General features: G+C 56.8%; 89 protein-coding genes and 1 tRNA gene (1 of these 90 running past the window's edge). 33 read left to right on the plus strand and 57 right to left on the minus strand.

What is annotated here, in order from left to right:
* Positions 1-1,486 precede the first annotated feature (1,486 nt).
* On the plus strand, positions 1,487-4,786 hold the full coding sequence (locus AB7E06_RS15355) for an autotransporter outer membrane beta-barrel domain-containing protein (protein WP_427957504.1): 3,300 nt from the start codon (positions 1,487-1,489) through the stop codon (positions 4,784-4,786).
* A 539-nt stretch (positions 4,787-5,325) separates the two neighbouring features.
* Here AB7E06_RS15355 and AB7E06_RS15360 read toward each other — a convergent pair.
* The 4 genes from AB7E06_RS15360 to AB7E06_RS15375 form a co-directional block, all read right to left on the minus strand.
* The gene (locus tag AB7E06_RS15360) at positions 5,326-5,949 is read right to left on the minus strand and encodes an N-carbamoylsarcosine amidohydrolase (RefSeq protein WP_234354336.1); all 624 of its coding nucleotides are present in this window, start codon (positions 5,947-5,949) and stop codon (positions 5,326-5,328) included.
* On the minus strand, positions 5,936-6,988 hold the full coding sequence (locus tag AB7E06_RS15365) for a 2,5-dihydroxypyridine 5,6-dioxygenase (RefSeq protein ID WP_094197610.1): 1,053 nt from the start codon (positions 6,986-6,988) through the stop codon (positions 5,936-5,938). The genes AB7E06_RS15360 and AB7E06_RS15365 overlap by 14 nt, the downstream gene beginning before the upstream one ends.
* A gap of 80 nt (positions 6,989-7,068) precedes the next feature.
* Positions 7,069-7,893: an alpha/beta fold hydrolase gene (locus AB7E06_RS15370; RefSeq protein ID WP_094197611.1), complete on the minus strand. Its 825-nt coding sequence runs from the start codon at positions 7,891-7,893 to the stop codon at positions 7,069-7,071.
* A gap of 60 nt (positions 7,894-7,953) precedes the next feature.
* On the minus strand, positions 7,954-10,212 hold the full coding sequence (locus tag AB7E06_RS15375) for a xanthine dehydrogenase family protein molybdopterin-binding subunit (RefSeq protein ID WP_094197612.1): 2,259 nt from the start codon (positions 10,210-10,212) through the stop codon (positions 7,954-7,956).
* 399 nt (positions 10,213-10,611) lie between these two features.
* Here AB7E06_RS15375 and AB7E06_RS15380 point away from each other — a divergent pair, with 399 nt between their 5' ends.
* Both AB7E06_RS15380 and AB7E06_RS15385 read left to right on the plus strand, forming a co-directional pair.
* Positions 10,612-11,088 (plus strand): (2Fe-2S)-binding protein, encoded by a 477-nt coding sequence (locus AB7E06_RS15380; protein ID WP_094197613.1) that lies wholly within the window; start codon positions 10,612-10,614, stop codon positions 11,086-11,088.
* Entirely contained in the window at positions 11,085-13,937 is a 2,853-nt protein-coding gene (locus tag AB7E06_RS15385) for a c-type cytochrome (protein WP_427957507.1), read from the plus strand. The genes AB7E06_RS15380 and AB7E06_RS15385 overlap by 4 nt, the downstream gene beginning before the upstream one ends.
* A 289-nt stretch (positions 13,938-14,226) precedes the next feature.
* On the opposite strand, the gene AB7E06_RS15390 is transcribed toward AB7E06_RS15385, so the two are convergent.
* From AB7E06_RS15390 to AB7E06_RS15410, 5 genes are all read right to left on the minus strand, one after another.
* Positions 14,227-14,775, minus strand: a complete 549-nt coding sequence (locus tag AB7E06_RS15390) for a DUF924 family protein (RefSeq protein ID WP_094197615.1) — start codon at positions 14,773-14,775, stop codon at positions 14,227-14,229.
* Positions 14,776-14,822: 47 nt separating this feature from the next.
* Complete coding sequence (locus tag AB7E06_RS15395) at positions 14,823-15,593, minus strand: ABC transporter ATP-binding protein (RefSeq protein WP_094197616.1); 771 nt, start codon at positions 15,591-15,593, stop codon at positions 14,823-14,825.
* The gene (locus tag AB7E06_RS15400) at positions 15,590-16,357 is read right to left on the minus strand and encodes an ABC transporter ATP-binding protein (RefSeq protein ID WP_108728617.1); all 768 of its coding nucleotides are present in this window, start codon (positions 16,355-16,357) and stop codon (positions 15,590-15,592) included. Before AB7E06_RS15400 ends, AB7E06_RS15395 begins: the two co-directional genes overlap by 4 nt.
* Positions 16,354-18,249, minus strand: a complete 1,896-nt coding sequence (locus AB7E06_RS15405; RefSeq protein WP_094197618.1) for an ABC transporter permease — start codon at positions 18,247-18,249, stop codon at positions 16,354-16,356. Before AB7E06_RS15405 ends, AB7E06_RS15400 begins: the two co-directional genes overlap by 4 nt.
* Before the next feature lie 67 nt (positions 18,250-18,316).
* Positions 18,317-19,534: an ABC transporter substrate-binding protein gene (locus tag AB7E06_RS15410; protein ID WP_094197619.1), complete on the minus strand. Its 1,218-nt coding sequence runs from the start codon at positions 19,532-19,534 to the stop codon at positions 18,317-18,319.
* A gap of 471 nt (positions 19,535-20,005) precedes the next feature.
* Here AB7E06_RS15410 and AB7E06_RS15415 point away from each other — a divergent pair, with 471 nt between their 5' ends.
* Positions 20,006-22,441 carry a penicillin acylase family protein gene (locus tag AB7E06_RS15415; RefSeq protein ID WP_427957511.1) on the plus strand — a complete coding sequence of 812 codons (2,436 nt, stop codon included), beginning with the start codon at positions 20,006-20,008 and terminating at the stop codon, positions 22,439-22,441.
* Positions 22,442-22,514: 73 nt separating this feature from the next.
* Here AB7E06_RS15415 and AB7E06_RS15420 read toward each other — a convergent pair whose 3' ends face one another.
* Together AB7E06_RS15420 and AB7E06_RS15425 are read right to left on the minus strand one after the other, a co-directional pair.
* Positions 22,515-23,627, minus strand: coding sequence for a GGDEF domain-containing protein (locus tag AB7E06_RS15420; RefSeq protein ID WP_230019459.1), 1,113 nt, complete (start codon positions 23,625-23,627; stop codon positions 22,515-22,517).
* 115 nt (positions 23,628-23,742) lie between these two features.
* Positions 23,743-24,657 (minus strand): LysR family transcriptional regulator, encoded by a 915-nt coding sequence (locus AB7E06_RS15425; RefSeq protein ID WP_427957513.1) that lies wholly within the window; start codon positions 24,655-24,657, stop codon positions 23,743-23,745.
* A gap of 106 nt (positions 24,658-24,763) precedes the next feature.
* Between AB7E06_RS15425 and AB7E06_RS15430 the strand changes: the two genes are divergently transcribed.
* Positions 24,764-26,353: a sulfatase family protein gene (locus AB7E06_RS15430; RefSeq protein ID WP_427957515.1), complete on the plus strand. Its 1,590-nt coding sequence runs from the start codon at positions 24,764-24,766 to the stop codon at positions 26,351-26,353.
* A 37-nt stretch (positions 26,354-26,390) separates the two neighbouring features.
* Complete coding sequence (locus tag AB7E06_RS15435; protein WP_094197624.1) at positions 26,391-27,362, plus strand: Bug family tripartite tricarboxylate transporter substrate binding protein; 972 nt, start codon at positions 26,391-26,393, stop codon at positions 27,360-27,362.
* 1,199 nt (positions 27,363-28,561) lie between these two features.
* Here the strand turns inward: AB7E06_RS15435 and AB7E06_RS15440 are convergent.
* The 3 genes from AB7E06_RS15440 to AB7E06_RS15450 form a co-directional block, all read right to left on the minus strand.
* The gene (locus AB7E06_RS15440) at positions 28,562-29,536 is read right to left on the minus strand and encodes a Bug family tripartite tricarboxylate transporter substrate binding protein (RefSeq protein ID WP_321265431.1); all 975 of its coding nucleotides are present in this window, start codon (positions 29,534-29,536) and stop codon (positions 28,562-28,564) included.
* A 22-nt stretch (positions 29,537-29,558) separates the two neighbouring features.
* The gene (locus tag AB7E06_RS15445) at positions 29,559-30,452 is read right to left on the minus strand and encodes an MBL fold metallo-hydrolase (protein ID WP_094197626.1); all 894 of its coding nucleotides are present in this window, start codon (positions 30,450-30,452) and stop codon (positions 29,559-29,561) included.
* Between the two features lie 179 nt (positions 30,453-30,631).
* Positions 30,632-31,378 carry a GntR family transcriptional regulator gene (locus AB7E06_RS15450; RefSeq protein WP_094197627.1) on the minus strand — a complete coding sequence of 249 codons (747 nt, stop codon included), beginning with the start codon at positions 31,376-31,378 and terminating at the stop codon, positions 30,632-30,634.
* Positions 31,379-31,573: 195 nt separating this feature from the next.
* On the opposite strand from AB7E06_RS15450, the gene AB7E06_RS15455 reads away from it, so the two are divergent.
* Positions 31,574-35,185 (plus strand): AAA family ATPase, encoded by a 3,612-nt coding sequence (locus AB7E06_RS15455; protein WP_249460134.1) that lies wholly within the window; start codon positions 31,574-31,576, stop codon positions 35,183-35,185.
* A 93-nt stretch (positions 35,186-35,278) separates the two neighbouring features.
* On the opposite strand, the gene AB7E06_RS15460 is transcribed toward AB7E06_RS15455, so the two are convergent.
* Entirely contained in the window at positions 35,279-36,883 is a 1,605-nt protein-coding gene (locus AB7E06_RS15460) for a phospholipase D family protein (protein WP_346548979.1), read from the minus strand.
* 152 nt (positions 36,884-37,035) lie between these two features.
* Between AB7E06_RS15460 and AB7E06_RS15465 the strand changes: the two genes are divergently transcribed.
* On the plus strand, positions 37,036-37,959 hold the full coding sequence (locus tag AB7E06_RS15465; RefSeq protein WP_094197630.1) for an EamA family transporter: 924 nt from the start codon (positions 37,036-37,038) through the stop codon (positions 37,957-37,959).
* 3 nt (positions 37,960-37,962) lie between these two features.
* Here AB7E06_RS15465 and AB7E06_RS15470 read toward each other — a convergent pair whose 3' ends face one another.
* The 8 genes from AB7E06_RS15470 to AB7E06_RS15505 form a co-directional block, all read right to left on the minus strand.
* Entirely contained in the window at positions 37,963-39,447 is a 1,485-nt protein-coding gene (locus AB7E06_RS15470; protein ID WP_427957519.1) for an NAD(P)H-hydrate dehydratase, read from the minus strand.
* A 188-nt stretch (positions 39,448-39,635) separates the two neighbouring features.
* Positions 39,636-40,658, minus strand: coding sequence for an XdhC family protein (locus AB7E06_RS15475; RefSeq protein ID WP_321278629.1), 1,023 nt, complete (start codon positions 40,656-40,658; stop codon positions 39,636-39,638).
* A gap of 15 nt (positions 40,659-40,673) precedes the next feature.
* A complete protein-coding gene (locus AB7E06_RS15480; protein WP_094198425.1) occupies positions 40,674-42,350 on the minus strand; it encodes a TRAP transporter large permease in 1,677 nt (558 codons plus the stop codon).
* Positions 42,351-42,361: 11 nt separating this feature from the next.
* A complete protein-coding gene (locus AB7E06_RS15485; RefSeq protein ID WP_199827836.1) occupies positions 42,362-42,970 on the minus strand; it encodes a TRAP transporter small permease subunit in 609 nt (202 codons plus the stop codon).
* Positions 42,971-43,225: 255 nt separating this feature from the next.
* Complete coding sequence (locus AB7E06_RS15490) at positions 43,226-44,413, minus strand: xanthine dehydrogenase family Fe-S subunit (protein ID WP_094197634.1); 1,188 nt, start codon at positions 44,411-44,413, stop codon at positions 43,226-43,228.
* Between the two features lie 3 nt (positions 44,414-44,416).
* Positions 44,417-45,253, minus strand: coding sequence for an FAD binding domain-containing protein (locus tag AB7E06_RS15495; protein WP_346548977.1), 837 nt, complete (start codon positions 45,251-45,253; stop codon positions 44,417-44,419).
* The gene (locus AB7E06_RS15500) at positions 45,250-47,652 is read right to left on the minus strand and encodes a xanthine dehydrogenase family protein molybdopterin-binding subunit (RefSeq protein ID WP_121739535.1); all 2,403 of its coding nucleotides are present in this window, start codon (positions 47,650-47,652) and stop codon (positions 45,250-45,252) included. Before AB7E06_RS15500 ends, AB7E06_RS15495 begins: the two co-directional genes overlap by 4 nt.
* A gap of 24 nt (positions 47,653-47,676) precedes the next feature.
* Complete coding sequence (locus AB7E06_RS15505) at positions 47,677-48,774, minus strand: TRAP transporter substrate-binding protein (protein WP_094197637.1); 1,098 nt, start codon at positions 48,772-48,774, stop codon at positions 47,677-47,679.
* 380 nt (positions 48,775-49,154) lie between these two features.
* Between AB7E06_RS15505 and AB7E06_RS15510 the strand changes: the two genes are divergently transcribed.
* From AB7E06_RS15510 to AB7E06_RS15525, 4 genes are all read left to right on the plus strand, one after another.
* A complete protein-coding gene (locus tag AB7E06_RS15510) occupies positions 49,155-49,469 on the plus strand; it encodes a non-heme iron oxygenase ferredoxin subunit (protein WP_094197638.1) in 315 nt (104 codons plus the stop codon).
* Between the two features lie 29 nt (positions 49,470-49,498).
* Positions 49,499-50,776: an NAD(P)/FAD-dependent oxidoreductase gene (locus tag AB7E06_RS15515; protein WP_094197639.1), complete on the plus strand. Its 1,278-nt coding sequence runs from the start codon at positions 49,499-49,501 to the stop codon at positions 50,774-50,776.
* A 66-nt stretch (positions 50,777-50,842) separates the two neighbouring features.
* Positions 50,843-52,132, plus strand: coding sequence for an aromatic ring-hydroxylating dioxygenase subunit alpha (locus tag AB7E06_RS15520; RefSeq protein WP_094197640.1), 1,290 nt, complete (start codon positions 50,843-50,845; stop codon positions 52,130-52,132).
* 13 nt (positions 52,133-52,145) lie between these two features.
* Positions 52,146-52,664 (plus strand): aromatic-ring-hydroxylating dioxygenase subunit beta, encoded by a 519-nt coding sequence (locus tag AB7E06_RS15525; RefSeq protein ID WP_094197641.1) that lies wholly within the window; start codon positions 52,146-52,148, stop codon positions 52,662-52,664.
* Between the two features lie 1,129 nt (positions 52,665-53,793).
* On the opposite strand, the gene AB7E06_RS15530 is transcribed toward AB7E06_RS15525, so the two are convergent.
* The 4 genes from AB7E06_RS15530 to AB7E06_RS15545 all read right to left on the minus strand — a co-directional run bounded on the left by AB7E06_RS15530 (position 53,794) and on the right by AB7E06_RS15545 (position 57,335).
* Positions 53,794-54,417, minus strand: a complete 624-nt coding sequence (locus tag AB7E06_RS15530; protein ID WP_230019240.1) for an N-carbamoylsarcosine amidohydrolase — start codon at positions 54,415-54,417, stop codon at positions 53,794-53,796.
* On the minus strand, positions 54,404-55,456 hold the full coding sequence (locus AB7E06_RS15535; RefSeq protein WP_346548976.1) for a 2,5-dihydroxypyridine 5,6-dioxygenase: 1,053 nt from the start codon (positions 55,454-55,456) through the stop codon (positions 54,404-54,406). Before AB7E06_RS15535 ends, AB7E06_RS15530 begins: the two co-directional genes overlap by 14 nt.
* Positions 55,457-55,536: 80 nt before the next feature.
* Positions 55,537-56,361, minus strand: coding sequence for an alpha/beta hydrolase (locus AB7E06_RS15540; protein ID WP_346548975.1), 825 nt, complete (start codon positions 56,359-56,361; stop codon positions 55,537-55,539).
* A 2-nt stretch (positions 56,362-56,363) separates the two neighbouring features.
* Positions 56,364-57,335, minus strand: coding sequence for an amidohydrolase family protein (locus tag AB7E06_RS15545; RefSeq protein ID WP_094197645.1), 972 nt, complete (start codon positions 57,333-57,335; stop codon positions 56,364-56,366).
* Positions 57,336-57,625: 290 nt separating this feature from the next.
* On the opposite strand from AB7E06_RS15545, the gene AB7E06_RS15550 reads away from it, so the two are divergent.
* Positions 57,626-58,186, plus strand: coding sequence for a MarR family winged helix-turn-helix transcriptional regulator (locus tag AB7E06_RS15550; RefSeq protein ID WP_123050173.1), 561 nt, complete (start codon positions 57,626-57,628; stop codon positions 58,184-58,186).
* 15 nt (positions 58,187-58,201) lie between these two features.
* Here the strand turns inward: AB7E06_RS15550 and AB7E06_RS15555 are convergent, their stop codons facing one another.
* From AB7E06_RS15555 to AB7E06_RS15570, 4 genes are read right to left on the minus strand one after another with little or no spacing between them, the layout of a single operon-like run.
* On the minus strand, positions 58,202-58,969 hold the full coding sequence (locus tag AB7E06_RS15555) for an ABC transporter ATP-binding protein (RefSeq protein WP_121739538.1): 768 nt from the start codon (positions 58,967-58,969) through the stop codon (positions 58,202-58,204).
* Positions 58,966-59,982, minus strand: coding sequence for a FecCD family ABC transporter permease (locus AB7E06_RS15560; RefSeq protein ID WP_094197648.1), 1,017 nt, complete (start codon positions 59,980-59,982; stop codon positions 58,966-58,968). Before AB7E06_RS15560 ends, AB7E06_RS15555 begins: the two co-directional genes overlap by 4 nt.
* Positions 59,979-61,058: an ABC transporter substrate-binding protein gene (locus tag AB7E06_RS15565; protein WP_346548974.1), complete on the minus strand. Its 1,080-nt coding sequence runs from the start codon at positions 61,056-61,058 to the stop codon at positions 59,979-59,981. The genes AB7E06_RS15560 and AB7E06_RS15565 overlap by 4 nt, the downstream gene beginning before the upstream one ends.
* Before the next feature lie 39 nt (positions 61,059-61,097).
* Positions 61,098-63,143: a TonB-dependent receptor plug domain-containing protein gene (locus AB7E06_RS15570; RefSeq protein ID WP_234354337.1), complete on the minus strand. Its 2,046-nt coding sequence runs from the start codon at positions 63,141-63,143 to the stop codon at positions 61,098-61,100.
* A gap of 358 nt (positions 63,144-63,501) precedes the next feature.
* On the opposite strand from AB7E06_RS15570, the gene AB7E06_RS15575 reads away from it, so the two are divergent.
* Positions 63,502-64,815, plus strand: a complete 1,314-nt coding sequence (locus tag AB7E06_RS15575) for a short-chain fatty acid transporter (protein WP_346548973.1) — start codon at positions 63,502-63,504, stop codon at positions 64,813-64,815.
* Positions 64,816-64,875: 60 nt separating this feature from the next.
* Here the strand turns inward: AB7E06_RS15575 and AB7E06_RS15580 are convergent, their stop codons facing one another.
* Positions 64,876-65,778: a LysR family transcriptional regulator gene (locus tag AB7E06_RS15580; RefSeq protein ID WP_346548972.1), complete on the minus strand. Its 903-nt coding sequence runs from the start codon at positions 65,776-65,778 to the stop codon at positions 64,876-64,878.
* 117 nt (positions 65,779-65,895) lie between these two features.
* On the opposite strand from AB7E06_RS15580, the gene AB7E06_RS15585 reads away from it, so the two are divergent.
* On the plus strand, positions 65,896-67,383 hold the full coding sequence (locus AB7E06_RS15585; protein WP_264672029.1) for a chlorohydrolase family protein: 1,488 nt from the start codon (positions 65,896-65,898) through the stop codon (positions 67,381-67,383).
* Between the two features lie 24 nt (positions 67,384-67,407).
* Complete coding sequence (locus AB7E06_RS15590; RefSeq protein ID WP_264672030.1) at positions 67,408-68,388, plus strand: Bug family tripartite tricarboxylate transporter substrate binding protein; 981 nt, start codon at positions 67,408-67,410, stop codon at positions 68,386-68,388.
* 20 nt (positions 68,389-68,408) lie between these two features.
* On the opposite strand, the gene AB7E06_RS15595 is transcribed toward AB7E06_RS15590, so the two are convergent.
* The 6 genes from AB7E06_RS15595 to AB7E06_RS15620 form a co-directional block, all read right to left on the minus strand.
* Positions 68,409-68,483 (minus strand) — tRNA-Val (locus AB7E06_RS15595).
* A 95-nt stretch (positions 68,484-68,578) separates the two neighbouring features.
* Positions 68,579-69,304 carry a DNA polymerase III subunit epsilon gene (gene dnaQ / locus AB7E06_RS15600; protein WP_094197652.1) on the minus strand — a complete coding sequence of 242 codons (726 nt, stop codon included), beginning with the start codon at positions 69,302-69,304 and terminating at the stop codon, positions 68,579-68,581.
* 86 nt (positions 69,305-69,390) lie between these two features.
* Positions 69,391-72,468, minus strand: a complete 3,078-nt coding sequence (locus AB7E06_RS15605) for an efflux RND transporter permease subunit (protein WP_249460156.1) — start codon at positions 72,466-72,468, stop codon at positions 69,391-69,393.
* Positions 72,469-72,477: 9 nt separating this feature from the next.
* Entirely contained in the window at positions 72,478-73,524 is a 1,047-nt protein-coding gene (locus AB7E06_RS15610; protein ID WP_230019245.1) for an efflux RND transporter periplasmic adaptor subunit, read from the minus strand.
* A 99-nt stretch (positions 73,525-73,623) separates the two neighbouring features.
* The gene (gene rnhA, locus AB7E06_RS15615) at positions 73,624-74,067 is read right to left on the minus strand and encodes a ribonuclease HI (RefSeq protein ID WP_042486244.1); all 444 of its coding nucleotides are present in this window, start codon (positions 74,065-74,067) and stop codon (positions 73,624-73,626) included.
* Positions 74,064-74,825, minus strand: coding sequence for a class I SAM-dependent methyltransferase (locus AB7E06_RS15620; protein ID WP_094197655.1), 762 nt, complete (start codon positions 74,823-74,825; stop codon positions 74,064-74,066). The genes rnhA and AB7E06_RS15620 overlap by 4 nt, the downstream gene beginning before the upstream one ends.
* Positions 74,826-74,848: 23 nt before the next feature.
* Here AB7E06_RS15620 and gloB point away from each other — a divergent pair, with 23 nt between their 5' ends.
* From gloB to fabI, 3 genes are read left to right on the plus strand one after another with little or no spacing between them, the layout of a single operon-like run.
* Positions 74,849-75,658, plus strand: coding sequence for a hydroxyacylglutathione hydrolase (gloB, locus tag AB7E06_RS15625; RefSeq protein WP_406612131.1), 810 nt, complete (start codon positions 74,849-74,851; stop codon positions 75,656-75,658).
* A gap of 10 nt (positions 75,659-75,668) precedes the next feature.
* On the plus strand, positions 75,669-77,078 hold the full coding sequence (locus AB7E06_RS15630; RefSeq protein ID WP_199827837.1) for a transglycosylase SLT domain-containing protein: 1,410 nt from the start codon (positions 75,669-75,671) through the stop codon (positions 77,076-77,078).
* 33 nt (positions 77,079-77,111) lie between these two features.
* The gene (gene fabI, locus AB7E06_RS15635; protein ID WP_108728595.1) at positions 77,112-77,897 is read left to right on the plus strand and encodes an enoyl-ACP reductase FabI; all 786 of its coding nucleotides are present in this window, start codon (positions 77,112-77,114) and stop codon (positions 77,895-77,897) included.
* A 165-nt stretch (positions 77,898-78,062) separates the two neighbouring features.
* Here fabI and AB7E06_RS15640 read toward each other — a convergent pair whose 3' ends face one another.
* The gene (locus AB7E06_RS15640; protein ID WP_346548971.1) at positions 78,063-79,403 is read right to left on the minus strand and encodes a sigma-54 dependent transcriptional regulator; all 1,341 of its coding nucleotides are present in this window, start codon (positions 79,401-79,403) and stop codon (positions 78,063-78,065) included.
* A 2-nt stretch (positions 79,404-79,405) separates the two neighbouring features.
* Entirely contained in the window at positions 79,406-81,262 is a 1,857-nt protein-coding gene (locus AB7E06_RS15645; RefSeq protein WP_321353118.1) for a sensor histidine kinase, read from the minus strand.
* 267 nt (positions 81,263-81,529) lie between these two features.
* Between AB7E06_RS15645 and AB7E06_RS15650 the strand changes: the two genes are divergently transcribed.
* On the plus strand, positions 81,530-82,921 hold the full coding sequence (locus tag AB7E06_RS15650; RefSeq protein ID WP_094197661.1) for a dicarboxylate/amino acid:cation symporter: 1,392 nt from the start codon (positions 81,530-81,532) through the stop codon (positions 82,919-82,921).
* Between the two features lie 268 nt (positions 82,922-83,189).
* On the opposite strand, the gene AB7E06_RS15655 is transcribed toward AB7E06_RS15650, so the two are convergent.
* Complete coding sequence (locus tag AB7E06_RS15655) at positions 83,190-83,873, minus strand: glutathione S-transferase (RefSeq protein ID WP_094197662.1); 684 nt, start codon at positions 83,871-83,873, stop codon at positions 83,190-83,192.
* 148 nt (positions 83,874-84,021) lie between these two features.
* On the minus strand, positions 84,022-85,029 hold the full coding sequence (locus AB7E06_RS15660; RefSeq protein ID WP_094198427.1) for a rhodanese-related sulfurtransferase: 1,008 nt from the start codon (positions 85,027-85,029) through the stop codon (positions 84,022-84,024).
* 213 nt (positions 85,030-85,242) lie between these two features.
* On the opposite strand from AB7E06_RS15660, the gene AB7E06_RS15665 reads away from it, so the two are divergent.
* Entirely contained in the window at positions 85,243-86,337 is a 1,095-nt protein-coding gene (locus AB7E06_RS15665; protein ID WP_264672032.1) for a metal-dependent hydrolase, read from the plus strand.
* Between the two features lie 149 nt (positions 86,338-86,486).
* Here the strand turns inward: AB7E06_RS15665 and AB7E06_RS15670 are convergent, their stop codons facing one another.
* Positions 86,487-86,870, minus strand: a complete 384-nt coding sequence (locus AB7E06_RS15670) for a DUF4168 domain-containing protein (RefSeq protein ID WP_230019252.1) — start codon at positions 86,868-86,870, stop codon at positions 86,487-86,489.
* 116 nt (positions 86,871-86,986) lie between these two features.
* Positions 86,987-87,406 carry a DUF411 domain-containing protein gene (locus AB7E06_RS15675; RefSeq protein ID WP_108728589.1) on the minus strand — a complete coding sequence of 140 codons (420 nt, stop codon included), beginning with the start codon at positions 87,404-87,406 and terminating at the stop codon, positions 86,987-86,989.
* A gap of 117 nt (positions 87,407-87,523) precedes the next feature.
* On the opposite strand from AB7E06_RS15675, the gene AB7E06_RS15680 reads away from it, so the two are divergent.
* Positions 87,524-88,009: a YbaK/EbsC family protein gene (locus tag AB7E06_RS15680; RefSeq protein ID WP_094197665.1), complete on the plus strand. Its 486-nt coding sequence runs from the start codon at positions 87,524-87,526 to the stop codon at positions 88,007-88,009.
* Positions 88,010-88,038: 29 nt separating this feature from the next.
* On the opposite strand, the gene AB7E06_RS15685 is transcribed toward AB7E06_RS15680, so the two are convergent.
* The 4 genes from AB7E06_RS15685 to AB7E06_RS15700 are packed head-to-tail and all read right to left on the minus strand — an operon-like array spanning position 88,039 to position 92,586.
* Positions 88,039-88,599 (minus strand): cysteine dioxygenase, encoded by a 561-nt coding sequence (locus AB7E06_RS15685; RefSeq protein WP_427957532.1) that lies wholly within the window; start codon positions 88,597-88,599, stop codon positions 88,039-88,041.
* A 55-nt stretch (positions 88,600-88,654) separates the two neighbouring features.
* Positions 88,655-89,407: an enoyl-CoA hydratase/isomerase family protein gene (locus AB7E06_RS15690; protein ID WP_094197667.1), complete on the minus strand. Its 753-nt coding sequence runs from the start codon at positions 89,405-89,407 to the stop codon at positions 88,655-88,657.
* Positions 89,408-89,450: 43 nt separating this feature from the next.
* Positions 89,451-91,553, minus strand: a complete 2,103-nt coding sequence (locus AB7E06_RS15695; protein WP_427957534.1) for an acetate--CoA ligase family protein — start codon at positions 91,551-91,553, stop codon at positions 89,451-89,453.
* Between the two features lie 34 nt (positions 91,554-91,587).
* Positions 91,588-92,586, minus strand: a complete 999-nt coding sequence (locus AB7E06_RS15700) for a Bug family tripartite tricarboxylate transporter substrate binding protein (protein ID WP_121739557.1) — start codon at positions 92,584-92,586, stop codon at positions 91,588-91,590.
* A gap of 341 nt (positions 92,587-92,927) precedes the next feature.
* Here AB7E06_RS15700 and AB7E06_RS15705 point away from each other — a divergent pair, with 341 nt between their 5' ends.
* The 3 genes from AB7E06_RS15705 to AB7E06_RS15715 are packed head-to-tail and all read left to right on the plus strand — an operon-like array spanning position 92,928 to position 95,862.
* Entirely contained in the window at positions 92,928-93,914 is a 987-nt protein-coding gene (locus AB7E06_RS15705) for an MDR family oxidoreductase (RefSeq protein ID WP_427957536.1), read from the plus strand.
* Between the two features lie 47 nt (positions 93,915-93,961).
* Positions 93,962-95,113 carry a CaiB/BaiF CoA transferase family protein gene (locus AB7E06_RS15710; RefSeq protein WP_094197671.1) on the plus strand — a complete coding sequence of 384 codons (1,152 nt, stop codon included), beginning with the start codon at positions 93,962-93,964 and terminating at the stop codon, positions 95,111-95,113.
* Positions 95,110-95,862 carry an enoyl-CoA hydratase/isomerase family protein gene (locus AB7E06_RS15715; protein WP_249460168.1) on the plus strand — a complete coding sequence of 251 codons (753 nt, stop codon included), beginning with the start codon at positions 95,110-95,112 and terminating at the stop codon, positions 95,860-95,862. Before AB7E06_RS15710 ends, AB7E06_RS15715 begins: the two co-directional genes overlap by 4 nt.
* Positions 95,863-96,196: 334 nt before the next feature.
* Here the strand turns inward: AB7E06_RS15715 and AB7E06_RS15720 are convergent, their stop codons facing one another.
* Positions 96,197-96,946, minus strand: coding sequence for an IclR family transcriptional regulator (locus AB7E06_RS15720; RefSeq protein WP_094197673.1), 750 nt, complete (start codon positions 96,944-96,946; stop codon positions 96,197-96,199).
* Between the two features lie 341 nt (positions 96,947-97,287).
* On the opposite strand from AB7E06_RS15720, the gene AB7E06_RS15725 reads away from it, so the two are divergent.
* The gene (locus AB7E06_RS15725; protein ID WP_108728583.1) at positions 97,288-97,815 is read left to right on the plus strand and encodes a DUF2478 domain-containing protein; all 528 of its coding nucleotides are present in this window, start codon (positions 97,288-97,290) and stop codon (positions 97,813-97,815) included.
* A gap of 136 nt (positions 97,816-97,951) precedes the next feature.
* Here the strand turns inward: AB7E06_RS15725 and AB7E06_RS15730 are convergent, their stop codons facing one another.
* Positions 97,952-98,974: a zinc-binding alcohol dehydrogenase family protein gene (locus AB7E06_RS15730; protein ID WP_427957539.1), complete on the minus strand. Its 1,023-nt coding sequence runs from the start codon at positions 98,972-98,974 to the stop codon at positions 97,952-97,954.
* Positions 98,975-99,005: 31 nt separating this feature from the next.
* A complete protein-coding gene (locus AB7E06_RS15735) occupies positions 99,006-100,106 on the minus strand; it encodes an alkene reductase (protein ID WP_427957541.1) in 1,101 nt (366 codons plus the stop codon).
* A 182-nt stretch (positions 100,107-100,288) separates the two neighbouring features.
* Between AB7E06_RS15735 and AB7E06_RS15740 the strand changes: the two genes are divergently transcribed.
* The 5 genes from AB7E06_RS15740 to AB7E06_RS15760 all read left to right on the plus strand — a co-directional run bounded on the left by AB7E06_RS15740 (position 100,289) and on the right by AB7E06_RS15760 (position 106,990).
* Positions 100,289-101,236 carry a LysR family transcriptional regulator gene (locus AB7E06_RS15740; RefSeq protein ID WP_427957543.1) on the plus strand — a complete coding sequence of 316 codons (948 nt, stop codon included), beginning with the start codon at positions 100,289-100,291 and terminating at the stop codon, positions 101,234-101,236.
* Positions 101,237-101,318: 82 nt separating this feature from the next.
* Entirely contained in the window at positions 101,319-103,565 is a 2,247-nt protein-coding gene (locus AB7E06_RS15745; protein WP_427957544.1) for an alkaline phosphatase family protein, read from the plus strand.
* A gap of 11 nt (positions 103,566-103,576) precedes the next feature.
* On the plus strand, positions 103,577-103,816 hold the full coding sequence (locus tag AB7E06_RS15750) for a hypothetical protein (protein ID WP_108728573.1): 240 nt from the start codon (positions 103,577-103,579) through the stop codon (positions 103,814-103,816).
* 73 nt (positions 103,817-103,889) lie between these two features.
* The gene (locus AB7E06_RS15755) at positions 103,890-106,037 is read left to right on the plus strand and encodes a phosphocholine-specific phospholipase C (protein WP_427957546.1); all 2,148 of its coding nucleotides are present in this window, start codon (positions 103,890-103,892) and stop codon (positions 106,035-106,037) included.
* 59 nt (positions 106,038-106,096) lie between these two features.
* Positions 106,097-106,990, plus strand: coding sequence for a LysR substrate-binding domain-containing protein (locus AB7E06_RS15760; protein ID WP_094197681.1), 894 nt, complete (start codon positions 106,097-106,099; stop codon positions 106,988-106,990).
* A gap of 78 nt (positions 106,991-107,068) precedes the next feature.
* On the opposite strand, the gene phnX is transcribed toward AB7E06_RS15760, so the two are convergent.
* From phnX to phnD, 5 genes are read right to left on the minus strand one after another with little or no spacing between them, the layout of a single operon-like run.
* A complete protein-coding gene (gene phnX / locus AB7E06_RS15765; RefSeq protein ID WP_094197682.1) occupies positions 107,069-107,911 on the minus strand; it encodes a phosphonoacetaldehyde hydrolase in 843 nt (280 codons plus the stop codon).
* A gap of 46 nt (positions 107,912-107,957) precedes the next feature.
* Positions 107,958-109,070 (minus strand): iron-containing alcohol dehydrogenase PsrA, encoded by a 1,113-nt coding sequence (gene psrA, locus AB7E06_RS15770; protein ID WP_094197683.1) that lies wholly within the window; start codon positions 109,068-109,070, stop codon positions 107,958-107,960.
* A 24-nt stretch (positions 109,071-109,094) separates the two neighbouring features.
* Complete coding sequence (gene phnE, locus AB7E06_RS15775; protein WP_395013916.1) at positions 109,095-109,886, minus strand: phosphonate ABC transporter, permease protein PhnE; 792 nt, start codon at positions 109,884-109,886, stop codon at positions 109,095-109,097.
* 26 nt (positions 109,887-109,912) lie between these two features.
* Positions 109,913-110,734, minus strand: coding sequence for a phosphonate ABC transporter ATP-binding protein (phnC, locus tag AB7E06_RS15780; protein WP_427957549.1), 822 nt, complete (start codon positions 110,732-110,734; stop codon positions 109,913-109,915).
* Positions 110,731-111,621: a phosphonate ABC transporter substrate-binding protein gene (gene phnD / locus AB7E06_RS15785; RefSeq protein ID WP_427957551.1), complete on the minus strand. Its 891-nt coding sequence runs from the start codon at positions 111,619-111,621 to the stop codon at positions 110,731-110,733. The genes phnC and phnD overlap by 4 nt, the downstream gene beginning before the upstream one ends.
* A 113-nt stretch (positions 111,622-111,734) precedes the next feature.
* Here phnD and AB7E06_RS15790 point away from each other — a divergent pair, with 113 nt between their 5' ends.
* The gene (locus AB7E06_RS15790; protein ID WP_321353088.1) at positions 111,735-112,619 is read left to right on the plus strand and encodes a LysR substrate-binding domain-containing protein; all 885 of its coding nucleotides are present in this window, start codon (positions 111,735-111,737) and stop codon (positions 112,617-112,619) included.
* Positions 112,620-112,759: 140 nt separating this feature from the next.
* Positions 112,760-114,406: a long-chain-fatty-acid--CoA ligase gene (locus AB7E06_RS15795; RefSeq protein WP_094197688.1), complete on the plus strand. Its 1,647-nt coding sequence runs from the start codon at positions 112,760-112,762 to the stop codon at positions 114,404-114,406.
* A gap of 405 nt (positions 114,407-114,811) precedes the next feature.
* Here the strand turns inward: AB7E06_RS15795 and AB7E06_RS15800 are convergent, their stop codons facing one another.
* Positions 114,812-115,343 carry the 3' end of a hypothetical protein gene (locus AB7E06_RS15800; RefSeq protein ID WP_427957553.1) on the minus strand. The gene runs 773 nt beyond the window's last position, so 532 of the gene's 1,305 nt are visible here — the last part of the coding sequence; its start codon lies off the right edge, out of view — the gene reads right to left on this strand; its stop codon occupies positions 114,812-114,814.

Below are 115,343 nucleotides of genomic sequence, written 5' to 3' on the forward strand. Positions count from 1 at the left end.
CGCCAGAATAATGCCCGTCACCCCGGATACATGCTGCTGCCCTGCCATCCTGGCTCCTTTTGAACTAGGTAATGTCTCGTCGACAATGCGTATTGCGTCGTTCACTAGACTAATAGAAAGAAGCCTGAGGGGACAAGCAAGGTTAAAAAGCCGTGATGAGTGGATCAAAGAAGTCTCTGTAAAGACACCATTCAGTCGGCCTGCTGGGGTGTCGGGGCTGAGCACTTGCCGGTGCTACGCACCGGTGCCCTTATCAGGAGATAGCTACGGGCGCATCCTGAACTCGCGGGGTGGTTCGTCCCCCGGACGAACCACAAACGCCCCGCTCAAACAGCAGGATGCTTACACCCCTACGCTATCTCCTGACCGCGGCAAGTACTCTGATCCGCCCCAACACCCCAGCAGGCCAACTGAACGGCTCACAATGGCTTTTTATCTACCAATCTCTTACAGACAGACTCTTTGAACAAACAGGGCCTCGTGCCTTGCTCTTCTGCGTTTCCTAAGCGCCTATCGCTCTACTCTTCTACGGTTGTCTAAAACCCTATCGTCTTGCTCTTTTGCATTCTCTAAATCAGCTTCATCACATCAACAACTCCACAACCGAGAGCAGAACTAACTTGCTGATTTACTACGTGTCCTGTCCTGATAGCACACCAAGAACTCTACTCATTCACGGGATCTTTAAACTCACACTCCACTGCCACTCTTCGTTTTACTTTCCCTCTAAACACAAAAGAACAATTAAAAACCACATCTAAACTGATATCCCCAAACCCCAAGAACATTCAGCCTCAGCCAAAGCCCTCCTCCCTTCCCTTCCCTTCCCATCCCATCCCATCCAATCTGGACCCTTACCTTTCATCCCACCTCCGCAAGTGCCGTTTGGGCTTTAACCCGTGTTGCTTGTTTTCTTGTGGGGCCCGGGGACGGCTTGACGGACGAGTCAGGGCTCTTGCCGCCGGCAGAGTGCTGGGGCGGGATGCAAGGGGCGTGCTGTTTGAGGAGCACGCTTGCGGTTTGTCCGGAGGGACAAACCGCGCTCCGAGTTCACGACCCGCCCGCCCCGGCACTCTGACAAGGGCACCCACGCGCAGCGTGGGCAAGGGACCCGCCAAGACAAACCGTCCCCGGGCCCCACAAGAAAACTATCCACTCCCTTACGCAAAGCCCAAACGGCACGCCCAGAAGAAAGCCGCCCCAGAACAAGCGCTCTACTACCCCAATCCCTAAGCCCTAAGCCCAAAATTCGAAATTCGAAAAAAGCAGATACCCCGCGTTTAAAAAGGAGGGCCAAAGGTTTAAAACCAACAATATCTATTTGACACCATCTGTTATATTTTCCCGACGCAGGCCGAGGGAATCCCTTTTATCCGCCAGCCCCGATGCAGCAACAATGAACGCCCCACGCTAATCAAACTGTTTCCTCTACCTCAGGGGCCATTCAGTGCAAACAATATCTCGCGCATTCAACACCTGCTCAACAATGAAACTAACAAAACTGTATACCGCCCTGGCGCTTGCTATTGCGCCCCTGGCAACTCATGCCCTGGAAGACAGAACCGTTACAAATGCAGCGGGGCGCACCGTGTTTATCGCACGGTTTTTCGATATGAACGACGGTTCATTCGACAATGACGAAACGTCATTCTGGAGCTGGGAGGGCCATCAAGCCTATAAAGAACAGCTCCTTGAAGGCATGGGCTATTGGGCTGAAATATTGCAGCCCCAAGGCGACAACCCTGCGACCATCGTCAATATCGGCACGATTAATGACCCGGGCAATGCCTACGGAGGCTCGCCCACCGCCAATGGCGGTCAAAGCGCACTGACGCAGATGCAGCAAAACATGTTCGGCCTGTCGCCTGCAACCGGCACACTGCCCTTTGGTGGACATGGCTTTTTTGGCCTGGGCCAAGACGATTACGCAGCAAACCAGGCGTTTACACAAACTCCCCTTAGCGGAAAAGACAGCGTACTGCTGACAGCCGTTCACGAAATTGCCCATGGGCTGGGCATTTTAAGCAGCGTGGAGGACAGAGGCGGTTTGGATGACACCAAACCCTACTTTGAAAGCCAACTCAGTAGCTGGACCCAACTGCTAAGAGACGACAATGGCAAACCGGCACGCGCTGGCCAGAAGATTCTGTGCGATGGCTGCGACAACTCCTACGACCCCGACGCTTTTGATGTGCGTCAGGACAAGGGCTATCTGACCGGAACGCACATCGAACAAGTACTGGCTGGTGGCCTGCGTAGTGTGCCCGTAAAGATGCTGGGTGAAGGTGGCGGCATAGACAACAACTTCATGAGCCATATCGAGCTTCAAAACAGCGTCATGAGCCACCAGAACTACCGCAACTATTCAGGCTTCATGGAAGCTGAATTGGCAGTACTGCAAGATCTGGGCTACACCATTGACCGGGCCAACTTCTTTGGGCGCTCAATCTACGGCGATGGCCTTGAGCTGGTCAATACCCAAGGCTTCTTTGCCCGTAATGCCAAAGGCACGCAGTACCTTCCAGGCCAATACAACCAATCCACACTGGGTCTGGGCCTGCATATCTACGGCAGCAACAATCAGGTCCGACAAGCGGCTGACCTGCTGGCAGCCGGCTCAGGTGGTGCAGGCATACGGGTCGATGGTCAGAACAACACGCTTGTTATCGACCCAGGCGTCAGAATCTACGCAGATGGCTTGAACGGGCAAGGTATTCAATTTGCCTACGGCCGTGGGCATACGCTGGTGCATCGCGGCGACATCCAGGCTACTGGCCCTCAAGGTGTCGGCCTGCGTTTTGACTTTGGCACCAACTCCCTGGGCAACCATACCGAGCGTCGTGGTTCCTATATACGCAGTATTGAAGGCGTCGATCAAGCCCTGCTCCCCGAGCTGAACGGCCCCCTGGTTAAACAAGCCGACATTAGCGGGCGGATCGCAGGCCGGCAAGCTGCCATCCTGATTTCTGACAATGCCTACGTCGGGCGTATCAACCTGATGCAAGGTACCCAGATTGAAGGCGATATCATCTCGCAGTATGCGCAACGCGACGACCAGAACCAGCTACGTCTGACTACGCTGTCGTTTGGGCAGGCTGCCGATCATATGGGCCGCAGCATCGATCAACCCGATACCACCTTCCACTTGAGCTACGCCGGGAACATCACAGGCAAAGACAATCTGACCCTGTCCTTTGACGGCGGTACAACACAACTGAACGGTAACGTGCAGGTCCACAGCGCCGCCATCCACGAAGCGGCGACATTGGGCGGCAATGCCCGCTTCGATCTGGCCAGCGGTCAGGCCCTGATTAACGCCGGCACCCTGACGCCTGGCAACTCAGTCGGGCGCATTCAGGTAAATGCCGACTTCCAACAAACAGCAACGGGCCGCCTATTAGCCGAATTTGATGGTAAAGGCGACCACGACGCACTTGCCGTCAGTGGTAATGCCGATTTGGCCGGAACGCTGCAACTGACGCCTGTGGCGGACTGGTATCAAAACGCCTGGTCTGCCGACACAGGCTCATTTATCGAAGCCGCCAGCTACAGCGGCAGCTTCGACGCCACTCAGATCACCGCCGTATCGCCCACCTTGCAGTTTGACGCTGCCCCGTTGGGCAATGAGCGCTACCGCTTGTCTGCCACCCGCACCGACAATGCCTATAGCCAATATGGCGGCGACGACAACCAACGAGAAGCCGGCAAGGCTTTGTTCAAGCTGGCCGCCGCCGCACCGGCACCCGCGCAAACCCTGTTCCAGGAACTCGACTTCTCGGCCAAGGACGGCTCACAAATACCCGCTGCCCTGGATCAGATTTCACCGGCTGGCTACAGTGCGGCGATGGCCGCCTCTCTGATGCATGAGCGTTCGATCATGCAAACCGCGCGCCAAGGACTGAGCCAAAGCATGTTGCGGCCCGGCACCGACTGGCAGGGCTACGCCTTGGTGTTCGGTTCCAGTGGCGATCAGAACACGCGAGGTTCCATGCTTGGCTACGATGCCAACAGCTATGGCCTGATCGTCGGAGCTGGGCGCGCCCTGGAGTCGGCCCCCGACTTCGCGGTGGGAGCACAGCTTGATATTTCAGATCTATCGGTCAAACCGGATGCCCCGTACTCCGGCAAGAGCAAAGCCACCGCATTTGGCTTGGCTGCCCATCTGCAATACCGCCCCGGTGCACGGGAAGGCCTTTTTGGATTCAGCGGGCTGCGACTGGGGCTAGAACAAGCCGATATGCGCAGGCAAATTGCCATTGGAGACTATCAGGCCGCGCACTCGTCTGACTGGACGGGGCGCAATCTGTCGATTGACGCAGGCACAGGCTACCTTTGGGAGCTGAACCCCTCCTTATCGCTAGGCCCCTTTGCCAGCATGAACTATGCCTTGGTGTCCCGGCCATCAGTCGACGAATCGGGGAATGCAGCCACGCGCCTTCACCTGGACAGCAAGCGCGTCGATGCCTTGCGCTCCAGCCTGGGGCTGACGGCGCAATGGAATCGCGCCCTGACTGATGGCAGTAAGCTGGCCGTGAACGTTGACGTGGGCTGGAATCACGAATGGCTGGATCGCGACCTGACCCAAGCAGCCCGTTTCGCCATTGCGTCCACGGATACGGCGTTCAACACCCGCAATAGCGTGCTGCCCCGCGACACGATGAGTCTGCGTGCAGGCCTGACCTGGCAACGCAGTGAGCGTCTGTCGATTGGCACCGGCATCAGCTCACAGTTCGGCGGTGGATATTCGTCGCTACAAGGGCAGATGAATCTGCGCTGGGCGTTTTAAGAATAGCCACTTGCCAGGAAACGTGACTGTTGCTTGAAACGGTGGGAGGCGCTGATGCACATGCACAAAGCGTTCCCCCACCACTATTTGCGCGTTCACTAATGCGGCTTGGCGGGTGCGTCAGGGTTCTTGCCACGGGCAGAGTAACGAGGCGGGATGCAAAAGGTGTGCTGTTTAAGGAGCACGCCTGCGGCCGGTCCGGGTGAGCAGTAGCGCTCCGAGTTCACCGCCCGCCCGCAACGGCGCACTGACAAGGGCACCCACGCACGGCGTGAGCAAGGGACCCGCCAAGACAAGCCACACAGGGGCCCTACAAGAAAACCCTCCACTGCTACGCAAAGCCAAAAAAAGCCCCCGAGAGCCATCCGGCTCCCAGGGGCGCAGGTCCGACAGCCTGCCCCCAAGCGGCAGACCACCGATACTCGATCACAAATCCGTAGACACAGACTTGCTAAAAGGACGACACAGGCTCCGTCAATCAAACTGCTAAAAAATGACGAAGCACATCGTTCTTCTCAAAGGCTTAAAAACACCAAGCCTTACACTCCAATCAACTTCATCGCTTCTTCCAGCGTCGCTACGGTGGCGTACTTCTGACGCATGTCGAACAAGTTGGCCTCATGCGGGCCAATTGCACGGTCACCCACGCAGTCCGACACCACCAAGGGGCGGAAGCCCAGTTGCATCGCATCGACCACGCTGGAACGTACGCAACCGCTGGTAACCGCACCGGCGACCAGCAGTGTTTGCACACCACGTTGCGTCAGCCAGGCCGCCAAAGGCGTACCAAAGAAGGCCGACGGCACATTCTTGCGAACAATAAATTCACCGGGTGCAGGAGCCAACTCCGGCACGATGTGGCTGTTGTGTGCGTCTTCAGTCAGACCCAACATGCCGGGGACTTTGATGCTGAAAATGTTGTTATCTGCACCATCATCGGCATACACGATACGAGTGTGCGCCACCGGCCAGCCCTGTTCACGCGCCGTTGCCAGCAAGGTCTGCGTGTTCTCGATGGCTTCAGGGATATTGCCACCACCAAACACCGCCGGGTCAGCAAAACCATTCACCAGATCAATAATCAACAAGCCATACGGAGCCTTAGGCTCCAGCGTCGACCCAAACCCTTGTTGAGCGTAAACCGCTCCTTCATTCGTACTCACCAACGCCTCCGTCCAGTACTTTGCCATCACGCACGACGGCGCGGCCATCCAGGCTGACCGTGCAATTACGCAAAGGAATATCAATGTGGCAGGCCGTCGTGCGATTGCCGCCTGCCTCGTTGTTCGGCCCCAGGGAGAACAGGAAGTTACCCTCGAAGGCACGAGCATCCATACCAATCGTGTTCTCACGCGAGTACAGGCCCAAGGTGGACCAGTGGGCGCGTGGCTGCAAACCCCAACCAATATGGGAAATCGCATAACCTTCGGGATCGTTGAAGGTCTTCATATATTCGTCCAGCAGTTCGGCTTCGATACCACCTTCAATCTTGGTGGCGTAGCCGTTTTCCACCGTCAGAATGATCTGCTCAGTCGAGTATTTCTTCTGCGGCAACAGAATGTCGCCCTTGTCGATCACGATGGTGCCGTTGGTGCCCAACTCATTAGGCCAGGTCAGCACAAAACCGCTAGGCCAGTGATCCCAACGACCGGGTTCATCCACAAAACCGTATTCACGAATCGCAGGGAATTCACCCAGTGGGCAACGCAGATTAGTACCAGCAGGTGAGGTAATGCTCATTTCCTTGGCGGCCTTGATCAAGGCTGCCGCCGCTGTCACGCGTGCGCGATCTGCTTCGGTTGGCACGGTGCGAACCAGAATTTCGGGTGGCTCCACCGCCAAGAGGATCTTGGTACCCGACTTCAAAATGTCGATCTGCTCGGGCGAGAACAACAGGGTCATCAGGTCCAGCACCAGATCGCTGGCTTTCAAGGCTGCGATCGCCGCTTCGTTGCCCGTCAGCGGGGTCGTACCCAAGTACGCCAGCGAGTCCCGGCTCAAGGCTTTTTCCGCATTGACCGGCAACAAGTCCAAACGATTAACAATCGCACCCATAGACTGAGCCGCAATCTGCGCGCACTGCATGGTTTGGGGGTGCGTGGTCGAGCTGGTCAGCAAGGTCACGGTTTGACCCGCTTGCAGCTTGGACAGGCGCAGCACCTCTTGCCATGCTTCGATAAGTTGATAATCACTCACTGCCATTTTGTCTCTCCTTGTGAGAGGTTCCGGCACTGACGCGGAACCTCTGCATCACGACGGGCCACCGTAGCGGCCCTTTAACATCACACCAAGCGCTGGCCCAGAAAGTCACCGAAGGCTTCGTAAAAGCCGGCTTCGTTGTCCCAAGGAATCATGTGACCGGCGTTCGGCACACGAACGTGCTGAACGCCCGACGCCAGTTGCTGAATCTCGGCCACATCCTCATCACGCACCACATCGCCACGCTCGGCGGTCATCAGCAAAGCAGGCACCTTCAAATGCGGGAAGTCGACGTGGATATCGTCGGTGTGGAAACCTTCAAAGCTGGCCAGAATCGCAGGCTCGTGGCAGGTGTGCAGCCACTGGGCACGCAATTGCAACTGCTCTTCGGTCCAAGTCGGGCAGAAAGCACGCATGTCCTCTGCCGTGCAGCCCTTGCGAGCCATGGCCATGGAATCCACGTACCAGGGCAGCTTGGAAGGATAGGCACGGCGATCCGGGCCGGAGACCGGCGGATCAACCATCACCAGACGGTTCAGACCATCGCTGTTCTTGTGAGCCGCACGCAAACCGATACGAGCACCCATGGAGTGACCGACCACGATGTAGTCTTTAAGACCCAAGGCTTGAGCCAGGGCGATCAAATCATCGGCCTGTGCATCCAGGCTGTAATCCATGCCTTCAGCCGCTTCACTCAAACCACGGCCACGCACGTCCTGAATGTAGGTGTCAAAGTGCTTGCCGAACTGCTCACCCACAAAACCCCAGGTCACCGCCGGGCTGGTAATGCCGGGCACGATGATGACGGCAGGACGCTGATCGCGGCCCTCGCTGGAACCGCCGTAGCGCAAGTAATGCTGACGAATGCCATTGGCGTGAACATGGCCGCCGTAAAGAAAGGTACTCATTAATCTGTCCTTGGATTGAAACCGTCAGGCCTGGGCCCGACCCATGAAAATTGCTGCTGCCTACGCCATTTGGGGCGTAGCAGCCAGCGCGGCCCGGACCACATCCGGTGTAAAGGGCACCTGCCGAAACCGTCGGCCAGTTGCATCAAACAAAGCATTGGCAATGGCCGAGGCACAGGGCACAGAGGCGGATTCGCCCGACCCCATCGGCGGCTCAGACTGCCTGTCCATCAAAATCACCTCAATGGGCGGGATACGCGGAAAATCCACAATGGGATACGCACCCCACTCCGCACTGACCACGCCCTGCGCGTTAAAGCGCACCTGCTCATACAACGTGCGGCTCAAGGACTGAATCACATTGCCGTGAATCTGGTGACGCACACCAGCCGGGTTCACCATCTGCCCGGTATCCTGGCCCACATAAATCTGCTGAACGTCGATCACGCCTGTTTCCACATGGACTCGCAGATCCAGCAGCCAGGCTGACCATGCCGCCCCAAAGCCAGGAAACTTGCTGTGTATATAACGGGCGTACGACAAGCCTCGACCGTAGAGATAGCCTTGCTCGTCCGGCTTCCCGCGTGAGCCACGCTGCCCAATCTGCCATTGCCCCTTATCCGCCACCGCCTGTAGCAGTTCCTGCGCGCGCACATCCTGATCCAGATAACGCAAGCGATAACTCAAGGGGTCCACACCCGCTTCCACAGCCAGCTCGTCCAGAAAGCAGTCATGCGCAAAAGAATTAGGCATGGCCGATACGCCACGCAACCAGGAAGCACGAACAATCGCGGGCATGTCCTGACACACGATGCGCTGCTTGGGATAGCTGTAAGGCGGTACTGCCGTGCGATCCCCCATTTCCAATTGACGGGGGGCTGCCGACTCCCGCCCCGTCAGCAAGAGCGCCAGGTTCGGCGCGTCGTTGGAGGGGTAATGGGTCACAAAATCGTAATGACGCAGTTGCCCTTGAGCATCAATAGAACCTTCTACATCCATCAACTGGGCAGCACCTTTAGGCTCCCAGCCGTGTTCTTGCTCACGCGTCAACTGCACACGGACCGGCGCACCAACGGCTCGGGACAAGAGCAAGGCGTCCGCACACACATCATCCGCGCAATTACGGCCATAACAACCGGCTGCTTCGTGACGGATGATCTCCAGACCGGCCTCATCTTCGTCCAGCAATTGGCTCAAATGGACACGCAACATATGCGGGTTCTGCGTACCTGACCAGATCCGGCTATGGCCGGGCTGGTAGTGCGCCACGGCACAAGACGGGCCAATGGAGGCATGCAGTTGAAAAGGCCAGACATAGCTACACTTCAAACGTTTACCTTCTGGCGGCAGCTCGTCAAAATCCGGCCCTGTATCAGCCAGCAAACGCTCCGTCATGGGCTGACGACGAATCAACTGCTCCAGATTGTTCATGTCCTCCAAAGGAGGAATCGCTTTCCAGCGCACTTTCAATTCACGGGCGGCACGCATGGCGTGTTCTTCACGTCGCGCGACCACACCGATAAAGTCACCAATCACCACAACCCGCACATCGTCGGCAATATGGTGGATGGACTCCTCATCCACGGACTCCAGGCTGCGACCGATAAAGTCGCCGCTATCACGTCCTATATAAGGAGGACGCACGACACGACCATGCAACATGCCAGGCACACGCACATCGTGGACATACACCCACTGCCCCGCGACCTTGCCCGGAATATCGACACGCGCCTGGGCTGTCCCTACAAGGCGTAATTGCTCGGCCGGTTTGGTGGGGGTTTCCTTATCCAGATAGGCCCGCAGCTCCAGACCTTCCAGCAATTGCCAGTACGTTAGACTGCGTCCGTCCGGGGCAATGATTGTGCCGTCCTCTACTCGTAGTTGATCTGTACGCAACGTCCAGCGCTCTGCGGCTTGTGCCAGCAGTAATTGTCGAGCCTGAGCCGCCGCCTTGCGCAGCGGCACAGCATGAATCTGAATGGACGCACTGGCGATGGTGGGGCCTTGATTGGGCACAGCATCGGTATGGCCCAGCACCATTTGCACACGCGACATCGGCACATCCAACTCGTCGGCCACAATCTGACTGAGCGCCGTCTGAATACCGGTGCCCAGATCCACGTGCCCATGAAAAGCGCGCACCCAGCCCTGTTCGGATACGGCGACAAAGACATCGTCGTGCGCCTGCAAGTACTCGGACACCACGCCGGGCTGGCCGGGCGATGGCTTGGGAGGCCGCGCCGGTGCCGCTAAAATCAGCAAGGTGCCAGACGCCCTGAGCAAGTCTTGCTGCTGGTGGCGCGGCGCATCATAAGACATCACACTCTCCTGGCTGGGTTCTATATAAGAGGCGGGAAGCCGGCTTCAGGGACTCGTTCCTGAAAACCTGCCTTAAATGCGCCCTGGCAAAACATCGATTACTAGCGTACACACCCTAATAAAATCCAATGCAGTGCGCTGAAACCCATTTATCGCAACTACTATAAAGAGAAAATCAAGGGCTTAATAATCAGTGTAAACCCTATATTAAATAAGATCAGATCGAATTTTCTGCATCTTCCCAAGTAGGCTTTGATTGATACCTCAAGGGAGTAGTAGAATCTATTTACTCTATAAATTAAAGTGTATACACTTAATTTAAGCATATCAATACCGAGCTGATAAAAGCACCGCACACGCTGTCCGACAACAAGGTGCGATCTCCCAAAGGTGAAACCCATGAACCCTTGTACTCGCCCGCATACCTTGCGGGTCAATCAAGAGACCCACATCATCGAGGTGGAACCCGATACGCCACTGCTTTATGTATTGCGTAACGACCTGGAACTGAATGGCCCCAAGTTTGGCTGCGGCCTGGGTGAATGTGGCGCCTGTACGGTGCTGGTCGACGGTGTGGCCGCTCGCTCCTGTGTTGTGCCTGTCAGTCTGGTGGAAAACCGTCAGATCACCACCTTGGAAGGCTTGGCCCAGGACGGGCAACCGAATGATGTACAGCAGGCATTTATAGATTGTCAGGCCGCGCAATGCGGATACTGCCTCAATGGCATGGTCATGACCGTGCAAGCCCTGCTGGAACGCCATCCGCAAGCCACTGAAGAAGAAATTCGGGACGAGCTGCGTTATAACCTGTGCCGTTGCGGCACGCACGTCGAAATCATGCAAGCCGCTGTACGCGTCGCAAAGGCCCGGCAATGAGTCATTCCGTACAAGACCGTTCCCGAGCACAGTGGCCGGACCTGCCTGAAGGCACCCGCTTGCTGCATGGCGCTGTTGTGCGACCGCCTTATTGGCTCTACGAAAACGGCCAGTATCTGGGTGCCGAATTACAGTCAGTAGACCAACAAGCCGCCCTGCAAGTACCCGGCGTCGTGGCCTGTGTGCATATGGGGAATTTTCTGGGTGTGCTGGCGGTACAAGCCGAGCAGGCTCAACAAGGCGCCGCCTTGCTGGATGCGCGCTGGGCCACGCCCGTCGCTGCAAACCAGGCGGCCCTACCAGCCGATGAGACTGTTGCCACTACGCTTAGCGCCCCCGATCAACGCTATGAGTGGCAATCTGCCGCCGAGCATCAGGAAACCGCTTGGGCCCGTGCTTGTTATCACGACAAGCAGCTTTATGTTTGGGCGCACACGCAGCGCCCCGCTGCCCTGCTGATTGAGCTGCAAGCCCTGAGTGGTCTGCCCAGTGAACAAATCCATCTACAAGATATTGCTGGCAATCAGGCCGATGCCTACGACTGTGCCATGGATGCAGCCGTCATGGCCTTTGGCCGCCCCCAGGCTGTGCAGGTTCGTGCCAGCCACAGCGAAGTCACCATTGGCCTGAGCGTCTATAAAGGCAGCACCGAGCGAAACGACCTGAATGCCTATTTGCGAGCAACCCGCTGGCAACTGAACACCTTGTCCGGTGCGCGCCCTTCTCTGGCCGCCATTCTTTGTGGTCAGCAAGACTTGCCCAGCAGCGGCCCAACCGTAAAGAGTGATTACTTTTCTGCACCCACGCCTAACTATGATGGCGCGGCCGCCAGCAGTGACCCCGACAGTCTGGCCCAGGCCACAGTCTTTGCCCAAGAGTCGCAGTTCGATCAGGACTGCCACAGCTTGGGGCTGGATCCTTTGGAGGCACGACTGGAACACGTCAACAGCCCCCAAGGTCGAGAACTGCTGCAACGGGTTGCCGAGCAATCAGACTGGTCCGCGCCCTTGCCCGCCCATCAAGGCCCTTTGCGCAAAGGGCGCGGGCTGGCCTACAGCCATATTGTGGAACACATCCCCGGACAGGCTGCACGTGAGCAGTGGTCCGCCTGGGCCGTGGATGTCAGCGTTGATACCCGTCAAGGCACGCTCAGCATAGACAAGCTGACCATTGGCCACGACAGCACAGAACTGAACAATTCCGAACACGCTCCGGAGTCTGCGCCCGCCTTGGCCGACCGACTGGGCCGTTGGGCCCAGCAACTGCTGAACAATGGCGTGGGCAAAGGCGTGGGCAAAGGCGGCGAAGGTAGTAGCGACAGCCCTGTCCAAGAAACAGGCGACAAGCCAGCCGTCCAACTGGTCAAGCGGGAGTCTGCCGTCGGCCAGCCTTTGGCCTGGAACCAAGGCGTGGAACTGCCAGCCGCAGCCGCCATTGCCAATGCGATTTTCAACGCCAGTGGCATCCGCCTGACCAGTGCCCCTTTTAGTGAACAGTCTCTGGCACTGGGCTATCAGTCCGATAAAACGGCCAGCAACAAAAAACGCAAAGCCTGGTGGGGAGCCTTGGCCGCGGTCGCCACCGGCACAGTCTTGAGTGCCCTGCCCTGGCGGCCCGCCATCGCGCCCGTCGGCCAAGTGGATACGTCCATCTTTTCAGAGCTGGCGATTGAGCGTGGCCGCCTGGTTGCCATTGCAGGCGACTGCATGGTCTGCCACACCGCTGAAGGCGGTACGCCCAATGCGGGCGGTCTGGGCCTGGATACACCGTTTGGCACTATCTACACCACCAACATCACGCCAGACAAAGAAACCGGCATCGGTAGCTGGAGCTACAAAGCCTTTGAACGCGCCATGCGCGAAGGCATCCATCAGGACGGACGCCACCTGTACCCGGCCTTCCCTTACACGGCCTTTGCCAAAATCAGCGACGAGGACATGCAGTCCCTATACGCCTACCTGATGACGCAAGAGCCGGTGAAGTCTGAGGTGCCTGAAACCAAGCTACCCTTCCCCATGAATATGCGGCCCTTGGTGGCAGGCTGGAATCTGCTGTTTCACCGTGATCCGAATGCCTACGTGCCGGACCCGACGCAAACCGTGCAATGGAACCGGGGTGCCTATCTGGTCAATAGCAGCGGCCACTGTGCGGCCTGCCATAGCCCGCGCAATATGCTGGGCGCGGAAAAAGGCGGTAAAGCGAATTTCCTGGCGGGTGGTTTTGCGGACAACTGGGAAGCGCCTGCGCTCAATAGCTTGTCCAAAGCCCCCATCCCCTGGACCGAACAGGAGTTGTACCAATACCTGCGTACCGGCTACTCGCCCCGTCACGGCGTAGCAGCCGGGCCGATGGGGCCGGTAGTAGCAGGCTTGGCAGAACTGCCTGAATCCGATGTCCGTGCCATGGCGCACTATCTAAGCAGCCTGAACCCGGTCGAAAGCAAGCAAGAGCAAACGCATGCCGCGCAGGCCGCTCGTCTGGAGCAAGACAGCCGCAGCAATAAGGACGTGATGGTGATGCCAGGCGAAAACCTGTTCAACGGCGCTTGTGCTGTTTGCCACGACCCGCGTGGTGGGCCGGTGCTATTTGGCGCACGTCCCTCTTTGGCCTTGAACAGCAACCTGCACAGCGAACACCCGGACAATACGATTCAGGTGTTGATGCACGGCATTACTCGTCCGGCGCAGCCCACCCTGGGTTCGATGCCCGGTTTCAAAAACAGCATGAATGACGAGCAAATGGAAGATTTGCTGAACTATATGCGTGCACGTTTTGCACCGGACAAACCGGCCTGGACAGGGCTGAAAGACAAGATTGCGACCATACGGGAGCAAAAGGGGCACTTGTAGACGGGGCTTGCCCGCCGATAGTGTTTAGATACGCGGCAAACGAAACAAAGGCGGCTTCAAGTTTTCACTAGGCCGCCTTTGTTGTATGGTGCATCGCTTTCAGACTTGGTTAAACCAGAAACTCTCAAACCAGGCTCTCGGCCAGCACTCTGAAGGACGGATCAGAAGCTTGCGTTCCTACCCAAGCCCGAGAGCAGGCCCAAATCAAAACTATCCAGCCCGAGGTCTAGGCACAGTCCAAATCAAGATCAAGACTCGGCTTCCGCTGCAGATCCAGACTCAAAACCCATCAACCGGAAAAACCACCGGCCTCCAGAAATTTCTGTTCGTCCGCAGTGGTGGTACGCCCCAGAATCGAGTTGCGATGCGGGAAACGGCCAAAGCGTTCCACCACATCCAGATGCTCCTGGGCATGATCCAGCCAGGGCCGACCAATCTCCTGATTCAGGCGCACGGCCTCTTGCTGATCGGCCAGATTCTCCGCATGGGAATATGGCAGATAGCAGAAAACACGGCGTTCCACCGGAATCTGTTTATCCAGCCCCTTGGCCACCATTTCCTTGGCAATCCTCAAACCCTTCTCATCGGTCGCGTACATGCGCGGGGTATTGCGAAAGGAGTTGCGCGGGAACTGGTCCAACAAGATCAGCAAAGCATAGGCCCCTTCTGCAGTCTGTGCCCAGTCATCCAACTCGCCCCTGGCCGCACGTTCGTGCCAGTCCAAAAACCGCTCACGAAATTCCTGGTCGAAGTCATCGGACTTGCGAAACCATTTCTCTGGCCCTGACTCAACCCAGAAATCAATCACAGTCTGGGAATTGGGACGTGCATCTGCCATGGTGCTCTCCTGGAACCGATCCGGCCTGGCTCGCTGCCGGCCCGAAGTTAAACAGACAGGTAAGTGCGCCGTACGTGCTCGTTGGCACTTAATTCCTGCATGGCGCCACTGTACCGTATTTGCCCTTTTTCAAGCACATAAACCCGATCCGAGACCAGTTCGGCAAAATGCAGATTTTGCTCAGACAGCAAGATACTGACACCGGCTTGCTTGAGCTCCAGAATCATCTGCACCATCTGCTCCACAATCACTGGCGCCACACCCTCGGACGGTTCATCGAGCAAGACCAGATAGGGGTTGCCCATCAAGGTACGCGCTACTGTCAGCATTTGCTGCTCGCCCCCGCTCATCTGTCCGCCGGGTCTGTCCTGCATCTGGCCCAGATTGGGAAACAGGCTGTACAAACGTTCAGGCTGCCAGTGCGGGGCTGCTGCGCCATCCGGCCAGCGCCGTGCTGGTTGACGGCCTACTTCCAGATTCTCCGAGACACTTAAATCGCTAAAGATGCGCCGCTCTTCGGGCACAAAGCCCAAACCGGCTCGTGCAATCTCAAAAGGCTGCTTGTCGTGAATGGCCTGACCCATGAACTCGATATGCCCATTGGATCGCTCCATCAAACCCATAATGGACTTCAGCGTCGTGGACTTGCCGGCACCGTTGCGCCCCATCAAGGCGACCACTTCGCCGCGCTGCACCGTCAGGGACAGATCAAACAGAATATGCGCAGCACCGTACCAGGCATTCAAGCCATCCACCTTCAACAATAACTGCTGGTCAGTTGCGGCCCGCTTGGCACCGGCTACTCCATCCTGCGTCATGCTGACTCCTTGTTCTCAAATGTCTTGCCTGTGCCAAAGTAGACCTCCTGCACCTTGGGATGCTGGCGAATATAGTCCGCATCGCCTTCTGCCACCAGCCGACCGCGCGCCAGCACCAGCATGCGGTCCGAGTGCTCGAACACCACGTCCATGCTGTGCTCGGTAAACAGCACACCCATATTGCGTTCGATCACCAGTTTTTTGGTCAGGCGCATCAGCTCATTACGCTCTTTGGGGGCCATACCTGCTGTGGGTTCGTCCATCAACAAAAGACGGGGATCGTTGGCCAGTGCAATCGCCAGCTCTACCCGCTTCACATCACCGTAGGCCAGCTCGCTGCAAGGCCGTTCGGCCTGCGCCAGCATACCCACCTGATCCAGTAAATCCAGCGCACGGGCCCGCTCGAACTGCGCCGCCCGACGCCAGAAGGAAAACAGTTTTTTCTGATGCGCCAACAAGGCCATCTGCACGTTTTCCACTACCGTCAAGGAAGCAAACGTCGCGGCGATCTGGAAGGTACGGCCCACGCCCATGGCCGCAATTTTGCGTGGCGCCAAACCCACCAGCTCCTGGTCCCCCAAACGCACCGAGCCCGCCGTTGGCGTCAACTGCCCGCCCACCATATTGAAGGTGGTGGTCTTGCCTGCTCCATTGGGGCCAATCAAAGCCAGGAACTCCCCGGCCTGCACATCAAATTCAATACCATCTACGGCCAGATTGCCGCCAAACGCTTTTTTAAGACCTCGTACTTGCAGCAAACTCATGACGATGCCTCCGGTGCGACACGACGATGCGCCCAACGTTTGAAAAACCCAGCAATACCCTGTGGGAAAGCCAGAACCAGCAACAGAATCACGCCGCCAAACAAGGCGCGCCAATACTGTGTGATACCCAGGAAAAAGTCCTGCAGCAAGGTGAATACGGCTGCGCCCACCACTGGACCGACCAGGGTTTGCAGCCCACCTAGCAAGACCATGACCAAGCCATCCACGGACTTGTTCACCGCAATCACCTCAGGCGAGACACTGCCTTTTGAAAACACAAACAAGGCACCAGACAAACCAGCAAATGTACCCGCCAAAATAAAGGTCAGCCACTGTACACGCTTAACGGGAATGCCGATTGCCTCAGCCCGCAAGGCCGAATCCCGACTGGCACGCATGGCGTAGCCAAAGGGTGAAAACAAGATGCGACGCAACAAGAAAGCGGCCACCACGACAACACTTAACGCAAAATAATAGTAACGATCTCCCGACAGCCACTCGGCAGGCCAGATACCGACCACACCATTGGAACCACCGGTAAAACTGTCCCACTGATAGACAATTGACCAAACAATCTGAGCGAACGCCAAGGTCAGCATGGCCAGATACACACCGGACAGGCGCACACAGAACCAACCAAAGATCAGCGCACCCAAACCGGCCACAGCGGGAGCCAAGACCAAAGACCAGCCCATGGACAAGGCCGCCGTTTTGAACAGCAAAGCCGCCGCATAAGCGCCCAAACCGAAGTAAGCGGCATGACCAAAAGAGTTCATCCCTCCTGGTCCCATCATGAAATGCAGGCTCAACGCGAATAAGGACAACACCAGAATATCCAAAGCCAGCACAGGCGCGTACGGGAACCAATCGCTCATCAAAGGCAAGGCCGCCATCACCCCCAGAACCACCAGCACCATGATCTGGAACGCTCCGCTACCGGCACGCAGGGGCGCTTCAATCGGCGCCGAGTTACGGCTGACGGCTTGTGCTCGCCCAAACAAGCCCCAGGGCCGAAATACCAGCACCACAGCCATGAAGATGAACTCCACGACCAGCGTCAATTTGGGAAAGGCAAAGTCCACGCCAAAGAAAGTGACCGTACCCAGAGCAATACACAATGCTTTCAATTCCGCGACAATCAGGGCAGCCACATAGGCACCGGGGATAGAACCCATGCCACCGACCACCACAATCACAAAGGCATCCCCAATCACGCTCAAGTCCAACAGCAGATTGGCGGGCTGACGCGGCAATTGCACGGCTCCCCCCAAACCAGCCAGGAACGCCCCCAAAGCAAAGACACCCGTAAAGAGCCAGGCCTGATTCACACCCAGCGCACCCAGCATCTGTCGGTCGTGGGTCGCGGCGCGCACCAGCACTCCCCAACGGGTACGGGTCAGCAAGAGCCACAGCAAACCCAGCACCACCGGGCCGATCACGATCAGCACCAGGTCATAAACCGGAAAAAAGCGCCCTGCAATGGAAATAGAACCGCTCAAGCCTGGAGCCAGCGGCCCCAGCAGATCTTCCGGCCCCCACACGGCCAAGGCCCCGTCATTGATCACCAGCACCAAGGCAAAGGTAGCCAATAGCTGGAACAACTCGGGCGCTTTGTAGATGCGCCGCAACAGCACGATTTCCAGCAAGGCGCCCAAGGCGCCAACCAACAAGGCCGCCACAATCAAGCCTGCCCAAAATCCCAGTGCCGACCCACCCATGAATTGCACGGTGGAATACGCCATGTAGATGCCCAGCATATACAGGGAGCCGTGTGCAAAGTTGACGATGCGTGTCACCCCAAAGATCAGGGACAAACCCGCCGCCACCAGGAACAAAGACGATGCCTCGGCCAGTCCGTTAAGGAACTGTACCCATAAACCCGATAAGGCCATTACTGCCTCGCGTCAGAAGTGGCGCGCCAGACGGCGCGCCGATCTACAAAATACTGCGTTCTTGGAATTATTGATTGGCCGCGGCAGGGCGCCACTGGCTGACTTGCTCATCCGTAGGCTGTACCTCTTTGCCATCCACATAACGGATATGGGTCATGATGCCCTTGCCGTCCTGCTTGGCCAGCACACCCACATAAGCCCCCTGCGTGGATTGCTGATCTTGCGTACGGTACGTGATGGGGCCAAAAGGCGTGACCACGTCCAGACCACGGAAAGCTTTGATCATGGCTTCCGTGTCGGTAGAGCCGGCTTTTTCAATGCCAGCGGCAATCGACACAATGGTGCTATAGCCAATAATCGTGCCCAGGCGAGGGTGCTCGTTGTACTTGTCCTGATAGGCTTTCAAAAAGGCATTGTGCTCGGGCGTGTCGATGGCATACCAGGGGTAGCCCGTCACAATCCAGCCTTCCGGCGTTTCCTCACCCAAAGGGTCCAGGTACTCTGGCTCGCCGGTCAACATGCTGACCACCGGCAAGGCAGGACTGAAGAACTGACGCTGATTGCCAGCACGAACCAGGCGGGCCAGGTCAGACGCAAACAAGACGTTAAAGACCGCATCCGGCTTGGCATCGGACAAAGCCTGCACCACGGCACCGGCATCGACCTTGCCCAGTGGCGTGGCCTGTTCAGCCACGAATTCGATATCGGGCTGGGCTTGTTTCATCAAGGTCTTGAAGGTGGCAACGGCGGACTGACCGTACTCGTAGTTGGGGTACACAATCGCCCAACGCTTCTTGTTCAGCTTGACGGCGTCAGGCACCAGCATGGCGACCTGCATATAGGTGGAGTTGCGCAGGCGGAATGTATAGCGGTTGCCATCGGCCCAGACGATCTTGTCGGTCAACGGCTCGCTGGCCAGAAAGAAAACTTTTTTATGCTTGGCGAAGTCGGTAATGGCCAGACCGATATTGGACAGGAAAGTCCCGGTCAGCACATCCACCTTTTCCCGCGAGATCAATTCCTCGGCAGCGCGTACGGCATCGCCAGGGTTGGAGTTGTCATCCTTGATGATCAACTCCAACTGCTTGCCGTGAATCCCCCCGGCCTGATTGATCTGCTCAACCGCCAGCTCCATCCCGTTTCGATAAGGCCCTAAAAAAGCGGGCTGGGATTTATAGCTGTTCAGCTCCCCAATCTTGATAACCCCCTCGGCGGCGGCGGTGGCCCCCAAGGTTTGCAACATCATCGTTCCTGCCAGTGCTACCCCTGCAAATGTCTTGTTCATTGTCTTCTCCGTGGGCTTGTGAGGCGAAACACGACTCAGCAACTTGTCTTGTTTTAGTGATTTAAAGTGTACACATGGTATTTTTGCGAGTAAATCGGCCAAGACCTAGGGATATACCCTTGAACACTTTAAACATAAAACACAGCAAGCCACGCAGAAGGCCGTTAAAGCAAGGAGGCCAAGAAGAAATGAGCAGAAAAAGTAGATAGCCTGAGAAGAAGGGAACCGCCGATATACAGTGACTACACTTAATAAGCCCAAAGATTAAAACGCAACCACCCCGCCTGGTTCCTGCGCGCGCCGAATCATGGATTTCATAAACTGCTCCATCATATCCGGCAAGCCGCTTTTGTACTGGGGAAATCCTCTAGAAGCTTTCATCTGGAAATATCAATACCTAAAGAATTTTGACGTTATATTCTCAAGAGATAAAAAAACGGTAGCCCCCAGGGCTACGCTTGAGGAGACAAGATGTTGAACTTCCCCCGTCGCTTCCCATCCCGACTGACCCTTGGTGTACTGACCACCAGCGTCTTGCTGGCCGCCTGTGCCAGCACTTCTGTCAATGATCGCAGCGTCACCATCAAGCGCGACAGCTATGGCACGCCGCACATCTATGCTGACAGCACCTATGGCTTGTTCTATGGCTATGCCTATGCCGTGGCCACAGACCGTCTCTACCAGATGGAAATTGCCAAACGTTCAGGCTGGGGAACGGTGGCAGAGGTTCTGGGGGCGGATTTCCTGGAGCTGGATAAAGTCACCCACAGCAATATCGACCCGGACGCCATCCGCAAACAATTGGCCGCCCTGTCCAAAGAAGACCGCGCCATGTTTGAGGGCTATGCCGCTGGTTTTACCCAGCGTGTGCGCGAGGTGAAAGCCCAGCGTGATACCTTGATGCCCAAGGAGTTTCTGGACCAAGGCTTTGAGCCTTCTGAATGGCAGCCCGAAGACATTGCCATGGTCTGGGTTGGCTTGATTCTGAACCGCTTTTTTGCCGGTACGGCGGAAGTGGCCAACCTGAATCTGCTGGAAACCTTAAAGGCAGACCAAGGCGCGGAACGAGGCGAACTGCTCTACAAACAACTGCGCTGGCTTAACGACCCGACCGCGCCCACTATCATTGCTCAGCCTGAAGCCCGGACCGCCCTGGCTGATCTGCCTACGCATTTGCAGGCCCTATCCACACAAGCCGCACAGGACTATCTGCACAAACAAGCCGTGGCGCTAGGCCCCACTGTGGCCGCCGGCACACCGACGGCCAGCAATGCCTGGCTCCTGGGCCCCGAAAAGACGACTCACGGCCATGCCGTGCTGTACAACGGCCCGCAACAAGGCTGGTACACCCCATCCATTACCTATAGCGTCGGCTTGCACGGTGCCGGCTACGACCTGACCGGCAGCACCGCCGTTGCCCTGCCCGCCATTCTGTTCGGCACCAATGGCCAGATTGCCTGGGGTTCCACAGTGGGTTCACTGGACACCAACGACGTTTACCAACTGCGTTTGAAAGACGGTGATCCGCATAGCTACTGGTACAACAATGCCTGGCGCCCCATGGAGCACAAGCAGGTGCACATCAAAGTGCGTGATCAGGACGATGTGACGCTGGACGTCTACCGTGCGGCTCAAGGTTATGTCAGCAGTTGGGATACGAAAAACAACACGGCCTACGCCAACCGCCGTAGCTGGCAGGGCCGGGAAATTGAAACCCTGCTGGGCTGGGCCCATGCGGCTAAGGCCAAGAACTGGGATCAATTCATGGCCCAGGCAGCCCGCGTCAGCGCCTCCATTACCTGGTTCTATGCCGACACCCAAAACAATATCGGTGCTGCTGCCTTGGGACGGTTGCCCCAGCGCCCGACCAATCAGGCCATCCAGTTCCCGGCCGCAGGCGACGGCAGCATGGAATGGCAAGGCTTTCTGAGCTTTGAGCACAACCCCAAAGTGCTGAACCCACAGCAAGGCTATATCGCCAGCTGGAACAACAAGGCCTACAGCGCCCTGCTGGCTGACAATGCCAACTTCTCTTACGTGGATCGAGTGCAGGAACTGCTGGCACCGTTACAAGCCAAGCAGCGCCTGAGCGATGAGGAAATCTGGGGCATCGACTCCCTGGGTGCGCGCTCGGATCTGAATGCGCGCTACTTCGCCCCCATCATCCAGCAAGCCGCCAAGCTGCCACGTGCCAGTGCCCTGGCCCGTCAGGCTGCCGAACAGTTGAAAGGCTGGGACTACAAGCTGCACGTCGCCAGCAACGGCAAGCATTACGAAGGTAGCGCCCCGGCTGTGATGCAGGCCTGGATGCAAGCCGCAGTCCCTGTATTCCTGAAAGGTCGTTTGCCTGACAGCGTCTACCAGACCTACACGCAAGGCCTGTACCCGGCCATGAATGACCCGCGTAGCGCCCAGCCAGCCGCTGCGGCCAAGCTGATCTGGAACGCTATCCAGGGCCCGGCGGCCGGGGTGCCACAAACGATTGATTTCCTGCAAGGTCGTCCCGCCCAGGAGCTGGTGTTGGACGCACTGGAACAAGCGGCCGCCTCCTTGCAGAAATCACAAGGCGCGCAAGCCCAGCAATGGCGTGCTCCCTCTGTTTCCATGCTGTTCGCGGCACGCAATGCGATTGGGGTGCCCTGGTCCGACCCTGCGTACGAGCGCCGCATCATGCCTTATCTGAACACCGGCAGCGCCCGCTTCCAGTACGTGCTTGACCCTGCTGGCGTGCGTATGTGCTCGGTGATGGCGCCGGGACAAAGCGGTTTCATCAATCCCAAAGGCCAAGCCGACGTCCATCATTCGGATCAGCTTGAGATGTTTGCGGCTTTCAAGTGCAAGAGTGATGCCATCAGCGCTCAGGACATCGACCAGGCCAGTCAGGGCAGCCAAACCCTGCGCTACTAAGTAGTCCATCACAAACGGGGCCTGGAGCATTTGCCGCTCCAGGCCCCGTTTCTTTTTACGCAGTCCGGCACGCTTAATCCTTCGTCACCACCTGATTGCGACCAGCGCGCTTGGCGTCATACAAGCGCTGGTCAGCCTGCACCAGCGCCTCTTCAATGACCTGACCGGGTTGGCACACCGCCAAGCCCATACTGGCCGTAATCTGGAAAGACTCGCGGTCATGGTTGTAAAAGGTTTGTTCCTGCACCTGACGCAAGAGCAAATCCGCAAAGCGCAACGCCTGCTCATCACTACGCCCGGCCAGAATCAACACGAACTCCTCGCCACCATAACGGGCAGCCAAGTCATGGGGTCCCAGATGCGCCTTGAATAAAGACGCGGTACGCGTCAAGACATCATCCCCTACCGAATGGCCGTGGGTATCGTTGATCTGCTTGAAATGATCCAGATCCACCATCAACACATGCAGTTTTTCCTGGACTGGCCCCTGCCCCAACTGACGACTGACCGCGCCCCGGTTCAGCAAGCCGGTCAAGGTATCGTGGGTAGCTTGTCGATATAAACGCAACAAAAGCCCCAGATGAAAATAATTGGCGGTCAGGGCAACAACCAGCAAGGCACTCAACAGCCAAAGATCCTGCAAACCTTTCGCGGTCATCCAGGTTCCCGAGCTGACGCTGGCCAAAATTTGCAAGGCAATCAACGCGCCCCCTACCAACGCAGATTCCAGCAAGGTAAAGGGAAAAATACTTAAGGTCGCGACCAACAGGAAAGGGATAAAACCGTAACCCAGAACCACGTAATGCCCAGCCCCCGAGAGCGTCAGCAGCATATACGCGTAAAAAGAGGCTGGCAAAATAAAGACTAGGCCACTCAACACATAAATACGGGTAATGCGCTGATGGCCATTAAACGCTAGCCATACACACGCGATCAGTCCCCCCAGGCTTAACACACGCACCGCCATTAAATGTGTAGGCCAGCCGGGCAAAACCAGCCAATCCATCAAAGTCCAAAGGGGAGTCAGCAAGGCAAATAGCAAGCCAACTAATACGACACGGCTGCGTAAATATTCCATTCGGGCATGAATGAAGTCACGAGAATGGTATTTCCCGCTCAGTGTGTCGCGCACCGAGCTGATACTGATCGCTTGCAAGTTTTTCCAACCTTCCAGAACAGTTCCCATCAATCAATTCGCCAAGAAGAAACAAAATAGCATGATGGCAATTTTTAGTTACATGCATTTAAAAAACAAGCTGTCAGTTCTTTCAGGGTCAGCCCATGCTGACCCCGGCTTACCATCACACCGTGTGAGGCTGCTTGCTCATCCAGCTAATGACCTCCTCCAACATCGGTTCACCCGAATCCTGGGGGCGCCACAACAAACCGAGCTGACCATGCAAACGCGGGTCGCTCCAGTCCAGCTCCAAGATACACAGCTCCGGGTAGACCGGCACCATGCTGCGCGTCATGGGCACTAAGAAATCACTGCCCACGGCTACACGCGCATTGGTATGCGCGTAGGCAGACTCGATCGCACAAGTGGGATACGGCAGGCCTTTGGCATCCAGGCTCAGCTCGAAACTGCGCCGCATGGGACTGTTTTTGGGGGGCAATATCCAGGGATACTCCAGCGTCTGCTCCCAGGTCACTTCATTTTGCCGGGCCAAAGGGTGATTGCGGCAAGCGGCCACCCCCAAAGGCACCATCCCCAAGGGCAAATACGCCATCGCCGGGTTGCGACCGGCTTCGTCCACACGGCCAATGACCAGATCCAGCTCACCCTGCTCCAGATTGCGACTTAACACATCCAGCGTGCCTTCCTGAATCCGGATATGGCATTGCGGATCGCGCTCGTACAGATACACCAACAGTTGCGGCAAATAAACTGCAGCCACCATAGGCGATATACCCAAGGTAAATTGCTGGCGAAATCCCTGCCTGTATTGCTCCAGCGTCGCGTTCATGCGATCAAGGCGGTTGAGCACCCCTTGGGCCTGGGAGACCAGCGCCAAGGCTGCCGGCAAAGGCTCAATACCGCGGGCATGGCGCTCGAATAAAGGCATACCGATACTGTCTTCAAAGTCCTTGAGCCATTTTGACAAAGCGGGCTGGGTCATATTGGACTGCCGGGCCACATCGCTCATGCTTTTCTGTTCGCACAAACGAATTAAAACCTGCAGATGCTTTAAGCGAATGCGTTCACTCCAGCTCATGGCTTACCTATATGAAAGAAGTATATATACCTGCAAGTTATTCAATTTAACATTATGGCTACTGCTTCCATAATGGGTATACCCGAAGCTACAAAATAGGCACGTCATGTCTCAGTCAGTACCCAATTTTTTATTAATCATTGCGGATCAACTCCGTGCGGACCATTTGGCGTGTTACGGCAATAAAGACATAAAAACGCCCAATCTGGATGCCTTGGCCGCTCGTGGTTGGAGTGCTGAGCGATTTTACGTCGCCACGCCGATCTGCATGCCCAACCGGGCTTCCCTGATGACAGGCCGCATGCCTTCGGTACACGGTGCGCGTCACAACGGCGTTCCCCTACCACTGGACTCCACCACTTTTGTCGATGTACTGCGTCAGGCAGGCTGGCGCACTGCGTTAGTGGGCAAGGCACATCTGCAAAATATAACGGATACCCCCCCGCTCTACCCACGCCCGGATGATCCGCCGACCAAGGGTGAAGCCCGCCCCCCCCTGCCAACCAACGATTACGGCCAGGAATGTGGGCAATGGTGGCGCGATCGCGCCGATCACAGTGTGCAACTCCCCTTTTACGGCTACGAGCACGTGGACTTGGCCATCGACCACGGCGATCAAGTCTGGGGCGACTATGGTCGCTGGCTGCAAAATGAACATCCTGAAATTGCCGCCCTGTCCGGCCCTGAAAACGCCATCCCGACTCCCGACTACGCGCTAAGCCGCATTGGCCAAGCCTGGCGTACCCGTGTGCCAGAAGAGTACAGCACCACGGCCTGGATTGGTGAGCGCACCCGCGCTGTACTGGATAAATATGCCCAGGAACAACAGCCTTTCTTTATTCAGTGCTCCTTTCCTGACCCCCATCACCCCTACACGCCGCACGGTCAATACTGGGATATGTACAAGCCTGAAGAAGTCAGCCTGCCCGACTCCTTCCACCTAAGCCCCCATCCCCTGCCCGCACACCTGCAATTGCTGCACCAGTTGCGCGATGACGACAAAGCGATTAAACACACTCCCACACTGTTTGCCTGCTCCGAACGCGAAGCCCGCGAGGCGATTGCCTTGAACTACGGTTCCATCACGCATATCGATGCCGAGATCGGGCGCATTCTGGACCATCTGGAGCGCACCGGCCAGGCGGAGAACACCATCGTCATGTTCATGAGTGATCATGGCGACTTCATGGGCGACCATCAACTCCTGTTGAAAGGCCCTGTGCATTACCAAAGCATTATTCGCAGCCCCTTTATCTGGTTTGACCCAAAGGATGCGAAATCTCAAGGCACAAGCACGATGGTCTGTTCTACCATTGACGTCGCGCCTACGGTTCTGCAACGTGCAGGCCAGTTGCCCTACAACGGTATTCAGGGTCGTTCCTTGCTGAAAGTGATACAGAACGAAGCCGTGGATTGGCGAATAGGCGTATTGATTGAGGAAGAAAACCAGCGCAAGCTGTTCAATACGCCTATTCGCACCAAGCTGCGCTCGCTGGTCACACAGCAGCATCGTCTAAGTCTGTACGAGGGCGGTCAAATCGGAGAGCTGTACGATCTGCAAGCCGATCCACTGGAACAACATAATTTGTGGAATGAACCTGACGCGCAAACGTTAAAAACAACGCTTTTGTGTCAATTGATCGACACCATGATGGCTCACAGCGAAACCAGCCCCCTGCCTTTGGCGATAGCGTGAGATAGATACTGTTACCTAACCCTATCTGGAGACCTCTATGCCCATCTTTTCCTTGCTGCGCAACGTAAGCATTTGTGCGCTGATCTTACCTTTGGCTACGCCAGTCCAAAGTGCCGAGGTGGCCACACTTGTTGTCAGCTCCGCTGCAGGCGGCCCGCTGGATGTCCTGGGTCGCATGTTGGCCCGCGAAGCCACGGCAACCACCGGCCAAACGATTGTGGTAGAGAACCGCGCGGGCGCAGCAGGCATGATTGCAGCCGAGGCGGTGGGCCGGGCCAAACCCGACGGCAATACCTTGTTGCTGACGCTGGACACCGTTGCCACGGCCAATCCGCATATTTACGTCAACAGCAAATTCAAGGTTGGGGAGTCTCTGGACCTGGTGTCTTTGCTGGGCACCTTTGACCAGGTTCTGGTGGTTCCCAGCAAGACTGGTATCACAACACCTGCCGAGTTTCTGGAGCGTGCCCGCGCCAAACCCATGAATTACGGCTCTGCCGGCATGGGCTCGCCAGGGCATTTGATGATGTCGGCCTTGACACAAGATAGCGGGATCAAGCTGGATCACATTCCATATCGCAGCAATAGCGCTGTGGTCAATGATATGTATGGCGAGCGTCTGGACAGCGGTTTTCTGACGATTGCCGGTGTTTTGGGGCCGATCAAGGAAGGTTTGCTCACGCCATTGGCGACTTCTGGCGGCAAACGCAATCCTTTATTGCCTGCAGTCCCTACATTGGCCGAAGCAAAGTTACCAGGCCTGGAAAACTTTAACGAGAGCTTCTCGTACCTGGTTTTCACCACCAAGGGTTCGCCTCCAGAGAAAATCAAAGCATGGAACGACTTGCTGAGCGATATCGTGAAACGTCCCTCTACCGCCGAGACTTTGCGGATGCTGGATATTCAAGCCTACGATTCGTCCAAGGTTTCTCCAGCCCAATGGGTGCAGCAGCGGAATGCGCGCTGGGAGCAGATTGTGCGGGATAACAATATTCGCTCTGATCAGTAATTGTTGGAATTGCAGCCCCTGGTTTCAGGGGCTGTTTTTTTTTGGGGCTGCGTAGGTGTTGCTGAGGGCAGGCTCAATGCTTGATGGCGAGGCAGCTCGCAAAAAGAAGGGAGCAGGAGCAGGGAGCCGGTTAGTGCAGGTGTAGCAGTGGTCGGGCTGAGCACTTGCCGGTGCTGCGCACCGGTGCCCTTGTCAGGAGATAGCTACGGGCGCATCCTGAACTCGCGGGGTGGTTCGTCCCCCGGACGATCCACAAGCGCCCCGCTCAAACAGCAGGATGCTTGCACCCCTACGCTATCTCCTGACCGCGGCAAGTACTCTGATCCGCCCGACCACTGCTACACCTGCACCAACCGGCAGACTCACACTACTCTGTTCCCTTCTTTTTAAGAGCCAACTGAATGGCTTAGTGCGGTATGAGATTTACTGTTTTTATGTCCCGTTGATAGTGCGAGGTCAATGGCGCCAGAAGTGACCACCGACAACAACAACAACAACAACAACAACAACAACAACAACAACAACAAATACCAAAGCCAAAGCCAAAGCCAAAGCCAAAGCCAAAGCCAAAGCCAAAAAGAGTAACGCCCAAAAAACTTAAAGCCCCCTCCGGCATCATAAAAAAGCTACTTAACCCCCACCCACTTTTTCTTCAACTCCAATCACCTCGCCTATCACTCACGTATTCAAACCAAGCTCAAGGCCTGCCTGAAGCATCCCAAAAAACACGAAATCACCGTTCAACAAATCCAAACCTTTTCTCCTCTCCAGTGCTGTTTGGGCTATGTACACGATGTAGCTTGTTTTCTTGTGGGGCCCGTGTCCGGCTTGTCGGGCGAGTCAGGACTCTTGCCGCGGGCAGTGTGACGGGGCGGGGTGCAAGGGTCGTGCTGTTTGAGGAGCACGCTTGCGGTTTGTACGGGGGACAAATCGCGCTCCGAGTTCACGACCCGCCCGCCCCGTCACACTGACAAGGGAACCCACGCGCAGCGTGGACAAGGGGCCCGCCAAGACAAGCCGGACACGGGCCCCACAAGAAAACCCTCTCGCTCCCCCGCATAGCCCAAACAGCACGATCAGAAGAAAGCCGCTGCATCGCCACAGCCCCAGTCACCTAAGCTCTGCCATGCCGCCTTTTAGCTCATCAAGGTAATGACGCCCTTGTGAACCAACAGCAACAGCAGAACCAGAAGCCAGCCTTAATCCAGGCTGATCCCCGCCCAAGTCACAATGTCATGCCAGTAATCCGCCTCCGCAGGCAGCCCTTTCCGAAACTCCTCAGCAGACACCTTGGACAGCAAATACCCCTGATCCAGTAACTTCTTACGAATCTCGGGATCAGCCAGCACTTTCTCCAAAGCCCCTTCAATCTTGGCAACGATCTCTGTATCCGTCCCGGCAGGCACAGCCAAAGCCCACCAGTTGCTGATCACCACATCCTTGTAGCCCAGTTCCTCCATCGTGGGGACATCAGGCAAGGCCGGGAAACGCTCCGGCAGGGCAACAGCCAAAGCCTTCAACCTCCCCTGCGGCAGAAAAGCTGCCCCCAAACCATAGCTGCTGACAAACATCTGCACTTCATTGCTCAACAAAGCCTGTATCCCCGGTGCCGAGCCTCGGTAATGAATCCCCAACATATCGCCTTCCAGAACCGCAGACAACTTCCAGGCCGATAGCTCGGGCGTCGTGCCTGCCCCGGGCGTCCCGTAGTTCACTTGCCCTTTGCGCTGCTGCACATAATCCCTGAATTCAGCCATATTCTTGACGGGCAACTCTCCATTCACATAAACAAACGCCGCCGCATCCGCCACCTTATTGATCACATACAAATCCTTGAATGGGTCATAGCCCATGTTCTTGTACAAGAACTGATTGATCACAAAATTATTGGTCGCCGAAAACAGCAAGGTGTAGCCATCCGGCTTGGAGCGCGCCACCATTTGCGTGCCGATATTGCCACCTGCGCCAGTCTTGTAATCCGTAATTACCGTCTGTCCCAACTCCCGAGACAGCTCAGGCTGCAAGATACGGAAAATAATGTCACCCGCCGCTCCTGGAGGGTAAGGAATCACTACCTTTACAGGTTGCTCGGGATAATCCGCCCAAGTCGGCCCTACCGTCGCCAGGCCAAGTGCCGCCGCAAGGCACGCCACAGTTTTCTTAATTACTTGCATCTTGTCTCCCTCCACGCGCCTTTTACAGGTCTATGCGCATCAAATCCGTTGCCAAGCGCAAATCGCCTTTGTAGCTTTTGCGAATATCCCGAGCTACTTCGTCCAGGCGCTCAGGCCCCATTAAATCAACCGGCAAATGATTACCCGCCGCACGTTTAATCACCGGACTGGTGGAGTCATAATGCCCAAAATGAGTGGCCACTAAACTCTTCACATTGGCTTTACAAGCGATTTCACCCAACTGCAAAGGGCTGGTATGCGCAAACGTTCCTACCCCTGATTCCTCACGATGCTTCAGGAAAGACTCGGGAAAGGTGCATTCATGTATCAGCAAATCGGCATCCTGCGCCAGCCGTATCATGGACTCGCAAGGAGCCGTATCGCCACTGAACGCCACCACTTTGCCCTCGGCCTCCATACGAATACCAAAACAATCCGTAATTTCGGTAGGAATGTGATCCACCACATCAATATAGATTTTGACGTCCTCATCCTCGTACATCAGGCCGGGCTCCACCTCGAAGACCTCCGGGCGTACGGCAGCCATGTTTTTTTGACGAGCCGGATAAGCTGCCCGAGCTTGAATATCCACACGAAACGCCCCGTTCTCGAAAGAATGATCCACAAAGTCCTGAGTCCCCTTGGGGCCAAAAACCTTCAGCCTGCCTTCGCGGTTGAAAACCCAGCTAGACAAGACAAAAAACGGCAAACCGCAGACATGGTCATAGTGCAGGTGACTTAGAAACACCCAAGGCACATCAGCCGGATTGATATTGGCCTTCACCATCTGACGCGTGGACCCTTCGCCGCAATCAAACAGGTAATTCTTGCCGTTATCCAGCGTCACCAAAATGGACGACTGGGCACGGTCCGGATCAGGCAACGCAGCGCCGGTGCCAAGCATGGTTATCTTCACGTAAAGCTCCTTCAAGCAGATAAAAACATCCGGCACCAGAACAGCGCCTCTTCGATAAAGTCATAAAGTTCTATTTTTAGGACTTTATGAAAAAAGTGTACACCTCGCCACTCAGCGGAATAACTTGGTGTTTTTACCTAGGAGTGTCGTAAAGGTGCGTTGCGCTTGCGATGACAGGCTTAAAAGCCAGGGGCCAGTTCAGTCTGGATACTGAGATATTTAGCGGGATAAAAGACCTGCGCCGCATAAACCAGTTGATTCGCACGGTTCATGATCAGGCGGATCACCCGCACGACCGGCATACCAATATCCATGCTCAAATGGCGCGCCAGATCGGCATCGGCTACCCGCACGGTAAGTGTTTGACGAACCGTATGAATCTGCTCACGAGCCAGACGATTCAACACCAGCAGCACAGGTTCCTGGCTCAATTCAGGTTGCAGTGTCTGAGCCAAGGTATTTAACACGTAGACCGTATTCAAGCTGTACGCCACACCATCGGCGTAATTGACGCGGCTGGTCCACCAATATTCATCAGGCAAGGACTGGCCCGTAATCTCTATGGGCAAGGCCCCTGCCCCGTGGCCCAGCTCCACCATGACCGAATCCAGACGCGTCAAATGCTCGATCAGAGCGTCCCAGTTGGTGGGTAGCATCAGCCAATGATCCTGAGCTACATCGCCAATGACAAAGGTCCCTTTGCCACGAGTGCGTTCAATCAGGCCTTCATTTTCCAGCTCGTCCAGCGCCGCCCGCACAGTTGCACGCGAGACGCCGTATTCCTGCATCAGCTCCTCCAGCGTAGGAATACGCGTCCCCACCGGCCATTCGCCACGCTCCAGGCGCGCTCGCAAGGTATATTTCACCTTGAGCGACAGAGGCAATTTGGACTGTTTGCGCAGTGAAGAACGTGTGGGATCAACCATACAAAAAGGCAACCGAGCACAGGAAAGTGACAAGTTCACATCATAGCCTGCGAGGCGATAAGCCGGAGATATCCCAAAAAGGTTTAATCTTGAACAAGCAAGGCGTTTATTTTCGCAAAAGTTGGCAAACGGAAATTAAACGGATCGGATACATTATCCCAATCATTGCTTAACTCTTGATACGAGCCCGAGCCCATGGATGTTTTGCCTTCCTCTGCCTCGCACTTGGCCCAAATTTACCTACTCGGTTCCTACCGACTCCTGGTTCAAGGACAATGCCGCGCACAAATCATTAATTACGATAAAGCGCGTATTTTATTGTCCATACTGGCTTTAGCGCAGGGAAAACCAATCAGCCGCAGCCGTCTGGCCGAAACGATCTGGCATGAAGACCCCATCAGTGTAGGCCGTGCTCGTTTGCGCCATGCGCTGCATGCCTTGCGCCGCGCCTTTGAGGGGTGTGACCAGGCCCTGCACATTACCAATGACACCCTGGCGCTGGACCCCAACCGTGCCCAAGTGGATGTGCTCAGCCTGCTGCAACACCCCAGCCAGCCCGCCCTTAGCGATCTGGAGCGTCTGAATCTGTATCAGGGCCCCTTGCTGGGACAAGTGAAACTGCATCATGGCGAACAGTTGCAAGACTGGTTGCAGGATACACAACACACTATTCGGCAAACCCTGTCTCAATGTCGTGACCGGTATATACAGTCCGGTCTGAGATCTTTGCCCACACCACAAGCAATCAGCTACCTTAAACGCTGGCTTGTGATCTGGCCTGAAGAAGAAAAACTGCACCAAGAACTAATTCGTCTGCTCAAACAAGAGGGCCAGCACGAAGCCGCCCTGCATGCTTACGAACAATGCTCCGTCTTGCTGGCCGACCGTCTGGGCTGCGAGCCCAGCGCCCAGACGCGCAACTTGGTGGATCTGCCCGTGCGCTCGGCGTCCAGCCCGGTCAAATCCTTGTCGACGAAAGTCAGCCTGCAGTTGCGTCCCTTGGCGGCAGTGGGTTTGTGCCTGCGCTTTGAACCCAGCCACCGCCACGCCCGCGAAAGGGGAGGTCAACTGCTGGAGCAAAGCCGCCAGACGTTGCGACATTTGATCGAACAACATGGTGCCTGGCCCTGTGAAGCTGGCCCCAATCAGTTGATCGCTTATTTTGGGTATCCAGAATTGCTGGAGTCACCCATCACTCAGGCGGTCGTATTGGCACGCGTTGCCGCGACCCTGCGCCTGGATGAGCACATTACGCTGAGCATCGCCCTTCATGCCGATCTGGCCATGGACGATCAAAGCGCCTGCCCAGACCCCTGGGGTCAATTGGCACAAGTCGTCTTGCCCTTGAGCTGGCAGGCCGCTCCCGGTGCACCACGCATCAGCGCACAGGCTGCCCTACGTCTGGCCAGCAAAGATATTCAACCCTCTGCAGGTCGCCAAAATGAGGCCCTGTGGCTGAACCTAAGCCCCTCCGACACAGACCACGCGCGTTTGACCAGCCGCGTTTATGGTCGGTCACAAGAGTTCGATCATCTGGTGCAAGCCTGGTCACATATCGGCTCGAATCGCACCTTGCATCACATCGCCATTCATGGTCGCGCGCATATTGGCAAAAGTCTGCTGGTGCAGTCTCTGGCGGACTATGTACAAAAAACCGCCCACCCCTGCATTATGCTCACTTGTCGTGAAGACAAGCGTCGTGTGGCCTGGCACCCAATTCGCCTCTGGCTGCACGAGCAAATTGCCGATTACATCACCTCGCAAAATGGCAAGCAGCACGATCCATTTTCCGTTCAAATCTTGCAAGAAACGCTGGAAATCAGCCCCAAACAGGCCCAGTCCCTGCACCAATGGTTAAACCATGGCCCTGAAGAGCAAGAACTGAACGAGCCATCCACCGCTCACATGGACTTGCTGTTCAACCTGCTCAGCGGCACAGGCAATTCGCCTCGCCGTCGCTTACTGATTATTGAAAACGTGCAATGGGCCGACCCGCCTACACAACGCCTGATCCGCTTGCTGGCACACACGGCCCCCCGTCACCCGACACTATTGCTCACGACCAGCCGCAAACCTGGTCATGGTCTGGAGCGTGCCGAGCACCTGAGCTTGCCTACGCTGGATCGCTCCAGCATCAACAGCTTGCTGAGCAATCAGCGCGGCCAGCGACTGGCGCGTGATAAACGCAGCCGCCTGGTTAAGTTAAGTGCGGGCAACCCGGGCCACGCCCATGAGCTGCTGCGCTGCCACGAGCTCAATAGCGAATGCAACGATGCCTTGTGCCTGACCGACCTGATCTGTACCCAATACCACAGCCTCTTGCCCGCAACACGCCACATTCTGACCAGCATTGCCTTGCAAGAGGAACCCATCGCCATTGACGAGCTGGCCCTGATGTTGCGTCTGGAGGGCACGACCTTGAGTGGTGGCCTGGATACGCTGGCTACGCTGGATTTGATCGATGTACATGACAAGCAAGTATCCTGTCTTCCCCTGGTCTCCCAGGCACTGAAACGCGTGGCCATGCACGAAGAGTTGCGCCAGGCCCACTACGCCATTGCCCAGCACGGTATACGCCGTCGTCATGCACCCGAGCAAATTGCTTGGCACCTGTGCGAAGCTGACAGCGCGGAGGCCGCATTTTGGTGGCAACGTGCCGCCCGCGAAGCCTTGGCACAAGACGACCTGCGTCAGGCCAGCCAATATCTGCAACGCTGCTTGAACCGCAGCGACCTGATCGACGACCTGCAGGTACGCCAAACCCTGCAGTTTGAATGCCGCATGCTGCAAGGCGCCATTGAATCGTCCCTGTATGGCCCGGCCTCAGCGTCTACCGCCATGGCTTATGAATTGGGGCATGGCTTGCATGACGAGCATGACTCCGATCAGGTCATGATCAGTTTATGGACAGCCTGGACGGCCTTTCAAGCCCAAGGTAATTTTGAACAAGCTTTGCAAAAAGCGCGCCAACTGCTGGCCCTGGCCAATGAAACCAGCCACGATCAAAACCGCAGTTGGGCTTTATATGCAATTGGTCAGCACGAACTATGGAAGGGAAATGTCACCAATGCCATCCAGACACTGAACCTGAGCCTGGCCGTCTTTGATGACCTGAAGGAACAGAACAGCCGTCTGGCCATTGCCGAGCACTTCCCGCAATCCATTACCTTTGGCACCCTGAGCGTGGCTTTGGCCTTGAAAGGCGATATGGAGGCGGCACAGCAGCACGCTCATCTCGCCTTGCAAAGCCTGCGTTCAGACACCACTTTTTCCCTGCGCGCCATCACCCATTTGTTCGTGATGCAGGCCCACTATCTGATGGAACAGCTTGAACACTGTCAGCAAGTGGCCGAGCTGTCCTTGCAAGAGCTACAAAGGTCGCATAACCCCGAGCCATGGTCTGCGCTTAGCCGCTCTTACCTGCACTATTGCCAGGTGATGCTGCAGGGTCGGGAAACCAGCCTGCAATCACTACTCGATTGCGTACAGACGGCGCAGTACGGGCTGCCCATCAGCGCCGATGGTCTGATGTGCCGAATTGCCCGCGCCATGATCCGCCTGGGACGCAGCAATGAGGCCATGCCCTGGCTGGACAAGGCCGCCGCTCAGGGCCTGCGCTATGACACAAACAGTTTGCGTGCCGAGCTGCACTGCGTACGTGGTGATGCCTGGATGGCGTTGGGTGAAAATGCACAAGCCTTGCAGGAATGGAATCTGGCTGAACAACACATGGAAAAATACGGCCTGCACCGCTACACAGACTGGATTCAGACACGCAGACAGGCGGTGCAAAGGCTCAAAGTCTAGTTAGCAAAAAATGCAGCCTGATTTACATGCCCCCAAGGACTTCGCCTTGTCCTTGGGGGCATGGCACATCAATAGTCGATAAACAAATCTGGCTTACAGCAGCCACTCGATCGGCAGGACAGACAAGACTCCGACTCCGGCTCGCCGCCAGATGCTGGCATTGGGCTCGGAGGTAAAAAAGCGCTCGGTACCGTCTTCGTTTAACTGAATCCATACCAGGTCGCCATTATTATCCAGTTCGACACGATAGCTACGGTAAGGCAAGACTTCCTCAAAGCTCCTGGACAAGGCTTGCGCCATTTCAGGGCTTTCGATAATAAAGCCCAGTTCCGTATTCAAATTGACCGAACGCGGATCGAAATTAAAGGACCCCACAAACAAGCGTTTGCCATCCACGGCAAAAGTCTTGGCATGCAGGGCCGAGCCCGAACTGCCAAATGGCCCCGAGCCATGACGGGTAGGTTTGTCCGTGGTGGGCCGCAGCTCCAGCAACTGCACCCCTGCCTCCAGCAAGGCTTTGCGTCGCTTCGCATAGCCCGCATGCACCGCAGCTACGTCCGTAGCCGCCAAAGAGTTGGTCAAAACACGCACCTTCATGCCAGGCCGTTGCATCATCGCCTCAAAAGCGCGTACGCCCGCCGCCGTAGGCACAAAATAAGAGGACACCAGATCGACCTGACTGGTGGGTTTGCCCAGCACATGGTCCATTTGCCAGACCATCAACTGCTCCGGATTGACCGGGCCCAAAGCCTTGGCCGGGTCATCACTGATCATGGTGGTACGCGCCCACTGGAAATCCAGCTCGCCGCGCACCAGATGGCTGACCAAATCCGATTCACGCAGCACCTGCTGATAATCCTTGGCGCGTGGCTGCTCCTGAGCCTCTTGCAACTGCGCCTGAAACGTCACCAGTGCTTGCGAACCACCTGTTTTGATCAGAGTATCGACCGGATAGGCCGACTGACTGGCCCAGTAGCGGTCGAAATCCTTGGAGACATCCTGTACCACGGCACCAATGGCCATCACGTCCAGGTCTGCAAACAACACGTCCTGGGTCGCGCCGAAATACTCATCACCCACATTGCGTCCACCAATAATGGTGACCTGGTTATCGACGGTAAAGGACTTGTTGTGCATGCGCCGGTTCAGACGGGAAAAATCCATCAGGAAACCCAGGGATTTAGGCCAGCGCAACACAAAGGGGTTGAACAGGCGCACTTCGATATTGGGATGGGCATTCAAGGCAGATAAAGAATCATCCAACCCCGTAATGCCATTGTCGTCAATCAACAAACGTACGCGCACGCCACGCTCCGCCGCTTGCAACAAAGTGCCCAGCATCAAGGTGCCAGTGGTATCACCCCGCCAAATGTAATACTGCACATCCAGCGTTTTCTGGGCGGCAAAGGCCAGCAAGGCGCGGGCGGCATACGCGTCGTGCGGATCAAACAAAGGGTAAATGCCGGACAAGCCAGGATGCTGCTGAACCATGGGAGTCACCGCCTGGCCAATCATGGTGTTCCGGGCCTGATCCAGCGGCAAAGCCTCGCTGTGGCTACGGCCCTCCAGCGAGGGCAGAGCGCAGCCTGTCAGGCCGGCCAGCAAGGCTCCACCCGCCATCAGGCTGCGCCAGAAAAAGGACGGAGCCTGGCCCGTAGAACGGGGTATTGTCGGCTTGTTGGCGGGGTCGATTTTCATGGGAGCATCTCTGTGGTCATGGACATCGCTCCACATAGTAGCACCGCCCACCCAAGGCATATTGACCACGATATGCAAGCAATACTTGCAGCCAGTGACAGAGCGGACAACAATAAAGCAACCCCTCGCACTTTAAACTTGAAATAAGCAGCATGCCCCCCGCAACATCCCCTACCTTACTGCCCCGCCACCTTGCCATTATTTTGCTGTTAATGCTGGGCAGCTCCTTTGCCGCCAACCATATTGCAGCAAAAGTCGCACTGGACCATGGTACCGGGCTGATCATCTCGGTTATTTTCCGCTCCGCCGTGGCTACTCTGGCCTTGAGCATGCTGCTCATCTGGCGCAAACAAGCCTTGCATGTGCCGCGTCAGTATCTGGGCTGGCAACTGTTGCTGGGCGCGCTGATCACCATGCAGTGCATGCTGATCTACTCTTCCATCGCGCGTATCCCCGTGGCCCTGGCCTTGCTGGTGGCCAATATGTACCCGATTCTGTTGGCCTTGTTGACCTGGATACTGGGCGGGCACAAACCGACTCGCAAGACCTCCATCATCATGGTGGCCATTCTGATTGGCCTCTTGCTGGCGCTGGACACCCCCAGCCTGATTCAGGGCGCAACGCTGGATGGGCAATGGGTGCTGGGTGTGGTGTGCAGCCTGCTGACGGCCCTGACGTTTGCCATGGGTCTGTGGGTTACAGAAAATAAACTGGCCCCTCTGCCCGGTCTGGTGCGCAGTTTCTGTACCATCAGCCAAACGCTGGTCTGCCTGATTGCGCTCAGCCCCCTGGGACTGCTGCCCGGTGGTTCTGCCTTGCCCCATGACGCCACAGGCTGGATTGCCCTGTCACTGGTCTGTGTGCTGTACACCACGGGCTTTGTCACCCTGTTTGTGCTGGCTCCCCGACTGGACATGACACGCAATGCCCCCTTCATGAACATGGAGCCGGTGGCATCCCTGATTCTGGGCTGGCTGATTTTAAAACAGACCTTGAACTCCACTCAATTGCTGGGTGGAGCGGTGGTGCTAAGCGGGATTGTGGCGCTGGCCTACCAACGCTCCCCACGCAAGTAAGCCTTAGGCCCTGGATAAAAGGCGCTGCCAAACACGCGGCAGCACGGCGATCAAATCCTCCGGAATCAGGCCGGGACCAAACTCCAGGGCGGCTTGTGAATGCAGCCAAACAGCGGCACTCGCTGCCTCAAAAGCAGGCATGCCCTGGGTCAGCAGACCGCAGACAAGGCCTGCCAAGACATCCCCGCTGCCCCCAGTGGCCAGCCAGGGCGGTGCGCAGGCATTGATCAAGGCCCGCCCATCCGGCGCAGCGATGACAGTATCCGCACCCTTCAGAACCAGCACGGCACCGCATTGTCGAGCGGCCAAACGCGCCGCCTCCAACCGATCCGGTGCAGTTTCAAAGACGCGGGCGAACTCTCCTGCATGAGGGGTCAGTACACACTGCTCATGCAAGGCATCGAGCAATTCCTGCGGCTGCTCTGCAAAGCTGCTGATGGCATCGGCGTCCAATACACAAGGCCGCTCGGTAGCCAGCAAGGCCAGGGTCAGGCGACGGGTTTGCTCGCCCAAGCCTGCCCCCGGCCCGATCAGCCAGGCGCGAATACGCTCGTCCGTGGTCAAGGTGTCACCCAGGGGAGCCACCATGATGCTGTCCAATGCGCCGGCATACACCGGCCAGACCGAAGGTGGCACGGCCATGCTGACCAGCCCTGCCCCTGCGCGTTGCGCGGCACGCGCTGCCAGACGGCTGGCTCCGGTCATCTGTTCGCCCCCGACCACCAAGGCATGCCCACGCGTGTACTTATGGCTCTGGGCCCCCAACTGCGGCAGATGAGCCTGCCACAAGGCCGGTTCATTCAACCAGGTATTGGCCTGTTGCAAGGCTGGCGCTGGCATACCGATGTCGGCCAATTCCAACTTGCCGCATAGGGTTCGCCCCGGATACAGAACATGGCCCGGCTTATAACGGACAAAGCTGACCGTCACCGTGGCAGGGGCGAGCACACCGCGTACCTGCCCGCTGGCACCATCCAGACCCGAAGGCACGTCAATGGCACAAACAGGAACCTTGGAAGCCGCCAGGGACTGGATCAAGGCGGCGGTGTCGCCTTCTACGTCGCGGTCCAAACCCGCACCCAGTAAACCATCGACCACCACGGAAAAACGTCGGAAATCCGGGCATTGCCTTTCCCAGCGGCCTTGCCACTGGCTTTGCGCCCAAGCTGCTGTCCCCTGTCGCACGGACGGGTCCACCAGGCTGAACACGGAAACCACTCGCCCTTGCTCACGCAGAATCTGCGCGGCCACCAAGGCATCACCGCCGTTATTGCCCGGCCCGCACAAGAACAGGACGGCTCCTTGCGGCCAGTGTCGCTGCACGGTACGCGCCACTGCACTGGCAGCGGCCTGCATCAATTGCTCGATAGATACCCCAAAACCCGGTGCCGCCGCATCCATGCTGGCGCACTGTGCCGGGTTGTACAGAGCCTCCTTTCCTGGGGGGGCACTCAGGGGCAAAAAACCATACTGGGACACAAAGGGCATGAGGGGCTCACAAAGACAGAAATCAAAACGTGCCTACGCTGCACGGGCTTGTCACCCGCTGGCGGCCTGCTGACAACAGCAGGCGTCAGGTCCTGGGCGGCCCGGACACAAAAAAAGAACGGGTCGCCGCCCGTTCTCTTATCTTAGTGCGAATTGTCTGAATGCAGAACTGTCACGCAAGCCCGTCTCTAGGCCGACAACTGCTCTTGTCTATCCTTGACAGAGCCTACTGACAACTCGCGTGGCACCTGCACCCCATTCTTGACCGCAATGATCTCGGCCATGATGCTGACAGCAATCTCCGCCGGGGTCTTGCTGCCTATGTACAAACCAATCGGGCCTTTGAGCTTGTCGATCTCCTGGGCCGTCAGGTCAAAGTACTCGGCCAGGCGCTCACGACGACTTTGGTTATTACGTCGTGAGCCAATCGCCCCCACATAAAAGGCACTGCTTTTGAGCGCCTCCAGCAAGGCCATATCGTCCAGCTTGGGATCGTGCGTCAGGGCCACAATAGCCGTGCGCCGATCCGGCACGCAGGCAATCACCTCGTCATCCGGCATCCCGCTGACCACGCGTACCCCCGCCACGCTCCAGCCTTGAATATGCTCACGGCGCGGATCGCAGACCGTCACATCAAAGCCATTGAACAAGGCAATGGTCGCCACGTATTCAGACAGTTGCCCGCCGCCGATCAACAAGAGTCGATAAGACGGCCCAAAGGTCACAGACAGACAATCCTGGCTTAACTGCAAAGCCGCCGGAACACGGGTGGCACTGCCCCAGGCACGGCCAGTGTGCAGGTCCACATGGCGTTGCACCAGATGACGTTGCTCCAGCAAACCGAGCAGGTCCGACAGCGCTTGGGGGCAGGGATTGAACTCCACCAGCAGCCGGATCGTCCCACCGCAAGGCAGGCCAAAGCGATGCGCCTCATCCGCACTGACGCCATACGTCAGCAACTGGGGACGGCCATCACCATGCAGGCGTTTATCCGCCCCGTCCGGGTCGTGATAGGCGCGGATCAGATCATCCTCGATACACCCGCCTGAAACCGATCCGACCACCGCCCCGCCCTTCTCCAGAGCCATGATGGAGCCCTCTGGACGGGGGGACGAGCCCCAGGTCTGCACAACCGTGACCAGGATCGCATCACGTCCTTGTGCGCGCCACGCGTGCAACTGGCGCAATACCCTGACATCCAGACTCTCCATAGGTGTCTCCTGTGTTTACTTGAATACCGGCATACCACCGCCGTCACCCGAATCACCAAACGGATTCAAGTCCGCACCGTATTCAGCCTGCATCTCGATCTTGACCGTACTAGGATCCACGGTCACACCCGTGCCCTTGTAATGCGTCACCATGCCTGGGAATAGCAACACCACGGCAATCATGACAATCTGGATGCAGATAAAGGGTACGGAGCCCCAGTAAATATCGCCTGTGGCCACACCTGGGATCTTCTTCTGGGTCACTTTATCGACGTACTCATCCTTGGGCGCCACCGAGCGCAAATAAAATAGTGAGAAGCCAAATGGTGGATGCATAAAGGATGTTTGCATATTAACGGCTAAGAGCACACCAAACCAGATTAAATCGATGCCCATCTTGTCGGCCACCGGCCCCAACAATGGCACGATGATAAAAGCCAGCTCGAAGAAATCCAGGAAAAAAGCCAGTACAAACACCAGCACACTGACCAGAATCAGAAAGCCGTATTCACCGCCGGGCAGGTCAAGCAGCAGGTGCTCCACCCACAGATCGCCATCGACACCCCGGAAGGTCAGCGAGAAAATGGTGGAACCGATCAGAATGAACATCACAAAGCAAGACAGCTTGGCGGTGGTATCCATGGCTTGCTTGAGCAGATCAATACTCAAACGACGACGGCTGACCGCCATCAGGATCGCACCCACCGCGCCCATGGCCCCCCCTTCGGTTGGCGTTGCGATACCCAGAAAGATGGTCCCCAGCACCAGAAAGATCAGGCCCAGGGGCGGAATCATGACAAACACCACGCGTTCGGCCAACACCGACAGCAGGCCCAGCTTCAGCCATTTGTTGATCAGCGCCATTACAAAGGCCACGCCGCCCACCAGCAAGATGCAAATAACGACCTTCTCGTCTACCGGACCATTGGGATCAACCCAAAACTCATCCAGCACATAACCGGCCACCAGCGAGATCAACAACAGCACGCACAAGGAGCGTGTACCCGAACGGCCATTGGCCTGCGAGTAAGTACGATGCTCGGCAGGAATCGGAGGCACGTCCTTGGGGCGCAAGACAGCCAGAATCAAAACATAAAGCAGATAAGAGCAGGTCAACACCAAGCCTGGCACCATGGCTCCACGGTACATATCGCCAACCGAGCGACCCAACTGATCAGCCAGCACAATCAGCACCAGAGAGGGCGGAATGATCTGCGACAAGGTCCCTGACGCCGCAATCACCCCGGTTGCCAATCGTCGGCTGTAGCCGTAACGCAGCATGATGGGCAAGGAGATCAGGCCCATGGAAATAACCGACGCCGACACCACCCCCGTGGTGGCAGCCAGCATGGCCCCCACAAACACCACAGCAATGGCCAGGCCACCCGGCATGGAGCCAAAGAGCTGACCAATCGTATCGAGCAGGTCTTCCGCCATGCCCGACCTCTCCAGAATCAGCCCCATGAAAGTAAAGAAGGGAATCGCCAGCAAGGTATCGTTGGCCATGATCCCAAATACCCGCAGCGGCAAGGCCTGGAACAGGGACCAGTTGAACAGGCCCATTTCCACGCCGATCAGACCGAACACCATCCCATTGGCGGCCAGCGCGAAGGCCACCGGAAAGCCCAGCAGCAAGAAAACAATCAGTGATGCAAACATCACCGGCGCCATATTAGCGATAAATAAATCCATCATGATCGGGTTCAGCCTTTGTGTTGATGCGCTAACTTGGCCTGGGCTTGCCGTGCAATTTCTTCAGCCAGCAATTCTTCAGACGTTTTGCTCTGCAACTTCTTGTTGGGGTTGGGACAAGCGCCACGCAAAAAACCAATGCACTTGATCAGATGCGAGATCCCCTGCAGCGAAATCAGGGCAAAACCAATGGGAATAATCAATTTGGCGGGCCAGCGAATCAAGCCACCGGAGTTGGAAGACACTTCCTGAGTCAGGTAAGAGTCCATGAACACCGGCCAGGACAAGATCATGATGGCAAGACAGGCAGGCAACATGAACAGCACCACACACACGGCTTCGATCACTATTTGTTTGCGCTCGGACAGGCGTGAGGCCAGCACATCGACGCGTACATGCTCATTGCGCAAGAAGGTGTAGCCGCCCGTCAGCAGAAAAAGCGCACCGAACAGATACCATTGCACTTCCAGCCAGGCATTGGAGCTGATATCGAAAAATTTGCGCGCAAAGGCGTTATAGGAGCTGATCACCACAACCAGCAGAACCACCCACATGACCACTCGGCCACAGAGCTGATTCAGGCTGTCGATCGCCCTTGATAGTTTGAGTAGTAATTGCATCAATCCCCCAGATTTTCTGCGTTGAAATAAGGGTCTGTTCACACGATGTAAGCAAAGCGCGTTAACAGGCCCTAGTTGGTATCCACCAAGACCGAAACGGGTGGCGCACTCTTGTAGGGCTTGGCCGGCCATACCCCAGGCGCCTGACAAGCAGGCGACCCCGATTGACAGGCGCCTGCGCCTGCCCACAGCGATACGCCCCGCCCTCTCTTTCCTTGCCCCCGTTCTATTTATCGTCTTGCGTCGTCTACGCACTTAGGCGCGCCGGAAAAGTCCCTTGAAGCGGTCCCACAAAATGCTGAAAAACATCTTGACCGGATTGAACTCGGCCACGACGGGCTCCTCGCCTTCTGCCAGCGGTTTTTCCAGGCGCAGGTTTACGTTCTTGCCGAACTCCGCAATCATGCGGCGCACGAAATCCTGAACCAGCCCGGAGCGCGAAAACTGCGCCAGTGGCCCTTGCAGCGAATACACCAGTTCCACTTCCACGCGGCTGCGCTCTTGGCCATCCGGATTGACCTGAAAGCTGACATCGCCACGCGCACGCGATTGGCTCAAGGAGTCCACGCCCTCACCGCGCAGCACGGCGGCACGGCGTTCGTTGTCTTCTTCCAACGTGGCATTGCCCTTGAAGGCAGCCGACATGGGGCCAAACTTGATGGCGATCTTGCCTTGTACCGTGGCCCCTTCCTGAGACTCGATCATCGCGCCGGGCAGACAGCCCGCCACTTTGGGCAAATCCTTCATGAAAGCCCACACCTGATCGGCCGGGAAACGGGCATCAAAACCACCTTGAATGGCTTGGCCTTTGCCCTTGTCGGCACGACCGGACGCGGCGGGTGCTGCAGCGGCCACCGGAGCGGGCGCTTGCACGTCTTCCTGGACAGCGTCAAACGTCGTAAAACCGTTCTGGTTCCAGTCTTGCTGCACGTTTTGCACCACAGCGGCGCGCAAGGCGTCTACCTGGGCATCGGGCTGATCGCGCAGGGCTTGCAGCACGGACAGAATGGCAGCCGTAATGCCTTGATAGCCGGTACAGCGGCAAATATTGCCGGACAGTTCAATGCGCACACGGGCTTCGTCTGCGTCGGGCAAACGCAGCACGATATCGCGGCTGGTGGCCAACATGCCAGGCGTACAGAAGCCGCATTGCAAAGCATGTTTTTCCGAAAAAGCGGTACGCAGACGGCTCATGATCGGGTCGTCGTCGTAGCCCTCTACGGTGGTGACTTCGTGCCCATCGCAAGCGCCGGCAAAGGTAATGCAGGAGCGCACCGGACGACCATCCACCAGCACCGTACATGCACCGCACACACCGTGCTCACAGCTCAGATTGGTGCCGGTCAAACGGCTTTTCTCGCGGATGAAATCACCCAGATGGGTACGCGGTTCGGCCTCGTGCTTTTGCTGACGGCCGTTAACTTGAATCGAGATTTCTGCCATGTCTTAACCTTTCACACCCAGCGCTTGCTTCAGGCTGCGCTCTACGACCGTACGGAACAGCACCTGATGGGCCTCGTCCCGTTGTGCCAGATACGGCTGCAAGGCCGCTGCAATGATGTCCCCTTCCAGGACGGCGGCCCCTTGTGCAGCCACTTTCACGGCCAGCTCGGGCAAGGAGCGCGGTGCGCCTTCCATGGCACCAATCACTACGCGCGCCGTGCGCGTGGCCGGGTCGAAATAGCAAGCACAACTGGCATCGGCAAATTCACCCACTTTGCGGGTGAATTTGTAGTAACCCCAGCGGGCCGAACCGGACACCTCAGGCACATCCACAGACTCAATAAACTCACCAGCTTCCAGCACCGTGGTGTAGGCGGCCAACATGAATTCGCTCATGGGAACAGTGCGGCTGCCTTGGGTTCCACGCACATTGATGCGTGCGCCCAAAGCGACGCAGGTCAGCACCCAGTCTGCCGCCGGGTCCGCATGGGCCAGGCTGCCACCCAAAGTGCCGCGATTGCGTACCCCCCGGTAAGCAATGCGGCCCGCCACTTTCTGCATCATGTGACCGTGCAGCAATTCGTAAATACCATCTTCAATCTGAGCGTGGGTCACGGCTGCGCCGATACGCACGTGTCCTTTAATGGCTGTGACCTGACGTAGCTCGGGCACGGCCGATACATCCAGCACACGACCTGGACGCACCAGCCGCAAATTCAACATGGGGCCCAGGGACTGGCTGCCGCCCATCAGGCGCAGCGCTGAAGGGTCGCTGCCATAGGCATCCTGGATCTGTTGCAGGCTCTGGGCCTGTTCGTATTCAAACTTGGCGGCCTTCATGCCTGAACCTCCGACACGGGCTGTTTATCTTGTTGATTGACGGGCTGTGCGGCAGCGCGAATGGCGCTTAGCAGTCGATGCGGCGTCACGGGCGTATGCGAGACCTGGGCTCCCGTAGAGCGCAAGGCATTGTTAATGGCCGACATGATGGCAGCGGGAGGGGCAATTGCGCCGCCCTCGCCCATGCCCTTGGCACCAAACTCCGTATTGGGCGACGGGCTTTCCATGTGTTCGATATGAATATTGGGCACTTCGCAGGCACCGGGCATCACATAATCGGCCAAGGTCGATGCCAACGGCTGGCCAAACTCGTCATAAGGCATTTCTTCATACAAGGCGGTGCCAATCCCCTGGGCAATCCCACCAATCGTCTGGCCTTCCACAATCATGGGGTTGATCATGACGCCACAGTCTTCCACCACCACGTACTTGAGCACTTCCACGCCACCGGTACTCGGATCAACCGCCACCACCACGGCATTGCTGGCGTAGGTGAAGCTGCCTGTATCGACTTTGGGCTTGTAACCGACGGACAGTTCCAGACCTTGCGGGTCCACATCCTCGGGCAAATGCTGCGGGTTGATGTACCAGGCATCGGCCACTTGGGCGATGCTGATCTGCCGGCCATCGGCACTAAAGGTATCGCCTTGGTGCTGCATGTGGTCCACATCCGTTTTCAGCATATGCGCGGCAATCTTGCGTACGCGTGGCAGCAGCTCTTTACAGGCCTTGGATACCGCACCGCCCGACATCACCAGGGAGCGCGAGGCGTAAGTGCCAGTGGAAAAGGGCGTGCGGCCCGTATCACCGTGCACCACTTTGATCTTGGCCACGGGAATACCCAGAATTTCGCTGGCGATCTGGGCAAACGAGGTTTCCATGCCCTGACCGTGCGAGTGCACACCCACACGCACTTCCAGACCGCCGTCCGGGGTCATGCGTACAAACGCCTGATCGAAACCAGGAATCACCGCTGTGCCCCAACTGGCGAACACGGAGGTGCCGTGTGCGGACTGCTCGGTATAGGACGCCACACCCAAACCAATCAAACGACCATCGGGCTCACCCTTAGCCTGACGAGCCAGCACGGCATCCACATCCACCGCAGCTAAAGCGCGACGCAAACTTTCTGGATAATCCCCCGAGTCGTAATGCTTATTGGCCACGTTGATGTAAGGCATTTGCTCGCCTTGCACCAGATTCATCAAGCGAATTTCCCAGGAGGGCTTGCCGACCGCCAACGCGATCTGATCCATCATTTGTTCAATGGCCAGGCAGACACCCGTACGGGCAACGCCGCGATACGGCATAAAGCCTGGCTTGTTGGTGCCCACACCGCGTGTGCGGCAACGGTAGCCACGGAAATCGTACGGACCGGGCAAGTTGCCCAGGGCCTGGCCTACTTCCAGACCCACGGTAAAGGGCCAGACGGAGTACGCGCCGCCATCAATATCAATTTCAGCGTCCAGCGCCAGCAGGCGGCCTTCATTGCTGATGTGTGCTTTCAGTCGGTACTGGTGTTCACGGGTATTGGCGCCGGCAATCAAGTGCTCACGGCGATCTTCCATGAAACGGAACGGCTTGCGGAAGGTCTTGGCTAACCAGGCCACACATAGCTCTTCCTGGTGCAGCACACATTTATAACCAAAGGCGCCGCCCACATCGGGGGAAATCACACGCACCTGAGCCTGATCCATACCCAGAAACTGGGCAATGCCGGTACGGTGCATGTGTGGGATCTGACTGCCGCAATACACCACCAGTTGATCAGCCTGGAAATCCCAATAGGCCAACACCGCCTTGCCTTCCATCGGCAACATGCACTGCCGCGACAGGCTGACAGAATGCTCGATTACGCGGTCAGCACGGGCAGCGTGCTCTTCAAAGGCCACGTCCGAGCGCAAGGTCACAAACACATTGTCCTGCCAGCCTTCATGCAACAGATCCCCCTGCGCGGCCAGCGAGGCCGGCACACTGCCATAAACCGGCAGCTCGTCATACAGGGCTTCGATCTCCTCAAGAACGTCCTCGGCCACGGCGCGGCTCTCACCAAAGGCCAAGGCAACCGGTTCGCCCACATAACGCACGCTGCCCGAGGCCAGCGGCGGCATGCTGGAGGCCTGATAGCTGGGCAAGGTGGACGCGGCGTAAATATCCTGACAGTCCGGCATATCGGCGCGGGTAATGACCTGTGCGCGTGCGCTGTCTTCAATATTGATCTGACGGATGCGGGCATGCGCCATGGGGCTGCGCAAGAAGGCGACTTCCTGTAGCCCCGGCATGGTCATGTTTCCGATGAAGTTGCCCTGGCCATTGAGATGGCGCGCATCCTCCTTGCGAAGGATACGCGCACCCACTCCTTGGCCACCCGGGCGTGACGGGTGACTGTGCTGACTCATTTCACTACCTTAATAATGTGCTGCTTAACTGCGCTTGCCCAACTCGCTGAAGGTGAAGTTGTCCAGGGCGCTTTCGGCAACCCGGAACCAACTGGCCTCCTGCTCCTGGAAGGCCTTCCAGCCTGGATAGATCTTGGCAAAATCAGCGTTGCTCTCCGACAGTTCCTTCCACAGCTCCTGAGACTTGTCGTAAGCGGCCTTCATGACGTCCTTGGGGAAGTAACGCAGCTTGGCACCATCGGCCACCAGCTTGCGCAAGGCACTGGGATTCAAGGCATCGTATTTGGCCAGGCTCAGCATGGTCTGCTCGTTACAGGCAGTCTCGAAAGCAGCCTTGAAATTGGCAGGCAGAGCCTCCCAGGCTTCTTTGTTCACCATGGAGGTCAAGGATGCACTGCCTTCAAACCAACCGGGGGAATAGTAAAAAGGAGCGACTTTGTTCAAGCCCAGCCTTTCATCGTCGTAAGGACCAATCCATTCGGCAGCATCAATCGTGCCTTTTTCCAGCGAGGAGTAAATATCGCTGGGGGGAATCTGCTGAGGTACGGCACCCAGTTTGGACAGCACCATGCCACCAATACCGCCAATACGCATTTTCAGACCTTGCAGGCTTTCCAGGTCTTTGATTTCCTTGCGAAACCAGCCCCCCATCTGCACGCCCACATTACCGGCCACAAAGTTCACGATGTTGTATTGGCTGTACATATCGCGCAGCAATTCCAGACCGCCACCGAAGTGGATCCAGGAATTGTGCTGACGGGCGTTCATGCCAAAAGACAGGCCAGTGTCAAAGGTCACGGCGGTGTTCTTGCCCACAAAAGCGGTACTGAGCACGTGGTTACATTCGACAGTGCCATTGCTGATGGCATCCATATTCTGCGCGTAAGGCACCAGTTCACCACCGGGGAACGCGCGAATTTCAAATTTGCCCTCGGTCAGTTCGCTGACACGTTTGCACAATGCTTCGGCCGAGCCGTAAATAGTGTCCAGACTTTTGGGCCAACCGGTGGACATGCGCCAGCGCACGGTGGGGCTGCTTTGTGCGATTGCAGGGGCAGCGACCGCTGCCAGACCTGCACCTGCGGCCGTTGCCGATTTCAGCAGAAAACTACGACGCTCCATCACTCACCTCTTTGTATTTTTTAGTGTATTGACACCCCTTGCTCGATAGGGGCCTGGGTAGCTGCCCGCCAGTCTGACCTTATGCTCGGACAACTGCTGTCTGAACCTTGCCAAACCGTCCCCCCAAGGGGCCAGACGGACGTTCAAAGCAGTGTTGCTACGCTGTAAAATTCACAATCACCGCCTCAATAATAGTAAGTGTGCTGATTAATTAATTTTTGGTCAAGCAGGGAAACTACTGACGCATGTCCTTGATGAGATAAAGGAAAGCACCATCAATAGCTTAAACCTAAACTAGCGCAATCCCTTATAAAAACGATATTTTATTTTATAATTTATACAGTATACTGACTAATTGAAAGCACAACCTGGAGACAGCTTTGAACTGGATAAAAATTTCCGAAACCGATGCCATCGACAACGAAGAGTCCCTGGCCATCGAGTGGGAAGGCAAGAAACTGGCCCTGCACAAACTGGACGACGAGTTCTACCTGACCGACAACGTCTGTACCCACCAATATGCCCTGCTGTCCGACGGCTATCTGGAAGACGGTTGTGTGGAATGCCCCCTGCATCAGGCCAAGTTCTGTTTGCGAACCGGCAAGGCCATGAACGCCCCGGCCACGGTGGATATCAAGGTCTATCCGCTGCGTATTGAAGGCAGCGATATTCTGGCTGACTTTAGCCAGGCCTGAGCTTTTTTCTGCTGACGAGACGCAACATCATGGCACACCACACTTCCGTATTGATCATCGGCGCTGGCCAAGCGGCTTCGGTGCTGGCGCGTGAACTGCGCAGCCTGGGCTATAACGGCAGCATTACCTTGGTAGGCGACGAAACTCATCTCCCCTACGAACGTCCGCCACTGTCCAAAGACGTGCTCAAGTCCAGCGCGACCACTGACAGCGTGTTTTTGCAAAAAGCCGAGTTCTATCAAGAACAACATATTGAACTCTTGCTGGGCACCCGCGTGCTGTCTCTGGATTGCACCGAGCGTCAGGCAACATTGAGCAATGGCCAGACCTGGCGCTTTGAGCACGCCGTGCTGGCCACAGGCGGCGCGGCTCGCGAACTGGCCCTGCTGCCCGCCAGCCAGGCCAACGCCTTGTATCTGCGCACGCTGGACGATGCCCTGAGCCTGCAAGCCCGTCTGCATCCCGGTTTGCGCACCCTGGTTATAGGTGGTGGTTTCATGGGTCTGGAACTGGCCTCTACCGCCAGCGAAACCGGCGCACAGGTCACTGTCATTGAAGCGAATGAACGTCTGCTGGCGCGCAACGCCCCTACCCTGCTGTCGCAATGGTTGCTGGAGCGTTTCGAGTCACAAGGCATCACGGTGCGTCTGGGTCAGGGTGTGCGCCAAGCTCACTTTGTGGCACAGAACGAGCATCCCGTTCAGTTGGAACTGAATGATGGCCAGATCCTGAATGGCGATCTGGCTATTGTGGCAGCCGGTCTGACTGCGAACTCCGCCTTGGCCCGGGCCAGCGGCATTGCGGTAGACGAGATGACGGCTGGGATTATTGTGGATCGCCAGGGTCGCACCAGTGTGGCGGGTATCTATGCCGCCGGTGATTGCGCCACACAAATTTGCCCCGACACCGCCGTGCGCACGCGCACCGAATCCTGGCAGAACGCCAATGAGCAAGCCCGTCAGGTGGCCCACGCCATTGTCGGGCAGGATGCCCCTACTGCACCCATTAGCTGGTTCTGGACGGATGTGCTCGGTTGCAATATTCAGATGCTGGGCCAAGGCAGCCCGGATCTGCACTATCAGGTACGCGGCGTCATGGACAGCCAGGGCGATGCCATCAGTTTCATGTTGCTGGCATTCGAGGGCCAGCATCTGCGCCACGCGATTGCCGTCAATGCTGGTGCAGATCTACGCGCCTTACGCGGTGTCATGGAACAGAACCTGCCTGTCGATCCGGCCATCGTGCTGGACCCGACAACAAAACTGCGCCAGTACGTGAAAGAAGCCGCTCGTACGGCCCAAGTCTAAGAAAGAGAAGCGGCCTGCGCCGCCTCGTCATCACGAATCATTAAAGAGTTATCAGAGGAGAACCCCATGTATCAGACGCAAACGGTGATAGGCCAGACGGTCGGGTCCAAAGACCGCCCTGTCGAGCAATGCACCTGGCCCGAGGATGTGCTCAACACCATTCCGGATTGGGTCTACACCAGCAACGACATCTACAACCGCGAGATGGAACGCATTTTCCACGGTGACACCTGGAACTTTGTCGCCCTGGAAGCGGAGATCCCCGATTCGGGCGACTACAAGCGCTCATATGTGGGTTCCACGCCGGTGGTGGTGGCTCGTGCAGAGGATGGCAGCATCAACGTGTTTGAGAACCGCTGTGCACACCGGGGCGCCGAGTTCTGCCGCCACAACCAGGGCAACACCAATGAGTTTGTGTGCCCGTATCACCAGTGGTCTTACAGCCTGAAGGGTGATCTGCAAGGGATTCCTTTCAAGCGCGGTGCGAATAAAGAAGGCGGCATGCCTCGCAGCTTCAAGAACTCCGAACATGGCCTGAAAAAACTGCATGTGACCACGCACAATGGCGTGATTTTTGCATCCTACAGCGACCAGGTCGAACCGATTACGGAATACCTGACGCCTGAAATCCTGAAGGATTTCGAGGCTATTTTCCCCGGCAAAAAACTGAAGATTCTGGGTTACTACCGTAACGAGTTGCCTTGCAACTGGAAGATGTATCACGAGAACCTGAAGGATCCCTACCACGCAACCTTGCTGCATTCTTTCCTGGTGGTATTTGGTTTACTGGTTGCAGGCAACAAGTCGCAAATGTATGTGGACCCTGTGCACGGTCGTCACGGCTATATGGCCTCGGCCAAGTCCGAGGACAAGTATGCCGAGGTCAGCGAGGACAACAAGAAGGAAATGCGTTCCTTTGTGGACGATATGCGTTTGCGCGATGAGCGTTTCCTGGACTACATCAAAGAGTTCGATTCGCCTTGGTCGGTCACCATGCAAACGATCTGGCCCAACCTGATTGTTCAGCGCGAGATGAATACCTTGGGTGTGCGTCAGATTGTGCCCAATGGCCCGAATAGCCTGATCATGCAATGGACCATGTTTGGCTATGAAGACGATACCGAGGAGATGACTCGTCACCGTCTGCGTCAGGGCAACCTGATGGGCCCTGCCGGTTTCCTGGGTCTGGAAGACAACGAGGCCATGAAGTTTGTGCAGGAAGGGGTACGTCGTTCCAGCAGCGAGGTGAACATCATCAAGCTGGATGAGAGCAAGCTGGGTACGTCCAATACGCTGATCTCGGAAGCGGCTATTCGCTCCATGTACCAGTACTACCGCCAAGTGATGGATCTGTAAGACGAGCTGACTTATGAAAATGGATTTTTCTTTCAAACCCGCCCAGGTTTCTGTTGAGCGTGCTTTGGCGTTGAAGGCGGAAATTGAGCTTTTCAATGCCGAGTACTGTGCCACGTTGGATCGTGGCAATGTTGAGGACTGGCCCCTGTTTTTTGTGGAGGACGCGGTTTACCGGGTTACTTCACGCGAGAACGCGGATCTGAATTTGCCGGTGGGCCTAGTCTATGCCGAAGGGCGCGACATGATGCACGATCGTGCGGTGGCGATTGCCCGCACGCAGATGTATGCCCCGCGCTACATGCTGCATCTGGTCACGGATGTTCGTGTGATCAGCGAGGCGGACAATGGTGACATTGAGGCCGAGGGTAATTTCATGCTGATGCAGACCTTGGTGGAAGGGCCTTCTACTGTGCATCTGGTGGGTAATTATTTTGATACGTTCACGCGTGTGGAGGGTCGGTTGATGCTCAAGGAGCGTCAGGTGATTTTTGATACGTCCATCCTGGCGAACGATCTGGTGTTCCCGGTATAAGTCCGTGGTTTGCATCTGATTTTAAAACTGTTTTTTGTGTGCTGTTTCCGAGCCACTTGAGTCAGAAGGTCTTCTGATTCCTTTGAGCACCCTTCTTTGTTGAGGGGTGCTTTTTTTTCTTATTTATTGGGCAGAGGGCTTATGTCTGGCGCAATGTCAGAGATATGAGACCTTAGGGCTGGTAGCGCAGGCTTGGGGGGCCTATCAGGCCTGGAGGAATTCAGGTTAGTCAGGGTGGGGGGTAAAGGAAGTCTCTGTGAAAACGCCATTCAGTCAACCTGCTGGGGTGTTGGGCTGAGCACTTGCCGGTGCTGCGCACCGGTGCCCTTGTCAGGAGATAGCTACGGGCGCATCCTGAACTCGCCGGGTACTTGGTCCCCCGGACCAAGTACAAGCGCCCGACTCAAACAGCAGGATGCTTGCACCCCTACGCTATCTCCTGCCCGCGGCAAGTACTCTGATCCGCCCCTACACCCCAGCAGGCTGACTAAACGGCTCACAATGGCTTTTTATCTACCAAGCACTTACTGACTTTTTGAACAGACAGGGCCTCTTTCCTTGCTCTTCTGCATTTCCTAAACGCCCATCGTTTTGCTCTTTTTCACTCTCCTCTGCAAGTGCCGTTTGGGCTTTAAACCATGTTGCTTGTTTTCTTGTGCGGCCCAGGTTCGGCTTGGCGGGTGAGTCAGGGTTCTTGCCACGGGCAAATTAACGAGGCGGGATGCAAAAGGCGTGCTGTTTAAGGAGCACGCCTGCGGTCGGTCCGGGTGAGCAGTCGCGCTCCGAGTTCACGGCCCGCCCGCAACGGCGCACTGACAAGGGCACCCACGCACGGCATGAGCAAGGGATCCGCCAAGACAAGCCACACAGGGGCCCTACAAGAAAACGTTCCACCGCAATCCTTGCGGCCCCACGCCGCTGCCAGAAATAAAAAAGCCCCCGAGAGCCATCCGGCTCCCAGGGGCACAGGTCCGATAGCCCGCCCCCAAGCGGCAGACCATCGATACTCAATCACAAGGCTATCAAAACAGACTTGTTAACGACGACTCATGTCTATCAAGCACGGACGCCCATCCAGGCCATGATGAAACACATCGTTCTTCTCAAATACTCAAGAGCTTGAATCGCTTTAAAGACCAATCAACTTCATCGCTTCTTCCCGCGTTGCCACGGTGGCGTACTTCTGACGCATGTCGAAGAGGTTAGCCTCGTGTGGGCCAATTGCACGGTCACCCACGCAGTCCGACACCACCAAGGGGCGGAAGCCCAGTTGCATCGCATCAACCACGCTGGAACGTACGCAACCGCTGGTAACCGCACCGGCGACCAGCAGTGTTTGCACACCACGTTGGGTCAGCCACGCCGCCAAGGGCGTACCAAAGAAGGCCGACGGCACGTTCTTGCGAACAATAAATTCACCGGGTGCAGGAGCCAACTCCGGCACGATGTGGCTGTTATGCGCATCTTCGGTCAGACCCAGCATGCCGGGGACCTTAATGCTGAAAATGTTGTTATCTGCACCATCATCGGCATACACGATACGAGTGTGCGCCACCGGCCAGCCCTGTTCACGCGCCGTTGCCAGCAAGGTCTGCGTGTTCTCGATGGCTTCAGGAATATTGCCGCCACCAAACACCGCCGGGTCAGCAAAACCATTCACCAGATCAATAATCAACAAGCCATACGGAGCCTTAGGCTCCAGCGTCGACCCAAACCCTTGTTGAGCGTAAACCGCTCCCTCATTCGTACTCACCAACGCCTCCGTCCAGTACTTTGCCATCACGCACGACGGCGCGGCCATCCAGGCTGACCGTGCAATGTCGCAAAGGAATATCAATGTGGCAGGCCGTCGTGCGATTACCGCCCGCCTCGTTGTTCGGCCCCAGGGAGAACAGGAAGTTACCCTCGAACGCGCGCGCATCCATGCCAATGGTGTTCTCACGCGAGTACAAGCCCAAGGTGGACCAGTGGGCGCGTGGCTGCAAACCCCAACCAATATGGGAAATCGCATAACCTTCGGGATCGTTGAAGGTCTTCATGTATTCGTCCAGCAGTTCGGCTTCAATACCACCTTCAATCTTGGTGGCGTAGCCGTTTTCCACGGTCAGAATGATCTGCTCAGTCGAGTATTTCTTTTGTGGCAACAGAATGTCGCCCTTGTCGATCACGATGGTGCCGTTGGTGCTCAACTCATTGGGCCAGGTCAGCACAAAACCGCTAGGCCAGTGATCCCAACGACCGGGTTCATCTACAAAACCGTATTCACGAATCGCAGGGAATTCACCCAGTGGGCAACGCAGATTAGTACCAGCAGGCGAGGTAATGCTCATTTCCTTGGCGGCCTTGATCAAGGCGGCCGCCGCTGTCACGCGTGCGCGATCTGCTTCCGTTGGCACGGTACGAACCAGAATTTCGGGTGGCTCCACGGCCAGCAGAATCTTGGTACCCGACTTCAAAATGTCGATCTGCTCGGGCGAGAACAACAGGGTCATCAGGTCCAAAACCAGATCGCTGGCTTTCAAGGCGGCGATCGCCGCTTCGTTACCCGTCAGCGGGGTCGTACCCAAGTACGCCAGCGAGTCACGGCTCAAGGCTTTTTCCGCATTGACCGGCAACAAGTCCAAACGATTGACAATCGCGCCCATGGACTGAGCGGCAATCTGCGCGCACTGCATGGTCTGGGGGTGCGTGGTCGAGCTAGTCAGCAAGGTCACGGTTTGACCCGCTTGCAGCTTGGACAGGCGCAGCACCTCTTGCCATGCTTCGATAAGTTGATAATCACTCACTGCCATTTTGTCTCTCCTTGTAAGGCAGCTCGGCTTCAAACCGACATGCCTAATCACGACAGGGCCACCTTGGTGGCCCTTCAACATCACACCAAGCGCTGGCCCAGAAAGTCACCGAAGGCTTCGTAAAAGCCGGCTTCGTTGTCCCAAGGAATCATGTGACCGGCGTTCGGCACACGAACGTGCTGAACGCCCGACGCCAGTTGCTGAATCTCGGCCACATCCTCATCACGCACTACATCGCCACGCTCGGCGGTCATCAGCAAGGCAGGCACCTTCAAATGCGGGAAGTCGACGTGAATATCGTCGGTGTGGAAACCTTCAAAACTGGCCAGAATCGCAGGCTCGTGGCAGGTGTGCAGCCACTGGGCACGCAATTGCAATTGCTCTTCGGTCCAGGTCGGGCAGAAGGCGCGCATATCCTCAGCCGTGCAGCCCTTGCGAGCCATGGCCATGGAATCCACGTACCAGGGCAGCTTGGAAGGATAAGCACGACGATCCGGGCCGGAGACCGGCGGATCAACCATCACCAGACGGTTCAGACCATCGCTGTTCTTGTGAGCCGCACGCAAACCAATGCGGGCACCCATGGAGTGACCGACCACGATGTAGTCTTTAAGACCCAAGGCTTGAGCCAGGGCGATCAAATCATCGGCCTGTGCATCCAGGCTGTAATCCATGCCCTCGGCGGCTTCACTCAAACCGCGACCACGCACGTCCTGAATGTAGGTGTCAAAGTGCTTGCCGAACTGCTCACCCACAAAGCCCCAGGTCACCGCCGGGCTGGTAATGCCGGGCACGATGATGACGGCAGGACGTTGATCGCGACCCTCGCTGGAACCGCCGTAGCGCAGGTAATGCTGACGAATAGCGTTAGCGTGCACATGAGCGCCATACAAAAATGTGCTCATGCTTAGCTCCGGTCCAGCTTGAACAGACGGGCCGCGTTGCCGTAGCACACCAGCTCGCGTGTCTTGTCATCCATAGGCGCTGCTTCGATGAAATCAGCAGCCAGTTCCGTGGATTCATAGGGGTAGTCCACCGAGAACAACACGGCTTCGGCACCCATTTCACCAATTGCGCCCATCAGCGTCGGTGCGGAACAGACCCCCGAAGTGGTGATCAGAATATTGCTGCCGATGTACTCGGACGGCTTGCGCTTTAAGGTGACACCGTGCGGATAGACCGCAAAACGGCTGTCGTAGCGCCAACGCTGGAATGGCAGGCCTTCACCCATATGACCCAGCACCAGCTTCACTTCCGGGCAACGGTCAAACACACCACCGAACAACATGCGCAGCGCGTGGGTGCCGGTTTCTACACCCCAGCCCCAGGTCGCCCCCACCAGCTCCGGGTGGCCTGTGTAAGCGTGTGGCATTTCGTAAGCATCAAAGGGGTGCAGATAGAACGGCACATCCAGCTTCTGCACGGTTTCCCAGAAGGCATCGTATTCGCGGCCATCGTAGTACACACCATGCGTGTGACCGTTGACCAAAGCGCCTTTCAAGCCCAGATCCTGCACAGCGCGCGTCAATTCCTGCGCGGCGGCAGCCGGGTCCTGCATGGGCAAGGTAGCAAAGCCGCCCAGGCGATCGGGATGGTGTGCAATTTGCTGCGCCAGGAAATCGTTGTTCTGACGCGCGCGCTCGATCGCGACGGACACATCTTTTTCCACCTGTACCCCAGGGCCGGTCTGCGACAGCACGACGTACTCGATACCGGCACGGTCCATTACCTCTAGACGCTGCGCGTCGAAGTCATGCAAACGAGCCATCAGTTCACGTGCGTCGGCGCTGTCAATGTGTTTGACAAAGGCCTTGGAATAATCCTCAAAGCCAACGGCGTTGAAGTGCTCCTCCAGTGCTATTTTTTTAATACGTTTCACCGTAAATTTTCCCTAAATTATTGATTTACATAAGGTCAATCGTTTGACCCCCCAACAATATCTATCAGTATGCTGATTATTATTGTTTTCAGCAAGTCGGGAAATCACATATACTTTGGGGCGTGGACAGCGCCTGTAGACAAGACTACAAATCAGAAATCGGGGCTTCTGTTCACGCTAGCGTAGCCCTGCTTTCCTTGTAGACGCCGACCTTGCTGCCGTACCCTTTGCAGGTCGTCCCGCTTTCCGTGTGCTGCCCTTTTGGCAACAGGCTGAAAGCCACTCAATCGATGACTGACTTATCCATGAACAATCACGCCGAGCTAAAGCAAGAAGAACGACTGGAAGCCGACGAGGCCGACATCCTGGGTCCAGTGGAAGAAGAAAATGCCGAGCTGTATCGACACAAACTGTGGTCACGGCCCGGTTTTCTGGTTCGCCGTCTTAACCAGATTCACTACGCCATGTTTTACGAGGAATGCAAAAGTGACCTGACCCCGGTTCAGCACGGTGTCCTGTCTGTGTTGATGGGTTCACCCTGGCTGGATCAAACCACGATCGGCTACGAGCTGGGGCTGGATCGCACCACCTCGGCCGATGTCATCCGCAGGCTGGAGGAAAAAGGGTTGCTGGGTCGTCGTATCAACCCCGACGACCGCCGCTCTCGCCAGACCTACATCACCGAAGCCGGTCTGGCAGCCATGCAGGAAATCAGTAGTGGCATGAACCGCGCCCAGGAACGATTGCTGGACCCGCTAACCGCCAAGCAGCGTCAAACCTTTATGTCCATGCTGACCCGCGTGGTGGAGCACAACAACCAATATGGCCGTGCTGCCCTGAAAAACATGTGACCAGTTCGGGGGGTATCAGCCCCCTCGCGCATACCAATCCGGTAGTTCAAAAGCATGCGCTGGTAGTTGATACAGCTGGCGCAAACGGGCCTGACTGAGCATGTCGCAGGGCTGGCCCTGCGCCAATATGCCCCCATCCCGGTACAAGATCACCCAGTCCGCCACGCGGGCCGCATGCTCGGGTTGATGCGTACACAAGAGCACACCCAGACCTTCCTGACGCAAGTGCGAGACCTGATCCAGTACGCGCAATTGATTCGCAAAGTCCAGGCTGGAGGCAGGCTCGTCCATAATCAGAAACTGTGAACGCTGCGCCAAGGCACGTGCAATCACACACAGTTGACGCTCCCCTCCGCTGATCTGATCAATACGTTTTTGAGCCAGTTGCCCGATACCTAAGCGCTCCAGGCAAACGCCCACCCATTGCCGGTCGGCTGCCCGTGGTTGGCTATACCAGGCCAGCTCACTGGCACAGCCCAGCAAGACCCACTGCTCTACCGTGAAAGCAAAGGCAGAATCCTGCGCTTGCGGTACATAGGCCAGTTGCCTGGCCAAGGCACGCGCACGCCACTGTTCCAAGGGCTTGCCCTGCACCTTCACCTGTCCTCCTAAAGGCGGCTGCAGGCCCAGCAAGGTACGCAGCAAAGTGGACTTACCGCTGCCATTGGGGCCGAGTAAACAGACGACCTGCCCGGTCTGTACACGCAGGTTCACATTGCTGGCGACTTGCTTGCGCCCATAGCCCACGGCCAGCTCAATTGCTTCCAAGCCTTGTTCGCTCATCGCTGCCTCGCACCACGAGCCAGCAACAACAAGAAGCCGGGAGCCCCTACCAGAGCCGTCAACACACCCAAGGGCAATTCCAGCGTGCCTATGCTGCGCGCCAAGGTATCGGTTAACAACAGAAAGGCGGCGCCCACTAACAAGCAGACAGGCAATAGACGGGAGAAATCCGGGCCGACCAATAAACGAGCCGCGTGCGGAATCAACAAACCGACCCAGCCTATGATGCCCGCCAAGGCCACACATACCGCCGTCATCAAGGTGGCGCAAACAATCAGCAAACAACGCAAGGCAGAGACGGGCATGCCCAGGGAACGGGCCTCGTCATCTTGCAGAGCCAGGACATTGATACGCCAACGCAAAAGCCAAACCGGGATAATGCAGGCCGATACCATCAACGCAGCGGGCCAGACTTCGTAGGAGCGCACCGCGCTTAAGCCGCCCAGCAGCCAAAAGGTCATGGAGGGCAATTGGGAATAAGGGTCGGCCAGAATTTTGATAAGCGATAAGGCTGCGCCGAGCAAGGTGCCGACCGCCATCCCGGCCAGGACCAAAATCAGGACAGGTGGATGATGACGCAGCATGCGTGCCAGACTCAAGACAATGCCCACCGCCAGCAAACCGCCCACAAAGGCCGCCATCTGCACGCCAAACAAGGAGAAGTTCAAGTAGATGGCCAGAATCGCCCCCAGACCTGCGCCCGAGGACACCCCCAGAATATCGGGTGACACCAGGGGATTGCGGAACATGGTCTGATACGCCGCGCCTGCCGTTGAGAGCGCCGCCCCCACCAGCAAAGCCGCAGCAATACGCGGCAAGCGTAAATCCCAGACAACGCGTACCGCCTGACTTTGCGAGGTATCCGGGTCACTTGAAAAACCAGCCGCTAAAGCTCGCAGTACATCCGGCCCCGACAAAGGGTAAGCCCCCTGCCCCAGCGCAAACACCACAAGGACGGCCAGAATCAGTCCCAGAAAAAGCAGCAACAGCCCGTAGGGCAAACCCAGCTTCATGAATTTTGCGTTGAACCCAAAGGGTCCAGCCCTTGCACCAGTCGCTTGATCTGCTCGCTGTCCAAAGACATGCCGTAAAAGGCTGAGTAGAAATCCTGCAACTCTCCCAGCATGCGTGGTATGGCCTCACTACCTTCCAACAAGGCATTCAACCAGATCACACCAGCTAAGCGATTGATTCCCGGCGGGCCATCCAGCCAGCCAAAAGGTAAAGCAGGCACACGGTACAAACGCCCTTCTCGCACCGCCTTGAGCTGATTCCAGGGAGCTTGGGTACGCGCCAATTCAAAGAAAACGTCGTCCTGGGCAAACAGAATGTCCGGGTCCCAGGCCAATAATTGTTCGTAGGAAATACGGCCCAGACGATTATCGGTTTTCTCGTCACCCATTACCGTCAGGCCGCAAAGCCGCAGCACCTCGGTATGAATGGACTGACCCATACCTGTTTCCAGGCCATCATTACCGCGTGCCAAATAGGCTTTCAAGCCCTTGGCTCGGGAGCTGGCGGCTTGATGTGCGCTGTCTAAAATGGCTTGGGCGCGCAAGGCCAATTGCTGGCCGCGCTCGGCTTGCCCCAGAATCTGCCCGGCCTGACGCAACTGCGCCGGGCTGTCGTTCAAACGACCATCCAGCAAGACATAAGGCACGCCCGTCTGCTCTTGCACGGACTTGGCAGCCGACTCGTAATAAGGATTCACATCGCCTATATCCAGCACCATATCGGGTTTTAAGGCCAGCAGGCTTTCCAGGGACAAGGTACTGCCCCGACCGGCCAAACGGCCCAGATAAGGCAAAGAAAAACCAGCGGCATCCATCATGCTGCGCGCAGCCGGAGCCAATTGAAAAGGCCACCCTAAAAGCGTATGAGGGGCCAGGCAATACACCAGTACCGAAGCGGGCGGACCAGCGGCCACCACTCGGCCTACGTAGGCCGGATCGGGCAGTTGACCCGCCACGCTGACAGGCAGACTGATCGGGGTGCTGGTCCCGGCCTGCTCAGACCGGGCCTGCAAACGGGCAGAAGGCGCCACAAGCGGCAGTGCCGCCAAGGCACGTACTATGTCACGACGCTTCATCCCGGCCTTCCCCCTTTTTCTGCCAATAACAGCACTGCTTTAGAAACGATAGCTTCCACCCACAAACCAAACGCGTCCGGGCATGGGGTAGCCTTCTTTATATTGGTACAGCTTGTCACCCAGATTACGCACACCGGCTTCCAGGGTGATATCCGAGTTAGGACGCCAGATCCCCTTCAAACCCAGCAAGGCAAAGCCGGGGGTTTTTTCGTAAATCTGGTCGCCCTTGTTGTTCGCGTAGGAGTAGTAACGGCCACTTTCAGTTTCCACCGAACCCATCACTTCCCACTGTGCATTAGGCTTCCAGCTCAGGTGAGCGAACAGACGGTGATTGGGCGTGTCCACCAGTTTGACGTCTGGATCAGACTGATTGCGACGGTTCAAATACGTATAGGCCAAGCCAGCGGACCAGTGAGCAGAAAACTCCTGCTGCAAGGACAGTTCCAGACCCATTTGACGGGCCTTGCCCACGTTGGTGGCCTGATCACAAAAACCCACTGGGCGGTACTTGTCGCAGCCTGGTGCCTGGATAACGGTGCTTTGAATCATGTCGCGCACCTGGCTCAGGAACAGAGCCGATTCCAGTTGCGCCCCCTGCCAAGGTTGACCACGCAAGCCCAGTTCATAGTGAATGGCGTGCTCCGGTTTCAGATCCGGGTTGGGTTGGGCGTAACCCATACGACTGGAGTAACGGTCTTTAATCGTAGGAAAACGAGTCTTGTAGGCCACACTGCCGTAGACCTGCATGGCCTGGCTCCAGTCGTAGCCCAGCTCCAGCAAACCGTTAGTGGCGTCGGTATCGCCAGTTTCAAAATTGTGCGCTTCTTTGGCTTTGCGACGCTCATGACTGGCGCCCACACGCAATTGCCACTGATCGCCCAAAGCGATGCGATCCTCAAAGGCCAGTGAAGTGGTCACGTCCTTGTAGCGTTCAGTGCCCGATGACTTGGGATCACGGTGCTGATCTTGCTTGTAATGCAAGGCAAAGTGCAGCTCGTGATCATCCAGACTCGTATTGACCCACTCCAGAGCAGCGCCACGCGTGCGGTCCGTGTATTCACTGGTCGGGCCAGTCAGGGTGGCGTATTGGCCATCGCTATACATATCCAGACCATTTTTGTACTTATCCTCGTACACACGTGTCTTGATGGTGTTGTTCTCGCCAACCCGGGTAGAGCTCAGAAAGTACAGACTTTCCTTGTCCCAGTAGGGCCAGCGCCAGTAGCGTTTACCCAGCTTGGCATCGTTCACGCCGGTGTAGACCGGATTGTCTTTCTGACCTTTCTGATTCACATAGCCGATCACGTACTCATCCGTCGCATTGGGAGTGATACCCAATTTGAAGGACGCTTTCTTGTCCATTTGCGAGGCATTGCTGCGCATACCGCCCGTATCGGTAGGACGTGCTTTTTGATCTTCAAAGCCACGGCCCAAGGGGAAGGTACGTTCGCCCGACCAGGACAAACCAGCCTGCAGGTACCAGGAACCCTGATTGGTACCCACGTTCAAGGCGCTGTAGCGTTGATCGCCCGTGGCGTAACCGGCACGGAACTCACCCTCAAATGCTTTGACCGGCTTGCGGGTAACCAGGTTGATGGCACCACCCATAATATTGGGGCCATACAGTAAGGAGGCTGCACCCTTGGCCACGCGAATTTCACTCAGATCCATGGTGGTGAAACGAGTAAAGTCCACATAGCCGTCGTACGGCACGTACTGTGGAATACCATCCAGGAACAAGGGCACCTGACGCGAATCGAAGCCGCGCACGTAGACCATTTGCTCATTACGGGCACCGCCTGCCGAAACCGTGACACCCGGTTGCACGCTGACAGCCGCACCGACATTACGCAAGTCAAAAGCCTGCATTTTTTCCTGGCTGACTGCGCTCTCACCCAAAGGCGCCTCTCGATCCAAGCTGGATTGAACAACCACTTTGCCCAGTTGAAACACACGGTCCTTGTTGTCCTGAGCATGGGCTTGGTTAAGGGCCACAGCCCCCATCATGCTCAAGACCAAGGCGCGCGGTACTAAACAGACAAACTGCTGACGCGCTGCTGTGGCGCGGTTGGACGGATGTCTCATTCCACTTCCCTATTCGATCTTTCTAATTGGTTTATGAATTAACACCACACGGTGGCGCAAAAAAAATGGGCCCCAAAGGGCCCATAAATAGAACCCATCATCGAGCGATGAGTGATGGTTCTTTCGAAAACACCGCTATATAGTAGAGCATATAGCGAAAGATGACAAGCAAGCAAAAACTTTAAGGTTCAGGTTTTCCCGTCTTCACAATTTGCAACTTCTCGCCAACAATACGGCTGCACTGAGCATTTTTATCAAAATGCTGCCAGAAGAACGCCCATATAAACGGGCATTAACTCCAATTCCAAAACATCAGGACCCGCGCAATTACTGGCGCAAATCCACAGGAGCACAATGTATGTTTAAAGCTATGACGCGCGGCTCGGTCCGCTTGGTTGAACGCTATCTACCCGATCCGTATATTTTCGTCATCCTGCTCACGCTGATTGCCGGTGTCTCGGCCATGGCGTTCGAACAGCGCTCTCCGATGGAGGTCATCCAATTTTGGGGTAATGGCTTTTGGGGGCTGCTGACCTTCGCCATGCAAATGCTACTGGTCCTGCTAACAGGTCACATGCTGGCCAGCACCCCCTTGGTAAAAAGCTGGTTGCGTGGCCTGGCCTCCTTGGCGCACTCGGCCGGTTCGGCCATTATTCTGGTCACCCTGGTCTCGCTGGCAGCCAGCTGGATCAACTGGGGGTTCGGTCTGGTGGTCGGTGCCCTGTTCGCCAAAGAGCTGGCCCGCCAGGTTCGTGTTGACTACCGCTTGCTGGTTGCCAGTGCCTACTCAGGCTTTCTGGTCTGGCACGGCGGCCTGGCCGGTTCAGTGCCTTTGACCATTGCAACCTCGGGGCACTTTTCCGAGAGCAAGATCGGCATCATCAGTACCTCAGACACCATCTTCGCCTTCTTTAACCTGGCCATTGTGATCGCCCTGTTTATCCTGGTGCCACTGATCAACCGCTTGATGCTGCCCAGCGAGCAGGAAAGCATCTATGTCGACCCCAAGCGATTGGAAGAGGCACCAGACGAGGTCAACCAATCCACAGATCGTCCTGCAGACCGTCTGGAAAACAGCCGCCTGATTTCCATTGTGATTGGTGTGGCAGGCCTGACTTACTTGTTTGACTACTTCGTGCTACGTGGCGCAACGCTGAACCTGAACGTGATCAACTTCACCTTCCTGATTCTGGCCATCTTGCTGCACGGCACCCCTCGTCGTCTGCTGAAAAGTCTGAATGAAGCCATTCGCGGCGGGGCCGGAATTGTGATCCAGTTCCCCTTTTACGCGGGCATCATGGCCATCATGATCGACTCCGGTCTGGCTACCAGCCTGTCTGAATGGCTGGTGTCTTTTGCCACTGCCACTACCCTGCCTTTCTGGACTTTCTTGAGCGCCGGTCTGGTCAATATTTTTGTGCCCTCGGGCGGCGGACAATGGGCAGTTCAAAGCCCGGTTGTCATTGCCGCTACCCAGGCACTGGATGCCGATATCGCGCGCACGGCCATGGCCGTTGCCTGGGGTGACGCCTGGACCAATATGCTGCAGCCATTCTGGGCCTTGCCCGTACTGGCCATTGCCGGTCTGAAAGCCAAAGACATCATGGGTTTTTGCCTGATTCAATTGATTGTCTCGGGTATCGTGATTTCGATTGGTTTGACCTGGTTGTAAACCTGCCAAGCAATAAGATTAAAAGGTAAAAGGGTCCGCTAACTGCGGGCCCTTTGCTATCTAAAGCTCCCTGCACACGTGACTGACTTGCTCCCGAAACCATGCGTAGGCAAAACTGGCGCGCGTGCGTTCATGCCAAATCTGGTACACACAAAACGGGGCTAAACCCAAAGGATGCTCCAGTACATCCAGCTTGTGTCCGGCACTTAGCAGGCGAGCCATGCGCTCTGCCAAACTGATTACAAAGTCGGTACGCTCCAACACGCCGGGAACTGCCAAAAAATGAGGCAGGCTAACTTGCACTTGGCGCTGCAACTGGCGTGTTTGCAAAGCGTCAGCCAAACGACGCTCACGGCTGCCGTTGTGGCCAGGTACCCCAATGTGGCTACGTCTGCAAAACTCGTCCAATGTCATCGCCTGGCCATTACGCCCGCAAGATCGCATCACCACCACATAACGGTCATCAAAAAGCTCATGGCGAAACAGCGGGTAGGACACAGCTGCCGACGATGAAAGAACCAGATCGGCTCGCCCGCCCAACAGCCAGTCTTCAGCCCCCAAATCCGCCATATCCAGGACTTCCAGGCTGCACCGCGGAGCGTGCTGCTGCAAATGTGCCGTCAAGGCCGGGATCAACAAATAAGACAAATATTCCGTCGTCGCCACCCGGAAACGTACATCCAGACTGGATGGTTCAAGCCGCTCCTTGTCGGTCTGCAACAAATCATCCAGCAAGCTCAAGGCCTGCTCAATACGGGGCGCCAAAGCGCGCGCCTTGTGGGTTGGCTCGACACCTTGTGCCGTACGCAAAAACAAGGCATCACCAAAATACAAACGCAGCTTCGCGATCTCCTTGCTCACCGTAGATTGATTGGACTCCAGCGTCAAAGCGGCACGGCTGACATTTCCTTCTCGAAACACAGCAAGAAAAGTACGCAACTGGAGCAAATCCAGATTCTTCATTTCATTCCCCTGCTCACGTATTTCCATTTCAGCCTAATCAATCATTCCAATACGGAATTGCCTCGTTTTCAGGCCTCTCGGACACTAGTTCAACAACTTACTACCACAGGAAACCCCATGAGGACTCTGATTAAAGCGCGCTGGGTCATTGCATTCGAACAAGGACGCCACTGCGTGATCGACCACGGCCAGCTCGTCTACGAAGGCGAACATATCATATACGTGGGCACTCGTTACGACGGGCATGTGGACCAGATCATTGAAGCACCTGACAGCGTGCTGGCCCCTGGTTTTATTGATACCCATGTCCACTCCGGTCATCGGGCACTGCACAAGCTTCTGGCCGACGGTGGTCGCCCTGCATTATTCGGCCAGCCTTATATGGACGTGACCATTGCACGCCAAGGCACGCAAATACGCGGCTACCCCAACTATCTGGATCAGGAGCAAGCAGCAAAAGATCCCGGCATTGCTCTGCATGCCGCCTTTACCGCAGCCGAGCTGCTGCGCAACGGCGTTACCACCTTTGTAGAACTGGGCGGACATGTACTCGTTCAAGAGGCATTGTGGGCTCAATGTGAGGACTTGGGTATTCGTGGATACCTTGGCCCTGGCTACGATAGTGGTCGATGGCAATCCGATGACAAGGGCCAGCTCGAACGCATCCCGTACCCGGACCAGGGCGAGCAACTTTTCCAGGATGCCCTGGCATTTATTCGCCGTGCACAAGCCCATGAATCCGACCTGATTCACGGTATCCTGGTCCCTCGGGAAATTGAAAACTGCAGCCTGGACTTGCTACGTCAAACGGTGCGTGCAGCCGATGAGTTAAATCTGCCCATGGCCACACATGCCGGCTACAACGTGATCGAATTTATGGAGACCGTACGCGAACACGGACTGACTCCTATCGAGCTCCTGAACCATGTCGGGATGTTGCGTCCCACATTGAATATTGGGCATGCCAACCTGATCTCCAACAACCCGAAAATGAACTATTCAGGTGGAGACGACCTGGGTTTAATGGGGCAGAAAAAAGTATCCATCTCGCACTGTCCGGTCAATATTGTGCGGCGGGCTCGCACACTGGATAGCTGGAAAGCGTATCGCCAGGCGGGGGTCAATATCACCATCGGCAGCGATACCTACCCACGCGACATGTTCATGAACATGCGCGCCGCGTCCTACCACGGGAAAGTCATGAGCCACGACCTAAGCGCTGCCAGTGCCGCTGAAGTATTTGAAGCCGCCACCGTGGCAGCTGCGCGTTCCCTGGGTCGGGAAGACTTGGGAAGACTGGCTGCCAATGCTCGCGCAGACATGATCCTGGTCCGAATCGGCCGCAGCGACGTGCTGCGTTATGGCCCAATTTGGGACCCTATCCGCAGCATGGTTGAATGCGGCATCGGCGACGACGTGGACACCGTGATCTGCAATGGCAGAATCAGCATGCGAGACGGCGTCATACCGAAGGTGGACCTGCCAGCCTTGCGCCGTCAGGCTCAGGACTTTGCCGAAGACATCTGGCCCAGCCTGCAGGACTGGGATCAGCTCAAACGCAGCGCACAAGATATGTGCCCCATCAGCCGCTGTACACATCTATAACCCCCCTCATCGAGGAGACAAGACATGATCAAAAAAACAGCTCTCGCTATTGTCGCAACGGCTTTACTGAACACGCTTCCGATGGCACAAGCGCAGCAGGCGGATTTTCCACAAGGCCCTGTACGCGTCATCGTCCCCTACGGAGCAGGCGGAAGCGCGGACATTCTGGCACGCGCAATCAGCGACAAACTGACTCAACTATGGGGACAGACCGTCATTGTAGAAAACAAGCCAGGGGGTATAGGTACGATTGGAATCATGAGCGTGGTCAAGTCCAAGGCCGACGGCTACACCCTGGTCTCGGTGCCCGTGTCTGACTTGGCTGTTAATCCACACCTCTACAAGAAACGGTCATTTAATGTGTTGAAGGATCTGGATCCCGTCAGCCAAGTAGGCTCAGTACCCAACGTTTTGATCACGAACCCGGCGCTAGGGCTGCAAAGCACAGCCGATTTAATCAAGCTCGCTCAGCAAGCAGGTCAAACCCTGACCTACAGCTCTCCTGGCGTGGGCAGTCAGGCGCATTTGGCCGCCGAAGTATTTGCTCGCAAACATGGGCTGACACTTAACCACATTCCCTATAACGGCGTCTCGGCTGCCATTACTGACGTAGCAGGCGGCCATGTCGATCTGATGTTTGCGCAACTACCCAGCGCCTTGGGCTTTATCCAAGGAAAAACAGTGTCGCTGTTAGGCATCGCCGCTCAGCAGCGCAGTCCGCTACTGCCAGACACGCCCACGCTGACTGAATCGACCGGCGAGACGTATGGCGATTTTATTTCGTGGTCCGGCTTGATGGCACCAGCGGGCACACCCATAGCCATACGCGAAAAAATCGCGCGTGACCTTAAGCACGTGATGGACAACACAGATCTCAATCGCGTATTAGCCAGTTCAGGAACCGTAGGAATAGGTAGCACTCCACAGCAGCTCGATGCCGCCATACGCGAAGATTACGATCGCTATGGGCGCATCATTGCCGACCTGAAATTGGCCTTGGACTAGCTGAAATAGGGGAATGGAGATGGTGGGCGGTACAAGGTTCGAACTTGTGACTTCCACCGTGTGAAGGTGGCACTCTACCACTGAGTTAACCGCCCGAAGCTTTTAAGAACTGCAAAAGCTGCGAAGAAAAAAACTATAGCACGGCCCTGCTCGATTTACAAGATCAGGGCCGGCTGTTTTTCTGGAACAGTTACTCTGCTGCTGGATTGAGCATCTCGCGCCACATGGGCGGCTTCTTGTTCTGTTTTTCCAACACGTCCATGTATTTCTCGTGCTCGGCCTGATCAGCTTCGGACGCACGCAGCACTTTGAGCACACTGGGATCAAACTTGCCCAGGCTCAAATCGCTGCCATCACCACCTTGACTGTCGGACTCGTCAAAGTCCATCAACAACGCATCCTGACCCCGCGTCATGGCCAGCCAGACGTCGGCCAACAATTCCGAGTCCAGCAAAGCGCCGTGCAAGGTACGGTGAGAGTTGGAAATACCGTAGCGTTCGCACAAGGCATCCAGAGAGTTGCGCTTGCCGGGGTGCATTTCCCGCGCCACCAGCAAGGAGTCAGTAATGCTGTCGCAGTATTGCGAGAACGGTCCCTTGCCTACCTTCTGCAATTCAGCGTCCAGAAAGCGGGTATCAAAGGAGGCGTTATGAATAATGACTTCCGCGCCCTGCACAAAATCCAGCACCTGATCGACTACATCCTTGAAACGTGGATGACCGGCCAGAAATTCCGTGGTCAGACCATGAATGGCCAAGGCCTCGGGATCAGAATCCCTATCCGGGTTCAGATACAAGTGCAGATGGCGGCCCGTCAATTTACGGTTGAACAACTCGACCCCACCCACTTCAACAATTCGGTGCCCCTCGCGTGGCTCCAGACCGGTGGTTTCAGTATCCAGAATAATTTGACGCATTCACTTTCCCTACAAATTCAATCACGGTAATGGCACTGAACAAGGAGGCTGTACGAGCCGCTTCCCCGCAGTCCAGAACCACAGGTTCAGACAGAGGCCTGGGGCTTGTCAATCAATTCCAGTTGCTTGTCCTGCCCTTCTTGCTTGCCTGCAATCAGCGTGTAGGCCACGGGCACCACAAACAAGGTCAGCAAGGTACCCAGGGACAAGCCGCCTACCAGCACCCAGCCAATTTGCTGGCGGGATTCGGCGCCTGCCCCGGAAGCATAGGCCAGCGGCAAGACGCCCAGCACCATCGCGCCGGTTGTCATCAAGATGGGACGCAGGCGCATCTCGCAAGCGCGCACCACGGCATTGTACAAACTGGCCCCCGCTTCGCGTTGTTGGGTGGCAAATTCCACAATCAAGATACCGTGTTTGGTAATCAGGCCTACCAGGGTAATCAAACCGATCTGACTATAAATGGACAAAGTCCCGCCCGACAGCCACAGGGCCAGCAAGGCCCCGGTCATGGACAAGGGCACGGACAGCATGATGATGAGCGGATTGCGCCAGCTTTCAAACTGCGCGGCCAGCACCAGATAAATAAAGGCCAGAGCCATCAGGAACACGACATAAATGCTGCCCGAGGAGTCCCGGAACTCGCGTGACTGCCCGTCCAGATCCGTCTGCACGGTTTCAGGCAAGGTCTTGCGAGCCACCTCATTCATGTGTTCAAGAACTTCACCCAGGGCATAGCCGGGTGCCACCGAGGCTTCCACAATCACGGCCCGCAAACGGTTGAAGTGGTTCAGCGATTGCGGTGACACGCTTTCTCGCACTTTCAGGAAGTTGGAAGCCTGCACCATGCCACCGTCCTGGGTACGCACGTAAATATCGAGAATATTTTGCGGACTGGAGCGAGCCTGTTTATCCACCTGCACAATCACATCATATTGCTCGCCGTCACTCTGGTAGCGTGTGACCTGACGCCCACCCAGCATGGACTCCAGTGTGCGGCCTACAGCATCCACCGAAACACCGGTATCAGCCAGCTTGTCGCGGTCTACATCAATACGGATTTCTGGCGTATTCAAGCGCAAGTCCGTATCCACATTCAACAACCCTGGGTAGTCTCTTAACTCGGCCAGAAAATTGTCCACGATCTTGGCCAGCTCCGGATAAGGAGCCTGACTCATGATCACAAACTCCACCGGCTTGGAGGTCGCGCGCTGCCCCAGGGAGGGCGGATTAGTCGGAAAGGCACGCGCACCAGGAATGGCCGAGAAATGCGGCTGTAGCTCACGCGCGATGGACTGCTGGTTACGCGTGCGCTCCTCCCAAGGCTTCAAACGCAGAATCGCAAAGGAGTCGGTCACGGTTGGGAAACCAATAATGGACTGGTAACCCTCGGTCTCCGGTATGCCGCGATACAGCGCTTCCACCCGCTCCACATTGTGCAAGGTGTAATCCAGCGTGGCGCCTTCAGGCGAATTCACAATCCCGAAAATGACCCCACGGTCTTCAATCGGAGCCAGCTCGCTTTTGATAACCGTAAACAGCAGCGCACTGGTGGCGGCAACGGCCACACCGATCAACAAGACCAGCCAGCGCCAACGCAGAGCGCGAATCAGGACACGACGATAGCCACGCGTCAGCCAGACCAGAAAGTTCTCGATCCCCTGGCTGACACGGCCCACTTTGGTGCCGTGCGGACGCAACATGCGCGAGCACATCATAGGGGTCAAGGTCAGGGCCACGAAACCGGACACCAGTACGGCAGCCGCCAAGGTCAGGGCAAATTCGATAAACAATCGCCCGGTACGGCCTGTAGCAAAAGCCAACGGCGCATACACCGCCACCAATGTCAGCGTCATGGCAATCACGGCAAAGGCAATTTCACGCACGCCCAAAAAGGCCGCCTGCATGGCCGTTTTGCCTTCTTCAATATGGCGATAAACGTTCTCCAGCACCACAATCGCATCGTCCACCACCAGACCAATCGCCAACACCATGGCCAACAAGGTCAGCGTGTTGATGGAAAAACCCAGCATGTACATGATGGCAAAGGCTCCGATCAGAGAGATCGGAATCGTCACGATAGGGATGAGGCTGGCACGGAAACTGCGCAGGAAAAACACGATCACCAGCACCACCAGCAAGATAGCCTCGGCAATGGTGGTGTAGACCGAATCAATGGATTTCTGAATGAAGATGGAGCTGTCGTAAGACACGGTCAGCTTCATATTGCCCGGCATGCTTTCGTTGATGCGCTCCACCTCGGCACGCACCGCTTTGGACAAATCCAGCGGGTTGGCAGTGGACTGTTTGGTCACACCAATATTCAAACTGTTTTGCCCATTGAAACGGGCCAGCACCCGTTCCTCGGCAGGCCCAATACGCACTTGAGCAATGTCGGAGATACGCACCGGATAACCGGCGGCCTGACTGATGATGATGTTGCGAAACTCCTCGGGCGTTTCCAGATCGGTAGAGGACACCACGGAAAACTCACGCGCATCGGACTCGATACGGCCAGCCGGAATCAGCACGTTTTGCTTACGCAACGCATCTTCCACGTCCTGCACGGTCAACTGATAGGCCCCCAGTCGGGTACGGTCCAGATCGATCCGCATGGCGGGCAGGCGCTCGCCAAATACGCGCACTTCTGCTGCTCCGGGCAAGACGGATAAGCGCGTTTTGATATAGCGCTTAATGTAGTCCGAGGCCTCCAGCATGCTGTAGTCGCCGGTATCCACACCGACATAAATAATCGGGGTGGAGTCCGCCTCTACCTTGTTGATAATCGGCTCGTCCACCTCATCGGGCAAGAAACGGCGGGCGCGCGAAACCTTGTCACGCACGTCAGCGGCGGCCGCATCGGGGGCTCTGTCCAGATTGAATTTAATGTTGATCAGGCTGCGCTCGGAACGGCTGCGCGAGGTCATCACGTTCACGCCCTCAATCCCGGACAACTGGTCTTCCAACGGCTTGGTCACCTGGGACTCGATCACCTCTGGTGAGGCCCCTTTATAGTTGGTGATGACCGAGACCACCGGTTCATCAATGGCAGGATATTCGCGTACGGTCAGGCGTTCATAGGAAATGAAACCGACCAGCACAATCACCAAAGACAGAACCGTGGCAAAAACCGGGCGACGGATACATAAATCGGAAAGAACCATGACTGTGCCCTAGCGCTGCGGCTGTGTTTGGACGTCGATCACTTCCTGGATATCGACTGGTACGCCATCACGCACCTTTTGCAATCCGGCCACCAGCACATTGTCGCCGGCTTTCAGATCGCCAGTTACGTGCACCCAGCCTTGTTCGCGGACTCCAATCTGCACCTGTCGACGCTCTGCCCGGCCATCTTTCACAATATAGATATACTGATCCTGCCCCGAAGGAGCCAAGGCGGTTTCAGGCACCATCAAGGCCTGATAGCGAGACAGCTCCAGGCGTACGCGGCTGAACAAACCGGGGCGCAAGACACCATCTTCATTGGGCACCTGCGCGCGTAATAAAATCGAACGGCCTGCCGTATCCACTGCCGGGCTGACCGCCAGAACCGAACCCTGGCGGGTTTGGCCCTGGAACGCATCAAAGCGCAGCTCGACCGGCATGCCAGCCTTCACATCGGCCAGATATTGTTCAGGGATACGAAAGTCCACGTTCAAGGTAGAAACCGCTTCCAACTGCACCAGATCCGTGCCGGGTCCAACATAGTCACCCACCGACACATTGCGCAAGCCGGTGACACCATCGAACGGCGCACGGATACGGGTCTTGTCCAGGTGCACGCGCGCCAATTGCACTTCGGCTTGCTGGACGGCCAAACGACTGCCCGACTCATCTTTTGCCTGCTGACTAATAAAGCCCTGACGGCTCAGCTCCGAAGAGCGCTTGTGCTGGCTATTCGCCAGATTCAAATTTGCCTGTGCCTGATTTAACTGCGCCTGCGCCATGGCCGGGTCCAGCTGAATCAGTACCTGCCCTTTTTTGATGGGCTGGCCCTCTTCAAAACTGATGGCTGAAATACGACCACTGATCTCGGGGCGCAACATGACGGACTCTCTGGCAACCAGGGTCCCGACCGCCGCCACATCACGAATCAATTCAGTTTGCCGCACTGGCAGCACTTCCACCCGCGTGGCGTCAGACTGCGCCCAACTGGGCGTACTACTGGCAAACAGTACGATGAACAAAGAAAAAATCGTGAGGCGCAGCGTGAGAATCATGGGCGGCTTATCCTGACCGGCCAGGCCGGTAAAGCTATCTGACAAAATATGACGGGTGGCTAATAGTACTATCAGCGGGTTCGACCTTCGCCCGGGCCTTTATAACTGCCTGGCTATTTCCACCCCTTCATTGGCCAATTGGTCCGCCCGCTCATTACCGGGGTCGCCTGCGTGACCACGCACCCATAACCAGGTCAACTCGTGCTTGGCCGCCTGTTGCTCCAGTTCCTGCCACAGATCGGCATTTTTGACGGGTTTTTTATCCGCAGTACGCCAACCACGCGCTTTCCAGCCGGGCAGCCATTCATTCATCCCTTTTTGTACGTATTGCGAATCAGTGTGGACTCGCACCTGACAAGGGCGCTTCAAGGCCTTGAGTGCCTCGATCACCGCCATCAGTTCCATACGATTATTGGTGGTATCCGCCTCGCCGCCACAAATGGCTTTTTCTCGGCCGCCATGACGCAGCAACGCCCCCCAACCACCCAAACCCGGATTGCCCTTGCAGGCGCCATCGGTCCAAATATCAACAACATCTGTCATGTCTTGCTTATTCCTTCATCGGCAGCGCGTCCTGCTACCACCATAGGCCGACGCACACGCCGACGGTTTTTCTTCCACTTAGGCCCGACCAGGCGTAAGGCAGGCGTGCGTTTGACCGCACTAATCATATAGACGGCGCCCGCAAAGCTCCACCAGCGCGCTCCGCTTTGCTCTATCCAGGACCAGCGATCCAGCCATGCCTGCTGACGACACAACGGTGCATAACAGCCCATCTGCGTGCTTTGCACATCAAAGGACAAGAGCTTTAACCAGTCGCGCAAACGCGAGGGGGACATCACATCTCCCGGCAAGGTCGGCGTGCCCCGCTCCAGCCCTGGAATCCAGTCATGGGCCCCCCATAAGCTCAAGGGATTAAAGCCCGTCAGAAGAATGCGCCCTTCCGGCACCAGCACGCGTTCAGCCTCTCGCAACACCTGATGCGGGTCACTGGCGCTCTCGAGCGTATGGGGCAGAATTAAAAGATCAATGCTTTGCGTATCAAAAGGCAGATGCTCGGGCTCGGCATACACCAGGTTTTGCTGCTGGGCAGGCAAGACGCCGGACTGAGCCGTACATACCTTGCAAGAGATGCGGCTTTGCGCCAGGAGGTCCCAATGCGGCAATCCAATTTGTATGGCATGATACCCGAAGGTGTTGACCACCTCCGCATCGATTCCGGCTTGTTCCCAAGCCCGCACATATCGCCCCGGTACGGTTTCCAACCACTGGGCAAATTGATCATTCAAAGTCTGCTCCACTGGCGCTTTCTCCCTCTACCATGATGAATGCATTTACCTGGCCTGTGCCAAGCGATGTTCGCCTGATTCCACTACCTGCCCTGAACGACAACTATATATGGGCGCTAAGTCGAAACGGTCACGCCCTGGTGGTGGACCCCGGCCAGGCCGCTCCGGTTCTGGATTGGCTGGAGCGCGAGTCCTTACAACTGGATGCCATTTTACTGACACACCACCATGGTGACCATGTTGGTGGTGTCAAAGATATCCTGGCTAAGCATCCGGCCCGCGTGTGGGGCCCGGCCCATGAGCCTCTACCCGCCTGTGATGTCCGAGTCGGCCAGTCCGACAAGGTCGAATTACCTACTCTGGAACTGACGCTGCACGTCCTGGACATCCCCGGCCATACCGCCGGACACGTTGCGTACTTTGGTCAAAATGAGGTAAAACAGCCCTTTGTTTTCTGTGGTGATACCTTGTTTGCTGCTGGTTGCGGACGTCTCTTTGAAGGCACCCCGGCACAAATGACGGATTCCCTGGGCAAGTTGGCGAAACTGCCATCGGACACCCTGATCTGCTGTGCGCACGAGTACACCTTATCCAATTTACGTTGGGCTCTACAGGTAGAGCCGGACAATCCCCAACTGCACCAACGTTGGGAACAGGATACCCTCAAACGTCAGCAAAACTTGCCTACGGTGCCCTCCACCTTGAAAACAGAATTGGCTACCAATCCCTTTCTGCGTTGCGAGACGACTGCTGTTATTCAGGCTGCCGAGCACTATGGCGCCCAATCCCTGAATAATCCTGTCGAGGTATTTGCCAGCCTGCGCGACTGGAAAAACAATTTCTAAAGATTCCGCAATGAACCTAATGAGACTTTTTGCGCTGCTATGCGCTTTCGTGCTGGCAGGCTGCGCCACAGGCCCCAAGGTCAGCCCCCAGAAAGCCGCCAAGACCTCCACCAGCATTGCCGCCGATACGTCTCGCACCATTGATCTGACCCACCCACCCAAAGACGCGTGGGACCGGATGCGCCGGGGTTTCTCCATCCCCAACCTGCATACCGATCTGGTTGATTACTGGACCAATTACTACGCGTCGCACCCCGAGTCCATCCGTACCATGAGCCAGCGCGCCTCGCGCTATCTGTACCACATCATGGACGAGCTCGATGCGCGCGGCCTGCCCTCCGAACTGGCCTTGCTGCCTTTTGTAGAAAGTGCCTATAACCCGGGAGCCTATTCCCGCGCCCATGCAGCGGGCCTGTGGCAATTCATCCCCAGCACCGGCACGCAGTACAAGCTGGAGCAGAACTGGTGGGTAGACCAGCGACGCGACCCAGTCGAATCCACCCGCGCTGCCTTGGACTACCTGTCTTACCTGTACGAATTCCAGGGCGACTGGTATTTGGCTCTGGCTTCCTACAATTGGGGGGAAGGCTCCGTGCGCCGCGCCATGGAACGCAACGAACAGGCTGATTTGGGCGTTGACTACTTATCCCTGAAGATGCCGGACGAAACGCGCAATTACGTCCCCAAATTGCAAGCGATCAAGAATATTGTGGCCAACCCGGAGCGTTACGGCATTACCCTGCCCCCGGTCAGCAACACCCCGTATTTCACTGCTGTGCGCAAGAACAAGGACATTGACGTTGCCCTGGCTGCAGAGCTGGCCGAAATCTCTGTGGACGAATTCAAAGCCTTGAATGCCGCCCACAATCGCCCCACCATCCCGGCAGATCGCGGCACCTTGCTGTTGCCTGCCAACAAGGTTGATATTTTCAATGCCAATCTGGCAGCCTATCAGGGCAAGCTCAGCAACTGGAAGGCCTACCAGTCCAAGCGCGGTGAAAGCTACCTATCCATTGCTCAGCGCCACGGCATTACCGTATCGCAACTGCGCTCCATCAATGGTTTAAGCCGCAAGAGCACCAAAGCCGTTGCCCAGACGCTGCTGGTGCCCAGCACCACCCTGGGTGAAGGCAGCCTGCAACTGGCCTCCCTGACCAACACACCGGCCGCGCCGGTCGCGCAAAGCACACGCCGGGCGCGTACGCAAACGGCCAGCGTCAACCGCAAAAACGATACCGTTGTTTTGCGTCGTGGCGCCAACGTGCGTACCCATACCGTTCGACGAGGCGATACACTCTACGCCTTGGCCAAACGGTACGACACGTCGGTGGCTGAACTGCGACGCTTGAACAATATCAAAGGCAGCACTCTTTCCAGGGGTACACGTTTGCGTGTTCCCGGTTCCAATATTCGTGGCTAAGTCCACCCACTAATTACATAAAGGATTTTCAGCATGGGTTTCCTGCAAGGAAAACGCATCCTGGTCACAGGCGTCCTCTCGAATCGCTCTATTGCTTACGGGATTGCGCAAGCATGTCGCCAACAAGGTGCTGATATTGCCCTGACTTATGTGGGCGAGCGTTTTAAAGAACGTGTTGAAGGCTTTGCTCAAGAACTGGGCACGGATATCGTCCTGCCCTGTGACGTGTCCGAAGACGATCAGATCGAACAAGCCATGGCTTCGCTGGGCGAGCGCTGGGATGGTCTGGACGGCCTGGTTCACTCCATCGGCTTTGCGCCTCGTGAAGCCATTGCAGGCAACTTCCTGGAAGGCCTGTCGCGCGAATCGTTCCGTGTTGCTCACGACATTTCCGCCTACAGCTTCCCCGCGCTGGCCAAGGCTGCTCTGCCTTTGCTCAAAGGCCGCAAGAGCTCGGTGCTGACCCTGACTTACCTGGGCGCTGAAAAAGCCATCCCCAACTACAACACCATGGGCGTGGCCAAAGCCGCCTTGGAAGCCTCCGTGCGCTACCTGGCTGTAGCGCTGGGCGAATACGGCATTCGTGCCAACGCCATCTCGGCCGGTCCCATCAAAACCCTGGCTGCCAGCGGCATCAAGGATTTCTCCACGATCCTGAAATTCGTCGAGACGCACGCTCCCTTGCAGCGCAACGTCACTATCGAAGAAGTGGGCAATGTGGCCTCCTTCCTGATGTCCGAATTGGCCAGCGGTATCACGGGCGAGATCACGCACGTTGACGCCGGCTTTAACTGCATCGTTCCGGGTATGCAGGAATAAGGCTTCACGCCTTGGTAGCAATAAAAATAGCGGCTAAGGCCGCTATTTTTATTGCTTACGTACTTTTGCAGACCCTACGCAGCTTGCTGTGTGTCGCTGGGAGTAGAACCCAGACACCGCCAAACCCAACAGGACAGACAAAAAATCCTCTGAAGCGCTCAGGATTCAATCGCCCTGCCCCCCTTCTTGCACAAAATCGCTACGCAAAATGCCATGCCGTTGCAGCTTGTCGTAAAAGGTTTTGCGCGGAATACGCAGATCCTGCAAGGTCGCCTTGATATCGCCACGATGACGCGCCAGAGCCTGACGTATCTGTTGGGACTCGAATTGCTCCACACGGGCAGGCAAACTCAAATCCTCGCTTTCCAATTCCTTGATCTGCGGATGCTGCACACCCAGCACTTCACGTTGGGCAAAGTGTGCCAATTCGCGCACATTTCCCGGCCAGTGATGAGACTGCATATAGGCCAGACTACGCGCATCGGGCATCTTCTGAGGCATGCCGTACTTCTTGGCGGCCAGCGCCGCAAAATGGGCGAACAGCATGGGGATATCCTCCTTGCGCTCCCGTAAGGGTGGCAGGCGCAAGGTGACCACATTTAGCCGGTAATACAAATCGGCGCGGAAGTTCGCGCGCTGGGCGGGGTCGGACAAATCCACCTTGCTGGCGGCCACGACGCGGATATCTACCGGGTGCTCTTCGTTGGAGCCCAGGGGAGTGACACAACGCGTTTCCAACACGCGCAGCAAGCGCACCTGCGCAATCATGGGCATGCTTTCGATTTCATCCAGAAACAGTGTGCCCTGATGCGCATGCTCGACACTGCCCACACGTTTGCGCTGCGCGCCGGTGAACGCCCCGGCTTCGTGACCGAACAGCTCGCTTTCAATAATGGTTTCGGGCAAGGCACCACAGTTCAGCGCCACAAAACGATGTTGTGCTCGGGCGCTCCAGCGGTGCAGCAACATGGCCACGACTTCCTTGCCTGTGCCGGTTTCCCCTTCCACCAGCACGTCCACATCGGACTGAGCCAAATGCCGCAAAGTGGTTCGCAAATTGACCATGACCTCTGAATTCCCCAAGAGCGCCGGGCCTTGGCCGTCCTCGTCCAACTCCTGGCGCAAGGCACGGTTTTGCAAGACCAGGCTGCGCTGCATGGCGGCATGGCGTATCACCGTCAACAAACGTTCGGCTTGGTAAGGCTTGGTTAGAAAATCAAAGGCGCCATCGCGCATGGCTTGCACGGCCATATCAATATCCCCGTGGCCGGTAATCAGCACGACGGGCTGCTCGGGATCGCGTGCATGCAAAGCCTGCATCAGCGCCAACCCATCCATACCCGGCATGCGAATATCCGTTACCACCACGCCGGGATAGTCCTTGGGCAGGCGGCTCAGGGCCTCCTGCCCGCTGGCACAGGCCACCACCTTCAGACCCGCCAGTTCCAGACTTTGCACGACCGCAGCACGCAGATCCGCATCATCATCGACAAATGCGACTTCCATTCTTATCTCTCTCCCTGGTCCAGCTTGCTATCGGCATTGCGCAGCACGATATGAAATGTGGCTCCCCCCAGGCGCGAAGGCCCCTCTTCCAAACGGCCACCCAGGGCCGCAACAATATCGTGCGCGATCACCAGCCCCAAGCCCAGGCCTTGCCGACGGCTGGAACTAAAGGGGGTAAACAGACGCTGGCGGATTTCCGGACTCAGGCCGGGGCCGTTGTCGGAAACCACAATACGCACATGCTGCTGCTCGCTCATGACTTCAATACGAATGCGCCCCTGACGGCTCCCTTCCAGAGCATCGAGCGCATTACGCAATAAATTCACCAGAACCTGTTCTAAGCGTACGGGCAGAGCCCAGACACGGACAGATTCGTTCACACCTTCCAGCTCCAGGTCTACCCCTTGGGCCCGTGCCCGGTGCTCCAGCAATTGCCAGGCACTGTCCACGGCCGAGCGCACTTGTACCGGACCTTCCTGCTCTTGCGGCTTGCGGGCGTAATGACACAGCTGAGAGGTGATACTGCCTATGCGCTGAGTCAGCGTCTGGATGCGGGACAGGTTTTGACGCGCTGTTTCCGTCTGGCCCTGCTCCAGCAAACGCAAGGTGTTGTCGGCGTAGACCTCAATTGCCGCCACGGGCTGATTGATCTCATGGGCGACCCCGGCGGTCACCTGCCCCAGAAAGGACAATTTCTCAGCCTGCTCCAATTGTTCACGCAGATCGCGGGCACGCGAGCGCGCCTCTTGCAGGGCCTGCATCTCCTGCTCCAGGCGACGACGTGCCACCTGCAACTGGGCCGTGCGAGACTCCACCGCTTCTTCCAGGGCATCACGAAGTAACTCCTGGCGTGCCTGAGCTTCGCGTCGCTGTTGATTGCGTTGCAGCGCCAGTGCCGCCAGAACCAGCGCCGCGCATAACAGCCCCATCACCATCAAACGAGATTGAACCGCCTGCGTTTGCAAGGCGGCATCCATCGGTGCCATCGCGTGCAAGGTCCAATCGCTGCCCACCACCGGCTGTTGCACATGCAAAAAGCGTTCCTGCCCCAGTTTCCAGAAAGAGGCCCGTTCGCCGGAATCCGACATGCTCAAACCCACCGGCCTCAACGGCTCATCACCAAACTGCTGGCTAGCCCGAAGCTTGGCCAAGTGCTCGGCCGAGGTTTGATCCAGGCTATGCAAACGCCAGCCCGGTTCACCACTTAACAAGATCACACCGTTTGGATCGCTGACAAACATGCGATCCCCATAACCTTCCCATTCTTTTTCCAGCAGATCGAACACCAGCTTGATCACAACGACGCCAACGGCTTCGCCGTCCTGGCCCGGCACCATGCGGGAGATATACAAACCCGCCTTGCCGCTGGAGGTCCCCAAGGCGAAGTATTCAGCGTGCCCCTGCTCCAAGGCTTTGGTGAAGTAAGGCCGAAAGCCGTAATGATTCCCCACAAAGCTGTCGGGCGCCTGCCAGTTACTGGATACCAGCGTCTGCGAGTGCGTATCCAGCAAGTACAGAACGGGAGCACCCGTATCTTCAGCCAACTGCTCGAACTTGCGGTTCAACGCCTGGGCATCTCCATAAGCAGGATTGCCCATCAGATATTGGCGCAGGGCCTCGTCCTGGGCCAGGGCAAAGGACAAGGTACGGAACTTATCGCGAATCGTCCTGATCCAGCCCGCGTTCCCGCGCATCAAGGAATCCAGCCGCTGTTCGCTTTGTGTCAGCAGGCGGGCCGTACCCAAATCGGCCGAACGCCAGAAGGCAAACAGTCCCAGCACCACGGCCAAGCTCAACAACAGCAACCATTCAAGCCTGAAGCGCCGCCGCATGCCCGAAGAAACTGGATTGGAATTCATGAAATTTGTGCGAAATATCGCCAAAAAAAATAATGATTGTGCGGATTTTCGCACACATTAGCAGCAAGCGGGCAAATCTCCTGCCTGCAAGCCGCTTGCTTGCTGACTTCCCCGCTAAGCACAGATTGGCACGGATGTTGCTTTAGTCATGAGCTTATGGGCCGGAACAAGGATTCCGGCGAGCGTAAACCGCCTGCCTACACACAATTCCAAGCAGGCCTGCCGCCGACTGCCAGGTCGGCAACATCAAGTCACGGAGACGACATCATGATGGATATAAGCACGGGAGACCGTCCGGTACCGCAGATCATCAAAATCAAGTGGTATCGGATTTTGTACGTGCAGGTCATCATCGCCATCACTATCGGGATTTTGCTGGGCCATTTCTACCCCTCGCTGGGCGAGAGCATGAAGCCCTTGGGCGATGCCTTCATCAAGCTGGTCAAGATGATTATTGCGCCCGTTATTTTCCTGACGGTGGCCACCGGCATTGCCGCCATGACAGATCTGCAAAAAGTCGGTCGTGTGGTGGGCAAGGCCATGATTTATTTTCTGACCTTCTCCACGCTGGCCCTGATTGTAGGCTTGGTGGTCAGCAATATCGTGCAGCCCGGCAGTGGCATGCACATTGATCCCAGCACCCTGGACCCCAGCTCCATTCAGGGCTACGTGCAGCAAGCCCACGACAGCACATTGACGGGCTTTTTGATGAACATCATCCCGGCCACCCTGATCAGCCCCTTTACCGGCGGCGACATCTTGCAGGTGCTGTTTGTGGCGATCTTGTTCGGTATTGCCTTGGCGGCGGTAGGCGATCACGGCAAGCCCGTGCTGAAACTGCTGCAAGCCTTGATGACACCCATTTTCAAACTGGTGTCCATCCTGATGAAAGCCGCCCCCATCGGCGCCTTCGGGGCCATCTCCTTCACCATCGGTAAATATGGCATTGAATCCGTTTCCAGCCTGGCGCTGCTAGTGGTGACCTTCTACGTCACCTCCGTGCTCTTTGTGCTGATCATTCTGGGCGCGGTTGCCCGCTACAACGGCTTTTCCATTACCAAGCTGATTCGCTACATCCGCGAAGAATTGCTGCTGGTGCTGGGCACCAGTTCCTCGGAAGCAGCGTTGCCCACCTTGATGCAGAAGATGGAGCGCGCCGGGTGTGCCAAGTCGGTGGTGGGCCTGGTTGTGCCAACCGGCTACTCCTTCAATCTGGACGGCACCAACATCTATATGACCATGGCGGCCCTGTTTATCGCCCAGGCATGTGATATTCCACTAACCTTACAGCAGCAGATTCTGCTCTTGCTGGTTGCCATGCTCAGCTCCAAAGGAGCAGCCGGTGTAACCGGGGCCGGTTTCATTACCCTGGCAGCCACTCTGTCCGTGGTGCCTGCGGTACCGATTGCCGGTATGACCCTGATCCTGGGCATTGACCGCTTCATGTCCGAATGCCGTGCGCTGACCAATCTGGTGGGCAATGCCGTTGCCACCATTGTGGTTGCCCGTTGGGAAGGCGAGCTGGATACCGATCAGCTCAACAGCGCCATGAATGGCGAACTGCCTCCGCTGGATACCAGTGTCACCTTGCATCAACATGGTGAAGTGGGGATTCCCGCACACGAGGCCAGCGAGCCACGCGCTACTGCTACGGCCTGATCCGGGCACATCAATAAAAAAGGCCGGTTTTCAATTGAAAACCGGCCTTTCTTGTTTGTCCGCTCTTACAAACGGCTTCCTGCTGACTGTTCTGACAGGCTCATTCTTGCCTGCTTTAGCCGTTTCACGTCACTTTCCCTGCCCTTTCATCTTCACTGAACGTCTAGCTCTGAATCATTGAACGCAACCATCGATGACTCGATCAGCCATCCAGTCAATCGCCATCACATGCTCAAGCCAGCACTGAACGGGCTGATGAAGTGCATGATCAGACAGCAGGAAAACGCACCACCTCACTTTCTGGCGTCCAGGCAGGATACTTATCCATAATACTCAGGAACAAGGGGCTGGACTGAAAGTTCAATAACCAGGTCGAGAGTGCCGTCCAAGGCTGCGCATCAAACCAGGCCCTGTCCACTTGTGCGAATTGCCGCACAAAAGGCGCAATCGCCACATCTGCCAGACAAGGGCGCGGCCCCATCAGGTAAGCCTGCTGCTCAATGCGGGCATTCAGGTCCATCAGCCATTCACTGGCCTGCCCCCGATGCAGGACCGAGAAACTGGCAGCATCCGTGAACTGTTCATCCTCGGTATGGCGATCCGGGTATTTATAACAATCCAGGTGCCGTTTGAATGGACCATCATTGACCGCAATCAGAGCCAACATTTGCTGGGCATCACCCTGCTCAGGCTGCAAATACTGTTTGGGATCGTGAGTGCTCAAAGCCCAACGCATAATGTCCAGGCTTTCATCAATGACCTTACCATCGGGCAAGACCAGCACGGGGACGGTGGCTTTGGGAGAGGCCAGACGCAGGGCCTCGGGTTTGTCACGCAGTACAACTTCGCGCAACTGGCAGCTAACGCCGCTGGCTGCAATGGCCAAGCGTGCCCGCATGGCATAGGGGCAACGGCGAAAGGAATACAAAATGGGCAGATCAGATAAGGACATGCTCGATACCATTAGAAAGCCGTGCTGCGGGCACGGACTTAACAGGCTAGCGTTCATGCAAAGCGCCTTTCTTCAGCAGAAGGGCGGACTATAAACGACGCAGCGTCAGAATCAAGCTAGTAGAGGTAACACAGCTGCCCGATCAGGGCTAGGCGTCCTTGCCTTGCTGAGCCAGCAGGCGTTGCTCTTCGGCCTTGCGACGGGCGGCTTCGCGGCGCTCGGTCAGCTCGTCCATGCTGACGCCGATGTGACGCTCTTCACGCTCGCGCGCCAGGGCCACTTGCTTTTGGCGCTCACGAAAACGCTCGACCTGCTCGGGAGAGCTATGGCCATGGCAGTAAGGGCAACTGACGCCCTCCTCGAACTGGGGCGAGGCTTTTTCTGCTTCGTTGATGGGCATGCGGCAGGCACGGCAGAAATCGTAATCGCCGGGTTCCAGACCGTGACGTACCGAGACGCGCTCATCGAACACGAAGCAGTCACCGTCCCACAGGCTTTCTGCGGCTGGAATGTCTTCCAGATATTTCAGAATGCCGCCTTGCAGGTGATAAACCTGATCAAAGCCTTGCGAGCGCATGAAGGCCGTGGATTTTTCACAGCGGATGCCGCCAGTACAGAACATGGCCACGCGAGGTTTGCCATGCAAAACCCCCCCTTCCTTGGACTGCTCGGCTACCCACTGCGGAAACTCGGTAAAGCTTTGGGTCTTGGGGTTGATGGCACGGTTAAAGGTGCCAATGCCCACTTCGTAATCGTTACGCGTATCCACCACCACTACATCCGGATCGCTGATCAGGGCATTCCAGTCTTCGGGGGCAACATACTCGCCCACCATTTCGGCGGTTTTCAGATCTGGCACACCCAAGGTGACAATCTCTTTTTTCAGCTTCACCTTGAGGCGGTAAAACGGTGCCTTGTCGGCATAGGATTCTTTATGCACCAGGCCAGCAATGCGTGGATCGGAGTTCAGATACGCCAAGACGGCACGGATACCCTCCTGAGGGCCGGCAATAGTGCCGTTAATCCCTTCGCGCGCCAGCAACAGCGTGCCTTTGACCTCGTGCTGCTCACAAAAAGCAAACAAGGGGTCGCGCATTTGGGCGAAATCGGGCAATTCCACGAACTTATATAAAGCCGCGATCAGGTAGGTAGACATAGGTAAACGAATTCTCTGGATAGAAGCGGTGGCGTAGCCCGCAGGCGCAAGGATAACGTAGGCCGTCGTACACTATACGCCACTGATACCCCTTGGACCTTTGACGCCTGTCAAAAAAAACGGGGCACGCCGGGGATTCAACTTTAAAATCATAACGCTAAAGCCGTCAGGCCGCATCTGGCCCCGGTATCTGTTTTACTTTGCACGAGAGCTATGGATTCCGTAACACAAGCAGTCCTCGGTGCCAGCATCTGCGGCTCCCTACTGGGGCGGCAGTATGGCCGCAAGGCGGTCCTATCCGGTGCCATCATCGCCACCCTGCCTGATCTGGATGTCTTCATTCAATATGGCGACCCCATTACCGCGATGGTCAGCCATCGCGGTTTCTCGCACTCGTTATTCGTGCTGAGCGCGGCAGCCATACTGGTCACTATTTTGTGGCGACTGCTGTTTCCACAAGCACGCGCCAGCGCCGGGCGGCTGGGACTGGCAATCTGGCTGACCTTGATTACCCATCCTCTGCTCGATGCCTTTACCAGTTACGGAACACAGCTGCTGTGGCCATTGGCCGCCACACCGGCAACCTGGTCCAGCGTCTTCATTATTGACCCGCTCTACACCCTTGCCTTGTTCATTGCCACAGTCATAGGCCTGATACGCGGTCCAGTGCCTGCCACGGTGCGGGCCTGCACCTGGGCCTTGCTCTTGAGTAGCCTGTATCTGGCTGCCTCAGTCGGTGCCAAGTTCTGGGCCGAGCAGCAGGCAACAGAGCAACTCAAACAACAGCAGGTAGACATTGAGCGGGTGTATTCAGCCGCTCAACCCATGAACATCCTGCTCTGGCGTGTACTGGTACGCGATACGCAAGACCGGGAATGCGAAGTCGTTGTGGGTTTGCTCGATCGCCTGCGTGCCCCCAAAGGCCATCAGTACGAATCCCTGTGCCTGCCCGTCCACAGCGACTACACCCGCTTGTTCCCACCCTTGAAGCAGTTAGAGCAACTGCGCTGGTTCTCTGACAATTGGCTGCGCTATGACATCATCGATGACCTGCTGGTGGTCAGCGATATACGCATGAGCATGGGCCCTGGTCAATATAGTTTTCGCTTTGTCGTCGCTGAGCGCATTGCCAACGATACCTGGCTGCCGGTGATTCCATATCGCTGGGCCAGTGGCCACGATATCGCGTTGCTCAAACCCGTTTTGCGCCGTATCTGGGAGCCGGTCCCGCCGCTGCCATTACAAGAATGGGCCAAACGCATTGATGCCGGCGTCCCTATTCCACGCGCCCAAGCGGATTTTCCATAAGCCAGATGCCTAGACTGAGCCCGGCACCCACGCTGGGGACGGTCAAAAAAAACCCCCAAGCCTTTTCAGGGCCTGGGGGTTTACATTTACCCACTACGGTCACTACACAATGACACTCGGTGCTCTGTCAAACCCGAGGATCAAAAACCTTACTTGATCATCCCTTCAACTCGCTGGCGCAAGGCCGGGTCCTGTTGAATAGCCAGACTGATCCCGTTGTAATCGGCCAGATCCATACCATTGGCAGTCACCACACCCACCAAACGCTGGTCGGCCTCCTGCACGATGGATTGGCGCTCTGCATCACTTTTGGCCGCATCCAGACGCGGCTGATATTCCGAAGCGGTCTGGGCTACCTTCTTGTAGGTGCGCGCATATTGCTCCAGTTGAGAATCCGTAGGTTTAACGATCTGGGTAGCCGCAGGGGCTGCCGAGTTGGCCGGAGCCGCATTGCCCTGGGCCATCGCAAAAGGGCTGTACATGCCAAATGCGACTGCGGTAGCAGCAAGAAAAGCTTTAATTGAGGGCTGCATGGATAGAACCTCCTGAACAGAGTCAATGAACATTCATCATGACAAGTGCGGCGGCCGCTTACAAGTTTCGCTATGTAGTTTCGTGTATCTGCATGCCACCTGTCCCGTTACAGTTTTCAGTCGCGCGAGTAAGGACGCCCGTCAAAGTCCACGGTAACTAAATTGCCATCCATCTGGCCCATGCCGGGTGAATTGACAGGCATGCCAGGCGCGGCAACTCCACGCACACTGCCATCGTTCATCATGCGTTTGACAACCTTGGCGGGCACATGGCCTTCAATCAGTTGGCCCGTCTCCTCAATCATCGCTGTATGGCAAGACGCCAGGTCCTCCGGGACTTTAAAAAGCCGCTTCACGTCTTGAATCTTCACGACCTTGACCTCTTTGACCTCAAAGCCCTCATCGCGCATGTGCTGTGCCCACCCCCCACAACAACCACAGTTCGGATCCTGGTACATCGTAATAGCGGGACCCTGCGCCAATGCCACGGAACTAAAGACCATCAAACTGGCCGTCAACAATAAAGGTTTAATCACAATTACATTCCTGTTTTGCAGCGCCACGGCGCTCTGGTTGACACTCTGATGCACTTGGCTAAGACTAGGCACTCGCAAAAAAGTTTAACAAAACACACTAATCCTTCCCGATCCGCTATGAGTCTTGATTCCGTCAAACAGTTCTTTAACGAACACGCTGCCGATCTGCAGGTGATTGAAACCACCGAAAGCACGGCCACCGTGGTGCTGGCCGCGCAAGTGCACCAAGTCGAACCTGGGCAGATTGCCAAAACACTGAGTCTGAAAGCAGGCGATAAAGTGGTCTTGCTGGTCGCTCGCGGTGATGCCCGCCTGGACAACAAGAAGCTGCGCAATGCCTTTGGTACGCGTGTGAAAATGCTGGACCTGGAAAGCACCGAAGCCTTGACGGGCCACCCAGTCGGCGGGGTCTGCCCCTTTGGTCTGGCCACCCCGCTGGAGATCTACTGCGACCTGTCCTTGCAGGACTACGACACAGTGCTGCCTGCAGCAGGTTCTATTAATTCTGCGGTACGCATCACCCCACAACGCCTGGCCGAGCTGACCAGCGCACAATGGATTGATGTGACCCAGCCACCTGTCATGCTTGAACAGGCATCCTGAGGGGGCAAGCCTCCGGGCAGGACCTAGACTTATGCAGGCCGGTTGGCATAACCGGAGATAAACTCCTTGGCCTGCCCGGTCTGCGGGTCAAACACATGGCGGCGTACCTTGCCGATATCGGCGCCATAAACGTGAATGCTGATGGACACCTGGTCGTCATACACATTGGAGACCTCGTGTATATCGCCCACCGTGGGTGACACCATTTCCACCACGCCCGGCTCCAGAATCTGTGTCTCTTCTTCTGTCATATGGCCGGTATCAGGATCACGGTCAAAAGGCCGGGAACGTTCGGCGCCACGCAACATGCCAATCAAGCCCCACACCGTATGGTCGTGGATAGGCGTTTTCTGGCCGGGGCCCCACACAAAGCTGACCACGGAAAAGCGTTCCTGCGGACAGCAATACAGCAAGTACTGCTGATAGAACTGCGGATGGGGCTGGGTGTACTCCGGGGCCAGCCAGTCGTCCTGGGCCACCAGCTCGCCCAGCAAAACGCGGCCATCACGCAAGATATCCGCCTCGCCCACCGCAGGGCGGGCCGTCAGTTCATTCATCCCTTGGATAAAGCGCTCAAAACGGGGGTGCATACGGGGATGTCTCCATCGTTGACTGGGCCTTGCGGCCCAATGCGTGAATCAATTCTTATTTGTTCAGATACACCGGGGCGCGTTTTTCTTTGAACGCGTTCATCCCTTCCTTGGCATCATAACTATCCTCGATTGCTTTCAGGTGTCGCATGGTACGCGCCATTTGCTCAGACGGACCACGCGTGAGCACCTCATTATTGATAAAGCGCTTCAAGGTTTGCAGCACGCGCGGCGACATCTTGGCCAGATCCTGCGCCATGCGCACCGCCGCCTGGACGTGCTCCCCGACCGGCACCACCTCATTGGCAAAGCCCAGATCGTAGGCACGACGGGCTTCCAGAGTGCGACACAACAAGATCACTTCCATGGCAGCGTGATGGGGAATGCGCGAGGCCAGCCCGGAAATGATGCCCCCCGTAAAGCCCAGCTTGGCTTCAGGGTAAGAAAACTTGGCACTCTCGGAAGCTACCAGCAAGTCCGTCATCATAGCCATCACCAAGGCCCCACCCACGCACCAGCCACTGACGGCCGCAATAATGGGCTTGTCGGTTTCAAAGCCTACCGTGGGAATAGCACGCCACAATTCGGGCCACTCATTGACGTCAGCACCGGCTGAAAAGGCATCGTTCCCTGCCCCGGTCAGCACGGCTACGCGGCGTGTGGGATCTTCATCAAAGGCCAGAAAAGCCTGCTGTAATTCCTTGACCACGGTGGCGCTCAAGGCATTGCGGCGATCAGGTCGATTGATCGTAAAGATGGAAACACCGTCATCGTGGTTTTCTACAAGAATGCACTGATAATCCGACATGGTTGACTCCTCCTGGGTATTTTTCAAAGAATAAGTATTGGTTTTATGTGCCTATGGACAGGCGGGCATCGACAGCATGACAACGGGTGGCCGCCACGATCAATGGGTTGATATCCAGTTCAAACACGGTATCGCGCAAGTCGTGGGCCAGAAAGCTGACACGCACAATCGCATCGAGCACACCGGCCCGATCCAGCATGCGCCCCCGGTACCCCTTCAACAATTTGTCGATCATCAAGGTGGACAAGAGCCGGTCCGCATCAGCCAAGGTTAGCGGTGCGGCCGCAATGACCCGGTCTGACAACATTTCCACCAGAATGCCGCCCGCACCAAACACCACCACCGGGCCAAACTGCGCATCCTGGCGCGCGCCGATCAGCAATTCCACATCGCCCTTGGCCATGGCCTGCACCAAAACACCTTCCAGACGGGCATCCGCTTTATAGGCTTTGGCATTCGCGTAGAGCCGGGCAAAATCACGTCGCAAGCTGGCCTCGTCGGCCACATCCAGCGCCACCCCGCCCGCTTCGGTTTTATGGACGATGTCGGGAGAGACGATCTTCATCACCACCGGATAGCCCATCTGCTCCGCTTGCGCCACGGCCTGCTCCACGTCCTCGCATACCTGACCCAGATTCACCGGCAAACCGTAATGCGCCAGCAAACGCTTGGACTGATCTTCATTAAGGACACCACGCGGCATCACGGTAGGAGCCTGGCAAGCGCTGGGGCGCAAAGCCGCCTGACGCGGCACAAACTGCCCATGACGTTTCCAGGCCGACAAGGCCAAGGCCGCCTCCAGACTGGAGCTGGCATACGCATGGCCGTGCTGGGCCAGCTTCTGCCGCAAAGGCTCGGACGTTGCACCGGCATCAAAGGCCACCATGACGGGCTTGGCCCAGTGCGGTTCGGGATGGATGATTTTTTCAATCAGAGCCGCCATCCATTCCTGCGGACACATGGAGGCCGTAATCAATACCGCATCGCTTTGCTGATCCTGCATCAAGGCATCCAAGGTGGCGCGGGCTACCTCGGTGGAGTCCTGAGTCAGACGCGCTCCCAAATCCACCGGGTTATCCGCCTGCCCGGCCGGGTAGTGGGCGGCCAAAGCATGCTTGGTAGAAGCAGAAAAGTTGGACAGCTCCACGCCGTGGTCTGCCAAGGCATCGGCAGCCAAGGCCCCTCCACCACCTGACGGTGTCACAATCGCGACCTTGGAAATCTTGTTGCTGGTAAAGCGCACCATGCTGTTTGCCAACAAAAGCATGGCTCCCATATCGTCCATCAGGCTGATGCCTTCATCGCGGCAGACACTGGCAAACACATCATGGTCCCCCGCTACGCTGGCGGTATGCGAAAAGGCGGCCGCCTTGCCCGCACTGGAACGCCCGGCCTTAACGGCCAGCCAGGGCTTGCCTGCGGCTTGAGCCCGGCGAGCCGTACGACGCAAAGCCTGGGTATCTTTAATGCCTTCTATATAGGTACAGATCACCTGCGTCTGGGGATCATCAATCAGGAAATCCACAAAGTCGCACAGGTCCAGGTCCGCCTGATTGCCCACCGAGAAGCCATAGGTAAAGCCGCCGCCCATCGCCCATGCCCGATCAAAATACGTGGTCATCAAGGCACCGCTTTGGCTGACAAAACCAATAGGCCGCTCCGGCAGACTGTCTCTGTCCAGCACCGGCGAAGAACACAGCACCAGATTGCGGCTGGGGCTGATCATGCCCAAACAATTAGGGCCGATCAGGCGCATGCCCGAGTCACGACAGATACGCAGCAAGGCTTGCTCACGCTCCAGCCCTCGCTCGCCTGCATCGGCAAAGCCTGCAGAGATCACCAGCAGACCGCGCACCCCCATTTGGGCCGCAATCTGTGCCTGCTCCAGAACGGTATCGGCTCCCACCGTAAACACGGCCAGATCCGGAGCACTGTCCAGCGCAGCCAGACCGGGCACAGCAGGCAAACCAAACAGACTGCTGCGGCTGGGATTGATGGGTAGGACCTTGCCGCCATAACCGTGCTTGAGCAACATGCGAAACAGTCGCCCACCAAACTTGGACTGATCCTCCGAGGCGCCGACCAAGGCTATGGATGCCGGGTCCAGCAACGCGTCCAGTGTGCTGACGCAAGTGACGGTCTCCATCCCATGTTTCTCCTGTTGGGGGTTCTGTGAGCGTTTACTCATCGCTCATCTTGATGGTCTTAAGGAGCTCGCGGTAATAGGCGCGGCTTTTTTCCAGATCTTTGGCATAGGCTTGCCCATCTTTCCAACTGGCGCTGACACTGATGCGATGAAAACGCTCCTGGGTTTGCGGCTCGGCCAGGATTTCTTCCGTGGCTTTGGCCAATTTCTGTATGACCGGCTCGGGCGTGCCGGCGGGCGCAGCCAGCCCCCAGAAGCCTTCAAAAGGCAAAGCGAGCTCAAAACCTTCTTCACCGGGAGTGGGCACATCTGGCAATTCGGGGTGGCGCACACTGGCATACGTGACCAAGGCCTTGGCTTTACCACTTTTCACCAGTTCCAGCCCGACACCATCAATAAAAAAATCAACATGCTTGCCCAGCAAGGCCGTCATGGTGTCCGCTGAACCCTTGAAGGGAACGTGCAATAGATCCAGCTTTTGCGAATTTTTCAAGATCTCGCCGGCCAAATGACCGCCCGACGCAATGCCTGCAGAGCCAAAGGTCAAGGTTCCAGGCTCTTTGCGCGCCAACTCAACAAACTCTTTCAGATTGGAGACAGGCAAGTCATTACGGACCGTCATGATGGGCAGATAACCCGCCAGGCTGCCGATAAACTCAAAGCCCTGGACCGGGTCATACGGCACATCGCGTATATAGGGCAGCACCGTAAAAGCCGTGCTGGTGGCCAGCAACAAGGTATAGCCATCAGGTTTGGCACGACCTACGATGGAAGTCCCAATCGACGTCGTGCCACCGGGTCGATTCTCAATGACGATGGGAACGCCTAGCTTGACGCGCAAACGGTCGGCAAACACGCGCGCCAGATTATCGCTATTGCCGCCGGGGGGATAGGGAACCACAAAAGTGACTTCACGGCTGGGATAGGTATCGGCCGCGATGGCCGCCGGGGCAGAAAAGCTGCTCACTGCCACCAGACCCGAAACCAGTATTGTGCGTAAAAACCCTGTACGCGAAAAAAAAGAATTAGACATGATCCTTGCCTCCTGTGTGAGAGTTTTTCTCTCTTATTGTTCCATTATATAGAACGCTGTTCTTGTTTTTGATCTTAAAAATGCCGTGAAAACGGCGCGAGTACAACAGACAGCAACAACACAAGCAACTGAGGACAACGGTTCAAATAGTGGGAGATTTGATTTCAAGTGTCAACTATTAATCCCCTCCGGGATTTCCCCAGTTCAATCATCATGTCGCGTTGGGCTTGACCGCAACGCACTTCTAGATACAATGAAAACACCGATTTTTTACGTCATTTTTAAGAACGCCGTTCCAAATATCAGAACAAAACCCTTTAACTGATCGAAGGAATTCATTCATGTTCTCTGCCATCGTCATCGACAAAACCGACGGCCAATACAAGGCCAGCCTGCAATCCCTGGACGAATCTGCTCTACCCGACGGCTCGGTCACGGTTCGCATCGACTACTCCACCTTGAACTTCAAAGACGGCCTGGCCATCACGGGTAAGTCCCCCGTGGTGCGCCAGTTCCCCATGGTGCCCGGCATCGACTTTGCCGGTACGGTCACCGACAGCAGCGATCCGAATTTCAACGCCGGCCAAAAAGTGGTGCTGAACGGCTGGGGCGTGGGCGAAGTGCATTGGGGCGGTCTGGCACAGTTGGCCCGCGTGAAAGGCGATTGGCTGATTCCGCTGCCCGAAGCCTTCTCCACCCAGCAAGCCATGATGATTGGTACCGCCGGCTACACCGCTGCCCTGTGCGTGCGTGCCTTGCAACGCCAAGGCGTGACACCCGACAAAGGCCCCATTCTGGTGACGGGTGCCGCCGGTGGCGTAGGCAGTGTCAGCGTGGCCCTGCTGCATGCTTTGGGCTACACCGTGATGGCCAGCACAGGCCGTCCTCAGGAAGAAAGCTATCTGAAGGCCCTGGGCGCCAACGAGATTGTGGACCGCAATACCTTAAGCGAACCTGGTAAACCGCTGGGCAAGGAACGCTGGGCTGGAGCCATTGACAGCGTGGGTAGCCACACCCTGGCCAATGTCTGCGCAGGCACACAATATCTGGGCGCAGTGGCCGCCTGCGGTCTGGCCCAGGGCATGGACTTCCCCGCTTCTGTGGCCCCCTTCATTTTGCGCGGCGTGCAATTGATCGGTGTGGACAGCGTCCATTGCCCCAAACCCGAGCGTCTGGCGGCCTGGGACTTGCTGGCCAAGCATTTGTCCATCGAGGCCCTGGAGCGCATCGGTGCCAGCACCATCACGCTTTCCCAAGCCATTGATCAGGCCGGCCAGCTACTGGAGGGCAAAGTACGCGGCCGCATCGTGGTTGATGTGAACGCCTAAGGCCCTGTCGGCCCCCATCTACCTATATCACGCTCTGGAGCTGATTCATGGATACGACATTGCCCCTGAACGGGGTTCGGATACTGGAATTTTGCAATGTGGCCGCTGGCCCGTACTGCGGTATGTTGTTGGCCGATATGGGGGCTGACGTCATCAAAATCGAACACCCCAAAGGGGGAGACACCTTACGAAGCTGGCCGCCCATCAACCAGGGCTACAGCGAGAACTTTGCTTCGCTAAACCGCAACAAGCGCTCGGTGACGCTGGATCTGAAAAACCCTGACGATGTGGCCAAGGCACGCCAACTGGTGCTGAATGCCGATGTCTTGCTGGAGAACAACCGGCCCGGCGTCATGCAACGTTTAGGACTGGACTACGAGAGTCTGAAAGCTATTAACCCCAGACTGCTGTACTGCTCCATTTCCGCCTATGGACAAAGCGGCCCACGCTCGCAAGAAGGCGGTTTCGACCTGACGATTCAGGCCATGAGCGGGGTGATGAGCGTCACTGGCGAGGCAGGCGGTGCCCCGGTTAAATGCGGGGTCCCATTGGCCGATTTTGCTGCCGGTTTATATGCGGCTTTTGCCATCAGCGCCGCCTTGCCACAAGCTCGTGCCACCGGCCAGGGCGCGCATATAGACGTACCCATGCTGGGGACCACACTAGCCATCGCTGCATTGCAAACCTCGGAGTATTTCGGCAGTGGCCGCGACCCGGACAAGCTGGGCTCCGCCCATCCACGCAATGCGCCCTACCAGGCCTTCCAGTGCAAAGGCGGCTACTTCGCCATGGCCGCAGGCAACGACGCGCTGTGGCGCTCTGTCTGTCAGGTTGTTGAACGCCCGGATCTGACCGAGGATGAACGCTTTACCAGCACCACCCTGCGCGCCAAACATCAAGACGCCTTGCGTGAATTGCTGGAAGCCATTTTTGTGCAGCACGACTGCGAACATTGGCTGGCCCAATTCCGTGCCCAAGGCGTACCCTGCAGCCCCATCAACCGCTATTCCGACGTCTTGCGCGACCCGCAGGTCGAACATATGGAATGGGTGCAAAACATTCGCCTGCCGGGTACGGATACGGACACCCGCAGCTTTATCTCGCCCTTGCGTATCAATGGGGTGGGCTTGCCCGTCCGTCTGCCCCCCCCCGCGCTGGGCGAACATAACGACAGCATCTTGCACGGAGTCACCCCATGACAGCGCCGTATTGCAGCCGCAGCCCCAGCCTGAACGTGGACTGCGCGGGCAAAGTCTGGACCCTGACGCTAAACCGGCCCGACAAACGCAATGCCTTGTCGGCCGAGCTAGTCGAAGCCCTGATCGCGGCCGTGCAGGCCGCAGAACAGGCCCAGGCCGATCTGCTGATCTTGCGCGGTGAAGGCCGTAATTTCAGTGCCGGTTTTGACTTCAGCGACTACGAGCAGCAAAGCGAGGGGGATCTGGTGCTGCGCTTTATCCGCATCGAAACCCTCTTGCAGAGGCTGGCCCACACACCGTGCGCCACCCTAGCCCTGGCGCATGGGCAAAACTTCGGCGCAGGCGTGGATTTGATTGCTGTCTGCCGTCAGCGCGTGGCCAGCGCGGACGCGCGCTTTCGCATGCCTGGACTGCAGTTTGGGCTAGCCTTGGGAACTGGCAGACTGGCGGCCCTGATCGGCGGTCAGCAGGCTCATCAACTTTTGGCAGGAAGCCAGGTTTTTGATGCTGCCACAGCAAAACAACTGGGATTTATTGACGACACGCAAGAGTCCGACGCGTGGCCTGCGGTCATCGAGCAAGCTCAAGAAACCGCGGGCTTGCTGGACGCGAGCAGTCGCACCTATCTGCATCAGTTAACGGGTTGCCCACAACAGGCTGATCGGGATATGGCAGCCTTGGTGCGCTCGGCTTCCGCACCCGGCATCAAGGAAAGAATCGCGGCCTTCAGGCAGGCCGCAAAGTCTTGAACGCTGATATTGAACGGCGACAAAAAAAGCCCCCACGCTACGCCTTCGGCTTGCTGCCCCCCAAGGGGGAGTTTTTGCCTTGGGGCGGCCCGGCGACAAAAAAAGCCCCCACGCTACGCCTTCGGCTTGCTGCCCCCCGAGGGGAGTTTTTGCCTTGGGGCGGCCCGGCGACAAAAAAAGCCCCCACGCTACGCCTTCGGCTTGCTGCCCCCCGAGGGGGAGTTTTTGCCTTGGGGCGGCCCGGCGACAAAACATGGGCGAAGCCATCCAAGTTTTAACAGCAGTTCCAATCCGGGCTGCGTCATCCAGCCCGGAACCTGTCTTCTAGAACGGCTTAGCGACCGCTATAACCCAAGCGGCGCGAGATCTGCGCCGCTGCCGTCATCAAGGTTTTACCGGCCTGAATCAGACGCGCTTCTTCCAGGCGCTCGGCAGGCCCGGAAATGCCCAACGCCGCCACCACCATTGCCCGACTGTCGTAAATAGGTGCAGCCGCACCCACGACCTGCTCACGCCACTCGCCCCGGTTAATCGCATACCCCTGTTCGCGCACTTGTTCCAGTTCACGGCGCAAATCGCCAAACTTGACCAGACTACGCGGCGTATAAGGTTTGAGACGGTTCTTGATCAGATTCAAGGTATCTTCACTGGCCCAGGCCAACATCGCTTTGCCCGTTGCCACACATTGCGCAGGCGAGCGTCCGCCCACGGTGGTGTAGGCACGCACAGGCTGCGGGCTGTCGATCTTTTCGATATACAGCACCTCGACCCCATCAAGCAGCGACAAATGCACTGTTTCCTGGGTTTGCTCGGCCAGCTCTTTCATGAAGGGCAAAGCCTCCACGCGTACATCCAGCCGATTGGCCAAGCCCGAGCCCAACTCCCACAGTTTCATGGTCAGCTCGTAGCGCCCGGTGTCTTCGTTCTTGCGCGCAAAACCCTGGTGAACCAGTGCCTGCAACAGTCGATGCACATTGCTTTTATTGAGCATCAGTTGATTGGCCAGCTCGGTCACACCCGAGCCTCGTTCGTGCTTGGCCAGGGCTTCCAGGAGCACCAGGCCCTTAACAAAAGTCTTGTCCAATCGAATATCCCATCAATCACTAAAAGTGCATGAATTGTCTCATGGAACCGGGCCTAGGCCCTTGGTGGTGACAAGACTGATTCAAAATCGAAACAAGCAAGCAGCCCTGGCCCTACTTATTCTTCAGTGCCCCTGACATGGGCGAACACCAGCCTGAACAGGTCATGATATTCAGGTATCAGGATCCTCAGTGTTGAACGTACTTCAGTCTGAATACCCGTCTAGGCCCATGCAGTGCGGCAGCAAACCCAGGCCCACTTGCCGCTTCCCAGCGATTACTAAAAGCGTGTACAACGTGTCTTTAATCCATAAACTCAACAGTCGCCTGGAGCCCAACCCCGATGGACACCCCTTCTACGCCCTTTGCCCTTGCGGCCATCGTGCATGCAGGCAAAGGCAGTGCCGACGCCTTGCTGCTGGAATTCGTGCAGGAGTTGCGCGCGAAAAACTACCGCGTCTGTGGTCTGGTGCAAGGCCCGGAAATCCAGAAGGAAGGTCATAGCCTGCGCACCGTGCAGGATCTGGACAAGGGCACGCTCTATCCCATCACCCAGAACCTGGGTTCGGAATCCACGGCTTGCTGTCTGGATATTGGCGCCTTGCTGGAAGCCAGCGAAGTGCTGCGGCAGGCGCTGGAAAGCCCTGCCGATCTGGTGATTGTGAATCGCTTTGGCATCATGGAAGCAGACGGCCAGGGTTTTAACAATGAAATCATGGCCTTGATCGACCAAGGCTACCCGGTGTTGACCGTGGTCGCCCACACCTATTTGCCTGCCTGGCGTGAGTTTACAGGTGGGCTGGCCGTGGAGCTGGCGCCAGAGCGCCAGGCACTGTGGAACTGGTTCGAGAGTAGCCGTCAGGCAGCCTGAATCGGCCACCTGACACGATTGCCCTCACAAAACCTGCAAAGCCACCCAAGGCCATGCGGCCGGCCCTTATCAACTAGCTCCACGCCTGAACAGCAGTAAGCCTACAGCCTGCTAAAGGCTAGAACACAGCTTGGTGCTACTGGCCCCACCCCTCCAGAACCAGTTTGCCCCTTGCCTTGCCCGACTCGATCAAGGCATGGGCTTTCTTCATATTGCTGGCATTGATACTGCCAAAACGCTCCGTCATGGTAGTACGTATCAAGCCCGCATCAATAAGGGCTGCGACTTCGCTTAACAAACGGTGCTGGGCCTGCATATCGTCCGTGCCAAACAAGGAACGGGTAAACATGAATTCCCAATGCAAAGACACAGATTTGCGTTTGAGCTTGCCCACATCAAGACTGGCCGGGTCATCAATCAAACCGAATTTCCCCTGCGGGGCAATGACCTGCACGAGCTGGTCAAAATGCTGATCGGTATGCGTCAGGCTGACGACATAATCCACTTCCGGATGCCCGATGCGCTCCAGTTGCGCTGCCAAAGGCTGGCTGTGGTCAATGACATGATGCGCGCCCAGCTCCTTCACCCAAGCTTGGGTTTCAGGGCGGGAAGCAGTGCCAATGACGGTCAAAGAGGTCAAGCGGGAAGCCAACTGCGTCAAAATAGAACCCACACCACCAGACGCCCCCACAATCAGTAAAGTCTTGCCAGCAGGAGCCTTTCCTGGGGCTACGCCCAAGCGGTCAAACAGCATCTCCCAGGCCGTAATGGTGGTCAGGGGCAAGGCAGCCGCCGCCGCAAAATCCAGCGTTTTCGGGGCATGGGCCACGATGCGCTCGTCCACCAAATGCAATTGGCTGTTTGTGCCGGGGCGAGCAATGGAGCCGGCATACCAGACGCGATCACCAGGCTGAAACAAACTAACTTCTGGCCCTATCGCCTGCACAATCCCGCAGGCATCCCAACCCAATACTTTGTATTCCTCTCCATCAGCAGGAAAGGCCGACTGGCGAACCTTGGTATCGACCGGATTAACCGACACCGCCTGTACGTGCACCAACAGATCACGGCCTGTGGCCACCGGGTCGGGCAACTCAACATCCAACAGGGACTCGGGCTGCTCAATCGCTTGAGGGACTTTGTAGGCAATCGCTTTCATCTTTTTTCCTTTTTAATATCAGTCGTCTGTCTTAGGCCATGCTCGGATAATCGGTGTAGCCGTGTGCGCCACCTCCAAACAAGGTGTGGGGGTCGAAGCTGGCTAAGGGAAGCTGATGACGCAAGCGTGCTGGCAAATCTGGATTGGCAATAAAGGGGCGGCCAAATGCCACCAGATCAGCCAGGCCACTCTTTACAATCTGCTCGGCTCGGTCTGCGTCATATTTGCCCGCAACGATAATTCGACCCGAAAAATGGGCACGCAAAGCATGGCGAAAATCATCAGGAGTCTCAGGGGCATCATCCCAATCAGCCTCTGACAAGTGAATGTAGGCCAGGCCCTTGCCGTCCAGTACCTTCGCCAACTGCAAGATGGTTGGAATGATTTCGGGGCAGTTCATGGCTCGCTGCGTAATAAAGGGAGCCAGACGGATACCCGTGCGCTCTGCCCCTATCTCTCCCGCTACTGCTTCGACCACCTCTCTGGCAAAACGAATACGGTTTTCCACACTGCCGCCATACGCATCTTCACGATGGTTAGAGGTGGTACGCAGGAACTGATCAATCAGGTAGCCATTGGCCCCATGGATTTCCACGCCATCAAAACCGGCTTGTATCGCCTTGGCAGCCGCCTGGCGATAGTCCTCAATCACGGCGGCAATCTCTTGCTCGGTCAGAGCACGCGGCACGGGGCAATCCAGCATCCGCCCCACCCCATCCTCCCCCACGACCCAAACCTGGGCCTGAGGCGATAAGGCCGAAGGAGCCACAGTCTGCCCATCGGCATGAAAGCTGGCATGAGACATCCGGCCTACATGCCACAGTTGCAAGACAATCCGACCACCGGCCTGGTGCACGGCATCCGTTACCAGACGCCAGCCCTGCACCTGCTGCTGAGTGTAAATACCGGGAGTGAAGCTATAGCCTTGCCCTTGCCGAGAAATCTGCGTGGCTTCGCTGATCAATAAACCTGCACTGGCACGCTGAGCGTAATACTGGGCCATCAACGCATTCGGAATATCCCCCGGCTGATCGGTACGGCTACGCGTCATGGGAGCCATCACGATACGGTTGGGTAGCTGCAAGCTGCCCACGTTTAACGCCGAAAACAAAACAGATGTCTCTAAAGCCATGATTTGCAACCCTCATCAAGAAAGTGGAAGTGTGGATCACAGTGTGCCTTTTCATACTCTTTAGAAAAACAGGCCTTTGCTTGAAACGATTTTCAAAAATATTTTGAAAATCGCATCATAATTAATCCCATTAGTTCACTTTTCAGCATAAACACCTTGAACTCAGCCCAGCGAGACACGCCATGAAAGCACTGCAGGATCTGGAAATTTTTGTTCGCACCGCAGACACTGCCAGCCTATCGGCCACAGCGCGAGGGTTGGGCATTACACCGGCAGCGGCCAGCGCGGCACTCAAACGTCTGGAGGCGGAAGTGGGCGTACAGCTTTTCCTGCGCTCCACCCGCCATTTGCGACTGACCTCTGAAGGCGAAGTGTTCCTGGCTCAATGCCGTCCCGCCCTGTCCGCCCTGCAACAGGCCAGCCTGCAACTGGCCAGCGGTGGCCCCGGCTCCCGTGGCCAACTGAAGCTGGCCGCACCGTCTGACCTGGGACGCAACGTGCTGTTGCCTTGGTTAAACGAATTTCAGGATGCCAATCCGGGCATAGACATACGCCTGCATCTGTCCGACCGGCTGGCCAACGTGTACAGCGAACCCATTGACGCCGCCTTTCGCTATGGCCATCCAGCAGACTCCAATCTGGTGGCGATGCCTTTAGCGCCGACACACCGCCGGGTACTGTGCGCCGCCCCCTCCTACTTGAAGCAGCACAGCACCCCCACCTCCCCTCTGGAACTGCAGGAGCACGACTGTCTGTGCTTCATGCTGGGAGACGATGTTCATGATCGCTGGAAATTTGAGCGTACTGGTCAAGCGGCTACCTTTGTCCGAGTCCGGGCAGTCAATGTTTCCAACGACGGAGATGTCGTCCGGCGCTGGGCCTTGCTGGGCAAAGGTATCGCCTACAAATCCTACTTCGACGTGGCCCCGGACCTTGCCAATGGCCGCTTGCGCGCTATCTGCGAGGACTGGCTGGGCGAGAGCACTCCCCTGTATTTGCTGGCAGCCGGACGGCAGCAAATTACCCCCTTGCTGCGCCAGCTGCATCAGTTCATGCAGGAACGCCTGGAACGCTGGGAGCAGTCGCCCCATCTGCCGAAAAAGCACACAGGAACGACGATGAACGTCTAGGATATCGACCCAAGGCCGTCATCCTGCCTTGCTCTAATTCGATCGACCCTTTCCCCAACATCAGTGACAAGGCTATCGAATCATGAGACATGCGCACACGGCCCGCTCCGCCTCCCAGCGGCCCGGCTTTCCTTATCCCTCTGAAAATTCCCATCCGAGCAGCCATGCGTTGCCATTCCAAGGCCTGTCCCGGCCTGTCTTTGGTAAACCCGGTCTGCTCAAAGCCCTCGCGGTGGCCACCCTATCGGCTACCTTGGCCGCTTGCAGCGGGTCCGGCACAGGCAACGGCCAGGAAGCGGAGCCCGAAACACCCGTCAACCCGGACAAGCCGGATACCCCTAGCACCCGCCACGCCCTGATCATCAATTTGGATGGGGCAACCTACCAGGCCGTGCAGCAAGGCATTGCCGATGGCAGCCTGCCCAATCTGGCCAAGCTGCACGTACAACTGGCCTACAGCGGTGGCGTCGCCGGCACCCCCAGCCAACAAGCCAATCTGGATATGCCCAGCTGGGCCAGCCTACTGACCGGAACCTGGGCCAACCGTCATGGCGTCGTGTCTACCGCGCCGGATCAGGTGCTGCGCCAAAACAGCCTGTTCCACTCCGAGCAAAACGGACAGAATGCTGCAGCCGTGGCATCCAAAGGCTTGGCACACTTGCTCAAGGCCGACCACGATGCCGAGCGTCTGCATGAGCTGGCCGACTGTTCTCCACAAACCGTTACCCTGTCCTGCGTCTCCAGCCAGGCCCTGACGATGATCAAAGGGGACTACCGCAAGGTTCTGGTTCAGTATCGCGCTGCCAAAGATGCTGCGCTGGACTTCGGCATTGAATCACCGGGCTACAACGCTACCTTAAGCAAGCTGGACAAGGAAATCGGCACCTTGCTGAACGCTGCTGCCAAGCAAAAAGACCGCGAGTGGCTGGTGATCGTGACCGGCAGCCATGGCCTGAGCGAACACGGCCAGGATAATGGCTTGCCTTTGCTGCCCCAATCCACCACCTTCCTGGCCATCAATCAGGCCGTCAACACAGGAGAACATGGCATTGGCGCCAGCGTACCTGCTACGCTGCCCGAGCTGTATCAGTACAACAGCCTGGTGGATGTGGCCCCTACCATCATGCGGTATCTGGACAAGCTGCCTCCGGCTGCCGACTACAAGCTCGATGGCAGCAGCCTGCTAGGCCCTCAAGCCGTCACGAGTCTGCAAGCCACGGTGCTGGACAACCACTCCTCTGCCGTTGCAATCAAACTGGACTGGAAAGCCCCCGCCGATGCCTCTATCGATATTTTGCGGGACGGCCAGGTAATCGCGTCACGCCTACCGGCTGGCACACAAAGCTATACCGACAACCAGGCCACCGCTGGTCTGTCTGACCGGGGCACCTACCAGTTTGACTACACCGTGCAGGCCGGTTCAGGCACCGATGCCGCCTGGCGCAGTCTGTTCAGCCCGCCCATCTCGTATTTGCCTCCCGTCCCTCTGGAAGCCTCCCTGCTCAATGGCCTGGTCTCCTACTATCCCTTTAGCGCCAACCTGCCCCCTGTAGACGCGCAGAAAAACAGCACCATGACACCGGCCTCCAACGACCTGCCCAATGCGGCGGGCCTGGTCGTGCCCGGTCCCTTTACAGGCACGCATGGCTTGCTGGTTGACACCAACTATGTCACCGAAGAAGGTCTGGAAGGCTATCGCATGACGCCAGCTCAAGGCTTTGACATCTCCACGGGCAGCAACCCGCAATTCACCATTGGCTTTTGGTATCAGGTGCCCAAGTGCATTGATCGCAACAATGTCACCGTCTTGTCCAACAAGAACTACGTCAGTGGTGCCAATGCCGGTGTCGCCATTGGCTTGTTCAACAGTGGCATCCAAAACCAGTGCGGCATTGCCTTCAATATTGGCTCGGGTGGAGTACGTGCCGACGGCCCAACCAATCCCTACACCCAGATTCCAGTAGGTAAGTGGGTACACCTTGCTTTTTCGGTGGACGGTGTTGCCAAGACCATGAACATGCGCGTGTTTGATCCCTCTACCGAGCAGGTTACGCGCGTGGCTACCAACAAATCCACGGGTGCAGTGGATGTCTCCAAGCTCTCGCCCTTCCCGCAATGGGGCATTGGCGATGATGGCACCGGCACGTTCCTGATGAACAAATGCAATGGCTCGGTCACGCCTCCCTATACCGTAGGCAAATGCTCTGTTGCTCCGCCCACCCAGCAAATGTTTGGTGACCTGGCCATGTGGAACCGTGTTCTGAGCGATCAGGAGCTGAGCTCGATCTACTGGTCCAAGAAACCCCTGTCCAGCCTGAGCACACACTAAGCGAGGCCACCATGAACGTTCTTGATTTACGCGCTGTACGCAGTGCCCTGGCCATCGGCATGACTGCTTTGCTATTGAGCGCCTGCAGTGACGGAGGCTCCAGCGCTGCCGAACCCCCGCCCGGCACAGGAGGCTCGAGCAGCGAGCAAGTGCCTATTGTGACGCCCCCGGCCACGGGCTCTCAAGGGGAGCAAGGCACGGACCTTGGCACGCCGCCCACCCCGAACTCGCAATTGGACTGCGCACCTTAAGCGCATGGCAGCCCGGCACGACAGATGTCCTTGCCTGGCTCCACTCCAACCACTTATCGACAAGGCTTTCCCCATGACTCACATCAATCGCCGTAATTTTCTGCGACTGGCTGCCAGTGCGGCCGCTTTGGGCCCCTTTCCGCCTGCTATTCAAAAGGCGCTGGCTATCCCCGCCAATAACGCCACGGGAACCATTAATGACGTCGAGCACGTCATTATCCTGATGCAGGAAAACCGCTCTTTTGATCACTACTACGGCACCATGCCAGGCGTGCGCGGTTTCAGCGACCGCATCACCATCCCGATGGCATCGGGCGAATCGGTCTGGCGTCAGCAAGGCACCAACGGCATGGTGCAGCCCTATTACCTGGATGCGACCAAAGGCAATGCCTTGCGTGTTGGCGGCGCACACGACTGGAACGACCAGCAGGAGGCCTGGGATGGCGGTCGCATGGCAAACTGGCCCAAAGCCAAGTACACCAACGTCGCTATGGGCTACCTGAAAGAGTCCGACTTGCCCTTTCATTGGTCACTGGCTAATGCCTTTACTATTTGCGACGCCTACCACACCTCTATCAATACCGGCACCTTCACCAACCGCATGTTCTTGTGGAGTGGCAGTAACGGGGCCAATCTGATTGATCGCGCCTGCGTGACCAACTCCAACTGGGGTCGCCTGGGCCCGTCCGACGATGGTCTGGATTGGACGACATACCCAGAGCGTCTGCAAGAGGCCGGTGTGCGCTGGAAGGTGTACAACCGCCCCGGCAACAACAGCAATAACAACCAGCTCGTGGCCTTTGCGTCCTACCGCAAGGTGAATGAAGACCTGGCCACACTAGGCTCTCCTGATGCCGAATACTCCCCTCAAATGGAAGCTCTCTCCCCCTTGTACAAGGGTTTTGGCAACACCATGCCTGACGGCGGGTTTTTGCAAGCCATTGCCGATGACATCAACATGGGCCAATTGCCACAGGTCAGTTGGATTGTGGCCCCCGGCCCCTACAGTGAACACCCCAGCATGGGTGTGCCCGGCCAGGGCGCCTGGTATCTGGAGCGACTGCTGAACATTCTGACCGAAAAGCCCGAGATCTGGAGCAAGACCGTCCTGATCGTGAACTACGACGAGAACGACTGCTTCTTTGACCACATGCCCCCTCCTGCCCCTCCGTGGCGCAATCGAGATGGCTCATTGGAAGGCAAGTCCACGGTAGATGTCTCCAATGAGTACTACACCATGCCTGCCCCTGACGGGGACTCGCGCAAGGTAGCACCCGATGGCCGCCCTTTCGGGGCCGGCCCACGTCTGCCCACCCTGATTATTTCCCCGTGGAGCGTGGGTGGCTGGGTCAATTCCCAACAGTTTGACCACACCTCGGTACTGCGCTTTCTGGAGCAACGCTTTGGTGTGCAAGAACCCAATATCAGCCCCTGGCGCCGCGCCGTATTCGGCGATATGCGTTCCTGCTTTGATTTCAAATCGCCCAATGCCTCCAAACCCGCCTTGAGTCCAGCACCGACGCGCGAACAGGCAGACGCAACCTTGAGCCAGCAAGCCGGTGCAGGCAAGGTGCCCATGCCCCCTGTGGGCACAGAGCCCATGCCCAGCCAGGACTTAATGCTGCGCCCTTCACGCGCCCTGCCCTACCAATTGCACACCAGCGCCAATGTGGACCTGGACAAAGAGCAGGTCTGGTTAACGTTCAGCAATACCGGCACGCAAGGCACCGTGTTCCATGTGTACGACGAGCTGCAACTCTCGGACTATCCACGACGCTTTACGGTGGAGGCCAACAAGATCATCTCGGACGCCTGGACCATCCATGCAGATCACAAGGGCAACTACAGCCTGTGGGTGTTGGGGCCAAACGGCTACCATCGCCACTTCAAGGGCAACATCCACGCGCTGCGCCAAGGCCCCAAACCAGAAGTGCGTGTGTGCTACGAGCCCCAGGCCAATGCCGTGTCCTTGACCATCATGAATATAGGGGATCAGGCCGCGACCGTCACGGTGAGCGCCAACGCCTATCGCGAGGATGGCCCCTGGGTCTACACCGTTGATCCGGGCATGCAAATGGATGCGCGCTGGTCGCTGGAAGTCTCGGGCAACTGGTACGACTTCACCGCCACCATGGGTGAGTCCTTCGAGCGCCGCTTTGCCGGTCGCCTGGAAACTGGCCGGGATGGCATCAGCGATCCGGCCATGGGTGTCGCACGCTAGTCATACTGCCCAGGCACAATGTCAAGGTCCGTTCCGGAAAGCACTGTTAGAGAAGTACGATGACGCTCAACCAATTACGGGCCTTCGTCATGGTGGCCCAGCACGGCGGCTTTTCAGCCGCCGCGCGGGCCTTGAACATGAGCCACACCACGCTTAGTTCACAAATTCAAATCATTGAACGCGACTATGGGGCCGAGCTGTTTCACCGCCGCGGCCGACGCGTCGAGCTCTCTACCCTGGGGCTGGAAATGCTGCCCATGGCCAGACGCATGATCTCGTTGGAATCCGACATGCGCCAGATGCTCGATGGCAGTGGCAAACTGCATTACGGCACCTTGAAGCTGGGTGCCGTCAGCCCCTATCACGTCACCGAGCTGATCGCATCCTTTCATGCGGTATATCCACGCATCAAGCAGTCCGTCAAACTGGGCAACTCGGAATTGGTACTGGACGATCTGGATCAATACATCTGCGATGTTGGCGTGGTTGCCAGTTGCCAGCCACAGCGCCGCTATTACATGCAACCTTACGCTCGCTACCCGGTCATCGCCTTTGTGCGCCAAGACCACCCTTTCGCCCGACGCAATAACATTGCACTGGAGGAGCTGGCCGGTGAGCCCTTGCTGATGCGCGAAGAAGGCTCAACAACGCGCAAGGCACTGGAAGACGCCTTACACGAACGCAAGATCAAGGTAGATGTGGCCATGGAAATAGGCAGCCGCGAAGCCCTGCGCGAATCGGTTATTCGCGGCCTGGGAGTGGGCACGGTCTCCGAATCCGAATACGTGCCAGACCCGCGCTTGCGTGTGGTGCGTATTCAAAACGAGCCGGTCTGGACGCAGATCCACGTCTGCTGTTTGCACGAGCGTCGGGAATCTCGTTTGGTCGCTGCCTTTTTTGATGCAATCGCTCATCATCAAAGCGCCCTGCCCGTCGCCAGTACCGTTGCCTGAACAACAAGCAGACAACAAAAAGGGCGGGGCTTGTCGCCCCGCCCTTCTTACCAGTCCTGATTCAATGCCCCCACAGAATCAGGGTGTCTCGCCTTGTGCCAGACGTGCCTGGATCGCCTGCACCACAGCCGGGAAATCGGCCACGGTTTCAATTACGTAATGAGCACCCGACTGACGCAAACGTTCACTGGCACGCTCCACCCGCGCTTGTACCTCTGCCGGATCCGTTTGAGCCAGTTCCTCCAGGGACAGCCCCACTTCATTGCCCGACAGGCTCAACCCTACCGTCCACATACCGGCGCGGCGGCCTTCTTCAATACCCGGTACGGTATCGTCCACTTTGATGCAGCGACGCACATCGCCCACACCCAAAGCCAGCACATTGGCCAGTGCCATGAAGGGGCCAGGTCGGCCACCAGCAGGCAACTCATCACCGGCAATAATGCAGTCCGGCGCAATGCCCTGGCTGGCAGCGGCGGGCAACAAGACATCCAGCACCTGACGCGGATAGCCGGAGCAAGAACCAATTTTGATACCCTTGGCACGTAACTCTTCCAGCACAGCAGCCGCACCCTCAATCGGGGCCGAGTATTCCGCTACCTTCTCGATCTGCATAGGCATAAAACGCTCATAAATGGCGTCAATGTCGGCATCGGTAGACGCACGATCGAACTGAGCCAGCCACTGATTCTGAATCGACTCGGTGGCCAGCAAGGTACGGATGTGATCACGCTTGGACAAACCCATCGGACCACGGGCCTGCTCCAGGCTGATTTGAATGCCAAATGTGGCAAAGGCATCTACAAAAATCTGCGTCGGTGCCAAGGAGCTGAAATCGACCAGCGTGCCTGCCCAGTCAAAAATGACAGCTTCGACCTTGTCCGACATCAGCGTATTGAGCGCATTGAAATTCTGAGTCATTGTTTGCAACCTTCAGTCCTAAAAACAAGCCGGCTTAAAAACCGATTTATACCTGCACCGCATCCAGAGCATGTGCACCAATAAAATTACGTCCGCGTGGTCCTTGCAGTGCCTGGGCAATGCGCTGTTGCCACTGTTCGGGCGATACCCCGTAGCTGGCCGGATCAATGCTGACCCCCAGACTTTGCAAAAAACCACTCAAGGCCGAGACGGCTTGTGGTCCGTTGCGAGCGTCAAAAATCGACAATAAAAACTGATCCAGCTGTTCATCCTGGCCCAAGGCCATCTGCATGACGTGCGGCAAGCTAAAGGAGCATGCAATGCCGTGTGGCAAGCCTTGCTCCAGAGTCAGGTCATAGGACAGGGAGTGCGCCAGAGCTGTCTTGGTATTGGAAAAAGCCAGGCCCGCCATCGCTGCTGCCACAGCCAATTGAGCACGCAGCTCCAGGTTGGACAGATCCTGCATCAACAAAGGCAAACTGCTGATCACTTGTCGTGCTGCCGATACCGCCAGGCTGGCCGACACGGGATTGCGATTCACGTTCCATAAGGACTCCAGCGCATGCGACAAGGCATCCAGACCACTGGCCAAAGTAGCGCCAGCGGGCAGGCTGCACATCAAGGCCGGATCAATAATCGCGGCCTGAGGCCAGGTCCAGGGCAGGTGCAGGGAGTACTTGCGCCCCTGCCCCTTATCCCAAATGGTTGCCCAGGGGGTCACTTCGCTCCCGGTTCCTGCCGTGGTGGGCACGGCAATCAGGCTGCGCACCCGCCCTGGAGGCTGGCTCAGGCTGGTGTTGCCCGACAAGCAGTCGAGCAGTTCGGCAAACGTTCCCGAAGGGGTGCTGGTCAACATGGCTTTGGCGCAATCAATCACACTGCCGCCTCCCAAGGCGATAATGCACTCAGCCTCAGGGTAGTCACGCCACAGACGCTCGTACAACGGCGCCAACCAGGACACATCCGGATTCGGTTGAATATCGGTTTCAATCGCAACCAGTTGCTCACCCAACAAGGCTTGCAGGCGCTCGCACTGCCCCAGCTCCCGAGCCTGCGGAAAGGCAATCAGAATGGCCCGGCGGCCGCCCAAGCGTTCAGGCAAACGCTCGAACGCACCATTGCCAGCATCAATCTGAACGGGATTGAAAAAATGCCACATAAGAATCTCGAATAAAAACGGCGATCAATCGCGGCCGTTGTTGCGAATAGCCTCGCGCAGGCGATTGGAAATCAGGTCAGCCACTACTACCATCACCGTAATGACCACGATGCAGGTTGCGGTTTCCTGATACTTGAACAGTTTCAGGCTGCTGACCAGCTCAAAGCCCAAACCACCGGCCCCCACCATGCCCAGCACGGTGGCCGAACGCAGATTGACCTCAAAACGATACAGAATCACCGCAATCCAGGCCGTAATCACCTGAGGCAACACCCCGAACACAATCACTTGCAAGGGACGGGCACCAGTAGCGCGCAAGGCATCCAGCGGACCTTGGTCAATCTCTTCTATGCTTTCCGCAAAAAACTTGCCCAGCATCCCCACACCGTGCACAGCCAGAGCCAGCACACCCGGGAAAGGCCCAAGCCCCACCGCAGCCACAAACACCAAAGCCAGGATAAGTTCGTTGATACTGCGTATCACGTTCAGGCTTTGACGGGTAAAACTGTACAGATAACGGTTGACATTCAAGTTACGGGCCGCCAGAAACGACACCGGAACGGCTCCCAGCACACCTAGTACCGTGCCCCAAATCGCGATCTGAATCGTCTCGATAGCAGGCGGGACCAGACTGCCCAAAATGCTCCAGTCGGGCGGGAAGGTGCGGCTTAAAAAGTCAGCAATCTGCGGCAGGCCAGCCGCAAACTCGGCGGCGCTTAACTGTGCGCCTTGCGCACTCCATTGCAGCCCCACGACAATCGCCGCGACCAACACAGCCGTAGTGACCCAGCTTTTAACACTCGTAGGCGTGGACATGACCCAGGAATATTTATGTTCCATGATCAGGCTCCCTTGGTCGCAATGGTCAGTGGTTCGTTCAGGAAGGAGGCCGCGGCCTCATTGACCTCTTGGGAGTGCGCACCGCCCTGCCCTGGCTCCGGGCCAGGATAGATACGGGTCAGATCATCTTCCGTCATCAGATCAGGAGCGCCGTTATAAACCACCTGACCATGGGCCAGGCCCACAATACGGTCGGCAAACTCACGGGCGTAATCGACCTGATGCAGGTTGCACACCACGGTAATACCCAGTTCCCGACTGGCGTCGTGCAAATAACGCATCACCAGACGGGCTGTTTTAGGGTCCAGGCTGGCAACCGGTTCATCAGCCAGAATGATGCGGGGACGCTGCGCCAGGGCACGGGCAATGCCCACACGCTGACGCTGGCCACCCGACAAGGAATCCGTGCGGGCCTGGGCTTTATGCGCCAGTCCCACCCGTTCCAGACACTCTTTGGCCAAGGCAATATCAGCACGGCTGAACAGTTGCAGGATCGAGCTCCACACGGGAACCGCCCCCAAACGCCCGGTCAATACATTGCGCAGCACTGACAAACGAGGCACCACATCGTGATGCTGGAAAATCATGGCAACCTGGCGACGCAAGGCCCGAGTATCCTGAGCCGACATGGCATCAATACCAGCCACCGACATCTCTCCTGTATCGGCCTGCGCCAGCCGGTTCATGCAGCGCAGCAAGGTGGACTTGCCCGCTCCGGACTGACCCAGCACAACCAGAAACTCACCGGCTTGTGCATCCATGTCCACACCGCACAGGACATCATTGGAGCCATAGCTTTTGTTCAGGCCACGCAAACGGATCATTTCATGCTCCGCAGATCCAGGTTCAGCACCTTGGCGGTATCACGCACTACGTTGTAAGCAGCATCGTCAGTCGCCTGAAAACCATTCAACATGCCCTGATCGCCCCAAGGTACATCTTTGATGTTGGCCAAAGCCTTGGCCACTTTCTCTTTCACACTGGGGTCCAGATCCTTGCGCCAGACCATGGGCGACTCGGGAATATCGTTGGAAGACCACACCACTTTCAAATCATTCTGAGCCAATTGGCCTTTGGAAATCGCGCTGGCGTAAATGCGGTCGGCCACAGCAGCAGCATCCACTTTCTTGTTGGCTACCGCCAGCAAGCTGGCATCGTGCGAACCGGAGAACACCACACGGGAGAACAGCTCTTCAGGCTTGTAACCATCGTTTTCCAGACCGGCTTTAGGGAACAGATGGCCGGACGTCGAGCTAGGGTCTACAAAGGCGAAGGTGCGATCTTTCAACTGATCCACCGTGTCAATCCCGCTATCGGCACGCACCACAATCAAGCTCTTGTAGGCGCTTTTACCTGTTTTCTTGGTAACAGCGACTGCGAAGGCTTCTACATCCGCCACCGAGTTGGCCAGCACGTAGGAAAACGGACCCAGATAAGCCACGTCCAGCTTCTTGGCACGCAGGGCTTCGATAATGCCGTTGTAGTCCGTAGCCACAAAAGGCTCGACCTTCATGCCAGACTCGCGCTCCAGTTGTTCAATCACCTGCTTGCTCGATTCGATCATGGCCTGCGAGTCTTCGGCAGGAATAAGACCAATCGTCAAGGTGTCCTGGGCGGCCTGGGCGGCAGTTCCAAACACCGAAAAGACAATGGTGGCGGCACTTGCCGCGATAAAAGAGCGGCGGGCTGTCTGAAATACGTTCTTGTTCATGGCAGTCGTCCTGAAGGTTGCTGGGAGGAATACCGACATAGTAGAAAGATCACATTGCCTTCATATTATGGATTTAAGATTCAAAACATCAGTTATCTATAGATGGAGTCTATATGTCTGCCGCACGCCTACGTGCCTTTCTAGCTGTTGCCCGACATGGCAGTTTCAGCGCCGGGGCCCGCGCCCTGGGATTGGCCCAACCCACCGTGACCAAGCAAGTACAGGGGCTGGAGCAGCAACATGATGTGGAGTTGTTTCATCGCCGGGGCAGAGGTGTCCAACTGACCCAGGTGGGGATGGCGCTGCTGCCGGTCGCGCAACAACTGGGCGCGCTGGAGGTCGATGCCTTCAACCTGCTGCATGACAGTGGGAAACTACATGTAGGCCGACTGCGTATTGGCGCAGTCGGCCCTTTTCATGTCATTGAAATGGTGGAGGCCTATCACCGACTGTTTCCCGGCGTGGACATCTCTATTCATATGGGAAACTCGGCACAGGTGCTGGCCGATCTGGCCGACTACGCCACCGACATTGCCGTGCTGGCCGGAGCCAGCGAGGACCCGGCCTTTCACACCGAACACTACGCCAGCCATGCTGTCATTCTGTTCGCCCCCTTGTCGCACCCTTTGGCCCGATACGGCAGTGTGCCTTTATCTGCCTTGCAGGATGCTCCTTTGCTGCAGCGGGAGTCGGGCTCCACCACCCGTGCCTCCCTGGAAGCGGCACTGGAAAAGGAAAATATACGGCCCCGCGCGGTCATGGAAATTGGCAGCCGGGAAGCCCTGCGTGAAGCCGTTGCCCGAGGGCTGGGCGTAGGTACGGTGTCCGAGGCAGAGTTCATCCCGGACCATCGTTTCAAAGCGGTTCGTATTCAAGGCGATCCCGTGCGCACCGACACGTATTTGTATTGCCTGACCGAACGCCGGGAGAGCCGAATGATCACACAATTTTTCACTGAGGCTTTGGGATTACGCAAGCAAATACAAACGCCGACATAGACGTATTTGTGAGCTTTCGGCTACTGTGCATAAGAAGGCCATGACAGTCAGCGATGTGTTTCGTCCATTTTCTGCGCGTAGACTCACCGTCTGAAGGCCCGTCAGTTTTGTTTGATTGACCCCCAGGGAGGACGAAAACCATGCTTGGCATGATGATGAATACCCCGCTGTTAGTGTCATCCATACTGCGTCATGCGGCCAACTACCACGCAGACCGCGAAGTTGTCTCACAAACGGTAGAAGGCCATATCCACCGCTACACCTATGCAGACCTGTCCAAGCGCAGCCAAAAACTGGCCAATGCGCTTCAGAAAATGGGCTTGCAGCAAGGAGACCGCGTAGGCACCCTGGCCTGGAACGGCTATCGTCACCTGGAGCTGTATTACGGCGTCTCAGGCTCCGGGCTGGTATGTCATACCATCAACCCGCGTCTGTTTCAGGATCAAATCGGCTACATCATTGAACACGCTGGCGACAGCGTCCTGTTTGCTGACCTGAGCTTCCTGCCGATTTTGGAGGCTCTGGCCGAGCCCTTATCCAAGCTCAAAGCCGTGGTCATCATGACGGACGAAGAGCACATGCCCAAGTCAGAATTGCTACCCAATCTGACCTGCTACGAAACTCTGATTGCCAACGAACCAGACGAATTCGACTGGCCGGTGTTTGACGAGAACACGGCATCGGGCCTGTGCTACACCTCCGGCACCACGGGCAACCCCAAAGGCGTGCTCTACAGCCATCGCTCCACCATCTTGCATGCCTTTGCCTTGAGCATGCCCGATGCCCTGTGCCTGTCGGCCTCCGATACCATTACCCCGATTGTGCCCATGTTCCACGTCAACGCCTGGGGCCTGCCTTACGCTGCCTTGATGGTTGGCGCCAAACTGGTCTTGCCCGGTCCAAAACTGGACGGCGCCAGCCTGCACACCTTGTTTGAAAATGAAGGCGTCACCATGACGGCCGGTGTACCTACCGTCTGGCTAGGCCTGCTGGACTGGATGCAGGCCAATGGCAAAACCTTCAGCAGCCTGCAACGTCTGGTCATTGGCGGTTCATCTGCACCACCCGTCATGATTACCCGCTTCCAGAAGCTGGGCGTAAAAGTGCGCCACGCCTGGGGCATGACTGAAACCAGCCCCGTCGGTCTGGCCGCCGCCTTGCTGCCCCAGCACGAATCCTTGCCTGAGAACGAAAAACTCAAACTGCTGGCCAAACAAGGGCGTCCGCTCTTTGGCGTCGAGTTCCGGGTAGATGGCGACGATGGCCAGCCCATTGCGCGCGACGGCAAAATGTTTGGTGCCATGATGGTGCGCGGCCCCTGGATTGCCAGCGCTTACTTCAACAATCAGGACAGTTCCGCCCACACAAAAGATGGCTGGTTCAATACAGGCGATGTGGTCACCATCGATAAAGACGGATTTATCCAGATCGTGGACCGCACGAAAGACGTGGTGAAATCCGGTGGTGAATGGATCAGCTCGATCGAGCTGGAAAACATTGCTCAGGCTCACCCGGCAATCAAGGAAGCCGCCGTGGTGGCCAAGCCTGATGAGCGCTGGGGCGAGCGCCCGGTTCTGGTGGTGCAATTGCAAGACGATGCCACCTTCACCAAGCAGGACATGATTGATCTGTTTACAGAACAAGTCTCCAAATGGAGCATTCCTGACGAGCTGATCGTGGTAGATGAACTGCCCCACACGGCAACCGGCAAACTCTTGAAAACCGCTATTCGCAAGCTGATTCAAGAAGATCTGGACAAACTGGCTACGCAAAACAAGGTGGTTTAAGCGACGCCTAGGCAGGCATCAAACCCAGCGTCAGACAGCACAATCAAGGAGCCAATCTAGGCGGCCTTGAAGTGCGATAGCAAACTGCCCTCCGAAGGTGTGGATAGTTATCCAACTTTCGGGGGGCAGTTTTTTTGCTTGTACCTTTACCTTGGCTTTTGCCAGGATCAGAGACATAGACTTGGGTTCTGGCTATGGCTATGGTCGCTCAGTTTCAAGGCACTTAGCACTAAAATAGCAAGGCTTTTGTGAAGAACACCGCTTTAGCAGCAGCCTGAACATAATTCATTTTTGTGCAAATGGAAGACTCAGACTGCTGCGCTTGCTACTGCTAACCCACGTCTTTCCTGCAAATTACCCGCTGCACGCAAGCTGCTGATGACCAGCCTCAACAGCAGGGTCTTTTCAAGGATGAACAGGAGTAGGAATGTCCCAGATATTCAGGTCCGCATTCTCACGCTCCCACGCCCTTACAGAGAACTTGGCACGGTTGAACAGGCCCAGATAGTTTTCATAGCGAATCTTGTTACCGACTTCCACAGGCAGTTCTCCCAGGAAGTCCCGCATCTTGGACAGATCCGCGTGATACTGCTCTGGCGACATCAAGCCACCCGGCGTCACAGACGTGGGAGGGGTCGATTCAAAGCGGTTACGCGTGAAAATCACCACATCCGAGCCCCACAGAATCCGGTTTTGGTATTCCTTGAAGAAATTCAGCCAATCCTGGCGGCTGGGCATTCCGGGTTCGGGGTGAAGCATATAGTCCTGCACCAGATCCCAGGAAATATCGGTAGACCAGCTTGGGCAAGCATCCAACACTTTCTTTACGCGCGTAATGTGATCCTGAGTCGGCTTCACAAAACGCCCCAATCCAGTATGCGCCCATACCACTCTGGCCTTGGGTGCATGTCCGCACACATGTTTCAAACCCTCCACA

Origin of the sequence: Alcaligenes sp., from assembly GCF_050255915.1 — a bacterium.
Classification (GTDB): Bacteria; Pseudomonadota; Gammaproteobacteria; order Burkholderiales; family Burkholderiaceae_B; genus Alcaligenes; species Alcaligenes aquatilis.

Coding starts and splice junctions, on each gene's coding strand:
- AB7E06_RS15355 (WP_427957504.1), top strand. CDS start 1,487: ATGAAACTAACAAAACTGTATACCGCCCTGGCGCTTGCTATTGCGCCC.
- AB7E06_RS15365 (WP_094197610.1), bottom strand. CDS start 6,988: ATGGCAGTGAGTGATTATCAACTTATCGAAGCATGGCAAGAGGTGCTG.
- AB7E06_RS15370 (WP_094197611.1), bottom strand. CDS start 7,893: ATGAGTACCTTTCTTTACGGCGGCCATGTTCACGCCAATGGCATTCGT.
- AB7E06_RS15375 (WP_094197612.1), bottom strand. CDS start 10,212: ATGTCTTATGATGCGCCGCGCCACCAGCAGCAAGACTTGCTCAGGGCG.
- AB7E06_RS15380 (WP_094197613.1), top strand. CDS start 10,612: ATGAACCCTTGTACTCGCCCGCATACCTTGCGGGTCAATCAAGAGACC.
- AB7E06_RS15385 (WP_427957507.1), top strand. CDS start 11,085: ATGAGTCATTCCGTACAAGACCGTTCCCGAGCACAGTGGCCGGACCTG.
- AB7E06_RS15390 (WP_094197615.1), bottom strand. CDS start 14,775: ATGGCAGATGCACGTCCCAATTCCCAGACTGTGATTGATTTCTGGGTT.
- AB7E06_RS15395 (WP_094197616.1), bottom strand. CDS start 15,593: ATGACGCAGGATGGAGTAGCCGGTGCCAAGCGGGCCGCAACTGACCAG.
- AB7E06_RS15400 (WP_108728617.1), bottom strand. CDS start 16,357: ATGAGTTTGCTGCAAGTACGAGGTCTTAAAAAAGCGTTTGGCGGCAAT.
- AB7E06_RS15405 (WP_094197618.1), bottom strand. CDS start 18,249: ATGGCCTTATCGGGTTTATGGGTACAGTTCCTTAACGGACTGGCCGAG.
- AB7E06_RS15410 (WP_094197619.1), bottom strand. CDS start 19,534: ATGAACAAGACATTTGCAGGGGTAGCACTGGCAGGAACGATGATGTTG.
- AB7E06_RS15415 (WP_427957511.1), top strand. CDS start 20,006: ATGTTGAACTTCCCCCGTCGCTTCCCATCCCGACTGACCCTTGGTGTA.
- AB7E06_RS15420 (WP_230019459.1), bottom strand. CDS start 23,627: ATGGGAACTGTTCTGGAAGGTTGGAAAAACTTGCAAGCGATCAGTATC.
- AB7E06_RS15425 (WP_427957513.1), bottom strand. CDS start 24,657: ATGAGCTGGAGTGAACGCATTCGCTTAAAGCATCTGCAGGTTTTAATT.
- AB7E06_RS15430 (WP_427957515.1), top strand. CDS start 24,764: ATGTCTCAGTCAGTACCCAATTTTTTATTAATCATTGCGGATCAACTC.
- AB7E06_RS15435 (WP_094197624.1), top strand. CDS start 26,391: ATGCCCATCTTTTCCTTGCTGCGCAACGTAAGCATTTGTGCGCTGATC.
- AB7E06_RS15440 (WP_321265431.1), bottom strand. CDS start 29,536: ATGCAAGTAATTAAGAAAACTGTGGCGTGCCTTGCGGCGGCACTTGGC.
- AB7E06_RS15450 (WP_094197627.1), bottom strand. CDS start 31,378: ATGGTTGATCCCACACGTTCTTCACTGCGCAAACAGTCCAAATTGCCT.
- AB7E06_RS15455 (WP_249460134.1), top strand. CDS start 31,574: ATGGATGTTTTGCCTTCCTCTGCCTCGCACTTGGCCCAAATTTACCTA.
- AB7E06_RS15460 (WP_346548979.1), bottom strand. CDS start 36,883: ATGAAAATCGACCCCGCCAACAAGCCGACAATACCCCGTTCTACGGGC.
- AB7E06_RS15465 (WP_094197630.1), top strand. CDS start 37,036: ATGCCCCCCGCAACATCCCCTACCTTACTGCCCCGCCACCTTGCCATT.
- AB7E06_RS15470 (WP_427957519.1), bottom strand. CDS start 39,447: ATGCCCTTTGTGTCCCAGTATGGTTTTTTGCCCCTGAGTGCCCCCCCA.
- AB7E06_RS15475 (WP_321278629.1), bottom strand. CDS start 40,658: ATGGAGAGTCTGGATGTCAGGGTATTGCGCCAGTTGCACGCGTGGCGC.
- AB7E06_RS15480 (WP_094198425.1), bottom strand. CDS start 42,350: ATGGATTTATTTATCGCTAATATGGCGCCGGTGATGTTTGCATCACTG.
- AB7E06_RS15485 (WP_199827836.1), bottom strand. CDS start 42,970: ATGCAATTACTACTCAAACTATCAAGGGCGATCGACAGCCTGAATCAG.
- AB7E06_RS15490 (WP_094197634.1), bottom strand. CDS start 44,413: ATGGCAGAAATCTCGATTCAAGTTAACGGCCGTCAGCAAAAGCACGAG.
- AB7E06_RS15495 (WP_346548977.1), bottom strand. CDS start 45,253: ATGAAGGCCGCCAAGTTTGAATACGAACAGGCCCAGAGCCTGCAACAG.
- AB7E06_RS15500 (WP_121739535.1), bottom strand. CDS start 47,652: ATGAGTCAGCACAGTCACCCGTCACGCCCGGGTGGCCAAGGAGTGGGT.
- AB7E06_RS15505 (WP_094197637.1), bottom strand. CDS start 48,774: ATGGAGCGTCGTAGTTTTCTGCTGAAATCGGCAACGGCCGCAGGTGCA.
- AB7E06_RS15515 (WP_094197639.1), top strand. CDS start 49,499: ATGGCACACCACACTTCCGTATTGATCATCGGCGCTGGCCAAGCGGCT.
- AB7E06_RS15520 (WP_094197640.1), top strand. CDS start 50,843: ATGTATCAGACGCAAACGGTGATAGGCCAGACGGTCGGGTCCAAAGAC.
- AB7E06_RS15525 (WP_094197641.1), top strand. CDS start 52,146: ATGAAAATGGATTTTTCTTTCAAACCCGCCCAGGTTTCTGTTGAGCGT.
- AB7E06_RS15535 (WP_346548976.1), bottom strand. CDS start 55,456: ATGGCAGTGAGTGATTATCAACTTATCGAAGCATGGCAAGAGGTGCTG.
- AB7E06_RS15540 (WP_346548975.1), bottom strand. CDS start 56,361: ATGAGCACATTTTTGTATGGCGCTCATGTGCACGCTAACGCTATTCGT.
- AB7E06_RS15550 (WP_123050173.1), top strand. CDS start 57,626: ATGACTGACTTATCCATGAACAATCACGCCGAGCTAAAGCAAGAAGAA.
- AB7E06_RS15555 (WP_121739538.1), bottom strand. CDS start 58,969: ATGAGCGAACAAGGCTTGGAAGCAATTGAGCTGGCCGTGGGCTATGGG.
- AB7E06_RS15560 (WP_094197648.1), bottom strand. CDS start 59,982: ATGAAGCTGGGTTTGCCCTACGGGCTGTTGCTGCTTTTTCTGGGACTG.
- AB7E06_RS15565 (WP_346548974.1), bottom strand. CDS start 61,058: ATGAAGCGTCGTGACATAGTACGTGCCTTGGCGGCACTGCCGCTTGTG.
- AB7E06_RS15570 (WP_234354337.1), bottom strand. CDS start 63,143: ATGAGACATCCGTCCAACCGCGCCACAGCAGCGCGTCAGCAGTTTGTC.
- AB7E06_RS15575 (WP_346548973.1), top strand. CDS start 63,502: ATGTTTAAAGCTATGACGCGCGGCTCGGTCCGCTTGGTTGAACGCTAT.
- AB7E06_RS15580 (WP_346548972.1), bottom strand. CDS start 65,778: ATGAAGAATCTGGATTTGCTCCAGTTGCGTACTTTTCTTGCTGTGTTT.
- AB7E06_RS15585 (WP_264672029.1), top strand. CDS start 65,896: ATGAGGACTCTGATTAAAGCGCGCTGGGTCATTGCATTCGAACAAGGA.
- AB7E06_RS15590 (WP_264672030.1), top strand. CDS start 67,408: ATGATCAAAAAAACAGCTCTCGCTATTGTCGCAACGGCTTTACTGAAC.
- dnaQ (WP_094197652.1), bottom strand. CDS start 69,304: ATGCGTCAAATTATTCTGGATACTGAAACCACCGGTCTGGAGCCACGC.
- AB7E06_RS15605 (WP_249460156.1), bottom strand. CDS start 72,468: ATGGTTCTTTCCGATTTATGTATCCGTCGCCCGGTTTTTGCCACGGTT.
- AB7E06_RS15610 (WP_230019245.1), bottom strand. CDS start 73,524: ATGATTCTCACGCTGCGCCTCACGATTTTTTCTTTGTTCATCGTACTG.
- rnhA (WP_042486244.1), bottom strand. CDS start 74,067: ATGACAGATGTTGTTGATATTTGGACCGATGGCGCCTGCAAGGGCAAT.
- gloB (WP_406612131.1), top strand. CDS start 74,849: ATGAATGCATTTACCTGGCCTGTGCCAAGCGATGTTCGCCTGATTCCA.
- AB7E06_RS15630 (WP_199827837.1), top strand. CDS start 75,669: ATGAACCTAATGAGACTTTTTGCGCTGCTATGCGCTTTCGTGCTGGCA.
- fabI (WP_108728595.1), top strand. CDS start 77,112: ATGGGTTTCCTGCAAGGAAAACGCATCCTGGTCACAGGCGTCCTCTCG.
- AB7E06_RS15640 (WP_346548971.1), bottom strand. CDS start 79,403: ATGGAAGTCGCATTTGTCGATGATGATGCGGATCTGCGTGCTGCGGTC.
- AB7E06_RS15645 (WP_321353118.1), bottom strand. CDS start 81,262: ATGAATTCCAATCCAGTTTCTTCGGGCATGCGGCGGCGCTTCAGGCTT.
- AB7E06_RS15650 (WP_094197661.1), top strand. CDS start 81,530: ATGATGGATATAAGCACGGGAGACCGTCCGGTACCGCAGATCATCAAA.
- AB7E06_RS15655 (WP_094197662.1), bottom strand. CDS start 83,873: ATGTCCTTATCTGATCTGCCCATTTTGTATTCCTTTCGCCGTTGCCCC.
- AB7E06_RS15660 (WP_094198427.1), bottom strand. CDS start 85,029: ATGTCTACCTACCTGATCGCGGCTTTATATAAGTTCGTGGAATTGCCC.
- AB7E06_RS15665 (WP_264672032.1), top strand. CDS start 85,243: ATGGATTCCGTAACACAAGCAGTCCTCGGTGCCAGCATCTGCGGCTCC.
- AB7E06_RS15670 (WP_230019252.1), bottom strand. CDS start 86,870: ATGCAGCCCTCAATTAAAGCTTTTCTTGCTGCTACCGCAGTCGCATTT.
- AB7E06_RS15680 (WP_094197665.1), top strand. CDS start 87,524: ATGAGTCTTGATTCCGTCAAACAGTTCTTTAACGAACACGCTGCCGAT.
- AB7E06_RS15685 (WP_427957532.1), bottom strand. CDS start 88,599: ATGCACCCCCGTTTTGAGCGCTTTATCCAAGGGATGAATGAACTGACG.
- AB7E06_RS15690 (WP_094197667.1), bottom strand. CDS start 89,407: ATGTCGGATTATCAGTGCATTCTTGTAGAAAACCACGATGACGGTGTT.
- AB7E06_RS15695 (WP_427957534.1), bottom strand. CDS start 91,553: ATGGAGACCGTCACTTGCGTCAGCACACTGGACGCGTTGCTGGACCCG.
- AB7E06_RS15700 (WP_121739557.1), bottom strand. CDS start 92,586: ATGTCTAATTCTTTTTTTTCGCGTACAGGGTTTTTACGCACAATACTG.
- AB7E06_RS15705 (WP_427957536.1), top strand. CDS start 92,928: ATGTTCTCTGCCATCGTCATCGACAAAACCGACGGCCAATACAAGGCC.
- AB7E06_RS15710 (WP_094197671.1), top strand. CDS start 93,962: ATGGATACGACATTGCCCCTGAACGGGGTTCGGATACTGGAATTTTGC.
- AB7E06_RS15715 (WP_249460168.1), top strand. CDS start 95,110: ATGACAGCGCCGTATTGCAGCCGCAGCCCCAGCCTGAACGTGGACTGC.
- AB7E06_RS15725 (WP_108728583.1), top strand. CDS start 97,288: ATGGACACCCCTTCTACGCCCTTTGCCCTTGCGGCCATCGTGCATGCA.
- AB7E06_RS15730 (WP_427957539.1), bottom strand. CDS start 98,974: ATGAAAGCGATTGCCTACAAAGTCCCTCAAGCGATTGAGCAGCCCGAG.
- AB7E06_RS15735 (WP_427957541.1), bottom strand. CDS start 100,106: ATGGCTTTAGAGACATCTGTTTTGTTTTCGGCGTTAAACGTGGGCAGC.
- AB7E06_RS15740 (WP_427957543.1), top strand. CDS start 100,289: ATGAAAGCACTGCAGGATCTGGAAATTTTTGTTCGCACCGCAGACACT.
- AB7E06_RS15745 (WP_427957544.1), top strand. CDS start 101,319: ATGAGACATGCGCACACGGCCCGCTCCGCCTCCCAGCGGCCCGGCTTT.
- AB7E06_RS15750 (WP_108728573.1), top strand. CDS start 103,577: ATGAACGTTCTTGATTTACGCGCTGTACGCAGTGCCCTGGCCATCGGC.
- AB7E06_RS15755 (WP_427957546.1), top strand. CDS start 103,890: ATGACTCACATCAATCGCCGTAATTTTCTGCGACTGGCTGCCAGTGCG.
- AB7E06_RS15760 (WP_094197681.1), top strand. CDS start 106,097: ATGACGCTCAACCAATTACGGGCCTTCGTCATGGTGGCCCAGCACGGC.
- phnX (WP_094197682.1), bottom strand. CDS start 107,911: ATGACTCAGAATTTCAATGCGCTCAATACGCTGATGTCGGACAAGGTC.
- psrA (WP_094197683.1), bottom strand. CDS start 109,070: ATGTGGCATTTTTTCAATCCCGTTCAGATTGATGCTGGCAATGGTGCG.
- phnE (WP_395013916.1), bottom strand. CDS start 109,886: ATGTCCACGCCTACGAGTGTTAAAAGCTGGGTCACTACGGCTGTGTTG.
- phnC (WP_427957549.1), bottom strand. CDS start 110,734: ATGATCCGTTTGCGTGGCCTGAACAAAAGCTATGGCTCCAATGATGTC.
- phnD (WP_427957551.1), bottom strand. CDS start 111,621: ATGAACAAGAACGTATTTCAGACAGCCCGCCGCTCTTTTATCGCGGCA.
- AB7E06_RS15790 (WP_321353088.1), top strand. CDS start 111,735: ATGTCTGCCGCACGCCTACGTGCCTTTCTAGCTGTTGCCCGACATGGC.
- AB7E06_RS15795 (WP_094197688.1), top strand. CDS start 112,760: ATGCTTGGCATGATGATGAATACCCCGCTGTTAGTGTCATCCATACTG.